The organism is Mesorhizobium sp. M0768, assembly GCF_040320195.1.
GTDB lineage: Bacteria > Pseudomonadota > Alphaproteobacteria > Rhizobiales > Rhizobiaceae > Mesorhizobium.
In genome coordinates this window covers 1-114260 of record NZ_JAMYPD010000005.1, presented here as the reverse complement: position 1 = coordinate 114260, position 114260 = coordinate 1, and the positions used below count along the sequence as shown (strand labels likewise).

The 114260-nt window shown below is 63.2% G+C and carries 110 protein-coding genes, 1 pseudogene and 1 riboswitch (1 of these 112 running past the window's edge); of the genes and pseudogenes, 61 read left to right on the top strand and 50 right to left on the bottom strand.

Translation table 11 applies throughout. The features are described from left to right. Positions 1-17: pseudogene (locus NKI08_RS09355) on the top strand (aminotransferase class I/II-fold pyridoxal phosphate-dependent enzyme) (it extends 1316 nt beyond the left edge of the window). A gap of 25 nt (positions 18-42) precedes the next feature. Here the strand turns inward: NKI08_RS09355 and NKI08_RS09350 are convergent. Continuing rightward, positions 43-1401 (bottom strand): trimethylamine monooxygenase, encoded by a 1359-nt coding sequence (locus tag NKI08_RS09350; protein ID WP_352473418.1) that lies wholly within the window; start codon positions 1399-1401, stop codon positions 43-45. Between the two features lie 259 nt (positions 1402-1660). Here NKI08_RS09350 and NKI08_RS09345 point away from each other — a divergent pair, with 259 nt between their 5' ends. Next, positions 1661-2383, top strand: coding sequence for a helix-turn-helix domain-containing protein (locus tag NKI08_RS09345; RefSeq protein WP_352473419.1), 723 nt, complete (start codon positions 1661-1663; stop codon positions 2381-2383). Positions 2384-2850: 467 nt separating this feature from the next. On the opposite strand, the gene NKI08_RS09340 is transcribed toward NKI08_RS09345, so the two are convergent. The 4 genes from NKI08_RS09340 to NKI08_RS09325 are packed head-to-tail and all read right to left on the bottom strand — an operon-like array spanning position 2851 to position 6607. Further along, positions 2851-3891, bottom strand: coding sequence for a heme-dependent oxidative N-demethylase family protein (locus tag NKI08_RS09340; protein WP_352768563.1), 1041 nt, complete (start codon positions 3889-3891; stop codon positions 2851-2853). 9 nt (positions 3892-3900) lie between these two features. Further along, positions 3901-4866 carry a PDR/VanB family oxidoreductase gene (locus NKI08_RS09335; protein WP_352542203.1) on the bottom strand — a complete coding sequence of 322 codons (966 nt, stop codon included), beginning with the start codon at positions 4864-4866 and terminating at the stop codon, positions 3901-3903. Then, positions 4863-5459 (bottom strand): dimethylamine monooxygenase subunit DmmA family protein, encoded by a 597-nt coding sequence (locus NKI08_RS09330; protein WP_352542204.1) that lies wholly within the window; start codon positions 5457-5459, stop codon positions 4863-4865. Before NKI08_RS09330 ends, NKI08_RS09335 begins: the two co-directional genes overlap by 4 nt. A gap of 14 nt (positions 5460-5473) precedes the next feature. Beyond that, on the bottom strand, positions 5474-6607 hold the full coding sequence (locus tag NKI08_RS09325) for an aminomethyl transferase family protein (protein WP_352542205.1): 1134 nt from the start codon (positions 6605-6607) through the stop codon (positions 5474-5476). Positions 6608-6893: 286 nt separating this feature from the next. Between NKI08_RS09325 and NKI08_RS09320 the strand changes: the two genes are divergently transcribed. From NKI08_RS09320 to NKI08_RS09245, 16 genes are all read left to right on the top strand, one after another. After that, a complete protein-coding gene (locus NKI08_RS09320; RefSeq protein ID WP_352472310.1) occupies positions 6894-7181 on the top strand; it encodes a hypothetical protein in 288 nt (95 codons plus the stop codon). Positions 7182-7192: 11 nt separating this feature from the next. After that, complete coding sequence (locus NKI08_RS09315) at positions 7193-7570, top strand: hypothetical protein (RefSeq protein WP_023673992.1); 378 nt, start codon at positions 7193-7195, stop codon at positions 7568-7570. 15 nt (positions 7571-7585) lie between these two features. Next, positions 7586-7747, top strand: a complete 162-nt coding sequence (locus NKI08_RS09310; RefSeq protein WP_023673991.1) for a hypothetical protein — start codon at positions 7586-7588, stop codon at positions 7745-7747. A gap of 15 nt (positions 7748-7762) precedes the next feature. Beyond that, positions 7763-9163 carry an APC family permease gene (locus NKI08_RS09305; RefSeq protein ID WP_352472309.1) on the top strand — a complete coding sequence of 467 codons (1401 nt, stop codon included), beginning with the start codon at positions 7763-7765 and terminating at the stop codon, positions 9161-9163. Between the two features lie 46 nt (positions 9164-9209). Next, positions 9210-9890, top strand: coding sequence for a hypothetical protein (locus NKI08_RS09300; protein ID WP_352542206.1), 681 nt, complete (start codon positions 9210-9212; stop codon positions 9888-9890). Continuing rightward, positions 9887-10219 (top strand): hypothetical protein, encoded by a 333-nt coding sequence (locus NKI08_RS09295; RefSeq protein WP_352542207.1) that lies wholly within the window; start codon positions 9887-9889, stop codon positions 10217-10219. Before NKI08_RS09300 ends, NKI08_RS09295 begins: the two co-directional genes overlap by 4 nt. Before the next feature lie 84 nt (positions 10220-10303). Continuing rightward, positions 10304-11197 (top strand): class II glutamine amidotransferase, encoded by an 894-nt coding sequence (locus tag NKI08_RS09290; RefSeq protein WP_352542208.1) that lies wholly within the window; start codon positions 10304-10306, stop codon positions 11195-11197. Positions 11198-11201: 4 nt separating this feature from the next. Beyond that, complete coding sequence (locus tag NKI08_RS09285; protein WP_352453795.1) at positions 11202-11936, top strand: GltB/FmdC/FwdC-like GXGXG domain-containing protein; 735 nt, start codon at positions 11202-11204, stop codon at positions 11934-11936. Positions 11937-11942: 6 nt separating this feature from the next. Then, on the top strand, positions 11943-13271 hold the full coding sequence (locus NKI08_RS09280) for an FMN-binding glutamate synthase family protein (RefSeq protein ID WP_023673984.1): 1329 nt from the start codon (positions 11943-11945) through the stop codon (positions 13269-13271). A 33-nt stretch (positions 13272-13304) separates the two neighbouring features. Further along, positions 13305-14612 carry a type III glutamate--ammonia ligase gene (glnT, locus tag NKI08_RS09275; protein WP_023673983.1) on the top strand — a complete coding sequence of 436 codons (1308 nt, stop codon included), beginning with the start codon at positions 13305-13307 and terminating at the stop codon, positions 14610-14612. A 36-nt stretch (positions 14613-14648) separates the two neighbouring features. Next, positions 14649-15902, top strand: coding sequence for a sarcosine oxidase subunit beta family protein (locus NKI08_RS09270; RefSeq protein WP_352542209.1), 1254 nt, complete (start codon positions 14649-14651; stop codon positions 15900-15902). 17 nt (positions 15903-15919) lie between these two features. Then, on the top strand, positions 15920-16195 hold the full coding sequence (locus NKI08_RS09265; RefSeq protein WP_352542210.1) for a sarcosine oxidase subunit delta: 276 nt from the start codon (positions 15920-15922) through the stop codon (positions 16193-16195). Between the two features lie 223 nt (positions 16196-16418). Next, positions 16419-19400 carry a sarcosine oxidase subunit alpha gene (locus NKI08_RS09260; RefSeq protein WP_352768554.1) on the top strand — a complete coding sequence of 994 codons (2982 nt, stop codon included), beginning with the start codon at positions 16419-16421 and terminating at the stop codon, positions 19398-19400. Continuing rightward, on the top strand, positions 19393-20022 hold the full coding sequence (locus tag NKI08_RS09255) for a sarcosine oxidase subunit gamma (RefSeq protein WP_352542212.1): 630 nt from the start codon (positions 19393-19395) through the stop codon (positions 20020-20022). Before NKI08_RS09260 ends, NKI08_RS09255 begins: the two co-directional genes overlap by 8 nt. Before the next feature lie 265 nt (positions 20023-20287). Continuing rightward, the gene (locus tag NKI08_RS09250) at positions 20288-22657 is read left to right on the top strand and encodes a trimethylamine N-oxide demethylase (protein ID WP_352542213.1); all 2370 of its coding nucleotides are present in this window, start codon (positions 20288-20290) and stop codon (positions 22655-22657) included. A gap of 273 nt (positions 22658-22930) precedes the next feature. After that, positions 22931-24640 carry a trimethylamine N-oxide permease gene (locus NKI08_RS09245; protein WP_352542214.1) on the top strand — a complete coding sequence of 570 codons (1710 nt, stop codon included), beginning with the start codon at positions 22931-22933 and terminating at the stop codon, positions 24638-24640. Between the two features lie 146 nt (positions 24641-24786). Here the strand turns inward: NKI08_RS09245 and msuE are convergent, their stop codons facing one another. The 3 genes from msuE to NKI08_RS09230 all read right to left on the bottom strand — a co-directional run bounded on the left by msuE (position 24787) and on the right by NKI08_RS09230 (position 28442). Next, entirely contained in the window at positions 24787-25347 is a 561-nt protein-coding gene (gene msuE, locus NKI08_RS09240; RefSeq protein WP_352455213.1) for an FMN reductase, read from the bottom strand. 112 nt (positions 25348-25459) lie between these two features. Next, complete coding sequence (locus NKI08_RS09235; protein WP_352738537.1) at positions 25460-26815, bottom strand: LLM class flavin-dependent oxidoreductase; 1356 nt, start codon at positions 26813-26815, stop codon at positions 25460-25462. Positions 26816-26948: 133 nt separating this feature from the next. Beyond that, positions 26949-28442: an aldehyde dehydrogenase family protein gene (locus NKI08_RS09230; RefSeq protein WP_352472296.1), complete on the bottom strand. Its 1494-nt coding sequence runs from the start codon at positions 28440-28442 to the stop codon at positions 26949-26951. A gap of 177 nt (positions 28443-28619) precedes the next feature. Here NKI08_RS09230 and NKI08_RS09225 point away from each other — a divergent pair, with 177 nt between their 5' ends. Beyond that, positions 28620-28991, top strand: coding sequence for a DUF4258 domain-containing protein (locus tag NKI08_RS09225; RefSeq protein WP_352472295.1), 372 nt, complete (start codon positions 28620-28622; stop codon positions 28989-28991). Then, positions 28984-29442 (top strand): helix-turn-helix domain-containing protein, encoded by a 459-nt coding sequence (locus tag NKI08_RS09220; protein ID WP_352455217.1) that lies wholly within the window; start codon positions 28984-28986, stop codon positions 29440-29442. Before NKI08_RS09225 ends, NKI08_RS09220 begins: the two co-directional genes overlap by 8 nt. Positions 29443-29500: 58 nt before the next feature. Here the strand turns inward: NKI08_RS09220 and NKI08_RS09215 are convergent, their stop codons facing one another. From NKI08_RS09215 to NKI08_RS09190, 6 genes are all read right to left on the bottom strand, one after another. After that, positions 29501-32635 (bottom strand): efflux RND transporter permease subunit, encoded by a 3135-nt coding sequence (locus tag NKI08_RS09215; protein ID WP_352472294.1) that lies wholly within the window; start codon positions 32633-32635, stop codon positions 29501-29503. A 208-nt stretch (positions 32636-32843) separates the two neighbouring features. Continuing rightward, a complete protein-coding gene (locus tag NKI08_RS09210) occupies positions 32844-33992 on the bottom strand; it encodes an efflux RND transporter periplasmic adaptor subunit (protein WP_352768476.1) in 1149 nt (382 codons plus the stop codon). 62 nt (positions 33993-34054) lie between these two features. Continuing rightward, entirely contained in the window at positions 34055-34663 is a 609-nt protein-coding gene (locus tag NKI08_RS09205; RefSeq protein ID WP_352681212.1) for a TetR/AcrR family transcriptional regulator, read from the bottom strand. 236 nt (positions 34664-34899) lie between these two features. Next, a complete protein-coding gene (locus NKI08_RS09200) occupies positions 34900-36540 on the bottom strand; it encodes an acyl-CoA synthetase (protein ID WP_352612278.1) in 1641 nt (546 codons plus the stop codon). A gap of 90 nt (positions 36541-36630) precedes the next feature. After that, the gene (locus NKI08_RS09195; RefSeq protein ID WP_352472289.1) at positions 36631-36945 is read right to left on the bottom strand and encodes a type II toxin-antitoxin system RelE/ParE family toxin; all 315 of its coding nucleotides are present in this window, start codon (positions 36943-36945) and stop codon (positions 36631-36633) included. 17 nt (positions 36946-36962) lie between these two features. Beyond that, entirely contained in the window at positions 36963-37208 is a 246-nt protein-coding gene (locus NKI08_RS09190) for a type II toxin-antitoxin system ParD family antitoxin (RefSeq protein ID WP_352612275.1), read from the bottom strand. 146 nt (positions 37209-37354) lie between these two features. Here NKI08_RS09190 and NKI08_RS09185 point away from each other — a divergent pair, with 146 nt between their 5' ends. From NKI08_RS09185 to NKI08_RS09170, 4 genes are all read left to right on the top strand, one after another. Then, positions 37355-38320 (top strand): sugar-binding transcriptional regulator, encoded by a 966-nt coding sequence (locus NKI08_RS09185; RefSeq protein ID WP_352612273.1) that lies wholly within the window; start codon positions 37355-37357, stop codon positions 38318-38320. An 81-nt stretch (positions 38321-38401) separates the two neighbouring features. Further along, complete coding sequence (locus NKI08_RS09180; protein ID WP_352768544.1) at positions 38402-40456, top strand: bifunctional aldolase/short-chain dehydrogenase; 2055 nt, start codon at positions 38402-38404, stop codon at positions 40454-40456. 72 nt (positions 40457-40528) lie between these two features. After that, the gene (locus NKI08_RS09175) at positions 40529-40786 is read left to right on the top strand and encodes a type II toxin-antitoxin system RelB/DinJ family antitoxin (protein ID WP_352472285.1); all 258 of its coding nucleotides are present in this window, start codon (positions 40529-40531) and stop codon (positions 40784-40786) included. Position 40787: 1 nt separating this feature from the next. Then, positions 40788-41060, top strand: a complete 273-nt coding sequence (locus NKI08_RS09170; protein ID WP_352502059.1) for a type II toxin-antitoxin system YafQ family toxin — start codon at positions 40788-40790, stop codon at positions 41058-41060. A gap of 18 nt (positions 41061-41078) precedes the next feature. On the opposite strand, the gene NKI08_RS09165 is transcribed toward NKI08_RS09170, so the two are convergent. The 6 genes from NKI08_RS09165 to NKI08_RS09140 all read right to left on the bottom strand — a co-directional run bounded on the left by NKI08_RS09165 (position 41079) and on the right by NKI08_RS09140 (position 45890). After that, the gene (locus NKI08_RS09165; protein WP_352768779.1) at positions 41079-41468 is read right to left on the bottom strand and encodes a GNAT family N-acetyltransferase; all 390 of its coding nucleotides are present in this window, start codon (positions 41466-41468) and stop codon (positions 41079-41081) included. A gap of 56 nt (positions 41469-41524) precedes the next feature. Continuing rightward, positions 41525-41800, bottom strand: coding sequence for a DUF4440 domain-containing protein (locus NKI08_RS09160; protein WP_352768540.1), 276 nt, complete (start codon positions 41798-41800; stop codon positions 41525-41527). Between the two features lie 10 nt (positions 41801-41810). Continuing rightward, entirely contained in the window at positions 41811-41957 is a 147-nt protein-coding gene (locus tag NKI08_RS09155; protein WP_352472319.1) for a hypothetical protein, read from the bottom strand. Between the two features lie 240 nt (positions 41958-42197). Beyond that, a complete protein-coding gene (locus NKI08_RS09150; protein ID WP_352472282.1) occupies positions 42198-43253 on the bottom strand; it encodes a substrate-binding domain-containing protein in 1056 nt (351 codons plus the stop codon). 46 nt (positions 43254-43299) lie between these two features. Beyond that, positions 43300-44295: an ABC transporter permease gene (locus NKI08_RS09145; RefSeq protein ID WP_352472281.1), complete on the bottom strand. Its 996-nt coding sequence runs from the start codon at positions 44293-44295 to the stop codon at positions 43300-43302. Between the two features lie 83 nt (positions 44296-44378). Further along, entirely contained in the window at positions 44379-45890 is a 1512-nt protein-coding gene (locus NKI08_RS09140) for a sugar ABC transporter ATP-binding protein (protein WP_352768535.1), read from the bottom strand. 135 nt (positions 45891-46025) lie between these two features. Here NKI08_RS09140 and mtnK point away from each other — a divergent pair, with 135 nt between their 5' ends. The 10 genes from mtnK (at position 46026) to dhaL (ending at position 56721) form a co-directional block, all read left to right on the top strand. After that, complete coding sequence (mtnK, locus tag NKI08_RS09135; RefSeq protein WP_352768532.1) at positions 46026-47297, top strand: S-methyl-5-thioribose kinase; 1272 nt, start codon at positions 46026-46028, stop codon at positions 47295-47297. Next, positions 47294-48388 (top strand): S-methyl-5-thioribose-1-phosphate isomerase, encoded by a 1095-nt coding sequence (mtnA, locus tag NKI08_RS09130; RefSeq protein WP_352542227.1) that lies wholly within the window; start codon positions 47294-47296, stop codon positions 48386-48388. Before mtnK ends, mtnA begins: the two co-directional genes overlap by 4 nt. Positions 48389-48568: 180 nt before the next feature. After that, entirely contained in the window at positions 48569-49453 is an 885-nt protein-coding gene (locus tag NKI08_RS09125; RefSeq protein ID WP_031211585.1) for a helix-turn-helix domain-containing protein, read from the top strand. Between the two features lie 130 nt (positions 49454-49583). Beyond that, complete coding sequence (locus NKI08_RS09120; RefSeq protein ID WP_352681006.1) at positions 49584-50243, top strand: 2Fe-2S iron-sulfur cluster-binding protein; 660 nt, start codon at positions 49584-49586, stop codon at positions 50241-50243. Between the two features lie 3 nt (positions 50244-50246). Beyond that, positions 50247-51233 (top strand): FAD binding domain-containing protein, encoded by a 987-nt coding sequence (locus NKI08_RS09115; RefSeq protein ID WP_352681004.1) that lies wholly within the window; start codon positions 50247-50249, stop codon positions 51231-51233. Positions 51234-51304: 71 nt separating this feature from the next. Further along, positions 51305-51775 (top strand): nuclear transport factor 2 family protein, encoded by a 471-nt coding sequence (locus tag NKI08_RS09110; RefSeq protein WP_352472276.1) that lies wholly within the window; start codon positions 51305-51307, stop codon positions 51773-51775. Positions 51776-51872: 97 nt separating this feature from the next. Continuing rightward, positions 51873-54182 (top strand): xanthine dehydrogenase family protein molybdopterin-binding subunit, encoded by a 2310-nt coding sequence (locus tag NKI08_RS09105; RefSeq protein ID WP_352472275.1) that lies wholly within the window; start codon positions 51873-51875, stop codon positions 54180-54182. Positions 54183-54298: 116 nt separating this feature from the next. Continuing rightward, positions 54299-54445, top strand: a riboswitch (FMN riboswitch). Between the two features lie 77 nt (positions 54446-54522). Then, positions 54523-54996: a 6,7-dimethyl-8-ribityllumazine synthase gene (locus tag NKI08_RS09100; RefSeq protein ID WP_352768526.1), complete on the top strand. Its 474-nt coding sequence runs from the start codon at positions 54523-54525 to the stop codon at positions 54994-54996. A gap of 69 nt (positions 54997-55065) precedes the next feature. Further along, positions 55066-56073, top strand: a complete 1008-nt coding sequence (locus tag NKI08_RS09095) for a dihydroxyacetone kinase subunit DhaK (RefSeq protein WP_352768523.1) — start codon at positions 55066-55068, stop codon at positions 56071-56073. Positions 56074-56082: 9 nt separating this feature from the next. Continuing rightward, positions 56083-56721 (top strand): dihydroxyacetone kinase subunit DhaL, encoded by a 639-nt coding sequence (gene dhaL / locus NKI08_RS09090; RefSeq protein WP_352472272.1) that lies wholly within the window; start codon positions 56083-56085, stop codon positions 56719-56721. On the opposite strand, the gene derI is transcribed toward dhaL, so the two are convergent. The 3 genes from derI to NKI08_RS09075 are packed head-to-tail and all read right to left on the bottom strand — an operon-like array spanning position 56718 to position 58721. Then, the gene (gene derI / locus NKI08_RS09085; RefSeq protein ID WP_023676015.1) at positions 56718-57161 is read right to left on the bottom strand and encodes a D-erythrulose-4-phosphate isomerase; all 444 of its coding nucleotides are present in this window, start codon (positions 57159-57161) and stop codon (positions 56718-56720) included. The genes dhaL and derI overlap by 4 nt on opposite strands. Positions 57162-57187: 26 nt before the next feature. Continuing rightward, on the bottom strand, positions 57188-57946 hold the full coding sequence (locus NKI08_RS09080) for a triose-phosphate isomerase (RefSeq protein WP_352472271.1): 759 nt from the start codon (positions 57944-57946) through the stop codon (positions 57188-57190). Positions 57947-57956: 10 nt separating this feature from the next. Then, positions 57957-58721 carry a DeoR/GlpR family DNA-binding transcription regulator gene (locus tag NKI08_RS09075; protein WP_023676017.1) on the bottom strand — a complete coding sequence of 255 codons (765 nt, stop codon included), beginning with the start codon at positions 58719-58721 and terminating at the stop codon, positions 57957-57959. Positions 58722-58976: 255 nt separating this feature from the next. Between NKI08_RS09075 and fba the strand changes: the two genes are divergently transcribed. After that, positions 58977-60041, top strand: a complete 1065-nt coding sequence (fba, locus tag NKI08_RS09070) for a class II fructose-bisphosphate aldolase (protein ID WP_352768517.1) — start codon at positions 58977-58979, stop codon at positions 60039-60041. Between the two features lie 47 nt (positions 60042-60088). On the opposite strand, the gene NKI08_RS09065 is transcribed toward fba, so the two are convergent. The 10 genes from NKI08_RS09065 to NKI08_RS09020 form a co-directional block, all read right to left on the bottom strand. Continuing rightward, on the bottom strand, positions 60089-61027 hold the full coding sequence (locus NKI08_RS09065) for a sugar phosphate isomerase/epimerase family protein (RefSeq protein ID WP_352472317.1): 939 nt from the start codon (positions 61025-61027) through the stop codon (positions 60089-60091). Beyond that, complete coding sequence (locus NKI08_RS09060; protein WP_352542233.1) at positions 61027-62544, bottom strand: glycerol-3-phosphate dehydrogenase; 1518 nt, start codon at positions 62542-62544, stop codon at positions 61027-61029. The genes NKI08_RS09065 and NKI08_RS09060 overlap by 1 nt, the downstream gene beginning before the upstream one ends. A 19-nt stretch (positions 62545-62563) precedes the next feature. Beyond that, positions 62564-63604 (bottom strand): 2-hydroxyacid dehydrogenase, encoded by a 1041-nt coding sequence (locus NKI08_RS09055; RefSeq protein WP_352612246.1) that lies wholly within the window; start codon positions 63602-63604, stop codon positions 62564-62566. A gap of 7 nt (positions 63605-63611) precedes the next feature. Then, positions 63612-65174, bottom strand: coding sequence for an FGGY-family carbohydrate kinase (locus tag NKI08_RS09050; RefSeq protein ID WP_352472265.1), 1563 nt, complete (start codon positions 65172-65174; stop codon positions 63612-63614). Continuing rightward, positions 65174-66298, bottom strand: coding sequence for an ABC transporter ATP-binding protein (locus tag NKI08_RS09045; RefSeq protein WP_352680995.1), 1125 nt, complete (start codon positions 66296-66298; stop codon positions 65174-65176). Before NKI08_RS09045 ends, NKI08_RS09050 begins: the two co-directional genes overlap by 1 nt. Beyond that, the gene (locus NKI08_RS09040) at positions 66295-67413 is read right to left on the bottom strand and encodes an ABC transporter ATP-binding protein (RefSeq protein WP_352680993.1); all 1119 of its coding nucleotides are present in this window, start codon (positions 67411-67413) and stop codon (positions 66295-66297) included. The genes NKI08_RS09045 and NKI08_RS09040 overlap by 4 nt, the downstream gene beginning before the upstream one ends. A gap of 4 nt (positions 67414-67417) precedes the next feature. Then, positions 67418-68275: a carbohydrate ABC transporter permease gene (locus NKI08_RS09035; protein ID WP_023676025.1), complete on the bottom strand. Its 858-nt coding sequence runs from the start codon at positions 68273-68275 to the stop codon at positions 67418-67420. 9 nt (positions 68276-68284) lie between these two features. Continuing rightward, positions 68285-69208 (bottom strand): carbohydrate ABC transporter permease, encoded by a 924-nt coding sequence (locus NKI08_RS09030; RefSeq protein WP_352452414.1) that lies wholly within the window; start codon positions 69206-69208, stop codon positions 68285-68287. A gap of 152 nt (positions 69209-69360) precedes the next feature. Beyond that, complete coding sequence (locus tag NKI08_RS09025; RefSeq protein WP_352455241.1) at positions 69361-70806, bottom strand: ABC transporter substrate-binding protein; 1446 nt, start codon at positions 70804-70806, stop codon at positions 69361-69363. A 44-nt stretch (positions 70807-70850) separates the two neighbouring features. After that, positions 70851-71825: a sugar-binding transcriptional regulator gene (locus NKI08_RS09020; protein WP_023676028.1), complete on the bottom strand. Its 975-nt coding sequence runs from the start codon at positions 71823-71825 to the stop codon at positions 70851-70853. Positions 71826-72051: 226 nt separating this feature from the next. Here NKI08_RS09020 and NKI08_RS09015 point away from each other — a divergent pair, with 226 nt between their 5' ends. The 7 genes from NKI08_RS09015 to NKI08_RS08985 all read left to right on the top strand — a co-directional run bounded on the left by NKI08_RS09015 (position 72052) and on the right by NKI08_RS08985 (position 80530). Further along, entirely contained in the window at positions 72052-73095 is a 1044-nt protein-coding gene (locus NKI08_RS09015; protein WP_352612238.1) for a substrate-binding domain-containing protein, read from the top strand. Between the two features lie 36 nt (positions 73096-73131). Further along, complete coding sequence (locus tag NKI08_RS09010; RefSeq protein ID WP_352680991.1) at positions 73132-74400, top strand: ABC transporter substrate-binding protein; 1269 nt, start codon at positions 73132-73134, stop codon at positions 74398-74400. A gap of 75 nt (positions 74401-74475) precedes the next feature. Then, positions 74476-75321 carry a carbohydrate ABC transporter permease gene (locus tag NKI08_RS09005; protein WP_352768509.1) on the top strand — a complete coding sequence of 282 codons (846 nt, stop codon included), beginning with the start codon at positions 74476-74478 and terminating at the stop codon, positions 75319-75321. Then, on the top strand, positions 75318-76160 hold the full coding sequence (locus NKI08_RS09000) for a carbohydrate ABC transporter permease (protein ID WP_352680989.1): 843 nt from the start codon (positions 75318-75320) through the stop codon (positions 76158-76160). Before NKI08_RS09005 ends, NKI08_RS09000 begins: the two co-directional genes overlap by 4 nt. Before the next feature lie 21 nt (positions 76161-76181). Further along, entirely contained in the window at positions 76182-77222 is a 1041-nt protein-coding gene (locus tag NKI08_RS08995) for an ABC transporter ATP-binding protein (protein ID WP_352542239.1), read from the top strand. A 31-nt stretch (positions 77223-77253) separates the two neighbouring features. Beyond that, complete coding sequence (locus NKI08_RS08990) at positions 77254-78534, top strand: amylo-alpha-1,6-glucosidase (RefSeq protein WP_352542240.1); 1281 nt, start codon at positions 77254-77256, stop codon at positions 78532-78534. 604 nt (positions 78535-79138) lie between these two features. Continuing rightward, entirely contained in the window at positions 79139-80530 is a 1392-nt protein-coding gene (locus NKI08_RS08985) for an FAD-binding oxidoreductase (protein ID WP_352680985.1), read from the top strand. Positions 80531-80565: 35 nt separating this feature from the next. Here the strand turns inward: NKI08_RS08985 and NKI08_RS08980 are convergent, their stop codons facing one another. The 3 genes from NKI08_RS08980 to NKI08_RS08970 form a co-directional block, all read right to left on the bottom strand. Next, a complete protein-coding gene (locus tag NKI08_RS08980) occupies positions 80566-81495 on the bottom strand; it encodes a pseudouridine-5'-phosphate glycosidase (RefSeq protein WP_352502990.1) in 930 nt (309 codons plus the stop codon). 12 nt (positions 81496-81507) lie between these two features. Further along, entirely contained in the window at positions 81508-82617 is a 1110-nt protein-coding gene (locus tag NKI08_RS08975) for a carbohydrate kinase (RefSeq protein WP_352680983.1), read from the bottom strand. A gap of 236 nt (positions 82618-82853) precedes the next feature. After that, positions 82854-83702 carry a MurR/RpiR family transcriptional regulator gene (locus tag NKI08_RS08970; protein ID WP_352542243.1) on the bottom strand — a complete coding sequence of 283 codons (849 nt, stop codon included), beginning with the start codon at positions 83700-83702 and terminating at the stop codon, positions 82854-82856. A gap of 187 nt (positions 83703-83889) precedes the next feature. Here NKI08_RS08970 and murA point away from each other — a divergent pair, with 187 nt between their 5' ends. The 9 genes from murA to NKI08_RS08925 all read left to right on the top strand — a co-directional run bounded on the left by murA (position 83890) and on the right by NKI08_RS08925 (position 94545). Then, positions 83890-85146 (top strand): UDP-N-acetylglucosamine 1-carboxyvinyltransferase, encoded by a 1257-nt coding sequence (gene murA / locus NKI08_RS08965; protein WP_352768505.1) that lies wholly within the window; start codon positions 83890-83892, stop codon positions 85144-85146. Then, positions 85143-86033 carry a glucosamine kinase nucleotide-binding domain-containing protein gene (locus NKI08_RS08960; protein WP_352542245.1) on the top strand — a complete coding sequence of 297 codons (891 nt, stop codon included), beginning with the start codon at positions 85143-85145 and terminating at the stop codon, positions 86031-86033. Before murA ends, NKI08_RS08960 begins: the two co-directional genes overlap by 4 nt. 184 nt (positions 86034-86217) lie before the next feature. Next, a complete protein-coding gene (gene murQ, locus NKI08_RS08955) occupies positions 86218-87141 on the top strand; it encodes an N-acetylmuramic acid 6-phosphate etherase (RefSeq protein WP_352542256.1) in 924 nt (307 codons plus the stop codon). A 99-nt stretch (positions 87142-87240) separates the two neighbouring features. After that, positions 87241-88761 carry an ABC transporter substrate-binding protein gene (locus NKI08_RS08950; RefSeq protein WP_352502986.1) on the top strand — a complete coding sequence of 507 codons (1521 nt, stop codon included), beginning with the start codon at positions 87241-87243 and terminating at the stop codon, positions 88759-88761. A 34-nt stretch (positions 88762-88795) separates the two neighbouring features. Next, entirely contained in the window at positions 88796-89755 is a 960-nt protein-coding gene (locus NKI08_RS08945) for an ABC transporter permease (protein WP_352502985.1), read from the top strand. Beyond that, positions 89755-90594: an ABC transporter permease gene (locus NKI08_RS08940; RefSeq protein ID WP_352502984.1), complete on the top strand. Its 840-nt coding sequence runs from the start codon at positions 89755-89757 to the stop codon at positions 90592-90594. The genes NKI08_RS08945 and NKI08_RS08940 overlap by 1 nt, the downstream gene beginning before the upstream one ends. After that, positions 90591-92339: an ABC transporter ATP-binding protein gene (locus NKI08_RS08935; RefSeq protein WP_352502983.1), complete on the top strand. Its 1749-nt coding sequence runs from the start codon at positions 90591-90593 to the stop codon at positions 92337-92339. Before NKI08_RS08940 ends, NKI08_RS08935 begins: the two co-directional genes overlap by 4 nt. Positions 92340-92407: 68 nt before the next feature. After that, positions 92408-93409, top strand: coding sequence for a serine hydrolase domain-containing protein (locus NKI08_RS08930; RefSeq protein WP_352502982.1), 1002 nt, complete (start codon positions 92408-92410; stop codon positions 93407-93409). 5 nt (positions 93410-93414) lie between these two features. Continuing rightward, positions 93415-94545 carry an anhydro-N-acetylmuramic acid kinase gene (locus NKI08_RS08925; protein WP_352768498.1) on the top strand — a complete coding sequence of 377 codons (1131 nt, stop codon included), beginning with the start codon at positions 93415-93417 and terminating at the stop codon, positions 94543-94545. On the opposite strand, the gene NKI08_RS08920 is transcribed toward NKI08_RS08925, so the two are convergent. Both NKI08_RS08920 and NKI08_RS08915 read right to left on the bottom strand, forming a co-directional pair. Continuing rightward, positions 94542-94973 carry a GNAT family N-acetyltransferase gene (locus NKI08_RS08920; protein WP_352502980.1) on the bottom strand — a complete coding sequence of 144 codons (432 nt, stop codon included), beginning with the start codon at positions 94971-94973 and terminating at the stop codon, positions 94542-94544. The two genes, NKI08_RS08925 and NKI08_RS08920, sit on opposite strands and share 4 nt — an antisense overlap. 49 nt (positions 94974-95022) lie before the next feature. Then, positions 95023-96198: an MFS transporter gene (locus NKI08_RS08915; RefSeq protein WP_352542250.1), complete on the bottom strand. Its 1176-nt coding sequence runs from the start codon at positions 96196-96198 to the stop codon at positions 95023-95025. Positions 96199-96246: 48 nt separating this feature from the next. On the opposite strand from NKI08_RS08915, the gene NKI08_RS08910 reads away from it, so the two are divergent. Next, on the top strand, positions 96247-96786 hold the full coding sequence (locus NKI08_RS08910; RefSeq protein WP_352452390.1) for an Lrp/AsnC family transcriptional regulator: 540 nt from the start codon (positions 96247-96249) through the stop codon (positions 96784-96786). Positions 96787-96988: 202 nt separating this feature from the next. After that, positions 96989-97252, top strand: coding sequence for a sigma-70 region 4 domain-containing protein (locus tag NKI08_RS08905; protein WP_352503014.1), 264 nt, complete (start codon positions 96989-96991; stop codon positions 97250-97252). Here NKI08_RS08905 and NKI08_RS08900 read toward each other — a convergent pair. The 6 genes from NKI08_RS08900 to NKI08_RS08875 are packed head-to-tail and all read right to left on the bottom strand — an operon-like array spanning position 97246 to position 101625. Beyond that, the gene (locus NKI08_RS08900) at positions 97246-98505 is read right to left on the bottom strand and encodes an ABC transporter substrate-binding protein (protein WP_352472226.1); all 1260 of its coding nucleotides are present in this window, start codon (positions 98503-98505) and stop codon (positions 97246-97248) included. The two genes, NKI08_RS08905 and NKI08_RS08900, sit on opposite strands and share 7 nt — an antisense overlap. A gap of 48 nt (positions 98506-98553) precedes the next feature. Continuing rightward, entirely contained in the window at positions 98554-98982 is a 429-nt protein-coding gene (locus tag NKI08_RS08895; RefSeq protein WP_352472224.1) for a DUF4440 domain-containing protein, read from the bottom strand. A gap of 8 nt (positions 98983-98990) precedes the next feature. After that, complete coding sequence (locus NKI08_RS08890) at positions 98991-100046, bottom strand: aldo/keto reductase (RefSeq protein ID WP_352502977.1); 1056 nt, start codon at positions 100044-100046, stop codon at positions 98991-98993. Then, positions 100043-100402 (bottom strand): TIGR04076 family protein, encoded by a 360-nt coding sequence (locus NKI08_RS08885; RefSeq protein WP_352472221.1) that lies wholly within the window; start codon positions 100400-100402, stop codon positions 100043-100045. Before NKI08_RS08885 ends, NKI08_RS08890 begins: the two co-directional genes overlap by 4 nt. Next, positions 100403-100891 carry a DUF3830 family protein gene (locus tag NKI08_RS08880; RefSeq protein WP_352452384.1) on the bottom strand — a complete coding sequence of 163 codons (489 nt, stop codon included), beginning with the start codon at positions 100889-100891 and terminating at the stop codon, positions 100403-100405. It lies immediately after the preceding gene. After that, positions 100888-101625 carry a GntR family transcriptional regulator gene (locus tag NKI08_RS08875; protein WP_352502975.1) on the bottom strand — a complete coding sequence of 246 codons (738 nt, stop codon included), beginning with the start codon at positions 101623-101625 and terminating at the stop codon, positions 100888-100890. Before NKI08_RS08875 ends, NKI08_RS08880 begins: the two co-directional genes overlap by 4 nt. A gap of 125 nt (positions 101626-101750) precedes the next feature. Between NKI08_RS08875 and NKI08_RS08870 the strand changes: the two genes are divergently transcribed. The 6 genes from NKI08_RS08870 to NKI08_RS08845 all read left to right on the top strand — a co-directional run bounded on the left by NKI08_RS08870 (position 101751) and on the right by NKI08_RS08845 (position 106685). Further along, positions 101751-102548: an ABC transporter ATP-binding protein gene (locus tag NKI08_RS08870; RefSeq protein WP_352502974.1), complete on the top strand. Its 798-nt coding sequence runs from the start codon at positions 101751-101753 to the stop codon at positions 102546-102548. Further along, the gene (locus NKI08_RS08865; RefSeq protein WP_352472217.1) at positions 102545-103294 is read left to right on the top strand and encodes an ABC transporter ATP-binding protein; all 750 of its coding nucleotides are present in this window, start codon (positions 102545-102547) and stop codon (positions 103292-103294) included. Before NKI08_RS08870 ends, NKI08_RS08865 begins: the two co-directional genes overlap by 4 nt. Beyond that, on the top strand, positions 103291-104199 hold the full coding sequence (locus NKI08_RS08860) for a branched-chain amino acid ABC transporter permease (protein ID WP_352768489.1): 909 nt from the start codon (positions 103291-103293) through the stop codon (positions 104197-104199). Before NKI08_RS08865 ends, NKI08_RS08860 begins: the two co-directional genes overlap by 4 nt. Then, a complete protein-coding gene (locus NKI08_RS08855) occupies positions 104196-105173 on the top strand; it encodes a branched-chain amino acid ABC transporter permease (RefSeq protein WP_352768774.1) in 978 nt (325 codons plus the stop codon). The genes NKI08_RS08860 and NKI08_RS08855 overlap by 4 nt, the downstream gene beginning before the upstream one ends. Further along, the gene (locus NKI08_RS08850) at positions 105170-106462 is read left to right on the top strand and encodes an NAD(P)/FAD-dependent oxidoreductase (protein ID WP_352768487.1); all 1293 of its coding nucleotides are present in this window, start codon (positions 105170-105172) and stop codon (positions 106460-106462) included. The genes NKI08_RS08855 and NKI08_RS08850 overlap by 4 nt, the downstream gene beginning before the upstream one ends. Positions 106463-106538: 76 nt before the next feature. Continuing rightward, on the top strand, positions 106539-106685 hold the full coding sequence (locus tag NKI08_RS08845; RefSeq protein ID WP_352452379.1) for a hypothetical protein: 147 nt from the start codon (positions 106539-106541) through the stop codon (positions 106683-106685). A gap of 51 nt (positions 106686-106736) precedes the next feature. Here the strand turns inward: NKI08_RS08845 and NKI08_RS08840 are convergent, their stop codons facing one another. The 6 genes from NKI08_RS08840 to NKI08_RS08815 form a co-directional block, all read right to left on the bottom strand. Then, positions 106737-107573, bottom strand: a complete 837-nt coding sequence (locus tag NKI08_RS08840; protein ID WP_352472212.1) for a GNAT family N-acetyltransferase — start codon at positions 107571-107573, stop codon at positions 106737-106739. Positions 107574-107578: 5 nt separating this feature from the next. After that, the gene (locus NKI08_RS08835) at positions 107579-108319 is read right to left on the bottom strand and encodes an aspartate/glutamate racemase family protein (protein WP_352472211.1); all 741 of its coding nucleotides are present in this window, start codon (positions 108317-108319) and stop codon (positions 107579-107581) included. 2 nt (positions 108320-108321) lie between these two features. Then, a complete protein-coding gene (locus tag NKI08_RS08830) occupies positions 108322-109140 on the bottom strand; it encodes an ABC transporter permease (protein WP_352451583.1) in 819 nt (272 codons plus the stop codon). A gap of 4 nt (positions 109141-109144) precedes the next feature. Further along, complete coding sequence (locus NKI08_RS08825) at positions 109145-110056, bottom strand: ABC transporter permease (RefSeq protein ID WP_352768482.1); 912 nt, start codon at positions 110054-110056, stop codon at positions 109145-109147. A gap of 197 nt (positions 110057-110253) precedes the next feature. After that, complete coding sequence (locus NKI08_RS08820; RefSeq protein WP_352472208.1) at positions 110254-111543, bottom strand: ABC transporter substrate-binding protein; 1290 nt, start codon at positions 111541-111543, stop codon at positions 110254-110256. 36 nt (positions 111544-111579) lie between these two features. Continuing rightward, positions 111580-112668, bottom strand: coding sequence for an ABC transporter ATP-binding protein (locus NKI08_RS08815; protein ID WP_352472207.1), 1089 nt, complete (start codon positions 112666-112668; stop codon positions 111580-111582). 258 nt (positions 112669-112926) lie between these two features. On the opposite strand from NKI08_RS08815, the gene NKI08_RS08810 reads away from it, so the two are divergent. Both NKI08_RS08810 and NKI08_RS08805 read left to right on the top strand, forming a co-directional pair. Continuing rightward, positions 112927-113640, top strand: a complete 714-nt coding sequence (locus NKI08_RS08810; protein WP_023676076.1) for a GntR family transcriptional regulator — start codon at positions 112927-112929, stop codon at positions 113638-113640. Positions 113641-113988: 348 nt separating this feature from the next. Next, positions 113989-114246, top strand: coding sequence for a hypothetical protein (locus NKI08_RS08805; RefSeq protein WP_352768478.1), 258 nt, complete (start codon positions 113989-113991; stop codon positions 114244-114246). Positions 114247-114260 lie beyond the last annotated feature (14 nt).

Here is a 114260-nt window from a genome sequence, read left to right as displayed (position 1 = left end):
CGCGGGAAGTTGTCTGAGGCAAGTCAATCGCCGTTCGGACTGCTACTCCGCCGCCACGCCCTTCATCTCGAGATAGCTTTCCATCGAATCGTCCATCGCCTGCAGCCAGGGCGTATGATGCAGCGGCGCCATCGTGCCGGTCATCAGCGAGCGGTAGGCATGGTCGCGGAAGCCCATAATGTCTTGCGCCTTGTGGTGCTCCCACTCCATGAAGGTCTGATTGACAGCCTCGACATCGAAGCCGGGATAGTCGGTCTGCTCCATCAGCTCCCTGGTGTAGTCGCCCTGGAACCAGATCATCTGCTCGGCGTCTTCAAGCGTTTCCTCGCGTGCCCGCCATTTCCGGCCGTGCTCGGCCATGGCTTCGGCCGAGGGCAGATTGATGCGGCCCATGATGACGTCGCGGGCGAACCAGGCCTGCGCGTCGAACATGTTGAAGGTGTAGAACTGGTCCTGCATGCCGATATAGGACAGCTTCGGGTTTTTCTCCCAGACGACGCCCTCGTAGAGCCCGTCCGGCCACATGCGGTTGGCGGTCTTCAGCTTCAAATCCTCGGTGAGGAACGGGAAGGAATGGAGGTAGCCGGTGCACAGGATGATGGCGTCGACGTCTTTGGTGCTGCCGTCCTTGAAATGCGCCGTCTTGCCGACGACCTTCTGCAGAAGCGGCACTTCCTTCCAGTTCTCCGGCCATTTGAAGCCCATCGGCTTCGAGCGGTAGCTGGAGGTGATCGATCTGGCGCCGTATTTGTAGCATTGCGAGCCGATGTCCTCGGCTGAATAGGAGCGGCCGATTATCAAAATGTCCTTGCCCTTGAATTCCATGGCGTCGCGGAAATCGTGGCTGTGCAGGATACGGCCGTTGAAGGTCGAAAAGCCCTCGAAATAGGGAACGTTGGGCACGGAGAAATGGCCCGAGGCGACGACGACATGGTCGAACTCTTCCGAGTAGGTGACGTCGCTGGTGCGGTCATGCGCGGTGACGGTGAATTTTTTTGTCGTTTCGGAGAAGGTGACCATGCGCACCGGGCTGTTGAAGCGCACCCATTGGCGAACGCCGGATTTTTCGACGCGGCCCTTGATGTAGTCCCACAGCACGGCGCGCGGCGGATAGGAGCCGATCGGCCGGCCGAAATGCTCCTCGAAGGTGTAGTCGGCGAATTCGAGGCATTCCTTCGGGCCGTTCGACCAGAGGTAACGGTACATCGAGCCGTGCACCGGGTCGCCGTGCTCGTCGAGGCCGGTGCGCCAGGTGTAGTTCCACAGGCCGCCCCAGTCGGACTGCTTTTCGAAGCAGACGATCTCGGGAATGTCGGCGCCCTTGTCGGCAGCCGACTTGAAGGCCCTGAGCTGAGCCATGCCGGACGGCCCGGCTCCGATGACGGCAACACGATCTTTCATTGCGGGCCTCCCGATCTCATTTCCCTAACGAAACAAATTTCACTGACAGGACAGTAATTGCCCCTTCGATGCTGTCAACAGGGCTTGTCGCGAAACCGCGTTTCGCCCAGCTGGATTTCCAAGCGACGCAGTAGCTCGGGCGAAATCCAGACATTGCGCAATTCGACACGGGTGGCTTGCCGTGGCAGTTGCGCTTCTGTATCGGCACCGAATATGTTCACCGTGAGTGAAATGAATCGGCAAGGTCCGGGGTGGCAACATGGCGAAAAAAGCATCCAGTCTAAAGCCCGCTGCGGCCGTCGTCGCCGCCAAGGCCAAGCCGTCGGTCGCTGCAATCGATCCGCGCAAGATACGCGCGCCGCTCACCCAGAACCCGCACGCCATTCGCGACACCCGCGAAAAAGTCCTGGAGGTCGCGATCGGCCGCGAGGTGCGGGCCTTCCGCAAGAAGCTCGGCATCACCGTCGCCGATCTGGCTGCCGCCACCGACATTTCGCTTGGCATGCTGTCGAAGATCGAGAACGGCATCACCTCGCCATCGCTGACCACGTTGCAGGCGCTGTCGCGGGCGCTCGGCGTTCCCGTCACCGCCTTCTTCCGCCGCTTCGAGGAAGAGCGCAGTGCCGTCTTCGTCAAGGCCGGCGAAGGCCTCGACGTCGAACGCCGCGGCACGCGCGCCGGCCACCAGTACAATCTGCTCGGCCATATCGGCTCCAACACCAGCGGCGTCGTCGTCGAACCCTATCTGATCACGCTGACCGAGGATTCCGACGTGTTCCCGACCTTCCAGCATGAAGGCATGGAATTCCTCTATATGCTCGAGGGCGAGGTGGTTTACCGGCACGGCAGCAATCTCTACCCGATGAGGCCTGGCGACAGCCTGTTCTTCGACGCCGATGCGCCGCACGGACCGGAAGTGCTGAGCGTCCTGCCGATGCGGTATTTGTCGATCATCTGTTATCCGCAGAGCAGCGCGGGGTGAGCCGGAGATGAGGGCGCGCAAGCAATCCTGGATCGCTGCACTCCACGGCCACGGTAACGGCATGGATCCTAGGGTCTCCGCTACGTCGCTTCGCTCCTGCTTCGCCCTAGGATGACGAAGGCGTGGGGTCCAAGGCTAATCGCGGATGTCGGACATTGGCAGTTGCATCGCGGCTTAGAGGGTGGTGGCCGACGGCAATTCGCAAGTTTCGAGGTTAGCTGAAGCGTCCCTCACTTCGTCATCCTAGGGCGGAGCAGGAGCGAAGCGACGTAGCGGAGACCCTAGGATCCATGCCGTAACCTCCACGCGCTGCTACGTTGAACTGCAGGGCAAGCTCGTCCTCGATTGGTCGCAAGGGGGCTAAAGGCCGGCGCTCTACGGCGCCCCCCTCTGCCCTGCCGGGCATCTCCCCCCCTTGGGGGGAGATTGGCAGCTTGACGGGCAGCGCGAACCTCGCAAACAGAACCTCAATCCGGCCCGAACCCCGGCGATGTCGCACTGCCGTCATCCAGCTTCGACAGCCATTCGACCAGCGTCGCGCGGTAGCGCGTCAGGCCTTTGTAGTTGGCGAGTTCGTCGGGAAGGTCGCGGATGACGCGGTGCAGGCGCCTTGCCCATTTCGGCTGCGTCACCAGCTCGTCCATCTTGATCAGGTAGCAGCGGATCGGGAAGACGATCGCATTCGAGCGCGGCAGCCGCCAGAAGCTCTGCAGCTCGACGCGCAGATGGACCTTGTCGCCGACGTTTTTGGGCGTCACCGTGGTCCGGTCCGGACCCCATTTGTGATAATTTTCCGGGCTGGTATCGAGGCGAGGATTGATTGTCATCGTCCAGTTCAGCCGGCGCGCCGGCTTGCCCTGCTGGATGTTGGTGAGGAATTTCAGCGCCCGGACGAAGATGCCCTTCTCATGCGCCAGCGGCACCGGCGCGTGCCATTCGAAGAAGTTCATGCCGATGTCGAAATCGAGCGACCAGTCGGCCTGGGTGGTGACCATGCCGGCATCCATCCACAGATTGCCGTCGCGCTGGTCGAGAATGCAGAAATCGCCCTGGCTCTGGCGGGTGATGTATTCCATCGGCCCATAGGGCAGCGTCGAGACGTCGCCGAATGTGAAGCTGTCGTCGATGCCGAGCGGCCGGTTGATCCAGCGCCAGCGGTCGCCATGGCGCGTCAGCGTGAAATGCTCGGGATAGCCCAGCGCCTGCTGCTCCATCAAAAGCTCGAGCAGATCCCAGCCGGCCAGCGTCATGTGCGGCAGCGACTGGCAGCGCAGCGGATCCTCGGCCAGCACCAAAGCGCGGTCCTGCATCTCGGCGACATAGTGCTCGTCGACGTCGATCAAATTGTCCAGCACGCTGCCCTTCGGCCCGACGACATGCGGCTCGATGTTGACGGCATACATGTAGCTGTCTTCATGGAACGGGAACGGGAACCGCCTGATGTGCTCGGGGCTGTTCCTGAACGTGAAGTCGTCGCGGAAGGTTTCCTTACGAAAGGTGATGCCCAAGCTCGCCTCCTATCTTTCCAGCACCAGCGACCTGCCCTCGAAGCGCGAGACGCAGGGCATGATCTTGCAGCCCGAACGGTGGTCTTCCTCGCTCAGCCAGTGGTCGTTGTGGATGAATTTGCCGTCATGCGAAATGACGTTGGTCTCGCACTGGCCGCAGACGCCGCCGCGGCAGAGATAGGGCGGATCGACCCCGGCCGCCTCGATCGCCTCGAGCAGGCTCTGCTGCTCGTCGACACGGATGATCTTGCCGCTGAGCGCCAGCGTCACGTCGAAGGGCGCGCCGGGCTGCGGTGCCGCGAAATGCTCGAAATGCACGGTCTCGGCAGGCCAGCCTAAGGCAGCCGCGCGATCGCGCACCCAGTCGATCATGCCGGACGGGCCGCAGACATAGAGATGCGTGCCGAGCGGCTGCGACGACAGCAGCCGGTCGAGATCGACGCGCTCGTCGCGGTCATCGTGATAGAGCCTGACCCGGCGATCGTAGCGCTCTCTCAGCAGGTCGGCATAGGTGCCGAGCGAGGCGGTGCGGCAGGTGTAGTGCAATTCAAAATTGCCGCCTTCCGCCGCCAGCTGCGCGGTCTGCGCCATGAACGGGGTGATGCCGATGCCACCGGCCAGCATCAGATGCTTCCTGGCGCGCAGATCGAGCGAGAACAGGTTGACGGGGTAGCTGACCACCATCTCCGTGCCCGGCCTGACCTGCCTGTGCATGAACAGCGAGCCGCCGCGGCCGGCGTCGTCGCGGCGCACCGAGATGGTGTATTCGCTGGTGTCGAGCGGCGAGCCCATTAGCGAATAGGGATTGAGCCTGGTGCGTTCGCCATCGCGCATCTCGACGACGACATGGGCGCCGCCGGAGAAGGTCGGCAAAAGCTCGCCGTCGCGCCGGCGGAAATGAAAGCGCGTCACCAGCTCGTTGACCGGGACGACATCGCTGACGACGACATCGAGTTTGGTGGTGCCGGTGCTCATCGAAAGACCTCCTCGATCGGAGGAATTTCGCTGCGGTCCTCGGCGTTGATGCAGACGCCCTGGAAGGCGGCGAGGCGCCGCGAATAGTGATCGCGCACCAGAAGCAAGAGGCCGCAATGCGAACAGGTTGCCGGCTGCGTCGTCACGTTCTCGGTGATGCCCTTGCAGTGGACGCACTGCATGCGGCGCGCCAGCGAGCCGCGATGCTCGGTCTGAACCGAGGTGTGGTCGATGCCGGCTTCCAGCGCCGCCTGCATGGCCTGGCCGATCAGCCCCTCGGTGCCGGCAAGATAGAGCCTGAGTCCCATATGCGCGTTGGCCAGCGTCTGCTTCAGCCGCGGCAGGGCGCTGGCAAAGGAATGGCCGAGGTAGAACTGTGCCGGCTTCAGGGCTTCGAGCGCATCGGCGTATTTGCCGTCGCGGCCGGGAATGAAGATGATGTGGGCGCCACCGAAGAAATCCGCCGGTGCCTTGGCGGCCAGATCGGCAATCGCCAGCGCTCCCTCTGCATCCGCTATGAAAAGATGATGCTTGCCAGGCTGCGGAGACAGGGTCCCATAGACCGGGCGACTGATGATGCTTTTCGCTGCCATACCCGCAGTATGCCTCAGCCTTTCGCCGTGCGCTTGGTCTTCTTCGGATCATCGAAAGGAAGCGGCTCGGCGGTTGCGCTGATGGTGCCGCTCTTGTTGCGGATCTCGAGCCTGGTGCCCTGCACCGCGCAGTCGACGTCGAGTCGGGCAATGCCCATCGATTTTTTGACCAGCGGCGAATACATGGCGCAGGTCACCACGCCGACCTTTTTGCCGTCGCGATAGACCGGCGCGCCCTCGTCGGCCGGCTCCTTGCCTTCGAGCAGCACGCCGAAGATCTTGAAGCGCTCCTTGCCCTTGAGGCGGTAGTGCTCCTCGGCACCGCGAAAGCCCGTCTTGCCGGGGCTGACGGTGAAGTCGAGACCAAGCTCCCACAGTGTGTCGCCGGGGCCTTCGTTCTCGAACGGGTATTTCTGCGAATTGTCGTAGGGGTAAAACAGCAGGTAGCTCTCGACGCGCAGCATGTCGAGCGTGGTGAAGCGGCACGGGATGATGCCGGCACTCTTGCCCTCGTCGAGGATCCTGTCCCAGATCGTTCCGGCGTCCTGGCCACGGCAGAAGATCTCGTAGCCGCGCTCGCCGGTGTAGCCGGTGCGCGAGATCATCACCGGAAAGCCGAACAACTGGGTCTGCATGTGGTGGAAATAATTGAGGTCGCGAATGCCGGGCACATGCTTTGCCAGATAATCGACGGCGGTCGGGCCTTGCAGCGAAAGATCGTGCAGATTGTCGTCGAAGCGCAGCGACACGTCGCGACCGACGGAAGCGCGCTGCAACTCTTCATGGCCGGTGCCCGAGCCATGCACGACCATCCAGGAATTCGGGCCGGTGCGGTAGAGGATGCAGTCGTCGGTGAACTTGCCGGCCTCGTTGAGCATGCAGGCATAGGCCGACTTGCCGGGATAGATCTTTTCGACGTCGCGCGTCGTCGCCAGGTCGATCAGGTGCGAGGCGTGCGGCCCGGTGATGTGGACCTTCTTCAAGCCGGACACGTCCATCAGGCCGGCCTTGGTGCGGATGGCGATATACTCTTCGTCGGCGTCCTTGTCGTAGGTCCAGGCGGTGCCCATGCCGCTCCAGTCCTCGAGCTTCGAGCCGAGCGCGCGATGGCGGTCCGCAAGCGTCGAAAATCTCCAGGATGCCGTCATCCGCTGTCCTCCGTTCGAAAGAAACTTTTTTGCTTTCCCCTGCTCCCTGCACACAGGCGGGAGCGTTGGCTTGAATATTGATCGCAAACGCCGGGAGCCTGCAATACCCGTAAGCAAATAATTTCATTGTCAGGCAAATCCGGCGCGCCCAAACAAACGGTTAACGTCGCGTAAAATCGTCTTGACAATTCCACAATTCGGCCGGATTTTATGAAAAAAATTTCACTCTCTTGAAAGAGGGCAATGACCGGCCAATCTGGACCGGCGTTGAAAAAGGGGAAAGCCGATGTCCGACCTGCAACAGCGCGTGGAAGCGTTGTACCGTTCCGACGTGCGTGGATCCGTGCTCCTGATCGTCTGCCTGTGGGCGACGATCCTCTTTGTCCTGTTCATGACATGGCCATACGTCCCCGACGCCGGCATCAAGCTCGTCGTCGCGGTCGCCGCCGCCGCGGTGCTGATCTTCAACACGGCCGCCATCCTGGCGATGGTCAACCACTACAAGGAAGACAAGGACTTCATCTACGGCCTCGACATCAAGAACGCCGACGCCTACCGCAACCGCAAGTCCTGAGGGGGAGACGCATGGCCCGCTATACACCGCCCGAACAGAGCAAGGCCGGACAGGTTTTCGATATCGCCGTCGTCGTGGTCGCGATTTTCGTTGCGCTGTGGCTGCCGCTGAAACTAGGTCTGGCAGGGGCGGCAAAATCCATCGACGCGCTCGACGCCAAGACGTGGGAAGCGCTCGGCCAGAACCCGACCATGGCCTCGATCTGGGAAAAGCTCGGCTACACGCCGGAAACCGCGCACGACATCATCCAGAACCGGTTCCACTACATCATCGACTGGCCGACGCTGATCATCATGGCGGCGGTGCTGATCGGCTATTTCATCTTTCTGTTCCGCGCATCGGACCGCGAATACCGCGACGTCATCGACGAAAAGTTCGGCGACAAATAGATAGGAAGCATCGTCATGTGGGTGGCACTCTCTTACGCATGCTGGGGCATCTCGATCGTGCTCGCGCTGTGGATGCTCTACGACTGGTTCAAGATCGACACGACCTATTCCGAAGAGATGCTGACCTCGTCCAGGGAAGGCGAACTTGAAGCCGTGTCCGAAAAACACCGGATCTGAGTGGGGGATTGAGCGATGACGATCACGGCTGAACCAGCGGTGCAAGTGCAGGGCGACAGGGTTTCACTGCTCAGGGTGCTTGGCCCCGCCCATGTATGGGCGCTCGGCGTCGGCATCGTTCTGGTCGGCGAATTCACCGGCTGGAATTTCGCGGCGGACAAGGGCGGCGCGCTGGCGGCGCTGATCGTCTGCTGGATCGTCGGCCTGCTCTACACCTCGGTCGCGATGATCGATTCCGAAGTTACCTCGACGGTTGCCGCCGCCGGCGGCCAATATGCGCAGGCCAAGCACATTGTCGGGCCGCTGATGGCCTTCAACGTCGCGCTGTTCCTGGTCTTTGCCTACACCATGCTCGAAGTGTCGGACGCGATCCTGCTCGGCGACACCATCGTCGCCAAGGCCGGCGTCGAGGGCCTCAACCACAATTCCTTCATCGCCGCGACAATCGTCGTGCTGGCATGGCTGAACTATCGCGGCGTGCTGATGACGCTCAACGTCAACTTCGTCATCACCGCCATCGCCTATGTCTCGATCGTCATCCTGTTCTTCTCGGTCAGCCCGTGGACGCAAGGCGCCGTGCTCAAGCTCAACGAGTTGGTGACCCCGGGCAACGCCCTGCCCTACGGCTGGATCGGCGTCATCGCCGCCTTCCAGTTCGGCATCTGGTATTATCTCGGCATCGAGGGCACCACGCAGGCCGCCGAGGAAGTGCGCTCGCCGGCGCGCTCGCTGCCCTACGGCACGATGGCCGGTATGATCACGCTTCTGATCGCCGCCGCCATGACCTGGTATGTCTGCGCCTCGATGATGCCCTGGGAATATCTCGGCATCACCTATTATCCGCTGTGGGATGCAGGCAAACTGACCGGCAGTGCGCTGCTGGAGAACCTGTTGTTCATCGCGACGCTGCTTGCCGCGCTCGCCTCCGCCAATGGCTGCATCAACGACGCCGCGCGCGCCTGGTTTTCGCTCGGCCGCGACCGCTATCTGCCGACCTGGTTCTCGGCGGTGCATCCGAAATACCGCACGCCCTATCGCTCGATCCTGTTTCTGCTGCCGATCGCGCTCGCCTTCGCCTTCATCGCCGACCTCAACCAGGCGATCACCTTCTCGATCCTGTCGGGCGTGCTGCAATACACTTTCATGAGCATCAACATCATCATGTTCAGGAAAAAGTGGCCGCTCGGCTCGATCCGCCGCGGCTACACCCATCCGTTCCATCCGCTGCCGGCGATCGTCTTGTTCTGCCTTTGCGTCGTCACCTTCTTTGCGATCTTCCTCGGCTTCGGCTCGCAGCTGATCGCCATGGTCGCCTTCTACTTCCTGATCTCGCTGTGGTTCCACTTCTACCGCTACAAATTCGTGCGCCGTGGCGCCCAGTTCACCATGCCGTGGCCGAAGCCGCAGGGCTACTGACGGCGCGCCCGGTCTGGGCGGGCATTTGCGTGACGAGGTGCGTTAGGTGATCTCAGCATTGCTCGCCGGGGCGGTTGCCCTGGCTCTCGTCCTCCATATAGCCTGGCTTGCGCGGGCCAGCCGCGCCAAGGCTTCGACCGGGCTTGCCGCCGACGAAGCCGGCGTCCGCGTCGTCGTCCCCGACGCGGCCAACGTCTCGGACGGCACTGCCGGCGTCGTCACCTTCGCCGGCTCGTGGAACGGCCGGCGGGTGCAGGTGCGGACCATCGTCGACACGCTGGCGATCAGGAAGCTGCCGGCGCGCTGGCTTAGCGTTTCGATCACCGAAAAGGTCGCGATACCAGGCACTTTCGATATGATGATGCGGCCGGGATCGCCGACGACTTTTTCCAATTTCGATCATCTCGTCCACCCGCTGCCGAAGGCGGCGGGGTTTCCGGCCGAGGCGGTGCTGCGGAGCGACCGCAAGGGCGTGCGCTTCCCCGAAGCCATCATCGCCGGCCACCTCGATGTCTTTGCCGAGGAGCGCGCCAAGGAATTGCTGATCACGCCGAACGGCGTGCGCATCGTCTGGCTGCTGGCCGAGGCCGAGCGGGCGCGCTACGGCGTATTCCGGCAAGCCGAATTCGGCACGGTCAGGCTCGATCCGGTGCTGATCGAGAGGCTGCTGTCGTCGGCTTCGGCGCTGCGCGATGCCATCAATCAAAGCGAACGGCAAGCGGCATGACCAGCCAGATCACCACCTCCCCCGCACCACCGAGCCCCTATCTGGTTCTGGGCGCTGCGATCGTTTTGCCGGCGAGCGGGCATGTCGTGCTCGGCGTGCCGGTGCGCGGCCTACAATTCCTGTTCTTCATGGTGATCCTCGCCTGGGTCACCGCCAAGATCGCGCCGCCCGACGCCAGCTTCGTCGGACGCCATGCCGGCGGCTTCCTGATCTATGCCCTGTCGATCCTGGATGCCTACAAGATCGCCCGCATCCGCTATGCCAAATGGGTTCACAATGGCGGCCAGCGCAGCGATAGTGCGGCCGGCGGCGCCTCAGCCGATATATAACGACAGGAAAATTTTTTTCATACCAATTGAATTCCCGGGACTCATTCGATACATCTCGGAGGGAACAAACTCGCGGAGGCTGACATGTGCGGAATCGTCGGACTGTTTTTGAAGGACAAGTCGCTCGAGCCCCAGCTTGGCGCGATGCTGTCGGAGATGCTGATCTCGCTCAGCGATCGCGGTCCCGACAGCGCCGGCATCGCCATCTATGGCGCGCCCTCCAATGAAGCCAAGATCACCATCCAGTCGGCCAAGCCGGAGCGCGATTTCCGCAGCCTCGACGCCGAACTCGCCAAGGCAATCGGCGCGCCGGTGAGCATTGCTGCGAAGTCGACGCATGCCGTGGTCCGGACGACGCCTGCCAAGATCGACGAAGCACGCGAGACGATCCAGGCGCTGCGCCCCGACATCCGCATCATGGGCGCCGGCGACGTCGTCGAAATCTACAAGGAAGTCGGCTTGCCCGAAGCGGTCGTCGACCGTTTCGGCGTCCGCGAGATGACCGGCACGCACGGCATCGGCCATACCCGCATGGCGACCGAATCGGCGGTGACGACGATGGGCGCGCATCCGTTCTCGACCGGCGCCGACCAGTGCCTGGTCCATAATGGCTCGCTGTCCAACCACAACAATGTCCGCCGCGAGCTGATCCGCGAAGGCATGACATTCGAGACCGAGAACGACACCGAGGTCGCTGCCGCCTATCTCTCCTCGCAGATGGCGCATGGCAAGAACCTCGGCGAGGCGCTGGAAGGCACGCTGAGTGATCTCGACGGGTTTTTCACCTTCGTCGTCGGCACCAAGAACGGCTTCGGCGTGGTGCGCGACCCGATCGCCTGCAAGCCCGCCGTAATGGCCGAAACCGACCAGTATGTCGCCTTCGGCTCGGAATATCGTGCGCTCACCAAACTGCCCGGCATAGACAATGCGAAGGTCTGGGAACCCGAGCCCGCAACCGTCTATTTTTGGGAGCATTGAACCAATGCCGGCAATTAACCTCTCCAAGGCGGCTCGCGAGCCGGGCCATGCATCACGGGTCTTCGATCTGGCCGAAATGTCGCTGCGCGAGCTCAACCAAGCGCTGCACGATCTGGCGCCCGGTTCGAACGAGACCGCCTGGGAGGTGCTCCACCCGCGAGGCAGCCATTCGGTCGCCGTCGGCGTCGACCAGCCGGTCGCCATCGATGTGCGCGGCAGCGTCGGCTATTATTGCGGCGGCATGAACGACGGCGGCACCATCACCGTGCATGGCTCGGCCGGGCCCGGCGTCGGCGAGAACATGATGTCCGGCCAGATCGTCGTCAAAGGCGATGCCAGCCAGTATGCCGGCGCCACCGGCCGGGGCGGGTTGCTCGTCATCGAAGGCAACGCGTCGTCGCGCTGCGGCATCTCGATGAAAGGCATCGACATCGTCGTCCATGGTAATATCGGCCACATGTCGGCCTTCATGGCGCAGTCCGGCAACCTCGTGGTGCTGGGCGACGCCGGCGATGCGCTCGGCGATTCCATCTACGAGGCGCGGCTTTTCGTGCGCGGCAAGGTCGAAAGCCTCGGCGCCGACTGCATCGCCAAGGAGATGCGGCCCGAGCATCTCGAATTGCTGCAAGGCTTGCTCGACCGCGCCGGTGTGACCGGCGTCAAGGCGGCGGAGTTCAAGCGTTATGGCTCGGCTCGTACCCTCTACAATTTCAATATCGACAACGCCGACGCGTATTGAGGCTCAATGACCTATCGCAACCCGCCGACGACGCCGCGCAAATCCGCGACCTTCGACGACTACACGCTTTCCGAGATCCGCCGCGCCGCGGCGACCGGCATCTATGACATCCGCGGCGCCGGCGCTAAGCGCAAGCTGCCGCATTTCGACGACCTTCTGTTCCTCGGTGCCTCGATCTCGCGCTACCCGCTCGAAGGCTATCGCGAGCGCTGCGACACCAGCGTCGTGCTCGGCTCGCGCTATGCGAAAAAACCGATCGAACTGAAAATCCCGATCACTATTGCCGGCATGAGCTTCGGCTCGCTGTCCGGCCCGGCGAAGGAAGCGCTTGGCCGCGGCGCGACGCTGTCCGGCACCTCGACGACGACCGGCGACGGCGGCATGACCGAGGAAGAGCGCGGCCATTCGAAGACGCTGGTCTACCAGTATCTGCCGTCACGCTACGGCATGAACCCGCGCGACCTGCGCCGCGCCGACGCGATCGAAGTGGTCGTCGGCCAGGGCGCCAAGCCAGGCGGCGGCGGCATGCTGCTCGGCCAGAAGATCTCCGACCGTGTCGCCGAAATGCGCACGCTGCCGAAAGGCATCGACCAGCGCTCGGCCTCGCGCCACCCCGACTGGACCGGGCCGGACGACCTCGAGATCAAGATCCTCGAACTGCGCGAGATCACCGACTGGGAAAAGCCGATCTACGTCAAGGTCGGCGGCGCGCGGCCCTATTACGACACCGCGCTTGCGGTGAAATCGGGCGCCGATGTCGTCGTCGTCGACGGCATGCAGGGCGGCACTGCGGCGACCCAGGAAGTGTTCATTGAAAATGTCGGCCAGCCTACGCTTGCCTGCATCAGGCCGGCCGTGCAGGCGCTGCAGGACCTCGGCATGCACCGCAAGGTGCAGCTGATCGTCTCCGGCGGTATCCGCAACGGCGCCGACGTCGCCAAGGCGCTGGCGCTCGGCGTCGATGCGGTGTCGATCGGCACGGCAGCGCTTGTCGCGCTCGGCGACAACGACCCGCGCTGGGAGGCGGAATACAACGAGCTCGGCACCACCGCCGGCGCCTATGACGACTGGCATGAGGGTCGCGACCCGGCCGGCATCACCACGCAGGATCCCGAGCTAATGAAACGGGTCGATCCGATCGCGGCCGGCCGACGGCTGGCGAATTATCTTAAGGTGATGACACTTGAGGCTCAGACAATCGCCCGCGCCTGCGGCAAAAACAGCCTGCACAATCTCGAGCCCGAGGATCTTGTGGCCTTGACGATCGAAGCCGCCGCCATGGCCGGCGTGCCGCTGGCCGGCACCAACTGGATACCGGGCAAGAACGGCTTCTAAGACAAACCAAATGCCAGTAAGCGAGGAACTATAATGGGGAACGATCTCGCCGCCTTCGCCAAGGAAAAGGGCGTCAAATATTTCATGATATCCTACACCGACCTGTTCGGTGGACAACGCGCCAAGCTGGTGCCGGCGCAGGCGATCGCCGACATGCAGCGGGACGGTGCCGGCTTTGCCGGCTTTGCCACCTGGCTCGATCTGACGCCGGCGCATCCCGACATGCTGGCGGTGCCGGATCCGGCCTCGGTGATCCAGTTGCCTTGGAAGCCGGAGGTCGCCTGGGTCGCCGCCAACTGCATCATGGACGACAAATCGGTCGAGCAGGCGCCGCGCAACACGCTGAAGCGGTTGATCGCGGAGGCTGCTGGCGACGGCATGCACATCAAGACCGGCGTCGAGGCCGAATTCTTCCTGATCTCGCCGGATGGCAAGACGATTTCCGACGAATATGACACGGCGTCCAAGCCCTGCTACGACCAGCAGGCGGTGATGCGCCGCTACGACGTGATCGCCGAGATCTGCGACCACATGCTGGCGCTCGGCTGGGGCGCCTACCAGAACGACCACGAGGACGCCAACGGCCAGTTCGAGATGAACTGGGCCTTCGACGATGCGCTGGCGACCGCCGACAAGCATTCCTTCTTCAAATTCATGGTGAAATCGGTCGCCGAAAAGCACGGCCTGCGCGCAACCTTCATGCCTAAACCCTTCCAGGGCCTGACCGGCAATGGCTGCCATGCGCATATCTCGGTGTGGGACAAAGACGGCAAGACCAATGTCTTTGCCGACAATGCGATGGAGCTCGGCCTGTCGGCCAAGGGCAGGAATTTCCTCGGCGGCATTATGAAACATGCGTCCGCGCTTGCCGCCATCACCAACCCGACGGTCAATTCCTACAAGCGCATCAACGCACCGCGCACCATCTCCGGCGCCACCTGGGCGCCGAACACGGTGACCTGGACCGGCAACAACCGCACCCACATGGTGCGCGTGCCCGGCCCCGGCCGCTTCGAGCTGCGCCTGCCGGACGGCGCGGCAAACCCGTATCTGCTGCAGGCGGTGATCATCGCCGCCGGCCTTGACGGCGTCCGCTCGAAGGCCGACCCCGGCCGGCGCTACGATATCGACATGTACCAGTTCGGCCATACGGTCGAGGGCGCGCCGAAGCTGCCGCTCAACCTGCTCGACGCGTTGCGCGAGTTTGACAACGACAAATCGCTCAAGGCGGCGCTGGGTGAGGAATTCTCGTCGGCCTATCTAAAGCTCAAGCAGCAGGAATGGAATTCCTATGCTTCCCACTTCACCCAGTGGGAGCGCGACCACACGCTCGACATCTGATCCGGAATTGTTGCACGCCCGGCGCGAAACAGGTTCATGAAATACTCGATCTTCTCCCTCGCCCGGGCGGCATTTTCCGGCCATAAGAACTGGCAGCGCACCTGGCGCGACGCCAGCCCGAAGAGCCACTACGACGTGGTGATCATCGGCGGCGGCGGCCATGGCCTGGCGACGGCATGGTTCCTCGCCAGCGAATACGGCATCAGGAATGTCGCCGTGCTGGAAAAAGGCTGGATCGGCTCCGGCAATGCCGGCCGCAACACAACCATCATCCGCTCCAATTACGGGCTGCCCGGCAATACCGGCTTCTACGAGCTGTCGATGAAGCTGTGGGAGCGGATGGAGCAGGACCTCAACTACAACACCATGGTCAGCCAGCGCGGTGTCATCAACCTCTACCATTCCGACGCGCAGCGCGATGCCTATGCGCGGCGCGGCAACACCATGCGCATCAACGGCATCGATGCCGAACTGCTCGATCTGACGGCGGTCAGGAAGATGATGCCGTTCCTGAACTTCGACAACGCACGTTTCCCGGTGCAGGGCGGGCTTTTGCAGCGGCGCGGCGGCACGGCGCGGCACGACGCCGTGGTCTGGGGCTATGCGCATGCGGCGAGCGCGCTCGGCGTCGACATCATCCAGAACTGCGAGGTGACCGGTTTTGTCCGCGATGGCAGCGGCAAGGTGACCGGCGTCGAGACGAGCCGCGGCAGGATCGGCGCGGCCAAGGTCGGCATGGCGGTCGCCGGCTCCTCGTCGCGCGTCGCGGCGATGGCCGGCATGCGGCTGCCGATCGAAAGCCATGTGCTGCAGGCCTTCGTCTCCGAGGCGATCAAGCCGCTGATCCCCAACGTCATGACGTTCGGCGCCGGGCATTTCTACGTCAGCCAGTCCGACAAGGGCGGCCTGGTCTTCGGCGGCGACATAGACGGTTACAATTCCTATGCCCAGCGCGGCAATCTGCCTGTCATGGAAGACGTGTGCGAGGGCGGAATGGCGCTGATGCCGATGATCGGCCGGATACGGCTGCTGCGTCAGTGGGGCGGCATCATGGACATGTCGATGGACGGCTCGCCGATCATCGACAAAACACCGGTCAACGGGCTCTATCTCAACGCCGGCTGGTGCTATGGCGGCTTCAAGGCGACGCCCGGCTCCGGCCTGGTCTTTGCCCATCTGCTGGCGCGCGACGAGCCGCACAAGGAGGCTGCCCGCTTTCGTCTCGACCGCTTCCGGCGAGGTGCGATGATCGACGAAAAGGGCCAAGGCGCCCAACCGAACCTGCATTAAAGGCTGGCTGAAGAAGCATGCGCATTGTCTGTCCCTTCTGCGGCGAACGCGAACTCGGGGAGTTCACCTATCTGGGCGACGCCAAGCCGGTGCGTCCGGCGGCCGGCGCCACCGACGACGAGGTCTTCGACTACGTCTATCTGCGCGACAACATCGCCGGGCCGATGAGCGAATACTGGTACCATGGCGGCGGCTGCCGGGCCTGGCTGAAGGTCGCCCGCAACACCCTGACGCACGAGATTTCGGCGGTCGAACCGGCTGCAGGCGTTGGTGCAAGGCAGGCTGCAAGATGAATTCTGCCCAGGTTAGCGCCGCCCCTCACCTGCCTGCCGGCCTCCTCTCCCCGTATAGAGACGGGGAGAGGGGCGCCGCCATCGATTGTTTCGCCAATCATCGACGTTCCCTGAAAGGCGCCGAGGTTGCGGCCAGCCCCCTTCTCCCCGTCCCTATACGGGGAGAAGTGCCCGGCAGGGTGATGAGGGGCAGCGCGGCGCTCCTGCTTAAGGGCCAGCAAACGTGACCTCCAGCCAGCCCTATCGTCTCGTATCAGGCGGTCTCATCGATCGCGCCGCGCCGCTGGCCTTCCGCTTCGACGGCAAGAGCTTTGCCGGCTTCCAAGGCGACACGCTGGCCTCGGCGCTGATCGCCAATGGCGTCAAGCTGGTCGGCCGCTCGTTCAAATACCATCGGCCGCGCGGCATCCTGACCGCTGGTTCGGAGGAGCCCAACGCGCTGGTCGAACTGCGCAGCGGAGCGCGGCGCGAGCCGAACACCAAGGCGACCACGGCCGAACTCTATGACGGGCTCGAAGCCGCCAGCCAGAACCGCTGGCCGTCGCTGCGCCACGACCTGATGGCGGTCAACCAGCTGTTCGCGCCGATCTTCGTCGCCGGCTTCTACTACAAGACCTTCATGTGGCCGGCGAAATTCTGGGAAACGATCTACGAGCCAACGATTCGCCGCGCCGCCGGCCTCGGCCGCGCTGCAGGCGTCGCCGATCCCGACCATTACGACAAGGCGTGGGCGCATTGCGACGTGCTGATTGCCGGGTCCGGCCCGGCCGGGCTGGCTGCGGCACTGGCGGCCGGGCGCGGCGGCGCCCGCGTCATCCTGTGCGAGGAAGATTTTGCGCTTGGCGGCCGTCTGCTCGCCGACGGCGGCATGATCGACGGCGCGCCGGCGGCCGAATGGATTACGCGCACGCTGGCCGAACTCGCCGCACTGCACGATGTCCGCATCATGACCCGCACGACATTGTTCGGCGTCTATGATGGCGGCACCTATGGCGCCATCGAGCGGGTCAACGACCACCTGCCCTCGCCGCCCGAGCACCAGGTGCGCCAGCGGTTGTGGCGGATCGTGGCCAAGCGCTGCGTCGTCGCCGCCGGCGCCATCGAGCGACCGATCGTCTTTGCCGGTAACGACACGCCGGGCGTGATGATGGCTTCGGCTATGCGGACCTATGTCGCGCGCTACGCGGTTACCCCTGCCAGGAGGATCGCGCTGTTCACCAACAATGAGGATGGCTGGCGCACGGTCGAGACCGCGCTTGGCGCCGGTTTGCAGATCGCGGCGGTCGTCGATGCGCGCCCGGACGTCTCCGCCGCGCATCGAGCGCTTGCCGCCAAGGGCGGCTTTGCCGTGCTCAACGGCTCGGTCAGCGGGGTCGAAGGCGGCAAGGACGGGGTCCGGAAAATCGTGGTGGCGCTGACCGGCGGCGCACGGGCGGAAGTCGAAGCCGACGGGCTTGCCGTGTCCGGCGGCTGGAATCCGGCGGTCGGGCTGACCTCCTATCATCGCGGCCGGCCGAAATGGCAGGACGATATCGCAGCCTTCGTGCCGGATGGTGCGCCGCCCGGCATGATGGCCGTCGGCGCCGCCAACGGCGCCTTCGGGCTGGGCGACTGCCTGCGCCAGGGCTTTGCCGCGGGTGCTGCGGCAGCGCAGAGTGCTGGACGCGGCGGCAATGCCGGCACATCGCCGGTCGCCGACAGGGAGGCGTTTTCGCTGACGCCGCTTTGGTATGTGGCCGGCAAAGGGAAAGCCTTCGTCGATTACCAGCATGACGTGACCGCGTCCGACATCGTGCTGGCGCAGCGCGAAGGTTTCGAATCGGTCGAGCATCTCAAGCGCTATACGACGCTCGGCATGGCCACCGACCAGGGCAAGACCTCGAACGTCGCCGGTCTCGCCATCATGGCGGCAATCAGCGGCAAATCGATCCCCGAAACCGGCACGACGATCTACCGCCCACCCTATGTGCCGGTCGCCATCGGCGCCTTCGCCGGCCATCATCGCGACGAAGACTTCCATGCGACGAGGCTGACGCCGTCGCATCACTGGGCAGCCGAACAGGGCGCGGTGTTCGTCGACACCGGCCTGTGGAAGCGCGCGCAATGGTATCCGCGCGCCGGCGAAAAGGACTGGCTGGAATCGGTCACCCGCGAGGTCGAGGCGGTGCGCTCCGGCGTCGGCTTCTGCGATGTCTCGACGCTCGGCAAGGTCGACGTGCACGGCCCGGATGCCGGCGCCTTTCTCGACCGCGTCTACATCAACACCTTCTCCAGTCTCGCCGTCGGCAAAGCCCGCTACGGGCTGATGCTGCGCGAGGACGGCATCGTCTATGACGACGGCACGACGTCGCGGCTGGCCGAGGACCACTATTTCCTGACCACCACCACCGCCAAGGCCGGGCTGGTGATGCAGCATCTCGAATTCTGCCGGCAGGTGCTGTTCCCCGAATTCGACGTGCAGCTGACATCCGTCTCCGATCAATGGGCGCAGTTCTCGATCGCCGGGCCGAAGACCCGGGACCTGCTTCGGGAAATCGTCGATCCGGCGGAGGATTTGTCGAACGAGGGCTTTCCCTTCATGGGGGCGCGGGAAGTCGCGCTTCGCGGTGGCATCAAGGCGCGGCTGTTCCGCATCTCGTTTTCGGGCGAAATGGCGTTCGAAATTTCGGTTCCCGCCCGCTATGGCGAGGCGCTGGTGCGCAATTTGATGCTGGCCGGCAAGCCGTTCGGCGTTACGCCCTACGGTACCGAGGCGCTCGGCGTCATGCGCATCGAAAAGGGCCATGTCGCCGGCCCGGAGCTGAACGGCACGACGACCGCCGCCGACCTCGGCCTCGGCAAGATGATGTCGACCAAAAAAGATTTCATCGGCCGCGTCATGGCCGGGCGCGAGGCGCTGATTGCCCCAGACCGGCAGGTCGTCGTCGGCATCAAGCCGGTCGACAAGACGCGCCGCCTGCGCTCCGGCGCGCATATCATTCCGAAAGGCGAGACGCCCGGTCCCGGCAACGACCAGGGCTATGTCACTTCGGTCTGCTTCTCGCCCATGCTCGACCAGTGGATCGGGCTGGCGCTTGTTGAGCGTGGCCGCGAGCGCATCGGCGAGATCGTCCATGCGCATGACCCGCTGCGCGGCGAAGACTACGACGTCGAGCTGTGCAGCCCGGCCTTCTACGATCCGGATGGAGGGCGCCAGCGTGGCTGAGTTTTCCTGGATTGCCCGCAGTCCGCTGGAGAAAGCGCTCGTTGTCGGCGCCTATGGCGCGCGCGGCACGGCGGCCGGCGTATCGCTCACCGAGATCCGCAATTTCGACCTGATCCAGGTGATGGCGCGGCGCGGCAAAGCGGCAGAACTGGCGAAGGCCGCCGAAACCCGCTTCGGCGTTGCCGCCCCGGAAACGCCCAAGGCGACCCGAACTCCCGACGCTACGCTGATCTGGTCGGGACCGGATCAGTTCCTGGTCCTGTCCAATGGCGGCAAGCACGCGAGCGAACCGCTGAGCCAGACGTTTGCGCAATCCGCCTCGTTGTCCGACCAGTCGCATGCTCGCGCGCTGATCAGCGTTTCCGGAGAAAAGGCGCGCGCGATGCTGGCCAAACTGTCGTCACTAGACCTGCACCCCGCGGCGTTCCCGGCCGGCACCGCTGCGGCGACCTCGGTCGATCACACCAGCATCAATCTCTGGCGCGGCAATGACCGGCCGGACGGACAGGCGGTGTTCAATCTTCTGGTGTTCGCCACCTTCGCGGAAAGCCTGTCGCATACGATGCTGGACGCTGCCGCCGAGTATGGCGTCGAGATCAGCCACAGCGAGGAGTTGGCATAGCCTTGGCGCGTCTTTCCTTCTCCCCTTGTGGGAGAAGGTGGATCGGCGCGCAGCGCCGAGACGGATGAGGGGTGTTCCAGCGGAGTGAGAGGCTGGCGTTCCCTGGAACACCCCTCATCCGTCGCCTTCGGCGACACCTTCTCCCACAGGGGGAGAAGGTGGAGCTTGTGCCACCTTCACCTTGCCAAACCCGATCCCCCTGCTATTCTTCCCGCTAAAATAATTTCACACACAGGCAAACTTGTTTCTCGAAACCAAGGTTGAGATGAGCCAGTCGCCCTACCCCGCCGTCGTCGCCGGACCGCCCCGGCCGAGCGTGATCCTGCGGCCAGGGCAGATTACGTTGCCGGCCGGGATGGAGCGCTACACGGTTCAGGGCAATGGCGCGGTGCTGATCGAGGTCGAGGCCGGCGACATTGTCACCGTGCGCGATGTCGAGGGCGGGCAGGCCTGCGAGCTGCTGGCATGGGACAGCAGCGACGCGACCGATCCCGGCATTCTCGGCGAGAAATCGAACAGCAATGCCGCCGGCATCAAGGCGCTGCTGGCCGAAGGCGACGACAGCCTCGCATCCTTGCGCCGGGGGCTCGAGCGGCGCCAGGTGCAGCTCGACCAGGCGAAGGCGGTTCGCGTTTTCGGCGGCGCCACCCCTGCCGGTACCGAACAGGCTTTTACCGTCGCCCGCGATGGGTCGATGCTGATTGCCGCGCCCGGCGGGCCGATGCTGGTCGACGGCCACGATACGGCGACGCCGCTTAGCGTCATCGTCCGCCGCGCCACCATCCGCCCAGCAGCGAAATCCAGGCTTGCCGACCCGCTGGCCGATCCCGTGCTCGACCTGCGCGTCCATTCGGCGACGGCGGAGGCCTACTTCGTCAAGGCGGGCGACTATCTGCAGATCATCGATGTCGACGGGCGCCAATGCACCGACTTTCAGTGCTTTTCGGCGCGCAAGCTGGACAGGGGCCGCGATCATCCGCTCGACGTGACGACGACGCGCACGCTGATGGGTTCGAGCTATCCGATGCCCGGTCTGCACTCAAAATACTACGACCAGGACATGGAGCCGCTGGTCGAGGTTGTGCAGGACACTTGCGGCCGCCACGATGCATTCGCGCTCGCCTGCGCGGCCAAATATTACGACGACATCGGTTATCCCGGCCATCCCAACTGCTCGGAGAATTTCAACCGCGCGCTGGCCGACAAGGGTGTCACGCCTCGCGCCGGCTGGATGGCGATCAACTTCTTCTTCAACACGGCCATCGACGCGCATGGCGTCGTGGTGTCGGACGAGCCGTGGTCGCGGCCCGGCGACTATGTGCTACTCAAGGCGCTCACGGACATCGTCTGCGTCTCGTCCGCCTGCCCCGACGATACGACGCCGGCCAATGGCTGGAACCTGACCGACATCCATGTGCGAACCTATCCCGGCCAGCACAAATTCTCGCGAGCGATCGCCAGACGCATGACGCCCGATTCGGAACCGAAAATGACCCGCGAGACCGCCTTTCATTCGAGCTTTGCCAAGCACACCCGCAACTTCGTCGAGTACAAGGGCTATTGGCTCGCCAATTCCTTCGCCAAGCAAGGCCCGATCGATGAATACTGGGCCTGCCGGCAGGACGCCGTGATCATGGACCTGTCGCCGCTGCGCAAGTTCGAGGTCACCGGGCCGGACTCCGAGGCGCTGCTGCAATACACGCTGACCCGCGACATCAAGAAGCTCGGCGTCGGCCAGGTCGTCTATTCCGCCATGTGCTACGAGCATGGCGGCATGATCGACGACGGCACGCTGCTCAGGCTCGGCAAGGATAATTTCCGCTGGGTCGGCGGCGACGATCTATCCGGCCAATGGCTGCGGGAAACGGCGCAAAAACTCGGCCTCACCGTGCTGGTGCGCTCCTCGACCGACCAGATGCACAATGTTGCCGTGCAGGGACCGAAAAGCCGCGACGTCCTGCGGCAGATCATCTGGACCTCGCCGCTGCAGCCGTCGATCGACGAACTCGAATGGTTCCGTTTCGCCGTCGCCCGCATCGGCGGCGGCAACGGCATTCCGGTCGTTGTCTCGCGCACCGGTTACACCGGCGAGCTCGGCTACGAGATCTGGTGCCATCCGCGCGACGCCGAAAAGGTGTTCGACGCGATCTGGCAGGCCGGCCAACCGCACGGCCTGAAGCCGATGGGGCTGCAGGCGCTCGATATGGTGCGCATCGAGGCCGGGCTGATCTTTGCTGCTCACGAGTTTTCCGACCAGACGGATCCGTTCGAGGCCGGCATCGGCTTCACCGTACCGCTGAAGACCAAGAGCGACGATTTCATCGGCCGCGAGGCGCTGATCCGGCGCAAGGAAAACCCGCAGAAGAAGCTGGTCGGCCTCGACGTCGACGCCAATATCGCGGTCGGCCACGGCGACTGCGTGCATGTCGGCCGGGCCCAGATCGGCGTCGTCACCTCGGGCATGCGCTCGCCGGTGCTGAACAAGACCATCGCGTTGGCCAGGCTCGACGTCACGCATTCGGCGATCGGCACCGAGGTCGAAATCGGCAAGCTCGATGGTCACAGCAAGCGGCTGCCGGCGCGCGTCGTCGCCTTCGCCCATTACGACCCGCAAAAGACCAGGCCGCGCTCCTGATCGACGCTGTCTGGTTCTTCCCTTCTCCCACAACAAGGGGAGAAAGACCGCACCCGTTGGCAGCGCCAGCGAAGCTCGACTGTTTCACAAACGCAATGTGCACAGCGTCACAAACCACTTGACGTGAAAGCGCCTTGGGTCAATCTTCACTGCTAAGAAAAAAATACTACTGAGCGGAAAACGCCTGGGGCCGTTCAACGTGAGCGTCGATGACGCCTCGCGAGATTGCGGCTGTTGCCGATGGGGAACATCAAAAATGGGGAATCCACGTAAATGAGCACGATAGTCACCACCTTGGTGCCGCCTGCCGAAGGGCAGCTGCACCGGAACATCGATTGGCGCGGCGCCTTCTGGGTGGCAAGCGGCGTTCCGGCCCTTGTCTTGTTTTCGATCGGCGGCATCGCCGGCACCACCGGAACACTGGCCTTCCTGATCTGGGCCGTATCCATGGTCATGGGCTTCCTGCAGTCCTTCACCTATGCGGAGATCGCCGGGCTGTTCCCGAACAAATCCGGCGGCGCCTCGGTCTACGGCGCCACCGCGTGGCTGCGCTATTCGAAATTCATCGCGCCGCTTTCGGTGTGGTGCAACTGGTTCGCCTGGTCGCCGGTGCTGTCGCTCGGCTGCTCGATCGCCGCCGCCTATATCCTCAACGCACTGGCGCCGGTGCCGCTGTTCACCGACACGTCGCCGGAGGTCGCCGCCTATATCGCGGCCCATGCCGGAACCAGCGCCGCCGACGCCATCACCGCGGTCACCGCGGCGGCGACGCCGGCGATCCGTAACTGGACGCTCTACGGTCACACGCTTGGCCCGGTTTCCTTCACCTTCAACGCCACCTTCTTCATCGGCGCGGTGCTGATGCTGATCATCTTCTCGATCCAGCATCGCGGCATCCTGGGCACGGCCAACGTGCAGAAATATATCGGCCTGCTGGTCATCATCCCGATGCTGATCGTCGGCGTGGTGCCGATCGTCACCGGCCAGATCAACTGGGCAAACTTCTCGCCGCTGGTGCCGCTCGCGGCAGCCTATGCGCCGGAGCCCGGCGCGTGGAACATCGCCGGCTGGACGCTGGTGCTCGGCGGCATGTTCATCGCGGCGTGGTCGACCTACGGCTTCGAGACCGCGGTCTGCTACACCTCCGAGTTCAAAAACCCGGGCACCGATACCTTCAAGGCGATCTTCTATTCCGGCCTGTTGTGCATGCTGCTGTTCATCCTGGTGCCGTTCACCTTCCAGGGCGTGCTCGGCTTGAACGGCATGCTGGCGACGCCGATCGTCGACGGCTCCGGCGTTGCCGATGCGCTGGCCGGTATGGTCGGCGGCGGACAGCTGATCCACAGCCTGCTGGTGATGCTGATGATCCTGGCGCTGGTGCTCTGCATCATGACGGCGATGGCCGGCTCCTCGCGCACGCTCTATCAAGGCTCGGTCGACGGCTGGCTGCCGCGCTATCTCAGCCATGTCAACGAGCACGGCGCCCCGACGCGGGCGATGTGGACCGACCTGATCTTCAACCTGATCGTGCTGGCCATCGCCTCGGCCGACGCAACAAGCTTCTTCTTCATCCTCGCCGTGTCGAATTGCGGCTACATCATCTTCAACTTCCTTAACCTCAATGCCGGCTGGATCCACCGCATCGACAATGGCCACATCGCGCGGCCATGGAGGGCGCCGAGCTGGCTGCTCGGCCTCGGCGCCATCTTTGCCTACGTCAACGCGGTCTTCATGGGCGCCGGCGCCAAGGTCTGGAACCCGATGGCATTGTGGGCCGGGCTGATCACGGCAGCCTTGATCATCCCGGTGTTCTGCTTCCGGCACTACATCCAGGACAAGGGCAAATTCCCCGACCACATGCTGGCCGATCTCGGCATGAGCTCGTCCGACCTTGCGGTGAAAAAGGCGGGGATGCTGCCCTATCTGACGCTGGTCGCCGGCGTCGTGGTGATGCTGCTCGCCAACTGGCTGTTCGTCATCTGACGGCTGCGTTGAGGGATCGGGCACGCAAGGCGCGCTCGATTCCTGCATTTTGTTCTTGCTTTGTGCCGGCAGCTATGCTAATGATTTTGGTATGGTGCTGATTCGCCCCGAGACCCGCCGCTGAGGCGGGTTTTTCTTTTTAGGGGCTATTCGGCAGCGGTGCCGGCGCGGGAGCGACCGCCAAGCGCTGCACCGATATCCTCGAGGACCTGTCCGACGCGCGCCTGGATCGTCTCGGACGCAAGCACGCCGTCGATGAAATCCCTGTCCGAAGCGTAGATCGCGGTCGGCAGCGTAAAGGCCTCGAAGAAGCCGAACAGCGGTCTCAGCTGGTGCTCGATGATCAGCGCATGCCGGTCGCCGCCGCCGGTCGCCAGCAGCACCACCGGCTTGCCCCTGAGCGCCGTTGGGTCGACAAGATCGAAGAAGTGTTTGAACAGGCCGGTATAGCTGCCCTTGTAGGTGGGCGAGCCAACGACGAGCACGTCCGCCGCGACGACGCGCTTGAGGATATCGCCCGCTTGCGCATCCAGTTCACGCGCCCATTTGGCGCCACCGAGGCTGGGGCCGAGGTCGACGACGTCATGCGTGCTGGCGGCCAGGCCATATCTGCCGGCTACCTCGTTCACGATACGATCGACGAAGCCGCGCGTCTTGGACGGCCGGGTGAAATTGCCTGAGAAACCGACAACGGCCGGATTGGTCATGATGCAAAGCCCTCGCGATGATTTCGGGCTGCCAGCCCGCTGCTGACCCTATGGACATTCGGGCCGAACGAAAAGAACGGATGCTTGCCACGGTCTAAAATCATTACCGGTTCTAGCCAGCTTTGCGGATCGCTGCCGTCTCAGGTTGGAAGAACCGGTTTGGCGGCCGCTTCAGGCCAAGATTTTCGCGCAGGGTCGATCCTTCGTATTCGCTCCTGAAAATGCCGCGCCGCTGCAATTCGGGCACGATTTTCTCGACGAAATCATCCAATCCGGCGGGAAGATAGGGGAACATGACGTTGAACCCGTCCGAGCCTTCGGTGACCAGCCATTCCTCCATCTCGTCGGCGATGGTTTTCGAAGTGCCGACGAAGGCAAGACCGGAATAGCCGCCCAGCCGCTGCGCAAGCTGCCTGACGGTCAGGTTTTCCTTGCGCGCCAGTTCGATGACGCGCTCGCGGCCGCTCTTGCTGGCGTTGCTTTCCGGGATTTCGGGCAAGACTGAATCCGGATCGAACCGCGACGCGTCGTGGCCGAGCGCGATCGACAGCGAGGCGACGCCGCTCTCATAGTAGACGAGGCTGTCGAGCTTGGCCCGCTTCGTCTGCGCCTCCTCGACGGTCTCGCCGACAATGACGAAGGCGCCGGGCAGGATCTTGATGTCGTCGCGCGACCGGCCAAGTTTTTGCGCACGTTTCTTGACGTCGGCAAAGAAGCGCTGCCCCGAGGCGAGATCGGCATGGGCGGCGAAGATCACCTCGGCCGTTTCCGCCGCGAGCTGCCGTCCGGCCTCCGACGCGCCGGCCTGCACGATGACCGGCCAGCCCTGCACCGGCCGCGCGATATTGAGCGGTCCCCGCACCGAAAGATATTCGCCCTTATGGTCGAGCACATGCAGCTTCGCCGGATCGAAATAGAGCCCGCTTTCGGCGTCGCGGATGAAGGCATCGTCGACAAAACTGTCCCACAGGCCGGTGACGACATCGTAAAACTCCCGCGCCCGGCGATAGCGCTCGTCGTGCTCGACATGCTCGTCGAGGCCGAAATTCAGCGCGGCGTCGGGATTGGATGTGGTGACGATATTCCAGCCGGCGCGCCCGCCGCTGATATGGTCGAGAGAGGCGAAACGACGGGCGATGTGGTACGGCGCGTCGAACGTCGTCGAGGCGGTTGCGATCAGCCCGATACGATCGGTGACGGCGGCAAGCGCCGACAACAGCGTGAACGGCTCGAAGGACGTGACCGTGTGGCTGCGCCGCAGCGCCTCGATCGGCATGTTGAGCACGGCCAGGTGGTCGGCCATGAAGAAGGCGTCGAACTTTGCCGCTTCCAGCCTTTGCGCGAAGTGCTTGAGATGCGCGAAATTGAAGTTGGCGTCGGGATAGGCGCCCGGGTAGCGCCAGGCGCCGGTATGAAGGCTGACGGGCCGCATGAAAGCGCCAAGCCGCAATTGTCGATTTTCTGCCATGGAAAAATGCACCGATGACGACGAGCGTAACGCTCCAATTGCTCGAGCATGGGATGGCTTTGCGGCCATGGGAAGGAATTCTGTTTTGCAAAACCGGCGTCGGGGAGCATTTTTTGTGCGGGCGGCGGACCGATCAATCGATCTTGATGAACACGCCCTTGGTGTTAAGATATTCGGCGAGGTGCTCGGCGCCGCCCTCGCGGCCGTAGCCGCTCATCTTGTAGCCGCCGAAGGGCACGGCCGGATCGATGGCGTGATAGGTATTGACCCAGACCGAGCCGGCGCGGATCTTGCGCGACAGCTGGTGGGCGGTGGCGAGATTTTGGGTGAAGACCCCTGCAGCCAGGCCGTAAGGCGTGTTGTTGGCCCGCTCGACTGCCTCGTCCAGCGTATCGAACGGCAAGGCTGAAATTACCGGCCCGAAGATCTCCTCACGGGCGATCTTCATGTCGTCCGAGACGCCGGCAAAGACGGTCGGCGCGACGAAATTGCCGGCGCCAAGCGCGCCTTCCACAAGCCGGGTGCCTCCGGTGACGAGTTTCGCCCCTTCCGCGGTGCCGGCCTCGAGGTAACCGGTGACCCGTTGCAGCTGCTTTTCGGAGACGAGCGGACCGATCTCGGTCGCCGGGTCGATGCCGTCGCCGACCCTGAGACCCTTGGCGTATGCCGCGAGCCGCTCGACGAACTCGTCATGGACGGGCCGTTCGACGAAAAGGCGCGAACCGGCGATGCAGATCTGGCCGGAATTGGCGAACACCGACATCGCCGCCACCGGCACCGCCTTGTCGAGATCGGCATCGGCGCAGACGATGACCGGCGACTTGCCGCCGAGCTCCAGCGAGACGCGCTTGAGATTGCCGGCCGAGGCCCGCACGATCGACTGGCCGGTCGCCGTCGAGCCGGTGAAGACGATCTTGTCGACGCCCATATGCTCGGCGAGTGCGGCACCTGCCTCGGTGCCGGTGCCGGTGACGATGTTGACGACGCCTTCCGGAACGCCGGCCTCGTTCATGATGTCGGCGATCAAAAGCGGCGTCAGCGGCGCCTCTTCCGATGGTTTCAGCACGATGGTGCAGCCGGTCGCCAGCGCCGGGCCGATCTTCCAGATCGACGCCGCCGTTGGCGCGTTCCAGGGAATGATGGCGCCGACGACGCCGACCGGCTCCTTGCGGGTGAAAGAGACGATTTCGCCGGGCAGCGAGTTGTCGATCGTCTCGCCGTGCAGCGCCGTCGCCATGCCGGCATAGTAGCGCAGCATGCCGATGACCCGGTTGCGATTGGCGCGGGTGCGTATGATCGGCATGCCCATGTCGGTGGTGTCGGAGCGGCTGATCTCTTCCCAGTGCTTTTCGAAGAGGTCGGCGATCCTCAGCAGCAGCACCTGGCGCTCATAAGGCTTGAACCGGCTCCACGGGCCCTCGAACGCCTTGCGCGCAGCAGTCACCGCCAAGTCGATGTCCTGGCGGTCGGCGCGCGGCACCGTGGCGATGACCGCGCCGGTGGCGGGATTGCGGCTCTCCGTGGTCCGACCGGAGCGGGCATCGACCCAGCCGCCGCCGATGAACATCCGGCGATGGCGCCCGTCGATCGGCAGCCGCAGCGGTGCCTTTGTCTGAGCTATGGTCATGACTGTCCTCCAACCACGCGCTAGTCTTAATAGCGGTGTCGTCCTGTGTTCGGTAGCGAATTTGTCACCACCCAACGGGCGTCAATGGCATGCCGCTTGTTTATTGACGTTCAGCACTTATGTAGGTATCACCATGATAGATGAAGCACCGGAAGGAATGCCATAGAAGGGGGATTTGTGACGATCACGCAACCTTGGGATGCCGGCCGTGCGACGATTGAAATAAGATCTATCGCGAGAAATCTGAAACTAAACATCTCGTACAAGCTGCATGCGCAGGATCGGCTTTCCGAACGCGGCTTGATCATGTCTGATGTGCTGCATGCGCTCAAGTTTGGAAATGTGTACCAACCACCTGTGCCCGCAACCCGGCCGGGTCATTTCCGTTATCGCGTGGAGTGCAAGACACCGAACAGCGGGAGTCGATCCATCGGGGTCGTTATCATCCCTTCCAAGAACGGATGTCTCGTCAAAGTTATTTCGGTTATGTGGATCGATGAGTTCGAGCGAAAAGCGGGCTCGATAATTGGAGTTGAAGCTGATGAATAACGCACACCACTACACAGAAAGCGGTCTGCTCAACGTTTACATCGAAGGCATCGCCGTTGAGGTGGATGACGATGGCGACGACATCATCACGATTCCTGCTGTGAATGAACTGCATCAAGTAATCGCGCTTGGGATCGTAAGCCATGCCAAGGGCATGAGCGGGGACGAGCTTCGTTTCCTGCGCTCCGAAATGGGTCTGACCCAAGCTGAATTGGCCGCCATGGTCCACCGTGACAAGCAGTCGATTGGCCGATGGGAGCGCAACGAAATCGACATTGACAGCTCGGCTGAGGCCCTGGTGCGTCGTTTGGCAATCGAAAAGCTGGGGCTGCCTGTTGACGCGGGAATCGATGAGTTGTCGCGTCGGAGCGTTCCTACCGCGGACGAGCAACCGATCAAAATACAGAAAATGAATAACGATGCTCGGCCGTACGAACTGATTGCGGCCTGACCCGACCCTGATAACCCCGCCTCGGCGGGGTTATCTATGGAAGACGTTCGCTCGACCGCTATTCGGCCGCCAGGGCCAGTTGCGGCCTTTCGTTCTTTTCTTCCGTCTCGGCCGGCTGCTCCACCACCTTCTTGGGCTCCCTGCCGAAGAACAGCGCATAGGCTGCCGGCAGGACAAGGATGGTCAGCACCGTGGCGACGAGAATGCCGCCCATCATGGCGTAGGCGAGCGGCCCCCAGAAGACGCCACGCGAGATCGGGATCAGCGCCAGCACCGCCGTCAGCGCCGTCAGCACGATCGGCCGGAACCGGCGCACCGCCGAGCCGATGATGGCCTCGGAACGCTCCACGCCGGCGGCGATGTCCTGGTCGATCTGATCGACCAGGATGATCGAGTTGCGCATGATGATGCCGAGCAGGGCGATGACACCGAGGATGGCGACGAAGCCGAACGGCGCGCCGCTGATCAAAAGTGCCGCCGCCGCGCCGATGATGCCGAGCGGACCGGTCGCCAGCACCAGCATGGCCTTGCCGAAATGCTGCAGCTGGATCATCAGCAGCACGACGATGACGGCCAGCATGATCGGCGCTTTCGCCGCAATCGAGGCCTGGCTTTCGGCCGCATCCTCGGCGCCGCCCTGGATCTCGATCTTGTAGCCGGGTGCGAGGCTGGCGCGCAGGCCCTGCATGTCGCTGTACATCTTCATGGCGACATCGTTCGGCTGCACGCCGTCCGGAAGCGTGGCGCGTACGCTGATGGTCGGCAAGCGGTCGCGCCGCCATTCGACGCCTTGCTCCAGCACCGGGACCACCTTGGCGACCTGCGACAGCGGCACGGAGCCGCCGAAATCGGTCGGGATGTAGACGGAGTCGACCGCCGACAGCAGGTGACGGCTTGCCTCCGGCTCACGGGCGACGATCGAAACCGTCTCCTCGCCGTCGCGGAAGTCATCGAGCGGCGCTCCCGACATGGCCGCCTGCAGCGTCTGGCGGATGCGCTGCGAGGTGACGCCGAGCGCACGGGCGCGATCCTGGTCGATCACCAGCTTCATCGTCGGCACCGGCTCCAGCCAGTCGTCGTGGATGGCGCCGAGCAGCGGATTTGCCTGGAACTTCGCCTTCACCTCGTCGGCGATGCGGCGCACCTCCTGGCGATCCGGACCCATGACGCGCATCTGCACCGGCCAGCCGGTCGGCGGACCAAGGAACAGGCGGTCGACCTTGGCGCGGATCGATGGGAAATCATTGGCCAGGATGGTGCGCAGCTTGACAATCAGCCGCTCGCGGGCCGGTTCGTCATTGGCCATCACCAGAAGCTGGGCGAAATTCGGGTTGCGAAGCTGCTGGTCGAGCGGCAGGAAGAAGCGCGGCGCGCCTTCGCCGACATAGGTGGCGATGAAGCGCTTGTCCTTGTCGTCCATCATCCTGGCTTCGAGCGCCTTGGCCTGGGTCTCGACTTCCTTGATGCTGGTGCCTTCCGGCAGCCAGAGGTCGACAAGGATTTCCGGGCGCGACGATTGCGGGAAGAAATTCTGCGGGATGAACTGGAACGCCCACAGGCTGGTGGCAAACGTCATCAGCGTCATCACCAGGACGATGATGCGGTGGCGCACCGCCCATGCAACGGTCGAGCGAAGACGGCGGTAGAAGCGCGTGTCGAAGACATCGTGATGGTTGCCGGCGTGCTTGCGCTGCTTCAGGATCATGTGGCCGAGCCATGGCGTGAAATAGACCGCCGCGAACCAGGACACGACCAGCGCGATGCCGACGACGTAAAACAGGGTGCGCACATATTCGCCGGCGGTCGAGGCCGCGAAACCGACGGGGATGAAGCCGGCCGTGGTGATCAGCGTGCCGGTCAGCATCGGGAAGGCGGTCGAGGAATAGGCGAAGCTCGCCGCCTCGACCTTGACCAAGCCTTCCTCGAGCTTTCGCTCCATCATTTCGACGACGATCATCGCGTCGTCGACCAGGAGGCCAAGGGCGATGATCAGCGCGCCGAGCGAAATGCGCTGCAGGTCGATGCCGAGCTCGTACATGATGGCGAACGTGGCGGCCAGGACCAGCGGAATGACGATCGCGATCACCAGGCCCGAGCGCCAGCCGATCGACAGGAACGATACGAAAAGCACGATCAGCAGCGCTTCGCCGAGCGCTTCCATGAACTCGCTCACAGCCTCCTTCACGACATGCGGCTGGTCGGAAATCTGATCGACCGAAACGCCATAGGGCAGCGCCTCTTCGAAGCGCTTATAGGTCGCTTCGACGTCCTTGCCGACGTCGGTGACGTTGAAGCCCTTGGCCATTACGACGCCGAGCTGGACGCTGTCGTGACCGTTGAAACGGTATTTGCGCTGGTACGGATCCTCGAGGCCGGAGGTCACGGTGGCGATGTCGCCGAGGCGCGTCACCTGGTTGCCGGCGCGCAGGCGAAGCTCGCGGATGTCGGCCGCCCTGGTGACATCGCCCTCAACCGAAATGCGCACCGAACGCTGGCCGGTGTCGACCGAACCTGCCGGGTCGACATTGTTCTGGCCTTGGATCGCATTCTGCAGGTCGGTCAACGTCAGGCCGCGTTCGGCAAGCACCTTGGATGAAACGTCGATGTAGAGCTTTTCCGGCTGGTCACCGATGATCACGGCCTTCTCGACACCGGGCGTCGTCAGCAGCATGTCACGCGCCTGGATGGCGAATTTCTTCAGCTCGGGATAGCTGTAGCCGTCGCCGCTGATCGAATGCAGGGTGATGAACGTGTCGCCGAATTCGTCATTGAAGTAAGGCCCGAGCAGCCCCTGCGGCAGCTCATTGGCGATATCGCCGACCTTCTTGCGCACCTGATAGAAAGCATCGGCGACCTGCGCCGGATTGGTGTCGCCCTTGACCTGCAAGGTGATGATGGCGCTGCCGGCGCGGGTGTAGGAGCGGACGAAATCGAGGTGCGGCGTTTCCTGCAGCTTGCGCTCGATCTTGTTGACCACCTGGTCCTCCATCTCCTTGATCGAGGAGCCTGGCCAGATCGCCTGGACGACCATGACGCGGAAGGTGAAATCGGGGTCTTCCTTCTGGCCCATGCGCATCAGGCCGAGTGCACCGGCGACGATGATCAGCCCGAACAGGAAGCGGGCAATGCTCGGATGGCCGATTGCCCAGCGCGAAAGATTGAAAGACCGCTTTTCATTGGTGTCGATGGTCATCGGCGTCAGTCCGTTTCAATTTGATCAACAGAGCACGCGCTTTCGCATGCCCAAGGAACTTCCGATGTGGGCTTCCGGGCGGCGTGGCTTTCCGAGTTGAGAGATCTACATCGCGGTGGGACGCGAGGATCGACGTGGGGGTTACATCGACCTGAGATCTCGAAAATCGGGGGCGCCTGCCGCCCGGAAACCGTGAATTGCCTGGCCGTCAGCGCAAGCGCCTTGCAGCGTCATCGGCCGACGCCGACTGTTGCGCTGCATCACCGGTCAGCTTGACTTTCAGATTCTCGGTCATGAACTGCGTGCCGGCGGCGACGACGACGTCGCCCGGCTTCAGCCCATCGGCGACGCTGACGCCGTCGGGGGTGAAGGCGGCGACCTTGACCGGATGCGCATGGACGGTCCCGCCGTTGCGGTCGACTGTCCAGACGATCGATTGGCTGTCCTTCTGCGCCAACGCGGCCAGCGGGATCGACACCAGCTGCTGCCGGTTGTCCACCGCGGCTTCGATGGAGGCGGTCATGCCTAGCAGCACGCGAGGATCGTTGGGCAGGCTGACGCGAACGGCAAAGGTGCGCGACTGCGGATCGGCGCTGCCGGCGACTTCGCGGACCTTGCCGTCGAGCGTCAGCGCCTCATCGGACCAGAAGCCAGCCTTGACGGTCTTGCCCGGCTTGAATTCGGCAATATCAGTTTCCGGAACAGCGATCAGGACTTCCTTCTCGCCGTCGATGGCAACGGTCACCACCGGCGTGCCGGAGCCGACAACCTGGCCGACATCGGCGGCAACGGCAGTGACGATGCCGTTCTTGTCCGCCTTGAGATCGGTATAGCGGACCTGGTTCTGTGCCTGGGCAAGCTGCGAGCGGGCGGAGTCTCGCGTGGCGACCGCCTGATTATAGGCGAGCGTCGCCTGCTCGAGCTGCGACTTCGGCGCGAAATTCTTGGCGTAGAGCTGTTCGGCCCGCTTGCGCGTAAGCTCGACTGTCTCGACCTGACGGTCCGCAGCATCGAGGCTGGCCTGAGAGCTTCTCACCGAGAGCTCGTAGTCGGTGGGATCGACGCGGGCGAGAACGTCACCCGGCTTGACGCGGTCACCGATGTCGACAAGGCGCTCGGTGATCTTGCCGTTGATGCGAAAGCCGAGATTCATCTCGGTGCGGGCGCGCACCGATCCGGAATAGGAAAGCTGACGGGTATCGCTCGCCTTGGCGATCTCGACCACCTTGACCGGGCGGATGATCTCCTTGACCTCGGCTTTCTCTTGCGAGCAGCCGGCGAGGCCGAGAGCGGCAACGACAATCAGTGCCAGGCCGGCGGCCGGTCGCCTGTAGGTGATGGACTTGGACAAAGACACTTTTCGTACTCCCGAACTGTGGAGATGAATTGCCGACATCACCGCCCGACGGGCGGCAATGGTCATTTCTTCAAGGCTCTGATGGCAAACTCGGTAAGCTCGTCCGGCGTCGCCCGGTTCTTCTTGGCGAGGCACTGGGCCATTATCTGCGGATGAGAGAGGCTGATAATGGCAGCGCCGAAACACCGGGAAGCGATCACCGGATCCTGATCGATGAACTCGCCGGTAGCGATTCCCTCGCGGATCACTTCCGCGACCAGTTCATGGATGCTGTCGATGTGCTTTTCGATGACGTGCCAGTCGCGCTCGATGGCGACGATGACCATCTCGTGCACCTTCTCCTGGTCGATCATGGTTTCCAGCGTCCACTGATAGTGCGTATGCACATAGCGGCGGAGCTTCTCGCTGGCGGTGCCGGAACCATGGCAGGCTTCGTAGCTCAACCGGTAGCAGGTCTCGAGCATACGGCCGCAAACCGCCTGATGGATTTCCACCTTGGAGGCGAAGAAGCGGTAGATGTTGGCGGTCGACATGCCGAGTTCGCGCGCTATGTCGGCGACGTTGGTCTTGCCGTAGCCGTAGTGGCGAAACAATCGCTCCGCGCAATCCAGGATGCGCGTGACATTTTCCTGGCGGGCGGAATCGGCGGCTGTGTCTAGGGTTTCAAGCATCTCGTTGGCCAAATTTACGACTGACGAATTTAGAATTTCGTCACTCGTAAATTGAAAACCATCACCTGTCAAGGCACGATTTTGGCTGCTGATGACAAATGGTGACATCCCTGGACGGAGTTGGCCCATGAAACGCATGTGGTTTCCGCCGGGCGCGCCTGCAACGCCGCCCCGTGTTTTTGCGAAGGATCTTGAAAAGATGCTTTCCGAAATCGGTTCCGTTTTCGGATCAGGCCCTAAGGCTGCTTTGCCATCTCCCGCAGCCGGAACTTCTGGATCTTGCCCGTCGAAGTCTTCGGGATTTCCGCGAAGATCACCGCTTTCGGCACCTTGAAGCGGGCGAGCAGCGCGCGGCAGTGCTCGATTACCTCCGCCTCGGTCGCCGCCTTGCCCGGCTTCAGCTCGACATAGGCGACCGGCACCTCGCCCCATTTGTCGTCGGATCGGGCGACAACGCCGCAAGAAGCGACGGCGGGATGCTTGTACAGCGCCTCCTCGACCTCGATCGAGGAGATGTTTTCGCCGCCGGAGATGATGATGTCCTTGGAACGGTCCTTGAGCTGGATGTACCCGTCCGGGTGCATGACGCCGAGGTCGCCCGAATGGAACCAGCCGCCGGCAAAGGCCTCGTCGCTCGCCTTGCGGTTCTTGAGATAGCCTTTCATGACGATGTTGCCGCGGAACATCACCTCGCCGATCGTCTCGCCGTTGGCCGGCGTCTCTTGCATCGTCTGCGGGTCCATCACCGTCAGGCCTTCGAGCGCGGCATAGCGTACGCCTTGCCTGGCCTTCTTCGCCGCCCTCGCCCCTTTCTCCAGCAGGTCCCACTCGCCATGCCATTCGTTGACGACGGCCGGGCCATAGGTTTCGGTCAGGCCGTAGAGATGGGTGACGGCAAAGCCCGCATCGGCCATGCCCGACAGCACCGCCTCAGGCGGCGGCGCCGCGGCGGTGTTGAAGGTGACGGTCTGCGGGAATTGCCGCTTGTCCTCGTCCAAGGCGTTGATCAGCACCGACATGACGATGGGTGCACCGCACAGATGGGTGACGCCGTGATCGGCGATGGCGTCGTAGATCGGCTTCGGCCGCACCCAGCGCAGGCAGACATGCGTGCCGGCCTGCACGGCAAGCGTCCAGGGAAAGCACCAGCCGTTGCAGTGGAACATCGGCAGCGTCCACAGATAGACCGGGTGCTTGCCCATCCCGGCATGGATGGTGTTGGCATAGGCCATCAGTGCCGCGCCGCGGTGGTGACAGACGACGCCCTTCGGATTGCCTGTCGTGCCGGAGGTGTAGTTGAGCGAAATGGCATCCCATTCATCGTCCGGCATCGACCAGGCGAAATCCTCGTCGCCGTCGGCGACAAACGCCTCGTAGTCCAGCGTGCCGATCCGCTCGCCCTTGGCATAGGGCGCATCGGCGGCATAGTCGGGATCGTCGTAATCGATCAGCAGCGGCCTGACCTTGGCCAGCGTCAGCGCTTGCCGAACCACGCCGGCGAATTCGCGGTCGACGATCAGCACCTTGCTTTCGGCGTGATCGAGCTGGAAGGCAATGACGGCGGCGTCGAGGCGAGTGTTGAGCGAATGCAGCACCGCCCTGGTCATCGGCACGCCGAAATGCGCTTCCAGCATCGGCGGTGTGTTCGACAGCATGACGGTGACGGTGTCGCCCTTGCCGATACCGCGCTTCGCCAGCGCCGAGGCAAGCCTCAGCGAGCGCTTCCAGAAATCGCGATAGGTCGTGCGTTGGCGGCCATGGATGATGGCGGTCTGGTCGGGAAAGGTTTTTGCCGCCCGCTCAAAATAGGTGAGCGGCGTCAGCGGCTGGTGGTTGGCCGGATTCCTGTCGAGATCCTGTTCGTAGGGATTGCCCATCCCGTCCTCCGCAATGTCTGGTCGAGCCTTCTTACCACCAGATCCTGAGCGCGTACTGGATTCGTGCACCGCCATCAGACACTTCGCCCATTACTTGGGACGCCCCTCCCCGCCCTCACCCTCCGGCCACAAAGCGTCGATGTCCCGATGCCCTTCCACGATATTCGCCACTTCGAAAAAGTCGCCATTATAGCGGAAGAAAATCACGTATCCCCTGAAAGCGAAACTTCGGACGTCCGGCCGGAGTTCGGGACGAGCACGACCAATCGTCGCCGGCAAGCTCGCCAGATCACGGCATTTCTGGCGCAGAGCATCCACAAAACGCCCGCCAATAAACAGGCTGCCGCTTTCACGAGTGAGGTATTCAAGGATATTGACCAAATCTGCTTGTGCCGACGGCAGCATGCGCAGCCGTGGCACTCCTAAAAGCCTTCCCTTGCGAGTTGCTTGGCCTTGGCTTCCAAGGCGGCGTCAATATCCTGCTCGGTGGCTTCGCCGCCTTCAGCAAACGACTTGTCCACCATGGCACGGAGCGCCTTCAGCTTTTCCTCGCGCTCTTCGACAAGGCGCAGGCCCTCGCGCACGACTTCGCTGGCAGAACCGTAGCGGCCGCACTTGACGATGTTGGAAACAAAGGTTTCCCAACGCTCTCCCAATGATACGTTCATTGTCGGACCTCCTGATCGGTTTATTGTACCGAGATAACAATAAATGCGCAATTACTGACATCCGGAACGCCAGGTGTCGGATCAGGTGCGCAGCCTAAGGTTTGACTTTTGTCGAGAGCCGTGAATAATGTCAGCGAGGAGATGGCATGGCGATCCGACCGGCAGAACAGCTTATCCACAAGGCCGCCTGGCTTTACTATGCACACGGCCTGCGCCAGGACCAGGTGGCCAGCCAGCTCAAGATTTCCCGTGCCTCGGTGGCGATGTATCTGCGCAAGGCGCGCGAGACCGGCATCGTCAACATCTCGACCTCGACCCAGCTTTTCACCGACGACGTGCTGGCGCGCAAGCTGGAAGACGCGCTGAAGCTCGACGCGGTCTGGATCGCGCCGGAAAACGGCTATGTCGCCGACCCCTCGACCGACATCGCGGTGCTGGCGGCAAGCGTCTTTCTCGAGCTGGTCAGGAAGGGCGACCGTATCGGCGTCGCCTGGGGGCGGACCATCTACACCATCGCCGACATCATGTCCTATGCCGATCTGCAGGACGTCACCGTGGTGCAGCTCTGCGGCAATCTGGGCGCCCCCTATTCGTACCGGCCGGACCAGTGCACCATGGAAATCGCGCGCCGGCTCAACGCCAAGGGACTGAACTTCTACGCGCCACTGGTTCTGACGACGGAAGAACTGGCACGCGGCCTGCGCGCCGAGCCGGTGATCCGCGAGCAATTGTCGGGCATCGGTGAGTGCGACCTGGCGCTGTATTCGGTCGGCTCGGTGGACACCGACAGCCATCTGGTCAAATGCGGCGCGCTGACCGAGAGCGAAATGGCTGCATTGCGCAAGGCGGGTGCGGCCGGCGTCATTGCCGGGCAGATCATCGACGCCCGAGGCCAGGCGCTCGACTGCAGCTACAACCGCCGGCTGATTTCGGCAGAGCTGTCATCGCTGCACAGCATCGAAAAGCGCCTTGTGGTGGTGCAGGAGGACAGCAAGTTCGAACCGCTCGTCGCGGCGATCGCCGGCGGGCTCTGCACCCATCTGGTCGTAGGCGCGCGCATGGCGCGACGGCTGCTCGACCATGCCGGAGCAGCAGCAAAAGAGGTCGCCTGATACCTAGAGCCGCCGACGCATTGTCATCAAGGCGTCGCGGTATTCCTGTTCACAACAAAAGAGAAATCGGACGAAGCTGACATGAAGAACCTGTGGAATGACGGCGAGGCGGAGAAGCTGGTCGCCGACTATGCAAAGAAGGGTGTGGCCCGCGACCTGGCGCTGCGCGTCTATACGACCAGGCTGCTGGGCGGCGAGCCGCGGCTCGTCCTCCATGGCGGCGGCAATACATCGTGCAAGACCAAGGCCACCGACCTTGTCGGCGACGAATGGGACGTGCTCTGCGTCAAGGGCAGCGGCTGGGACATGGGCGTCATCGAGCCGCAGGGCCTGCCGGCGGTCAAGCTCGGCGCGCTGTTGAAGGCGCGGTCGCTCAAGAAGCTCTCCGACGAGGACATGGTCGCGCTGCAGCGGGCGAACCTCATCGACCCGTCCTCGCCCAACCCTTCGGTCGAGACGCTGCTGCACGCCTTCCTGCCGCACAAATTCGTCGACCACACCCATTCGACGGCGATCCTGGCCATCGTCGACCAGGAGGACAGCGAGGCGCTGAGCCGGAAGGTGTTCGGCGAGAAAATGGGATTCGTGCCTTACATCATGCCGGGCTTCGATCTGGCCAAGGCGGCCGCCGATGTATTCGACGCCGATCCGACGGTCGAAGGCCTGATCCTCGACAAGCACGGCATCTTCACCTTCGGCGACGATGCCAGGCAGGCCTATGACAGGATGATCCATTATGTGAACGTCGCCGAGGATTTCATCGCTGGGAACGGCAAGCCGCGCACCGAAAAGGTGGCACTGCCGGCCAGGCTGGCGAAGCCCGCGGAGATTGCGCCGATGCTGCGCGGCGCAGCGGCGGTGGCACGCGGCGAAGGCCGCTTCGACCGCATGATCAGCGATTTCCGCACCTCGGATGCGATCGTCGATTTCACCAATTCGGCAAAAATTGCCGACTATGCCGGACGCGGCGTGTCGACACCCGACCTGTCGATCCGCATCAAGACCGGACCGATGGCACTGCCGGCGCCCAACGCGGACAAGGTCGGCGACTACAAATCCGTCATCCGCCAGCATGTCGAGAAATTCGCCAAGGACTATCGCGCCTATTTCGAAACCAATGATGCGCTCGACGACGTGAAGCGCACCATGCTCGACCCGATGCCGCGGCTGACGCTGGTGCCCGGCCTCGGCATGTTCGGCCACGGTCGCACGCTCAAGGATGCGAAGATCGCCTCCGACGTCGGCGAAATGTGGATCGAGGCGGTACGCGGCGCCGAAGCCGTCGGCGATTTCCGCCCGCTCTCCAAAGCCGACCTGTTCCCGCTCGAATACTGGTCGCTGGAACAGGCCAAGCTCGCCGCCAACAAGCCGAAGCCGCTGACCGGCCAGGTGATGCTGGTCACCGGCGGCGCCGGCGCGATCGGTGCTGCCACGGCAAAGCTGTTCGCCGACAACGGTGCCCATGCCGTCGTCGTCGATCTCGATGGGTCAAGGGCTGCCGAGGCGGCAAAAAAGGCCGGTAACAATTCGATCGGCATTGGCGCCGACATCACCGATCCGGTGCAGATGCGCGCCGCCTTCGACAAAGCGGTCGACGTCTACGGCGGCCTCGACATTCTCGTCTCCAATGCCGGTGCTGCCTGGGAGGGCCGGATCGGCGAGCTCGACGACGCCACCTTGCGCAAGAGTTTCGAACTCAATTTCTTCGCCCACCAGTCGGCGGCGCAGAATGCCGTGCGCATCATGCTGGAACAGGGCACCGGCGGCGTGCTGTTGTTCAATACCTCCAAGCAGGCGGTCAATCCGGGGCCGAAATTCGGCGCCTATGGCATTCCCAAGGCGGCAACGCTGTTTTTGTCCAGGCAATATGCCCTCGACTACGGCGCGCATGGCATCCGCTCCAATGCCGTCAACGCCGACCGCATCCGTTCGGGGCTGTTGACCGACGCCATGATCGCCAGCCGCTCGGGCGCGCGCGGCGTGTCGGAGAAGGAGTACATGTCGGGCAACCTGCTCGGGCAGGAAGTGACGGCAGAAGACGTGGCCCAGGCCTTCCTGCATCAGGCGCTGGCCGAGCGGACCACCGCCGATGTGACGACGGTCGATGGCGGCAACATCGCGGCGGCGTTGAGGTAGGCGCGATCGGGGATCACACTTGCGTAATTGGTATTTTGTAGCTACATTGTGGCTCTCTTAAGGAGTCACAACATGGCAACGGATACCGTGGTCCGCGCTCGGATCGATACGGCGACAAAGGATCAGGCAACGGAGGCCTTGGCGGCAATGGGATTGTCCGTTTCCGACGCCATTCGCCTGCTGCTGGTCCGCGTCGCCGCCGACAAGGAATTTCCCTTCCCGGTGAAAGTGCCGAACGCAACGACTCGAAAGGCCATGACCGAATTGGAACGTGGCAAGGGCAAGCCTTTCGCCTCGGCCGATGAGTTGTTCAAGGATTTGGGAATGTGACGTGCTGACGCCCGTTCGCTCTGGGCAATTCCGTCGCGACGTGAAACGTGCGGAGAAGCGGGGCAAAGATCTTGGCAAGTTGCGCGAACTGCTAGGCCTCCTGCTCGCCGGAGATGAGCTACCGGCGAGCTATAAGGACCACTCGCTGAAAGGCGATTGGAAAGGCTTTCGTGACGCTCACATAGAACCGGACTGGCTCTTGATCTACCGAGTTGCCGGCGATGAACTCCAGCTAGCTCGCACCGGCTCCCATTCCGATCTGTTCAACGAATAGCCGAAGCTGTCGCGAAACTTAGGAATTCTGCGACTGGAAAGGGAACGAGAAGCGATACACGTTGCTCTCCCGCCGCTCGAAACCAAGTTTCTGATATAGGGCGTTGGCAGCCTTTCGCGACGGGCGGGAAGTTAAGTCCACTGTTCTTGCGCCAGCCTCTTGTGCCTGCCTCAGCGCTTCTCGTGTCAGGGCTTCCGCGAAGCCCTGACCTCGATGACCAGCGTCAACAACGACATCTTCAATTATAGCCCTGATCCCCGTAGGGATTTCGAAGAGCACGAGCGTCAACATGCCAACGTAGGCACCCTCTTCCGAACGGGCTACGAGAAGAATAGTAGCAGGCGATTTTACGACCCTAGTGATGCTGTCGAATGTTGGGGTGGCTGCCGTCGTTGATAGTTGAGACACCAATTGGGAGATCGCTTCCGTCACGGTCGGAGTTGCCTCTGTCAAAACCTCAATCTTCACAAGCTACCTCTCCGAGGTTCGCAAATATCCGAAACTGACGACACATACGGAACAATCGTTCCTTGATGGAAGAGCATCTGCCATCGCCCATCAAAAAGCTTCCAGATCGAACTCCGAACAGTCCTCCTCTCAGGCGTCCCCCCATCTGATCGGCGGATACTACGATATAGAACCAAGACAGCATCCGCCGCGATGGGCTTGACGGCGAAATCACGGATTTCAGGTAGAGTGGCTCTGCCCGAGTGCGTTTCTTGGAACAGAGAATCAATCACTACAGCTTTGTCATAAACCCGCCAGAACTGCCAAAATCCAAGAAATTTCCCCCAAAAATGGGGAGACGGCGTCCCGGGAAGAACGAACCTCTGGCCAGTGCAATTGCTGTTCGATCTGCTTAAAGACTTCAACATCAATCTCATTCGCTGACATCATCAGCCTTTCGCAAAACTCCCGATAAACCGATACTTTCGCGCATGATTTTTGCAACGTTGCAAAATCGGAACTGGCGACAATTAAATCCGGCAAACCCGCGGTGAAAACATCTTCGGCAAGACAAGAAGAGCCGCCTGCAACACCCTGCAGCAGGCGGCTCTTGGTTCCGAGTACGCGTCTAGTTCCACATGTCCGCCAAAGGCTTATAGCCTTGTCCGCTCTTTCCTTTTGCTTGAAACGCTACTTCGCGTTCGGGTTCGGCATCCAGGTCGGCATCGCGACATCGGCATGGGCGAATTGCGGCAGCTTGGCCGAGAGGTCCTCCATGTTCTTGATGTCCTTGTCGAGCAGATCCTTCTGGGTGATCAGCGTCGGCGGCACGATGACGTTGTGGCCGGGATCCTCGCCGGCCAGGAGCTGCGCCAGCGCACGCACCGAGACCTGGCCGACGACGGCCGGGTTGGTGGCGGCGGTTGCCGCCCAGGCGCTGTCCGGCTCGCGCATCGCGGCGATATCCGAGGTCGAGATGTCGGCCGAATAGATCTTGATGTCCTTGTTCAGCCCGGCCTCGTCGACCGCGATCTTCACGCCCTTGGCGAATTCGTCATAGGGCGCGAACATCACCTTGATGTCGGGATGGGCCGATAGCACCGAACGGGCCTGGTTGGCGACCGAATTGGCGATCGGATTGTCGAGCGTGCCGAACATGGCGGCTTCGTTGATGCCCGAATATTTCTTCTTGAATTCGACCCAGGTCTCGTTGCGGCGGTCGAGCGGCGCGATGCCGGCGACATAGACATAGCCGGCCTTCCAGCTCTCGCCATTGTCCTTGACCGCCTGTTCGAGCGCCAGGCGCGCGAGGTCGCGGTCGGACTGTTCGATCTGCGGGATCTTGGGGTTTTCGACATTGACGTCGAAGGCGACAACCTTGATGCCGGCGTCGACCGCACGCTGGGCGGCGTCCTTCATCGATTCCGTCAGTCCGTGCTGGATGATGATGCCCTGGACGCCGAGCGCGATAGCCTGGTCGACCATGTCCGCCTGAAGCGCCGCGTCCTGGCGGCTATCGAGCACGCGCAGGTCGACACCGAGCGCCTTGGCCTGCGCCTCGACGCCGGAAAGGTAGGCCTGGAAGAAGTCGCCGGTCGAGAGATAGCGGACCAGCGCTATCTTGACGGCACCCGGCTTGTCGAACGGCGCCGGCCTGTCCTGCGCTATTGCCGGCATCTGCATCAGCAATGTTGCGCCGGCAAGCCCGAGCGCTGCCTTCCCCAAAAGCCTTCTTGTGATGTTCACGTCGTTTCCTCCACTTGTTGAACCCAAAATATGACCCGGTCGAACCCTATCTCCTGCCCCTGCCGGAAAGGGCGAAGGTAAAGACAAGGGCGACCACGAGAACCACGCCCTTGACGAAATCCTGCGTGTAGTAAGGCGCGTTCATCATCGTCAGGCCTTGCAGCAGCACGCCGACAAACACCGCGCCGACAGCCGTGCCGAAGGCGTTCGGCTTGGCGGCGCCGAGAACCGCGTAACCGATGAGTGCCGCAGCCACCGCGTCGAGCAACAGATTATTACCCGAGGCGATGTCGCCGCGTCCAAGCCGGGCAGCGAGCAAAATGCCGCCGATCGAGGCAAAAACTCCCGAAATAACGTAGGCCCAGATTTTGTATGCCTTGACAGGCGCGCCGGCGAGTTCTGCGGCGCGTTCGTTGCTGCCGACCGCATACATCATGCGCCCGAAACGCGTGTATTCGAGAAAAAACCAGATCAGCACCGCCAGCACGAGCAGAACGACGACCGACACCGGAATGAGGTTCGGGATGAAGAAATCGAAGCGATGGCGGCCAAGCGCCAGGAACGCGGCGCCGAAGCTGCCGTTGGCGACCGAGCCGTCGGGCATGGTCATGCCGGTGGCGATCGAACGGCCTTCGGTCGGGATGCGCTGCAGGCCGACAAGCAGGAACATCATGCCGAGCGTCGCCAAAAGGTCCGGAACCCGCATATAGACGATCAGCCAGCCATTGATCAGGCCGACGACGGCGCCGATCACAAGACAGACGACGACCGCCACGACGGCGTTCTGCCCCAGCACCACCATGACATAGGCAGCCGCCATCATGGCGCTGGTGGCGACAGAGCCGATCGACAGGTCGAAGCCGCCGACGACCAGCGTGGCGGTGACGCCGAGCGCCAGAACGCCGGTGATGGCGACCGACTGGAAGATGAAGACAGCACTTTGCGGCGAGACGAAACCATCGGCAGCGACGGCGAAATAGCCGATCAGCCCGAACAACAGAACGATGAAGCCGTAGCGAATAGCATTGTCGCGCAGGATCATTCAGCGCTCCCGCACGCCGGCACCGTCTTTATCCAACCCGAATTCATGCCCTCTCCATTCCAATTCTCATCGTCATCCCGCCGTCAGGCTGCGCTGTGCAACGGCCCGCCCGCCACTTCGGCCAGCAGACGCTCGAGATCGACATCGGTATTGCGGTGCTCGCCGACGATCGTCTGCTCCGACATCACCAGGATGCGATCGGCCGTCTCCAGGGCTTCGTCGAGTTCGGTGACGAACAGCAGCGTCGCGCGGCCGTGGGCGCTGGCCCGCAGCTTGGCGGCGATGTCGCGCCTAGCCGAAATGTCGACGCCCTGAAAGGGCTCGTCGAGGATGAAAAGCCTTGCCGCCTGCGACATCCAGCGGGCGACCATCACCTTCTGCTGATTGCCGCCGGAAAGCGACGCCATCTCGTCCCTCTCCGAGCGGCAGACGATGCCGAGCTCCTGGATCTGCTGGCGGGCAATGGCGCGTTCGATACGGCGTTTGAGAACACCGAGACGCGACATGCGGCTGTGGAACGGCAGGCTGATATTCTCCTGGATGTTGAAGTCGCCGACGATGCCGTTTTCGCCTCGGTCCTTGGCGACGAGAAACACACCGGCGGCAATCGCTTCGCCGGTCGATGCCGGAGCATAAGGTTTCCCGTTCAGCACCATGGTCCCGGCCAGCGGCTGGCGCAGGCCGAACAGCGTCTCGGCGAGCACGGTCTTGCCGACACCGACAAGGCCGGTGATGGCAACGACCTCGCCATCGCCGAGGGTCAGCGAGATCGGCCTGGCGCCTTCAGCAATCCGCAGCGCGTCGGCAGTGAAAATTGCTTTGGCCGAATTCCTGGCGACGATCCGCTCGAGCTGGATCTTGCGGCCGAGCATGGCGTTGACCGCACCTTCGTAATCCAGCGGCTTCTTGTCGAAGATACCTGAGATAACCCCATCGCGCATCGAAATGATGCGATCGGCAAGCCGTCTGATATCCGACATACGGTGCGAGATGTAGAGGATGGCCACGCCTTGCTGGCGAAGCCGGTCGAGCAGCGCGAATAGCCGGTCGGCTTCGGCGCTGGACAGCGAGGAGGTCGGCTCGTCGAGGATCAGCACTTTCGGCCGATGCGCCATGGCGCGGGCGATCGCCACCATCTGGCGGTCGGCCAGAGAGAGATCGCTGATCCGGGCCTTGAGGTCGATGGCCAGTCCCATGCGGTGGGCCACCGCCTTTGCCTCGCGACGCACCCGGCCTGGATTGAACAGGGTCGGCACGCCGCTGCCGCTCAACCTGTCGAGGGTAAGGTTGGTGGCGACGTCGAGGTCGGCGACGACAGCGTCATTGATGTTCTGGTGGACGGTAACGACGCCGGCGCGGATCGCCTCCGCCGGCGTTTTCGGGTCGAACACGTGACCGGCAAGCGACATCGTGCCGCCGCCATGGTCGTAGACACCACTGATGATCTTGACGAGGGTGGATTTGCCGGCGCCGTTGGCGCCCATCAGCACGGTCACTTCGCCGGCACGCAATTCGAGCGAGACGCCGCCAAGCACCTCGATATGGCCAAAGGATTTCCTCAGGCCGTCGACGCGGAACACGGCATCATTGCCCATTCGCTCCTCCCTGACCATGACGCTATGGGCTATATCGGCAATTGTCAACACGATTGACAATTGCCAGCAGGCTTCCTAGCTTGGCCCGACCGCGTTGGCTCCGCTATCATCGGAGCACATGAGCGGGAGGTGAGGATGACTGGGAAATCGCCGTTCGAAGCACTGTCGGTCGAGACACTGGCGGGCCGTCTCGGTGCCAACGAGGCCCTGTGTTCGCAGATCGGCAAGGATACGAGCCAGTGGAAGGTTCGTGAAGTCGGCGACGGCAATCTGAACCTGGTGTTCATCGTCGAGGGTGCTGAGGGTGCGGCCGTCGTCAAGCAGGCCCTGCCCTACGTCCGGCTGGTCGGCGACAGCTGGCCGCTGCCGCTAAAACGCTCCTTCTTCGAATACCATGCGCTGACGCGGCAACAGGCGCGGGCGCCGGGTTCGGTGCCCGATATCTATCACTTCGACGAAGGCCAGGCGCTGATCATCATGGAGTATCTGTCGCCGCACATTATCCTGCGGCGGGCGCTGATCGAAGGCCGGCAATTGCCCAACATCGCGACAGACATCGGCTTGTTCATGGCCCGCACGTTGTTTCGCGGCTCCGACCTGCATATGGCGACCAAGGACCGCAAGGCCGATCTGGCGCTGTTCGCCGACAATGTCGAACTCTGCGACATCACCGAGAACCTGGTTTTCTCGGATCCGTATGTCGATGCCAAGATGAACCGGCACACCAGCCCGCAGCTCGACGGCATTGTCGCCGAGCTGCGCGCCGACCGCGACCTCAAGGTCGAGGCGCAGCGCATGAAGCACATCTTCGCTGCCAATGCCGAGACGCTGCTGCATGGCGACCTGCATTCCGGCTCGATCATGGTCACCGACACCGAAACGAGGATGATCGACCCCGAATTCGCCTTCTACGGGCCGATCGCCTTCGACGTCGGCATGCTGCTCGCCAATTTCTGGATGGCGTTCTTCTCGCAGCGTGGCCATGAACAGGACGGAAGCCGCGACGCCATGCGTGGCTATCTGCTCGGCGTTACGGTCGAGACATGGTCGGTGTTTCGCGCCGAGTTCTCGCATCTGTGGCGAACCGGGCGTACTGGCATGCTCTACCAGAAGAGCCTGTTCGAAGATCAGGGCGACAGGCTTGGCGCCGAGCAGGCGCTCGACCACATGCTGCAGTCGATCTGGACCGATCTGCTCGGCTTCGCCGGCGTCGAGGTTCACCGGCGAATTCTCGGCCTTGCCCACAATGCCGATTTCGAGACCATTGCCGATCCGGATCTGCGCGCCAGATGTGAGGCAAAGGCGCTGAAATTCGGCCGTCACCTCGCCGTCAACCGGCGCCAGATCCACAGCATCGACGAGGTCAACCGGTTGGCCGCGCTGATCGAACGGGAGAGCAGGATTTGAACGTCGGCGACCGCCACTACCGCACCATCTGGCCGAGTGACGACGGGCGTTCGGTGGAGATCATCGACCAGCGCTGGCTGCCGCATGATTTCCGCATCGAAAAGATCGATACCGTCGCCGGCATCGCCACGGCAATCCGCGACATGTGGGTGCGCGGGGCGCCGCTGATCGGCGTCACCGCGGCCTATGGCGTCGCCATGCAGATGGCCGACGATCCGTCGGATGCAGCACTCGACGCCGTCTGGGCAACCTTGCACGAAACGCGCCCGACGGCGATCAATTTGCGCTGGGCGCTGAACGAAATGCAGCGCTTCCTGCTGACGCTTCCGCTGGCAGAACGTGCCGCGGCTGCCTATCGGCGTGCCGGCGAGATCGCCGACGAGGATGTCGGCCTCAACCGCGCCATCGGCGCCCATGGGCTCGAAATCATCAAGGCGATCGCGGCGCGCAAGCAGCCGGGCGAACCAGTCAATATCCTGACCCACTGCAATGCCGGCTGGCTGGCCACCGTCGACTACGGCACCGCCACCGCGCCGATCTATCTGGCGACGGAAGCCGGTATTCCAGTCCATGTCTATGTCGACGAAACGCGACCCCGCAACCAGGGTGCCCAATTGACCGCCTGGGAGATGGCCGGCCACGGCGTGCCGCATACGCTCATCGTCGACAACGCCGGCGGCCATCTGATGCAGCGCGGCCAGATCGACATGGTCGTCGTCGGCACCGACAGGACCACCGCCGACGGCGATGTGTGCAACAAGATCGGTACCTATCTCAAGGCACTGGCCGCCGCCGACAACGACGTGCCGTTCTATGTCGCGCTGCCGTCGCCGACGATCGACTGGACCGTGGGCGACGGGCTGGCCGACATCCCGATCGAACAGCGCTCGCCCGACGAGGTCTCACTGGTCTGGGGCAAGACCGCTTCCGGCGAGATCGCCCAGGTCCGCGTATCCCCGGAAGCCACGCCGGCGGCCAATCCGGCCTTCGACGTGACGCCGGCGCGGCTGGTCACCGGCTTGATCACCGAACGCGGTGTCGCTACGGCCTCGCGCGAAGGTCTGAGGGCGATGTTTCCCGAGCGCGGATGATCCGCTTTTCCGGGAGGGCGCTCCGGATTTGCCTGATCTCACGATTTCTTGAACACGGCACGGTTAAAAACGCCCGTTGCCTGTCCCACATGGACGGCCGTATGCATAGCGGCGGGGCGGCGCCCAACGCTCGAAGCCGGGCTGCCCACGGCTCGGCGAGTGAACCAGCGGGATACCGCGATGTCATTCAGACCGTTGCTTGGTGACGGACGGGTTCGGAGCCAGGACGAGAAGTCGGAGCCCCTGCAAACCGCGTCATGGGTCAGCTCCTCGATCGTCTTCGACAACCGGCGGTGGGCGTGCCGGGAGGCGGAGCTCCGCTGGACAGCCCCTCATCATCTGATCGTGCTGACCGAAGAAGGCGGCACGTCCCATACATCCATCCGGCACGAGGCACGATCCCTTTACGACGGAATGGACCGTCCCGGAGCCCTCACCTTCGTCCCGGCAGGCGCGGAACGACAGGGCTTCTATCGCGATGTAAACCTCTCCTATTCAGCCCTGTGGATCGATCCCGATATCGGGCTTCCCGGATGCGAACGCCTGAGGAACCTGCCTATACTGGTAAACAAGAAAGACGCGGTCGTCGCCACGCTCTTGAGTTCGCTTCGTGACGAGATGGCACTCGGCCACAAGCCAGACACTGCCTATGTCGAGCATCTGGTCGCCCTCGTCAGTCTCCGCGTGGCCAACCTGAGCCGGGAGCAACCGCGGTTTGTACGTCACGGCTGTCTCAGCCGCCGGGCACTTGGTCGCGTTCGGGATTACATCGATGCGCATATGAATTCCGACATTTCGCTAAGTGAGCTGGCAGCCGCCGCGGGCATGGCCGTCGACAGTTTTGCGCGTCGCTTCAAGGCGACGACCGGCCTTGCACCCTACGCCTATGTGATCGAGGAACGGGTGCGGCGAGCGGAGGCGCTACTGCGCGAAACGGGTTTGTCGATCGGTGTCATTGCCTTTCGGCTCGGCTTCTCAAGCCAGAGCCACTTCACCACGACCTTCCGACGTCTGAGGGGCATGACGCCTCGTGCCTATCGGGTGAATTCTTCTCCAGAATCCTGATAGTGCCGCCGGTTTCTTGAAAGAAAGCCGCCGCCCGCACTCCCACCTCCAGTGTCGTTGGGTGACAGAACCCGAGGGTTCGCTCGGGTCAAGTTGCCGTCTGCGCCTCATTGCGGCTGGGAGATCATGCATGGCCAAAACGGACAACAGGAGCGGGCCGACGCGTCGGATGGTATTGGAAGGCGGTGTTGCGACCGGGGTGCTGCTGGCTACCGGACTACCGGTTGACGCCGAGCCGGCCGAGACCGTCACGGCGGCTGCATCGTCCTCGCCGCTACCGACGATGACGATGTCGTTACGGATCAACGCGAAGGATCTTGCCGTCGAGCTCGACCCGCGGACGACGCTGCTCGACGCGCTGCGCAACCATGTCGGCCTCACCGGCTCGAAGAAGGGCTGCGACCACGGCCAGTGCGGCGCATGCACGGTGCTCGTCGATGGGCGCCGGATCAATTCCTGCCTGACGCTTGCCGCAATGCATGAAGGCGACGAGATCACCACGGTCGAGGGCCTTGCCGAGGGTGACCGGCTGCATCCGGTCCAGGCCGCCTTCGTCGCCCGCGACGGTTTCCAGTGCGGCTACTGTACGCCAGGCCAGATCTGCTCGGCGGTTGGCATGCTGGGCGAGGCGCGGGCCGGCTGGCCAAGCCATGCGAGCGCCGACGTGGCAGCGGCTTCCGTCGCTCTCACCGATGCCGAGATCCGCGAGCGGATGAGCGGCAACATCTGCCGTTGCGCCGCCTATCCGAACATTGTCGCTGCAATCCGCGACGCGGCAGAGGAGGCATGAGCAATGCAGTCCTTCACTTATGAACGTGCGGCGAGTGCTGAGCAGGCGGCGGCCGCGGTTGCGGCCCGGCCGGACGCCAAGTTCATCAGCGGCGGCACCAACCTGCTCGACCTGATGAAGCTCGAGATCGAGCGCCCAGCGCATCTCGTCGACATCAGCCGGCTGCCGCTTGATCGGATCGAGGAGACGGCGGAAGGCGGACTTCGGATCGGTGCCCAGGTCCGCAATAGCGATCTTGCCGCCGACCCGCGGGTAAGGTCGCGCTATCCGATGCTCACGCAAGCGCTGCTGGCGGGAGCGTCCGGACAGATACGCAACAAGGCCTCGACCAGCGGCAATCTCCTGCAGCGCACGCGCTGTCCCTATTTCTACGACCGCAACATGCCCTGCAACAAGCGCCAGCCGGGTTCGGGCTGCGCGGCACTTCAGGGCTTCAATCGCATGCACGCCGTACTCGGCGCGAGCGAAGCCTGCATTGCGGTCCATCCCTCCGACATGGCGGTCGCCATGTCCGGGCTCGACGCCAGGATTGAGACCGTCTCGCCCGGCGGCGAGACCCGCACGATCCCGATCGGCGATTTCCATCGGTTGCCCGAGGCGACGCCCCAGGTGGAGACCGTGCTCGGCCACGGCGAAATAGTCGTCGCGGTTGCCCTGCCGCCGCCGCCACCCGGCCGACAGGTTTACCGCAAGGTGCGCGACCGTGCTTCCTACGCCTTCGCGCTGGTGTCGGTGGCAGCAATCGTCGAGAAAAGCGGCGACCGTATCCGAAGCACTCGGATCGCCATGGGCGGCGTGGCAGCCAAGCCATGGCGCGCGACGGAGGCGGAGCGGACGCTCGCAGGAGCGGCGGCATCCGACGGCGCCTTTAGCGACGCCGCCGAAGCCGCGCTCGCCGGAGCCGTCGGGCATGGCGGCAATGATTTCAAGATCCCGCTGGCGAAACGGACGATGCGGCACACGCTCGCTGCTGCCGCCGAGAGTGCATGAGGTGATGCGATGACAGAGACGACGACCCCGAATCGCGGTTCCCAGATGCAGGCGCCGAGCAGGAGATCGATATGAAACTCACGCGACGCGCCGTTGCCGCCGCGGGTGGCGGCCTTCTCGTCTCTGCCGCCACAGCCTGGGGCGCCACATCCGATCCGGGAGCTCGTCACGGGCTCGAGGCCGCCGTAGACGCCTTCTTTGCCGGCTGGGCCTCTGGCGACTGGACGGCATTCCTTGACTGTTGCGATGAGACGATGACCTTCCAATTCCCTGTCGGCGAGCAACGAGGCCGACACGGACCGCCAGAGGGCAAACGGGCACTCGCAGCCTGGACCGCCGCGCACCAAGCGCTGGGGAACAGGATCACCAAATCGACCGTCGATCTCAAGCTCTTCGCCGCCGACTGGGTCATCGTCTGCGATCGCGGGAGCGGGACAATCGGTGGCGCGCCCTACACTGGCCTGCATGCGATCTTCATGCGAGCCGGCCCAACAGGGAGGCTGGTCGAGTTTCGCGAGTATTTCGGCGAGATCGCCGCGTGAGCTCCGGCCGCCGCGCGACGAACATAAAGGTGCGAGGAAGCGGCGTCGTCGCGGCCTCGATGTTCCGAACTCCAGATGAAAAATCTTTAGGTGACTTATGAACGAGACCATACCCGGACTGCCCGGCTCCGCCACCCATTCAAGGGTGAAACCTCGTGCCGATGCTGGCATCATCGGGCGGCCGATCGACCGCATCGACGGTCCGCTCAAAGTGACGGGCGGCGCCACATACGCTTACGAGAATAAGCTGGATGGTACAGCCTATGGCTACATTCTCGGCGCCTCCGTCGCCAAGGGCCGCATCGCCGAGATCGACACGACCGAAGCCGAACGGGCGCCGGCAGTGTTGCTCGTCATGACGCACCGGAATGCGCCGGCCCAGCCGGATTTCGGCCCAACGGTCACGCCAACGGTGCCGGAGGTCTTCACGCGCCCCCGGCCCGCGCTCAACAGCGATCGGGTACGGTATTACGACGAGCCGGTCGCGCTGGTCGTTGCGGAGACGTTCGAGGCTGCACGCGCTGCTGCGGGCCTCATCAGAGTACGCTACGACGAGGAGCCAGGCCTCTACGATCTACCGGGACATATCGCCGACGCCTACGCGCCAAGGCGGACCAATGCCGGCTTCGAGACCGACAGCGTGGTCGGCGACTTCGAGCGCGCCTTTGCGACGGCGCCGATCAAGATCGATTCCACTTACGGGACCCCCTTCGAACATCACAATCCGATGGAGCCGCATGCGACGCATGCTGCCTGGTCAGGCAACGAGCTGACGATCCGTACATCGGCGCAGACCCTCGCGAACTTCCGGGCCGGGGTCGCCAGCACGCTTCGCATCCCGCTCGAGCGAGTGCGCATCGTCAGCCCCTTCATCGGCGGAGGCTTCGGCTCCAAGCTGATTGCCCATGCCGACACGATCCTGGCCGCACTTGCAGCGCAGGTGCTGCAGCGCCCCGTGAAGATCGCGCTGACGCGACAACAGATGTTCGCCAATGCCGGTCATCGCGCAGAGATGGTCCAACAGGTACGTCTCGGCGCGGACACTGACGGGCGGCTCACCGGGATCGCGCACGATGTCTGGTCGGCAACGTCCAGCTTCGAGGAGTACTGCGAACAAACGGCAGTTTTTGCGCGCTCGCTCTACGCGGCGCCGAACCGTCTCACCCGCCATCGCCTGGTTCCGCTGGACATCAACCGCGGCGAATGGATGCGCTCGCCCGGCGAAGCGCCCGGCATGCTGGCTTTCGAATGCGCCATGGATGAGCTCGCCGAGCGCGCCGGTCTGGACCCGATCGAACTCAGGATCCGCAACGAACCGGCACAGGATCCCGAGCGCGGCGTGCCGTTCTCCACCCGCAATCTCGTCGCCTGCATGGAGGAAGGCGCCCGCCGTTTCGGCTGGGAGCGGAGAAACCCGACACCGGGCCGAACTCGGGAGGGCCGCAAGCTTATCGGCCACGGCATGGCGGCGGCGATCCGTCCGAACTATATCGGCGCGGCGACGGCGCGGGTTGCGATCGACCGGGACGGTCGGGTGACGGCGCGGCTCGACATGACCGATATTGGGACCGGCACCTATACGATCCTGACTCAGATTGCCGCCGAGAGCCTCGGCCTGCCGATCTCGTCCGTCAAGGTGGAGCTCGGCGACAGCCGCTTCCCGCGTACCGCCGGCTCCGGCGGATCCTGGGGCGCAGCAAGCGCGGGTTCGGCCTTGCATGATGCGTGCAACATCCTCAAGAAACAGATCCTGGAGGCGGCGCAGTCGAACGAAGCCTCGCCGTTGCGCGGCGCGAACGCCACCGAGGCAAGCTTTGCCGACGGCGAGGTCAGGGTCGGCCAGCGATCGGCGAGCCTGGCCGATCTTATCCGAGGGATCTCTCCCGACGGGCTCGAAGCCGAAGGCTCCGTAGCCGCGGGCGCCACCACCCAGTCATACAAGACCTATTCGCAGCATTCCTATGGCGCGCATTTCGCAGAGGTCGCTGTCGATTGCGATACCGGTGAAATCCGCATGCGCCGGATGCTGGCTGTGATCGGCGCGGGCCGTATCCTCAACGCCAAGACCGCGCGCTCGCAAATCATCGGCGGCATGACCTGGGGGATCGGTGCAGCGCTGATGGAGCAGACGGTGCTCGACCCGCGCTACGGCCACTTCGTCAATCACGATCTTGCCGAGTATCATGTGCCGGTCAATGGCGATGTCCCCGATATGGAGGTCGCCTTCCTCGAGGAAGACGACGACAAGGCCAACCCGCTTGGCGCAAAGGGTCTCGGCGAGCTCGGCGTGTGCGGTGCGGGGGCTGCTGTCGCCAACGCCGTTTACAACGCGGCCGGCGTGCGAGTGCGTGAATTTCCCATCACCTTGGACAAGGTGCTGCCTGCCTTACCTGTGATCGCCATTTGACGCTCTCCTCCCTCGCCCTCAACGGTGACCAGGTCGAAACGGATCGCTATTTCTGCGCCATCGATGACGATGCCGGTGGTTGACAGCGCTTTCCGGTCCTTCCATACAAACGCCGTCAATGTTCTCAGGGCGGGGCGAAAGTCCCCACCGGCGGTAAGGGTCTCGGCCCAAGCCCGCGAGCGCTTTCCGGTTAGCCGGAGGGGTCAGCAGATCCGGTGTGATTCCGGAGCCGACGGTCACAGTCCGGATGGAAGAGAACGAAATGGAAGACGGTCCGCTTTCGCGGTTCGGACTCCATATCGTGCGTCCTGATTCTGGTTCGAAACGGAAGGATGGACCCATGAATCAGCATTCCCACAACGACTATGAAACGATCCGCGTTGCCGTCATTCGCGCGCCTTGGCATGCCGATATCGTCGACCAATGCGTTGAAGCATTCGAGGCGGAACTGGCGGTTCTCGGAGAGAAACGCGTTGCCGTCGATGTCTTCGATGTGCCTGGCGCTTATGAGATTCCCCTGCATGCAAAGACGCTTGCCGTGACCGGCCGCTATGCCGCTATCCTCGGCGCCGCGTTCGTCGTCAATGGCGGCATCTACCGGCACGAGTTTGTTGCAAGCGCGGTCATCGACGGCATGATGAATGTGCAATTGTCGACTGGCGTGCCGGTGCTTTCGGCGGTGCTGACGCCGCACAACTACCATGACAGCGCGGACCATCACCGCTTCTTCTTCGAGCATTTCAAGGTCAAGGGCAAAGAGGCGGCCAGTGCCTGCGTGCGACTGCTGGCGGCACGCGAACACATCGCGGCGTGAAACCTCCACCGCCGGGTGGAAATCCCGGTAAGGCGCTGTAGTATCTCACGAAAACCAGGGAGGATGCCGGTGCAGACCAAGAAGATCATCAATGACGGTAACCGCTCCGTCGACGAGATGCTGGAGGGCATCCTGGCCGCGCATCCGCGCCATCTCAGAAGCGCGGACGGCAGTCCGCGCGCCATTATCGCCCGCGACGGACCGCGCCCAGGCAAGGTCGGTCTCGTCATCGGTGGCGGCTCGGGCCACGAGCCGACCTTCCTCGGCTTCGTCGGCAAGGGGCTGGCCGACGCCGCCGCGATCGGCAATGTCTTCGCCTCGCCGCCGCCGGACCCGATCCTCGAATGCGCCAAGGCGGCCAGCGGTGGCGCCGGCGTGCTGTTCATGTACGGCAACTATGCCGGCGACGTGATGAACTTCGACATGGCCGCCGAAATGGCGGCAATGGACGACATCGAGGTGCGCACCGTGCTGACCACCGACGATGTCGCCTCGGCGCCGCGCGACCAGAGGCAGAAGCGGCGCGGCGTCGCCGGCAATTTCTTCATCTTCAAGGCCGCCGGTGCCGCATGCGACCAGATGCTGTCATTCGATGAATGCGAGCGTATCGCCAGGAAGGCCAACGATCACACCTTCACCATGGGCGTGGCGCTGTCGCCCTGCTCGCTGCCGCAGACCCGCCGGCCCAATTTCGAGATCGGACCGAACGAGATGGAGATCGGCATGGGCATCCATGGCGAGCCAGGCATCGCGCGCGGAAAGTTGAAAACGGCCGACGAGATCACCGACGAAATGCTGGACAAGGTCCTCGACGAGATGGCGCCGGCGCGCGGCGATAAGGTCGCCGTTCTGGTCAATTCGCTCGGCTCAACGCCGTTGATGGAGCTCTACATCATGAACCGACGCGTCAAGCAGAGGCTGGATGACGTCGGTATTTCCGTCCACGCGACCTGGGTCGGCAATTACTGCACCTCGCTCGAAATGGCTGGCGCCTCGGTGACGCTGATGCATCTCGACGGCGAGTTGCAGGCGATGCTCGACCATCCTTGCGACTGCGCCATGTTCCGCGCCGGCTGAGAAAGCATCATGACCTCGATCGATTCAGTCGGCTTGAAAAGAATGTTCGATGAGATCGCGGCGGCGATCGACGCCGACAAGGACAGGCTCTGCCAACTCGACGGCGTCATCGGCGACGCCGACCATGGCATCGCCATGGCACTAGGCTTCACAGCTGCGCGCGATGCACTAGCACAACTCGACCTCGCGGCGACCGAGCCGACGGCGCTGCTCAACACTGCGGCGAAATCCTTCCTCAACGCGGTCGGCGCCTCGTCAGGCCCGCTCTATGCGACCGCCTTCATGCGCGGTGCCGCCGCCGTCAAAGGCAAGGCAATTCTGGAGGACGCTGACACCATCGCCATGCTCCGGGCGATGGCGCAAGGCATCCAGGATCGCGGCAAGGCCGAGCTCGGCGAAAAGACCATGGTCGACGCCTGGCTGCCGGCTGCGCAAGCAGCGGGTGCCGCGCAGGAAGCCGGCAAGAGCCTGTCCGAGAGCCTGGAGGCTGCACTTGCAGCGGCCGAACGAGGTGCCGAGGCGACCAAGGACATGATCGCCGCCAAGGGCCGCTCATCGCGGCTCGGCGAGCGCTCGCTCGGGCATATGGACCCCGGCGCCGCATCGGCCGTGACGATTATCAGAGCGATGTGGAACAGTCTGGCTTAACCCCGCTTCGCCGCGTCGAGCCTGTCGATCGCCTGGACATTGCCGGCCGACGGTCCCTTCTCATCGAATTCCGATGCAAGCCATGCATCGACGATCGACTTGGCCAGTTCCGGGCCGATGACGCGGGCGCCCATGGTGATGATCTGGGCGTTGTTGGATTTTGCCGCGCGCTCGGCCGAATAGGTGTCGTGGGTGAGTGCGGCGCGAATGCCGGGCACCTTGTTGGCGGATATGGATACGCCGATGCCGGTGCCGCAAAACAGGATGCCGCGATCGTTTTCGCCGTCCAGGATGGTCTGCGCGAGCTTCTGTGACAGGTCGGCATAGTAGCCCGACTGGCTGAGGTCGCTAACCGTGAGGCCAGGCTTGGTAGCGAGGTGAGCGGCAATGACGTCGAGCAGCGGCTTGCCGGCGCTATCAGCTCCAATGGCAATTTTCATGTTCCGTTTCCTTCCTGTTTGGTGATTCAGATCGCCGCCGAGGCGCGCTTGAGGATGTCGATATAGCCGTCCGCCTGCCAGGCCGAGCGGCCGATGAACAAGCCGTCGATGTTGGGCTGGCCGACCAGTTCGGCGGCATTTTGCGGATTGACGCTGCCGCCATAAAGCACCGGCGGCACCACCGGCAGCAGGTCGCGTGCGATTTTCTTGATTAGCGCCTGCTGCCTGTCGGCATAGTCCGAACTGGCCGGCACGCCCTTGTCGCCGATCGCCCAGACGGGCTCATAGGCAAACAGGATCGTCGCCGCCTTCGCCGCGCCTTCGAGAAACTGCAGCGCGCCGTGCACCTGCAAGGCCAGCACCGCAGCGGCCTGCCCGCTGTCGCGTTGAGCCAGGGTCTCGCCGACGCAGATGAGTGGCACGAGACCGTGCTTCACCGCCGCCGCAGTCTTCAGACCGACGGCGTTGTCGGTCTCGCCGAAATGCTCGCGCCGTTCGCTGTGGCCGAGCTCGACCATGTCGAGGCCGCAGTCTTTCAGCATGACCGGCGAGATCTCGCCGGTCCAGGCGCCGGCGTCGGCCCAATGCATGTTCTGCGCGCCGACCTTGATGCGCGTCGGCGACAGCGCTTTCTTGACCTCGCGGATCGCCGTGAAGGGCGGGATGACGAAAGGCTGGATGCGCTCGTCGAAACCGGGGACGAACTCCGCCAGCGCCTCGGCGAAAGCCATCGCCTCGGCGAGCGTCTTGTTCATTTTCCAGCTGGTGCCGACCCAATAAACCATACGTGCCCTCCTATTCTGCGATCACTGTCAGCGAAACGCCGGCACCATCCAGCGCGGCGCGCATCTGCGGCTGCGGCTCGCGGCCGGTGAAGACCGTGTCAAAGGCCTTGAGATCTGTCAGGAAGTGCAAGGCAGTGCGGCCGAATTTCCCATGATCGACCAGCAGATATTTGCGCGCTGCTGCGGCCATCATCAGCCGTTTGGTCTGGACCACTTCCTGATCCTGGTGAAAGGCAGAGGCACCATGGATGGCCGATGACGACAGGAACGCGACATCGGCGCGCAATGATTTCAGCGTGTCCTCGGCGAGCAGGCCGAAGAAGCCGTGAAACTTCTTGTTGTATTGGCCGCCGAGCGCAATCAGGTTGATGCCGGCAACGCCCGCCAAATCCTGGATGACGGCCAGATTGTTCGAGATCACCGTCAGCGGACGCAGATCGGCAAGATGCCGAGCAACGCCGCCCGCGGTTGAGCCATCGTCGATGATCACCGTCTGACCCGGTTCGATCATCGTCACGGCAGCGGCGGCGATGCGCTTCTTCTCGTCGCCGGCCAGCCGCTGGCGGTAGCGGAAATCGCTCTCGAAAAGGCTGCTCGGCTGGATCGAGGCGCCGCCGCGCACCTTGCGCAGGAAGCCGCTTTCCTCGAGCTCGTCGAGGTCGCGGTGGACAGTCATCTTTGACACGCCGAAGCGTGAGGCAAGATCGTCGACACTGGCGGTGCCGATGTCCATCAGAAAATCCATGATGCCTTGCCGGCGGCCGTCGCTCTTCATTTCCGCGGCATCCTTGTGCAATCCGGTTCCGAGATATAACAGCAAACGTCGCACAAGCCACCAAATTTTTGTGATAATGTTATATCTCTTTGGGATATCATGACGCTTCTGGTCGCGTCCTGTAACAAGAATTGCTGCCGGCCGAGCGCCCAGCGGTTGCGGTGCCGCGGAAATCCGGCCAGAAGCATCAGGGGCTCGTCGACAACCGAACGGCCCGCAAACACTGGCTCGAAACCGGATACGGGAGACTACTGAGTGGCTCGCATCACACTGAGACAATTGCTCGATCATGCCGCCGAATACGGCTATGGCGTGCCTGCCTTCAACATGAACAATATGGAACAGGGCCTCGCCATCATGGAGGCAGCCGAGGAGACCAAATCGCCGGTTATCCTGCAGGCGAGCCGCGGCGCGCGAGCCTACGCCAATGATGTGGTGCTGGCCAAGCTGATCGACGCGCTGGTCGAAATCCATCCCGATATCCCGGTCTGCATGCATCTCGACCATGGCAACAACGAAGCGACCTGCGTCACCGCGATCCAGCACGGCTTCACTTCGGTGATGATGGACGGATCGCTGAAGGAAGACGGCAAGACGCCGGCCGACTACGCCTATAATTCCGGCATCACCCACCGCGTCGTCGACATGGCGCATTGGGGCGGCGTCTCGGTGGAAGGCAAGATCGGCGTTCTCGGATCGCTGGAGATGGGCGGCGGCGAGCAGGAGGACGGCCATGGCGTCGAGGGCGTCATCAGCCACGACCAGCTGCTGACCGATCCCGTGCAGGCCGAACAGTTCGTGCGCGACACCCGTGTCGATGCGCTGGCAGTCGCCATGGGCACCAGCCACGGCGCCTACAAGTTCAGCCGCAAGCCGGACGGCGCTGTACTGGCCATGAACGTCATCGAGGAAATCCACCGCCGTCTGCCGAGTATGCATCTCGTCATGCACGGCTCGTCCTCGGTGCCGGAGGAGTTGCAGGAGATCATCAACAAATATGGCGGCCAGATGAAGCCGACATGGGGCGTGCCGGTCGAAGAGATCCAGCGCGGCATCAAGCACGGGGTGCGCAAGATCAATATCGATACCGACAACCGCATGGCGCTGACCGGCGCAATCCGCAAGGTGCTGACCGAGAACCCGAGCGAATTCGATCCGCGCAAATATCTGACGCCGGCAATGGCCGCGATGCGGAAGCTGTGCAAGGAGCGCTTCGAGCAATTCGGCACCGCCGGCAACGCACCGAAGATCAAGCCGCTGCCGCTGTCGGAAATGGCCAAGCGCTACAAGTCCGGAAGCCTCGATCCGAAATTTGGCTGACGTATTCCGGCTCTGAGCAGGAGCTGCCTCAGCTCCTGCTCATCCGATCATGCTCGCGGCAAGAGATCGGCCCTGCCGGTCTCGATAAAGGGTGCCCAGTAGTCGACCGACTCGCGGATCATGGCGATGACCTGGTGGTCGACGGGCTCGCGCTCGCGGAACGACAATTCGAGGCAGATCTCGTTGTCGACGCCGCCGCCACGGCGAACCGTCTCCAGCAGCTTTTCCGGCGTGATGCGGCCGTCCTTGTTGTGAGCGGCAATGAACGGCCAGTGACCACCCTTGTTCATCGACGACTGCTTGACGTGGATGATCGGCGATTGCCTGGGAAAGGCTTCGGCCCAGGCATAAGGGTCGGTGTCCGCCGGATTGCTCGAGGTCACGTCGCCATGGTCGATGTCGACCATCATCTTGAACGGGACGGCCATGCCGGCCGCTTCGATCTCGCGCTGCAGTGCCCGGCAGCTTTCGATCGTATGGCCGAATTCGCGGCCGACCGACATCGGCTCCCAGAACAGGTAGGTCAAGCCGGCTGCTTTGGCATGCTCGGCGACCTCGCGCCAGCATTCCAGCGCGATGTCGAAAAGCCGCGCGCGACGTTCAGGATTGTCGTAATCCCGGTGAGTGAAGATCGCGAATTGCGTGCCCATGCCTGCGGCGCCGAGCTCGGCCGAAACTTCTGAAAAGGTCTTGAACCAGTCGACGTAGTAGCGCCGCACGTCGGCATCGGGATGGCCGAAATGATTGAGCCGGCCGTAAGGGCCGGTCATCGCGGAGGTCACGCGCACCCCGGTGCGGTCGAGCGCGGAGCGGAACAGGCGGACGAATTTGGCGATCGTCGCCGCCGGCCAGCCGGGATTGACGAATTCATGGGTGAGTTGGACGTCCCTGATACCGATCTGATAGGCGATCGCGTCGATCAGGTCGTCCGGCTCCGCAAAGCGGTTGACCAGCGGATTGGTGTTGAGCGAAAGCGTAAAGGCCATCAGCCGGCCTTTGCCAGCCGGCTCGAGCACCAGTCCTCGAAGGCGGTTCTTTCCGCGGCGGACAGATGCAGGCCGTGCTTGGTGCGCCTTTCGAGAATATCGGCGGCGGTCTCGGCCCATTCATGCTCGAACAGGTAATTGGCTTCGCGCTCGAAAAAATCCTTGCCGAAGCGCCGGCCCAGTTCGGCGAGCGAGGTGGCCGCGCCGACCAGATCGCGCGTCCTTGTGCCGAAGAGCCTGCCGTAATGCTTGACCAGCGATGCCGGCATCCAGGGAAATTCATGGCCGAGGTCGCCGAGGAACTGCTCGAAATCGGCATTGGCGATATCGCCGCCCGGCAGGTGCCCTTTCGAGGTCCACGGCTTGCCCATTTTCGGAAAGAACGGGGCGATACGGTCGAGCGCGTGCTCGGCCAATTTGCGGAAGGTGGTGATCTTGCCGCCGAAGACCGAAAGCAGCGGCGCCTGCCCAGCCGGTGCGTCGAGTTCGAATATGTAATCGCGGGTCACCGCGCTCGGATTGTCGGCATTGTCGTCATAGAGCGGCCTGACGCCGGAAAACGAGTAGACGACGTCGCTTCGTGCGAGCTGGCGCTTGAAGTAGCGATTGACTGCCTTGATCAGGTAATCGATCTCGCTCGCATCGGCGGTCACGTCCTCCGGCCGCCCTTCATAGGGAATGTCAGTGGTGCCGATCAGCGCCAGATCGTCCTGATAGGGATTGATGAAGATCACCCGCTTGTCGCTGTTCTGAACGAGATAGGCCTGCCGCCCTTCCCAGAATTTCGGCACAACGATGTGGCTGCCCTTGACCAGGCGCACGTTGCGCCTGGAATTCTGGCCGCCGACGCGGTTGATGACGTCGTTGACCCAGGGTCCGGCGGCGTTGATCAGCGCCCGTGCCCGGACTGTGGTCCTGACGCCGGTTCGACCGTCGCGCATCTCCACCGACCACAGGCCGTTTTCGCGGCGGGCAGCGGTGCAGGCAGTGCGGGTGAATATCCTGGCCCCACGCTCCGCGGCGTCGAGCGCATTGATGACGACCAGGCGGGCGTCGTCGACCCAGCAGTCGGAATATTCGAAGCCGCGCTTGAAGCTGTCCTTGATCGGCGCGCCTTCTGGCGCGGTGCGCAGGTCGAGCGTGCGGGTGGCCGGCAGTCGCTTGCGGCCGCCAAGATGGTCGTAGAGGAACAGGCCGAGCCGCACCAGCCAGGCCGGCCGATCATCGGGGCTGTGTGGCAGCACGAAGCGCATCGGCCAGATGATGTGCGGCGCGGATTCGAGCAGCACCTCGCGCTCGATCAGCGCCTCCCGCACCAGGCGGAACTCGTAATATTCGAGATAGCGCAAACCGCCATGAACGAGCTTTCCCGATCGCGAACTGGTGCCCTCGGCAAGATCGTCCTTTTCGCAAAGAATGACCGACAGACCCCGGCCCGCCGCATCGCGCGCGATTCCGGCGCCATTGACACCGCCGCCGATGACGAAGAGGTCGACGATTTCGGTTTCACCGTTCATCTCGCTCTATGCCCTGTCGTCAGCATGGATTGACCGGAGGCAGCCCGGCGATGTAGCGGCGCACTTCCTCGGCCGCCTGCTCGGCCGCGTAGGTCACGGTGCGTACCGACGCGCCGGCGATATGCGGCGTCAGCGTCACGTTCGGCAGTTGCAACAGCGGCCAGTCGGCAGGCACCGGCTCGATGGCGAACGTCTCCAGCATAGCGCTGCCGATCTGCCCCGAGACGAGCGCATCGTAGAGCGCATCGTAGTCGACCAGCGGTCCGCGCGCGGTATTGACGAAGATTACGCCGGGTTTCATCCGGGCGATGGCGTTCTTGCCGATCAGGCCGCGCGTCTCCTCGGTGACCCGGGAATGCAGCGTGACCACATCGGAGCGCGACAGCAGATCGTCCAGCGCAACCAGTTCGACGCCGGCATTGCGGTCCTCGGCGCTCAATTGCACATAGGGATCGCAAACCAAGATGCGGCAGCCGAAGGCGCGCAGCAGGCGAACCAGCCTGGTGCCGATATTGCCGTAGCCGATGACGCCGACGGTCATTTCGTTGAGCTCGCGGCCGGTGCGATCGGCGCGGTAGAGATCGCCGCGCCATTCGCCCTTGCGCAAGGCTTCGTGACCGACGCGGATCAGCCGCGTTTCAGCGAGAATGGCGCCGATGGTGAACTCGGCCACGGCGCTGGCGTTGCGGCCGGGCACATTGACCACGGTGATGCCGTGGGCCTTGGCGGCGGCCATGTCGATGTTGATCGGTCCGCCGCGCGAGACCGCAACCAGCTTGAGCGTGGGCAGGCGCTGCATCATGCTTTCGGAGAGCGGCGCAAGCTGGGTGACGAAGATTTCGGCGTCGCCGATGAAATCCACCACCTCGTCGGGATCGCCGAAATACTCCTTGACCTTGTCCAGACCAAGCGCGGCATTGCCGAATTGCATCGGCTCGTCGGGCCAAGCGGTCTCAATGCTGCGGATGTCGAGATTGTCGCCGCAGGCCGCCTCGATTTTCTCGCGAAACACTTCCGGAAGCATGAAGCGGTCGCCGATGATCGCAATTTTCTTGGGCATGCTCTTCTCAATTCACGTCGGTTTGCCTGGACGCGGCCATCGAGCGCCAGACCGGCCGCAGCGCCTCATGCGCCAATGTGTAGGACGGAGCCATCGCCTCATAGGCAGCGGCAAGTTTCCGATCGCTGGGTTCGGCCGTACGGAGCAAAGGCGTGACCCATTCGCTGACGCAATCGTCCATCGATGCGTATTGGCCGACGCAGACCGCAGCAATCATTGCGGCGCCCGCAGCACCGGCCTCCTCGCGCTCGCTGGTGCGAATGTCGGCGCCGACCGCAGCACCCAGGATCTTGCGCAGAGCCGGGCTCCTGGCCGCTCCGCCGGTCAGGCGGATTTCCTTGGGCAGGGGCCCCATGGCGGCGTAGCAATCGCGCGCCGCGAAAGCCAGCCCCTCGAACACCGCGCGGACTATGTCGGCATAGCCGTGCCTGGACGAAATGCCGATGAAGCCGGCCCTGGCATTGGCATCGACGAACGGCCCGCGCTCGCCGGCCTCCGAGACATAGGGCTGGTAGAGCAGCGCGCCTGGCTCGGACGACGATATCCACTGGTCGACCAGCGCGATCATCTCGCCATTGGTCCGCGTAATACCTTGCGAGGCGAGAATGCCGGAGGCGAGGCCAAGGACCCAGTCGATATTGAGCGTTGCCGCCATGTTCGACTGCATCTGCGCAAAGACGCCGGGTGCCGGCATCGTCATCGTGTAGCCGGTTGCAGCCTCGTTGAGCAGAACCTGGTCCGGCGTTTCGGCAAGCCGCATATGCATTCCGGTGGAGCCGATGATCGAGCATCCCGGCTTGCGTTCGCGATCGAACAGGCCGGCGCCGAGCGCCGTGCAGGCGACATCGACATAGGCCAGAACGACCGGTGTGCCGGCGAGCAGGCCGGTCGCATCGGCTGCTGCCGCCGACAGCGAGGTGCTTTGCCTGGTGCCATCGACGATGGGCGGCAACAGATGCCGGAGATCGGTGACGCCGAGTACCTCGAGCACATCATCGCAATAGCCGCGCGTGCGGAAGTCGCCGAAGGTGAAGGTGCCCTCGGACGGGTCGGTGGCGCGGTGGCCGGTCAGCTTGAAATAGAGCCAGTCCTTGCAGTGGAACGCCGTCGCTGCATTGGCAAGCATCGCGGGCATGTGGCGCTTCATGAACACGAACTGCGATCCCTGCTGGCAGGCAGCGAGCCCGCTGCCGGTCTTTTCGAAGCGCAGCCGGTCCTCCGGCCGCGCGCGGATCTCCTCGACGACCGCGGCAGCGCGCGCGTCGAGCCACAGCCAGCCCTTGGCAACCGGCTCGCCATCCTTGTCGATCAGCCAGGTACCGTCGCCCTGCCCGGTCACGGCGATGGCAATGGTCCGGCTGGCGAGATCCGGCACCTTGTCGGCAAGCTCGCACAAGGTCGTCGCGGTATCGGCCCAGGTGCGTGTCAGGTCCTGCTCGGCGCCGCCGCCCGGCAGTGTCTCGTATTTATTGGGCAGCGCGGCGGACGCGATCTGCCTGCCCGCCGTGTCAAAGGCGACGGATTTTATGACAGACGTGCCGGCGTCGATGCCGATCAGCACATCCTGCATCAAGCCAGCTCCGTGCCGTGCGAAATGGCATTGCCGCTCGCCTGATCGAAGACGTGAAGGTTTTTCGGATCGATGCTGATCTTGATCGGCGCGCCAAGCTCCAAGCGGGTTCGGTCATGTTCGACCAGGACCAGCGAACCGCCGGCGAAATCGGCGGCGATATGGGTCTGGTCGCCGAGCCATTGATTGGCCGAAACCGTCGCCGGCACACCATCCTTCGAGCGGCGGACCGCATAGGGCCTGACGCCGATGACGACGCGCTGCCGGTTGAGCAATTCGTCGCGAACCGGGCCGCTGAACGCATCCTTGTCGTAGTCGAGCGAAAGCCCGTCGGGCAGCTTGAGACTGATCTTGCCGGCGGCCGTGCCGACATAGGCCTCGAAGACATTCATCGGCGGCTCGCCAACGAAGGTGCCGGTGAACAGGTTTGCCGGCCGCTCCTTGAGCCTGTCAGGCGTATCGAACTGCTGCAGCACGCCGCCCTCCATGACGGCAATGCGGTCGGCAAGCGCGTTGGCCTCGGTCTGGTCGTGGGTGACCAGGATCGCGGTCAGGCCGCGCTCCTTGATGAAATGCTTGATGCGGCCGCGCAGCACGGCGCGAAGCTGCGGCTCGAGCTGGCCCATCGGCTCGTCCAGCAGATGCAGGTCGGCCTCGCGGATCAGCGCCCGGCCAAGGCTGGCGCGCTGCTGCTGGCCGCCGGAGATCGAGCTCGGATAGCGCTCGAGAATGTCCTCGATCTCGAGCAGCTTGGCGATGTTGGCAACCTTTGCATCGACTGCACTCTTCGCCAGCCTGGCGGCCTTGAGGGCGAAGGCCATGTTCTCGCGCACGGTCAGCGGCGGGTAGAGCGAATAGCCCTCGAAGGCCATTGCGACGTTGCGCCTGACCGGCGGCAGCATGTGCACTTTGCGGCCGGCAACCGCGATAGCGCCGCGCGAGACCTCTTCGAAGCCTGCGATCATGCGCAATGTCGAGGTCTTGCCGCAGCCGGAGGAGCCGAGCAGCGCCACGATCTCGCCCTTGACGATTTCCATCGTCAGGTTCTTGACGGCGTGTACGCCACGGTCAATCGGACCGTAGAACTTGTCGACGCCCGAAATGGTGATTGCGGTCGGGCTCATGCCGCTTCTCCGCTGCGCAAATTGACGACGTTTTTCGAGCCGATGCGCTCGCCGCTTGTGCGATCGAACAAAAGGGCGCTTTTACTGTCGACGGCAATGTAGACCTTGCCCTCGGATTGGCCCGGTGTCCCGGAAGGACGCGAAACCAGGATTTCACGGCCGCGCACGGTGCGCACCAGCGTGACGATCTTCTCGTTGAGCGGCGTCTCAGCCTCGACCGTCACCGGGATGGCGCCGAGCGTGCGTTCATCGACAAACGCCAGCGCCTCCGGCCGCAAACCGATCACGCAGTCGCGGCCGACCGCCGTCTCATGAGCGCCGGCAAGATGGACCTGGACGTTGGACAGGCCGACATAGATGCCCTTGGCGTCCCGCGCCGGCTTGACGTCCAGAAGGTTGATGGTCGGGTCGCCGAACAGCCGGGCAATCTCGACATTGGCCGGCTCGCGATAGATCTGCTCGGGCGTGCCGAGCTGTTTGACGACGCCCTGCGACATCACCGCGATGCGGTCGCCGAGCGCCATCGCTTCCTTGTAGTCCTGGGTGACGTAGATGACGGTCGCGCCACGATCCGCCAGCAGTCTTGGCAGTTCCAGCCGCATTTCGAAGCGCAATTTGGCATCGACGTTGCGCAAGGGATCATCGAGCAGCAGCACCGGCGGCGAGCCGACCAGGGCGCGGGCAAGCGCGGTGCGTTGCTTCTGGCCATTGGACAGCGCCCGCGGCTTGTGGCTGAGCACATGGCCGATTTTCAACAGCTTGGCGACGCTCTCGACGCCGGTCTTTATCGTGCCTTGCGATGAGTGCTTCGCCTGCAGCGGCGTCGCAATGTTATCGAACGCCGTCATATGCGGGAACAGCGCGAAGTTCTGAAATGCCATGCCGACGCCGCGGAACTCGGCGTCGAGATCGGTCATGTCCTCGCCGCCGATGAGTATCTTTCCCTCGTCGGGGTCGATGACGCCGGCCACCAGCCGCAGCAGAACGGTCTTGCCGGCGCCGGACGGCCCGAACAGGACCAGCGTTTCGCCGTCGGCGACGGTCAGCGACAGATTGTCGAGAACAGTCTGGCTTTTATAGCGCTTGACGATGTTTCGCAGTTCGAGGCTTGCCATCGGACTATCCTTTCACCGCGCCAAGCGACAGGCCTTCGACGAGATAGCGTTGCGCATAGAGCGCGAGCGCCAGCGTTGGCGTGATCGACAGCACGATCGCCGCCGAGATCTGGCCATACTGGATGCCCGAGGAGGTGATGAAGGCGAGCGCGCCGACCGTCACCGGCTGCTTGTCGGCCGAGGCGAGCACCAGCGCAAAAACGAAATTGTTCCAGGCAAAGATGAAGGCGAGCAGACCGGCAGCGGCGATGCCTGGGCCGGCGAGCGGCAGCGCGATCTTGCGGAAGGTGGCAAACCAGGAATGTCCGGCAATGCGGTAGGCGTATTCGATGTCGGCGGGAATGTCCTCGAAATAGCCGCGCACGATCCACAGGATCAACGGCAGGCAGATCAGCTGATAGACCCAGATCAGCCCGATATAGGTGTTGGCCAGCCCGAGCTTCTGGAAATAGAGGGTGAGCGGCAGGAGCACCAGCAGCGCCGGCGCGAACCGGAACGACAGCAGCGTAAAGGCAATGTCCTCCGAGCCGCGGAATTTGTGCCGCGCAAAGGCGTAGGCCGCCGGAACGCCGAGCAGCAACGCGACGGCAACCGAGGTGACCGACAGGAAGACGGAATTCCAGAGGTTGCGCATGAAGGCGATGTCGAGCGTGCCGGCCGCCGTCATCAGCTTGCCGGTGATCAAGGCAGTGTAGTTGGCGAGCGTCGGCTCGAAGACAAGCTGCGGCGGAATCCGCAGGATTGTCTCGTTGGTCTGGAACGACATCATCAGGATCCAGACGATCGGGAACATGAAGAAGATCACGACCAGCGCCAGGGCAATGCCGCGCAGGATGCGTTCGAGAAGCGAGGTGTGTTCCACGCCAGCCTCCTATGCCTGGCCGCGGGCGCGTTCGCGCAGCCGCAGCCAGTTCTTGATGAAAATGTTCGAGAGGAAATAGGTGATCGCCCACAGGATGATCATCAGTGCCGCCGAGCGGCCGACATTGGTCGACTGGAAGAAATTGAGATAGGCCTCGACCTGGAACACGGTCAGCGTGTCGCCCGGACCGCCCTGCGTCATGGCGTAGATGATGTCGAACTGCTGGATGGAATCAAGCAGGCGGAACAGGGTCGCCGTCAGGATGTAGGGGGTCAGCATCGGCAGTGTGATGCGGAAGAAGACGAAGCTGCGTGGCACGCCGTCGAGTGCTGCCGCCTCGAAGGGCTGCGTTGGCAGGCTGCGCAGGCCTGCAAGCAGCAGGATCATGATGAAGGGGGTGTAGACCCAAATGTCGACGAGCACGACGGTGAGCAGCGCCGTCGACGGAGACGAGGCCCAGCGGAAATCCTGCAACCCGATCAGGCTGGCGAGATAGCTGAGCACGCCGAAACCGGGATTGGTCATCAGCTTCCACATCAGCGCGGCGAGCGCCGGCGCCGTCATCAGCGGCATCAGCAGCATGATCGAGATGAAGTTGTTCAGCGTCGAGCGCTTTTGCAGCAGCATGGCGATGCCGAGACCGAGAAGCAGTTCAAGCACAACGGTGATGCCGGCGTAGAGCAGCGAGATCTCCAGGGTGTTCCAGAACTTCGGGTCGGTGAAGAAGGAGATATAGTTGTCGCCCCAGTTGAACTGCCGCGCCCAGGGTTGGCTCAACCGGTAGCGCTGGAACGAATAGACCACCGACGTCAGGAACGGGATCAGGATGCCGATGCAGACCAGCAGAGCCGGCAGGCTGAGGAGATAGGGCAGCACCCGCTTGCTGATCCTGAAGCCCGACGGCCTGTTTCTTTGTATTGTCGCCGCAGTCATCGGCTGCTCCGTCATCCTGTTGCTTCGCCGTCCCGGCCGCCCAAGGGAGCAAGGCGGCCGGTCGGGCGAGCAGGCGGCACCTTTCGGGACCGCGTCGCAAACGTATCACATCTCAAAGGCTGGCCCGCGGACGGGCCAGCCTTGGCCGCGGCTTAGCCGAGCCCGGCTTCCTTGAGCTGGCTGTTGATGCTCTCGGCCAGCTTGTCGAGGCCCTCGTCGACCGGCACTTCCTTGGCCACCATCTTCTGCAGCGTCGCCGCCCATTCGGTGGTGAGATCGAAGAACAGCGGCTGCGGGGTGAACTTGATGCTGGCGCCCGGCGCCGAGACGTCGAACATCTCGACATAACCCGGATAGCTCTTGTTCAGCTTCTCGCGGAACATCTCGTCGTTCCAGACCGACTGACGAACCGGATTGACGAAGTCCATCTTGGTCGCACCGAACAATGCATGCTCGGGTCCGGATGCCCATTGCATGAAGTACCAGGTGGCGTCCTTGTCCTTGGAGAAGTTGGACATCGACAGCGACCAGATCCAGATATTGGGCGTCGGCGCCTTGGCGGCAGGATTGGCCTTGAATGCCGAAAAGGCGAGCTTGCCGGCCATCTTGTTGTCGCCGCCATTCATGAAGTAGCCAAGGATGTCGGCGTCGTAAATCATCGCCGAAGCACCTGCACCGAGATCGGTGCCGACCTGGTACCAGGTGTAGGTCGACCAGTCCTTCGGGCCGCTCTCCTGGATCATCTGGACCCACTGCTTGTGGAAAGCCTTGGATTCGGCGGTGCTCATCGCGGCCGACAGCTTGCCGTCAGCCGAGACGTTCAGGTCCTTCTGGTCGAAATTGGCGTAAGCCGACAGGAATCCCGGGTGGATCGTCGCCCAGGAGCGCGAGCCGCGCACGCCGATGCCGTAGACGCCGCCACCGACGTCCTTGGTGAGCTTCGCCGCCGTAGCGACCATCTCATCCATATTGCCGGGAACGCTGACGCCGACCTTGTCGAACATGCCCTTGTTGTAGGTGATGTTGTTCTGCTCGAAGCCCCACGGAATGCACCATTGCTTGGCGTCCGCCGAACCGAGCGCGCCGCCCGGCTGGCCGTTCCAGGCGCAGGAGTTCTTGACGCCCGGCAGAAAGTCGTCCCAGGCATATTTCGGGTTGGTCTTGGCCGGATCCTTGATCCATTCGTTGAGGTCGGTGATCCAGCCGGCCGGACCGTAGGTCCAGGTCATGTAGGCGCCGGTCATGAAGGCATCGTATTCGGGCGAGCTGGCCGACAGCGCGGCGGTAACCTTGTCGAAATAGACGTCTTCGGGGAACACGTCATAGACGACTTCCATGCCGGTCAGCTTCTTGAAATTGTCGAGGTTGGCAATCATCGCATCGGCGTAAGGATGCTTGTTGAGCAGCAGCTTGATGGTCTTGCCCTTATGCGCCTGCCAGTCGAAATCTGCCGCCAGGGCGCGGGTCTGCCCGAAATTGAGCAGTGTGCCGGCGGTGCTGGCGGCAAGGCCCATTGCACCGAGGCCCTTGATCAGCCCACGGCGGTCGACTTGTCCACGCAGGAATGCGTCGATGAGGTCTTTCTCTTTCTCATGCATTTCTCTTCTCCTCCACAGGGTAGTTTCAACGAAATGGTTGCCGGCTACCCGACCGGCGTCTGTTCCACGAGCGATCGCGCCGTCCGCTCGTCGGTTATCAAGCCTTTGAGATAACGGCCCTCCAGCACTGACTTGATGGCGCGAACCTTCACCTTGCCGCCGGCGACGGCGACAATCCTGCGGTTGCTGATGTCTTCGCGCGCCAGTGCCAGCGCCCGGTCGGAAAGCGTCGTCGCAACGGCCTTTCCGGCATCGTCGAAGAAATGGCCGAGCAGTTCGCCGACACCGCCGTTGCGGCGGATCTCCTCCATCTCGCCCTTCTCGATCATGCCGGTGGCGACAAGCGAGGCCTCACGTTCAGCGGTGCCGATGCCGGCGATGAGCAAGTCGGCGGACTTGGCGAGGTCGAAGACATCGCTGACGCCTTTCTGCCCGAGCAATACTGTTCGATCCTCGACCGTGTTGGCGAACATCGGTACGGGCATCACATAGGCCTCCGCGCCGGTGCGTTCGGCGACACGGTGGATGACGTCATGCGGATTGGCGGAGAACTTGCGCGTCAGGCCGCCAAGCAGCGAAACGAAACGGATCCTGCCCGCCGATATGCGCGGCAGATATTCGACGCAGGCGGCAAGAGTGCGGCCGTGGCCGACGCCGATCAGCGCCTCTTCGCCGCGTTCGATCTCGCGCTTGAGAAACTGCGCGCCGGCAATGCCGAGCGCCTTGAGCGGCAGGTCTTCGGCATCGAAGTCCGGAACCACCTCGCAGTAGTCGAGGCCGTAGCGGCCGGACAACTCATCCTCAAGCTCCACGCATTCTGAGACTTCGCCGTCGATGTAGACTTTGACCAGGCCTTCCTGATTGGCCTTGGTGATCAGGCGATGCGCCTTGAGACTGGTCAGGCCGAGCCGCTTGGCGACCTCCGACTGGGTCAGGCCGCCGGCATAGTGAAGCCAGGCGGCACGGGCGGCCATCCCGGTCTCATCGTCGCGCAGCAGGCCGTTGCCAAAACCAACCATTTCCGCCCTTTGATATTTTTATCAGTTGCTGCAAAATTTTTCACAAGGCGTCGCCCGAGTCAAGCAACCGCTGCGTTTAAATCTCCGGCCAGGAGCTTGCCGGCCGGGGCCGAATTGGGCCGCGCTAACCAACGGGCAAGAAACAACACCGACCATGCGCATTTAAAACGTTTGCAATTTGGATTGGACGCATTACAAACGTTTCAAACTTCGTTCGGGAGAAACGATGCCGGCCCGCGTTACCACCCTCAAGGAACTTGCTGCGCAGCTCGGCCTGTCGATTACCACCGTTTCGCGCGCCCTTGCCGGCCACGTGCAGATCGCCTTGAAAACGCGCCAACGTGTCGCCGAGGCTGCGCATCAGGCCGGCTATGTGCCGAACACCGCAGCCCGCACGCTGGTCTCCGGCCGCAGCGGCTTTGTCGGCATGGTGCTTCCGATCCGCGGCCCCAATCTGGTCGACTCCTTCCTCGGTGAATTCGTCACAGGGCTCGGCGAAGGGCTGGTTTCGCACGGCTCCGACCTGATCCTGGCCGCAGCGGCGCAGGGCCAGTCGGAACTTTCCGTGCTTCGCCATGTCGTCGAATCGGGCCGCGCCGACGGGGTCGTCGTCACCCGCATCGCCGAGGTCGACGAGCGGCTTGCCTATCTGCGCCAGCGCAATTTCCCGTTCGTCGCGCATGGCCGGCTGCTCGACGGCGACTTTGCCTACCATTGGCTCGATACCGATGGCGCGCATGCTTTCGGCGAGGCCTTCGACATGCTCTACGATCTCGGACACCGCCATTTCGGCCTGGTGACGATTTCGGAGCCGATGACATTTCGCCATCTCAGGCAGGACGGGCTCGCCGCCGCGATCGCCCGCCGGGGCGATCCGTCCGTCAGTCTCGATGTGGCGACGGCGCCGCGTTTCGATCGCGGTGCCCGCATCCAGGCAATCAACCGGCTTCTGCACGCCACCGAGCGGCCGACGGCGATTGTCGCACTGTTCGACGAGCTGGCGCTGACTGTGATGGAAGAGGCGGGGCGCGCCGGACTTGCCATTCCTCGCGACCTTTCGGTGATCGGCTTCGACAACATAGCCGCCTCCGCCTATGCGCCGCCGGGGCTGACCACTTTCGACGCCTCGATCCGCCAGTGCGCGCGCGAGATCGGCGAGATGCTGCTGACCGTCATCGGCGACAGGCCGGACGCGCCACTGACGCGGCTGGTCCGGCCGACACTTGTCTTGCGGGCAAGCCATGGCCCGGCACCCACAGGACGGAACTGACGCCTTAGCGGCGCACAACCAGGGAGGAAGACGACGATGAATGCGTTGAGGACATTGGCAGGTGCGGTGCTGGCGTTGTCGCTTGCTGCCGGCGCAGCACAAGCCCAGCAGGTGTTGTTCTGGTCGACACAGGCGCGACCAGTGGAAGAGACACAGAAGATGCGCAGCGAAGTGCTGAAGGGGTTTGACGGCCAGGTCGACTATCAGGTCGCCGAGGACGGGCCCTGGCTCACCCGCCTTCAGGCCGAACTGCAGGCCGGCGCCGGCACCATAGGCGTGCTCGGCGGCCTGCACGGAGACTTCTCCACCGTCGGCGCGAACCTTGTCGATCTCTCTGGCGTCGATCTCGGTGGCGTCAAGGTCAACGAGACCTACAAGAAGCTCGGCATGCTCGGCACCGGCGAGCAGAAGTACCTTCCATGGATGCAGGCCACCTTTCTGATGGCGGCCAACAAACAGGCGCTGCAATATCTGCCGGCCGGCACCGATCTCAACACCATCACTTATGACCAACTGATCGAGTGGGCGAAAAACATCGCTGAAAAGACCGGTTCGCCCAAATTCGGTTTTCCGGCCGGCCCGAAAGGGCTGAAGCACCGTTTCTTCGAGGGTTTTCTCCTTCCATCGTATACCGGCTCGATGATGACGAAGTTCCGCTCGGCGGAGGCCGAAACGGCGTGGAACAAGTTCAAGGAATTGTGGCAATACACCAACCCGAATTCGACCAACTATGCCTTCATGCAGGAGCCGCTGCTGACCGGCGAAGTCTGGGTGGCATTCGATCACGTGGCGCGCCTCGCCGACGCCTTCAACCAGAAACCCGATGACTTCGTCGCCTTCCCGGCGCCGGCTGGCCCGTCAGGCCGCGGCTACATGCCGGTGGTGGCCGGCGTCGCTATCCCGAAGACCTCGCCCGACATGGACAAGGCCAAGGCGCTGGTCGCCTATATGCTGAAACCGGAAACCCAGATCGCGACGCTGAAGGCGACAAACTTCTTCCCCATCGTCGACGTCAAGCTGCCCGACGACATGCCGGCCTCGGTGAAGGCCTTCAGCCCAGTGATCGCCACCATGACCGGAGCTCCCGATGCATTGCCGGCGCTGCTGCCGATGGGACTTGGCGGCCTCGGCGGCAAGTTCAATCAGATCTACACCGACAGCTTCGAGCGCATCGTGCTCGGCGGCGAAGATGTGCACGGCGTGCTCGACGAACAGGCGACGGCGCTGAAAGCGATCATCGAACAGGCGAAGGCGCCGTGCTGGGCGCCCGACAAGCCCTCGCAAGGCGCCTGCCCGGTCGATTAAGAATCCTCCCGGGCGTCCGGATTTCCAGCGCGCCGGGCGCCCACCCCTTTTGAAGCTTCGAATAGAGAGCGCTCCATGCACAGCAAGGCCCTGCCCTATCTGCTGCTGACACCGGCGACGCTGTTCCTCTGCGTCTTCTTCCTCTACCCGTTCGTGTTGGTCGCCTTCGAGGCGTTCACCCGCGACGGCGGCTTTACGCTCGACAATTTCCGCACCATGGCGGGCAGCTGGAAGTTTCCGGTCACTGTCCGCAATACGCTACTGCTGAGCGTCGTCGTCGTGCCGATTCAGTTGGTCATGGCACTGCTGATGGCAACCGCGGTGTCGCGGCTCGAAACGGGACGCAGCGCCGCGCTTTATATCTTCGCCATTCCGCTCGGCATCTCCGATCTGGCCGCCGGGCTGATCTGGCTCGCCATCTTCGACCAGTCCGGCTTCCTGAACACCTTGCTCTCCAATCTCAGCGTCATCGACAGCCCGGTCATGTTCCTCGGCTACCAGAGCAAGCTGACGATCTTCATCGCCGTGGCGCTGGCCGAGATCTGGCGCGCGACCGCCATCATGATGGTCATTCTGGTCGCCGGCATGGGGCTGATCCCCCGGGAATACTACGAGGCGGCGGAGGTTTTTGGCGCTAGCCCGTGGAAGCGCTTCATCAAGATCACGCTGCCTCTGCTGCGCCCAAGCCTGCAGACGGCGATCATCCTGCGCGTCATCCTTGCCTTTGAGGTCTTTGCCGTGGTTGCAGCACTCGGCGGCACCAATCTGCCGGTGCTGATGGGCGAGACCTACAATTGGCAGTTCACGCTGCAGGACCACAATGTCGCCGCCGCCATGGCGCTGTTCATCCTCGCCATCTCGATCGGTTTCACACTGTTCTTCCTGCGTGTGCTGCGTGTGCCGAAGGAGGCGCGGATATGAGCACCGTCGCGGAGATCTCGATCGCCGCGCCTGCGGCCCGCAAAGCCGGCAACTGGCTGCTGGTCGCAACGGTCATCCTGCTTTGCGTCTGGGTGCTGCTGCCGATCTATCTGCTGATCGTCAACGCGCTGTCGTCGCCGGAAGAGGTGACCGCCTTCCCCAAGCGCTTCTTCCCGTCATTCGATTTCGGCAGCCTTTCTTTCTTCATCAATTTCGCCGGCGTCGCCAAGGCGCTGTGGAACTCCGTTCTCGTCGCCACGCTGACGATGCTCCTCTCGATCGGCTTCGGCGCACCCGCGGGCTACGCACTGTCGCGCTTCGATTTCCCAGGCAAGGAAACGTTCCGTTTCCTCGTGCTGATGACCCGCGCCTTCCCGCTGCCGCTGCTGGCGCTGCCGCTGGCGGTGATGTTCATCCGCACCGGCCTCGACGACACCGCGATCGGGCTGGCGCTGGTCCACACCACGCTGGCGCTGCCGTTTGCGGTGCTGATCACCTTCTCGCTGTTCTCCGGCATTCCCGTCGAGTTGGAGGAGGCGGCCTGGACGCTCGGCTGCACGAGATTGCAGGCATTCCGAAAAGTCATTCTGCCGCTGGCGCTGCCGGGCATCGCGGCGTCCGCGGTGTTTGCCTTCACCATCTCCTGGAACGAGGTGTTTGCCGCCGCCGTGCTCACCATCGAGAACCGGACGCTGACCGCCTTCCTGCTGCAGAGCCTTGGCGAATCGCCGCTCTACCTCAAATTCACCGGCGGTGCTGCCTTGGTTATCCCGGCACTGATCTTCATTTTTGCCGTCCGCAAATATCTGTTCGCCATGTGGGGGATCGCCAATCGATGACGCGCACAAAAGAGAACGCCGATGGCTGAGATCGTCATCAAGCAGGTGGCAAAACGTTTCGGCGGCTTCACCGCGCTGCATTCGATCGACCTGACCATCGCCGACCAGGAATTCATGGTGCTGCTCGGCGCCTCGGGTTGCGGCAAGACCACGCTGCTGAGGATCGTCGCCGGGCTGGAAACGCCAAGCCAGGGCGAGGTCTGGATCGGCGGCCGTCGCGTCGACCATCTGCCGCCGCGCGAACGCGGCATCGCTATGGTGTTCCAGAATTACGCCGTGTTTCCGCACCTGACGGTATTCGAGAATATCGCCTTCGGCCTGCGCATGAAGAAGCTGCCGCAGCAGGAGGTCGACGGGCGCGTCAACCGCACCGCCGAGCTAATGCATATCGAACAGCTTTTGAAGCGCTATTCGGGCCAGCTTTCCGGCGGTCAGCGCCAACGCGTGGCTGTGGCCCGCGCCCTGGCGATGGAGCCTGACGTGATCTTGATGGACGAGCCGCTGTCCAACCTGGACGCGCTGCTGCGGCTCGAAATGCGCGCCGAGCTCAAAGGTGTGCTCGCGGCGTCCAAGACCACCACCATCTACGTTACCCACGACCAGGTCGAGGCGATGAGCCTTGCCGACCGCATCGCCGTCATGCATCAGGGCCGTATCGTCCAGGCCGCCTCGCCGGTAGAGGTCTACCGCAATCCGGCGGCCCGCTTCGTCGGCTCCTTCATCGGCAACCCGCCGATGAATTTCATCCCGGCGACGAAGACGGCCGACGGCAGTTGGACCGTCGCCGGGCTGACGCTGCCCGGCCCCAAATCGGACAAGCAGACGATAGAATTCGCCATTCGCCCCGAGGATGTAGACGCCGGCAACGAAGGTATTAACGCCACCGTGCGCGTTGTCGAGCCGCTCGGACCGCACACGCTGGTCACCTGCGGCGTCGAGGGCGGCCTGTTCCGCGCCATCCTCGAATCGAATGCCACGGTCGCCGTCGGCGATCACTTGCGGCTTTCGCCCAAACCCGATCGCATCCGCTGGTTCGATCCCGAAACCACCAACGCCCTTTGATCCCCTTCGATTCTGAAAGTACGAACGCCCGATGATATCTCTTGCTGTCGACGAAACCATCGCCCGCGCCGTCGAGGTGCTGAGGGAAAATGACCAAGGCACCTACACCATACCGACCAAGGGCCTCTACCCGTTTCAGTGGAACTGGGATTCCTGCCTGACCGCGCTCGGCCTTGCCCACTATGACGAGGCGCGCGCCTGGACCGAGATCGACACGCTGTTCGCCCACCAATGGCCAGACGGCATGGTGCCGCACATCGTCTTCCATGTCTGGAGCGACGGCTATTTCCCCGGGCCGGAGGTCTGGCGAACCAATCGCCCGACTGCCACCTCCGGCATCACCCAGCCGGCGGTCGCCGGCTTTGCCGTGCGCCGCTTGTTCGACCAGGCCAAGGACAAGACCCCGGCGGCCGAGCGCGCCCGCGCACTGTTGCCGAAAATCGATGCCTGGCACCGCTGGTTCTACGAAAATCGCGACCCGGACGGCGAAGGGCTGGTCGCCATAATCCACCCATGGGAGTCCGGTCGCGACAACTCGATCGACTGGGACGAGGCGTTCGAGCGCGTGCCGACCGAAGGCGTCGAGCCCTACACCCGCCGCGACATCCTGCACGCCGATCCGGCGCATCGTCCAACCAAGGCACAGTATGACCGCTATGTCTGGCTGTTGCAGCATTTCCGCGGGCTTGGCTGGGACAATGCCCGGCTGCACGATGCCTCGCCATTCCAGGTCGTCGATCCCGGCTTCAACGCCATCCTGATCCGTTCCGCCGCCGACCTTGCCGATCTCGCCGAGGCACTTGGCGAAACCGAAATCGCAGAAGCCAATCGCGCCCGTGCCGAAAAGGGGCTTTCGGCAATGGAACGGCTGTGGAGCGACGCGCATGGCCAGTACATTTGTTTCGACCGAGTGGCCGGAAAGCATGTTGACAGCGCGTCGGTCGGCGGCATTCTGTCGGTATTTTCGGCCATCCCGGAAAGCCGGGCAGCGACCATCGCTGCAACGATCGAGCGCATCGCCGGCAAAACGCGTTGCATCGTCCCGTCGCACGATCCTGAGGATGGGCGCTTCGACCCAAAGCGCTACTGGCGCGGCCCGGTCTGGCTGGTGGTCAACTACATGATCGCCGACGGCCTTGCCGTCGCCGGCCACAGCCAAATCGCACAACGCATCACGCAATCCAGTCTCGAGCTGATCGCCGAGAGCGGTTTTGCCGAATATTACGATCCCCTCAACGGCGAGCCGCTCGGCGGCAATCGCTTCACCTGGACCGCGGCAATGGTGATCGAGTTCCTGAAGGGCAGAGCCTGAAGCTTCCGCCAAGGCCGCCGGCTACCAAAGCCCGTTCTGTCCGCCGAATAACAGTCGATACTATTTGCGTCTGAGGCACGTCCTGGTCCATCAAAACAGGGCCAAGGCATGCCAATCTTCACCATGCCAGAGCTATAATAATTCTTCACAAACCGCTATCTATACTGCGTCGAGGCGGGGAGAAGCGCGGCTCGCGGCACTTGGCATTCCGGTCTTCGCCTGCACCCCGGATCTGTTTCCGGACATGATGGCGGCGGCACTGCGGCGGGAGGATATCGGCGCCTGGGCGGCGGGAGCCGACATCAAGCTCATTTGCGCCGAGGCTGAGGCGCCTGGGACGCGTGAGTGAGCGTTTGCCTCGGTCCAGAATACTGGGCCGCCCGCAGGTAAGCGCTTGCGGTCAAAGGTTTGACAAATAGCCGGCCGCGCCTATGGTCGACCTGTTACAGGAGCGACGCATGGCGAAGACAACCGGCTGTATTCTTGGCGGGTTTTCCGCACATTTGCTGAACAGTAGAAATCAGCCACGGCCGCTTTCACAGCCCTCGCCCTTCCCTCTCCCGGCCGCGTCGATTCGCCCGGGCCGTTCATGTCCTTGAGCCACATGTCGCAGAAAATTACCGAGCTTCTGTCGCGGCTGGAAAAGCGGCTGGACAGGTCAGCGATTGTCTCGGCTGAGGAGGCCGGACCACGCTACCGGGAAGACCCCGACGGCAAGGACGGCGCGCCGCCGGCGATCGTCTTGCGTCCACGCACGACCGGCGAGGTGTCGGACATTCTGCGCCTGTGCAACGAGGTCGGGCAAAGGCTCGTCGTCCAGGGTGGCCGCACCGGTCTTGCGGGCGCGGCGCGCATCCAGCGCGGCGAAGCGGTGCTGTCGCTGGAGCGCATGACTTCCGTTGAGGCTATCGACCGCGAGGCGGCGACCATCATCGCCGAGGCCGGCGCGCCGCTGCAAGCGGTGCAGGAAGCCGCCGATGCGGCCGGCTTGCTGTTCGGCGTCGACATCGGAGCGCGCGGCACGGCCACCGTCGGCGGCAATGTCGCCACCAATGCCGGCGGCATCCGTGTGCTGCGCTACGGCATGTACCGGGCGCAGGTGCTTGGGCTGGAAGCGGTGCTTGCCGACGGCAGTATCCTGACCTCGCTCAAGGGTTTGGCGAAGGACAACTCCGGCTACGACCTCAGCCAATTGTTCATCGGCAGCGAAGGCACGCTCGGCGTGGTCACGCGCGCATGCCTGCGGCTGCATCCGAAGCCGGCCACCGAGATCAATGCCTTCTGCGCGCTTGCTTCGCTGGACGCGGCGATCACGTTGCTTGCGCTGCTCAGGCGGAAGCTCGGGCCCTTGCTATCGGCCTATGAGGTGAATTTCGCACCGCTCTATGGCGCCATGATCGCCGGCATGGAGGCGCCGGCGCCGCTGCCGGTCGGCTCGCCCGTCTATGTGCTTGCCGAGATACAGGGCAGCGAGCCCGACCGCGACCGCGAACGTTTTGCCGCGGTGCTGATGCAGGCGGTTGAAGATGGCGTGATCGACGACGTGGTCGTCTCGCAATCGCCGCGCGAATTCCGGGCGCTCTGGGCGGTGCGCGAGGAGGCCAACCGTTTCCTGTTTTCGATGGCAGGCCTGATCGGCGTCGATATCAGCATCCCACTGGCGAGAATGGCGACTTTCCTGGGCGAAACAGAAGCCGTCATCAAGGCCGTCGACCGCAGCGCCGACGTCTACGTCTTCGGCCATCTTGGCGATGGCAATCTGCATTATCAGGTTCGCACCGGGGATCCGGCGGCCGCATACGACATCGTCTACCGGCGCGTGGCCGCGGCTGGCGGCGGCGTCTCGGCCGAGCATGGCATCGGCCTGGACAAGAAGGAATGGCTGCACCTTGTGCGCAGCGACGCCGAGATCGCGGCCATGCGGCGCCTGAAAGCAGCCTTCGACCCGAACAACATCCTCAATGCCGGGCGCATCTTCGACCTCGCGCCGGGCTGAAATCGAAGGTGCGTAGCGCTGGCCGGGCGCTGTCTCTATCTGGTCGCGCCCTTCAATTCCGCATGCGCAACCGCGATGCGGGCAGCAAGCGCGGCGTTGTTGCGGACCAGCGCGATGTTGGCCTTCAGGCTGCGGCCTTGCGAAAGCTCATTGATGCGTGCGAGCAGAAACGGCGTCAGTTCCTTGCGCCCGATGCCGCGCTTCTCGGCCTCAGCCACGGCCGCTGCGATCGTGCCGTCGATGAACGCCGGATCGAGCGCGTCCGCTTCGGGAATAGGGTTGGCGACGAGAATGCCGGTGCCGGATTCCATCTCGTCATGCAGCAGCATGGCTCGCGCGATCTCGTCGGGCGTGTCGAGGCGATGATCGGCCTTGAGCCCGCTGGAGCGGGTGTAGAAAGCCGGAAAATCATCGCTCCCATAGGCGATCACCGGCACGCGCTGAGTTTCCAGATATTCCAGCGTCTTCGCAATATCGAGGATCGACTTAACTCCGGCGCAGACCACGGTCGTGCCGGTTTGGCCGAGTTCGGTCAGGTCGGCGGAGATATCGAAAGTGGCTTCGGCGCCGCGATGCACGCCGCCCACGCCGCCGGTCGCAAAAATGCCGATCCCGGCTAACGCGGCGATCCGCATCGTCGCCGAGACGGTGGTTCCGGCCGAGCCGCCGCGCACCATGATGGCGGCGAGATCGCGCCCGGAAGCCTTGACCACGCCCTTTGCCGCTGCCAGCTCTTCCAGCTCACGGTCGTCGAGGCCAACCTTGATCTTGCCGGCGACCACTGCGATTGTGGCGGGCACGGCGCCGTTTTCACGCACCACGGTCTCGACACCACGGGCAGTTTCCAGATTGGCCGGATAGGGCATGCCGTGGGTGATGATCGTCGATTCCAATGCCACCACCGCGCGGCCTTCATCAAGCGCAGCAGCGACTTCATCGTTCAGGTGGACAAGGAAAGGTTTCATATCATCTCGCTTTCAGGCAGGAATGCGGTACATGCCGGCGGCAAGGAAGCGCGGCGACAGATCGGGATGGACGCTGGCTTCGCTCTCGGTGGTCAGTGTGGCAAGCAGCGCGCCGGTGCGCACGGCATGAGCGACCGGCTCACCCGAAAGCACCTTGTACAGTGTGCCGGCGATCATCGCGTCACCGGCGCCGGTGATATCGACGGGCTTGGCCGGGACGGAGTGCATGGTCGTCACACCGCTCTCAGTCGCAACGGCAAATCCATGCGCGCCCACGGTCACGATCACCTCGCCGGCGCCGGCCGCGCGCAGCGCTGCCGCTGCTTCCTCCGGCGTCAGCCGCCTGTCGGCATCCGTCATGCCGAGCATCGTATTGGCCTCGTCATGATTGGTGAACAGAAGATCGATGCCGGTCAGGTCCTTCGGCAGGCGCGCTGATTTCGGCGCCGATACCGTGTCGACGGCGAGCTTGAAGCGCGCACCCTGCTTGCGCGACATCAGTGCTGCGAGGGTCGCGGCCGGCAGATTGCAGTCGATGAACACCCATGTCGCCGAAGCCAGATGCGGCCAGAAGCGGTCGAGATAGGACGACGAAAACAGATCGAAGATCTCCATGTCGGCAATGCCGAGCACGAGGTCGTTGTTGCGGTCGAGGATGGCCGCGTATTCCGCCGTCGGCCGTTCCGTGGTGGTGATGACCTGGCTGACATCGGCGCCGAGGTCGCGCAGATGCCGCACCAGTGAGCGGCCGGTTTCATCGTCGCCGACGATCGAGACGAAGCTTATGTCGACGCCGAGGCGGGCAAGGTTTTCGGCGACGTTGCGGGCAACCCCGCCGAAGCTGCGATAGCCGTCGACCGGGTTCGACGTCTCGAAAATCAGATCCTTCTTGGCGTGGCATTTGCGGTCGAGCACCGCGCCGCCGACGCAGACCATGCGCTTTGACGTCGGCAAGACGTAACCACGGCCGAGAATGTATCCCTTGTTGACGAGTTGCACGATGTGGGCCGCAACCGTCGAGCGGGCAATGCCGAGCGCGGTTGCAATATCCTGCTGGCCGGCGAACGGATTCGCCGCAATGAGGTCGAGAACCGCTTGTTCCTGTGCTCCAATGTCGTCCATCGTCTCACCTGGCCCGCCAAATTCGAGGCTGAATGTACGATATTCTAAACAACAGATGCTCTTGTCAATATTTGTTTGAAGCTGGGCGTTCCAGTCGACTGCCCGCATTTCGGCGACGCCCAGTCAGTCCACTTGGCGACTGTATCGACGTATCGATCGTGCTCACGCTGAAGGTCCGTACGCCGCGGGGATTCCGTCGAAAAACGGGACTCTTTAACACCAGGCCGCGAATACCGCTAAGCCTTCAGCACCGAGACGGCCAATTCGCTGTTGTGGACGTATTCGTTGGCGTCAGGCTGCTTCTGCACGAGCAGGATGAACAGCAGGTCGGTCAGCGTCAGTTGTGCATCACGCGCAGTTATCGATGAAGAGCGCGCGCGCTCTTCATCGGCGATCGTGTGGAGGCGAATGTCGGCAACCCGGCTCAGCGGATTGTCGCGAAGTCCGGTGACGGCGATCACGGTGGTGCCACGTTTGCGGGCAAGTTCAGCTATCCGCAGGGTTTCGATGCTCGCCCCGGAATAGGAGAGCGCGAACAGCACGTCACCTCGTCCAAGCGTCGAGACATTGGCCATTTGCACATGGCTGTCGCTGTCGTGCAGCACGTTGCGGCCGAGTTTCATCAGCTTGTAGGAAAAATCGCGCGCCACCAGCGAGGATGCGCCGACGCCGGCCAAATGAATGCGGCGCGCACCGTTCAACGCTTCGAGGGCCTTGCCGATTTCCTGCTCGGTGTTGGCCGCGACGGTCTGTTGCATCGACAAGAGCTTGCTGCCGATCAGCTTGCGCAGGATGACCAGATAGCTGTCGCCGACCTCGATCGAACCGTGGATCATGCCGGCCGGCACGTGCCATTCCTGCGACTTGGCCTCGCTGACGGCGAGCTTAAGCTCCTGATAGCTGGAATAGCCGAGCTTCTGGCTGAACTTGACGACGCTCGACTGGCTGCGGCCGATCTCGGCGGCAAGCGCCGCCGTCGACAGGCGGAGCATCTGGTCGGGATTATCGACGATATACCGACCGATCTCGCGGTCGCCGGGCGCCATGACTTCGAGCTTGGCCTCGATCTTCTTCAGGACGGACATGCGTTCCCCCATTGCCTGTCATCGACAATGCCAAGCCAAGGAATAAATTATTCCGTCTCTGATTGACAGCCAAGAATGAACCATCAAATCTCGACTGATGCAGTTGCGGCCCAGCCTTCGGGCATGTCGACGATTCGGACATGAAAAGATCGTAGACTCGCCGACAGCTCGGGATTAGGTCAGAGCCATGGACAAATTGCGGATCGTCGGCGGGCACAGGCTTGAGGGCGCGGTTACGATCTCCGGCGCCAAGAACGCGGCCTTGCCGCAAATAGCGGCGGCGTTGCTCAGCCCCTATCCGCTGCAGCTGACCAACCTGCCTGAGGTGACGGATGTCGATAACATGCTTGGCGTCGTCGGCCTTCATGGGGCCGAAGTCACCAGATCGGCGCATGCCGCCACAATCGATACCAGTGCCGCCGCTTCCAGGGAGACAAGCTACGATACAGTCAGGCGCATGCGCGCGACGGTGCTGGTTCTCGGTCCACTGCTTGCCCGCTTCGGCCATGCCCGGGTCTCGCTGCCTGGCGGCTGCGCGATCGGCGCACGGCCGGTCGACATGCATGTCGCCGCACTTGCCGCACTTGGCGCCGATATCGCGATCGAAAACGGACTGATCGTCGCGTCTGCGCCGGGCGGACTGAAAGGCGCGCGCATCGTTTTGAGCTCGCCGTCGGTCGGCGCGACCGAAACGGCGATGATGGCGGCGACGACGGCAAACGGCGAGACCGAGATCCTCAACGCGGCCCGCGAGCCGGAGGTGGCCGATCTTGCCGCCTGCCTGAACGACATGGGCGCGCAGATCGAGGGCGCCGGCACGCACCGCGTCCTGATCGGGGGCAGCACAGACTGGCGCGCCGCCACGCACGACATCATCCCGGACCGGATAGAGGCCGGCACCTATGCCGTCGCAGCGGCCATCACCGGCGGTCAGCTCGAGCTGACCCACGCGCGGCTCGAGCACATGGCATCCATCGTCCAGCTGCTCGAAGCAGCCGGTGTGAAAATATGGCCGGGCGACCGCGGGCTGATCGTGTCGAGAGACGGGCCGCTCAAGGCGGTCGACGTGACGACGGAGCCATATCCGGGCTTTCCGACCGATCTCCAGGCGCAGTTCATGGCGTTGATGTGCTGTGCCGAGGGCGCTTCGCTGTTGCGCGAGACGATCTTCGAGAACCGCTTCATGCATGTGCCTGAACTGATGCGGCTCGGCGCCAATATCAAGCTGCAAGGCACCATGGCGCTGGTGCGCGGAGGCGAGAAGCTGAAGGGCGCGCAAGTGATGGCGACCGACCTGCGCGCCTCCGTCTCGCTGGTGCTGGCAGCGCTGGTGTCGGAGGGCGAGACGACGATCAATCGCGTCTATCATCTCGACCGCGGGTACGAGCAGTTGGACCGCAAGCTCCGGCTGTGCGGTGCCCAGATCGAACGAATAAGGCAATGAGTGCCGGTGGGGCGTCTCCGCATTATTTCCTGGGCGTCGATGGCGGCGGAACCGGCTGCCGGGCGCGTATCGAAGACGAGGCAGGAACCGTGCTCGGGCAAGGCCTGTCGGGCCCGGCGACAACGCGACTCGGTATAGAGGTGGCCTGGGCCTCGATTGCCAAAGCCTTTGGCGCGGCGATCGAAGAGGGAGGGTTCACGGCGGCGGAAATCGCCAGGATCCGCGCGGGTATCGGTGTTGCCGGCATCGGCCGTAAGGGTGCGCTCGAGGCGTTTCATGGCATCGAACAACCCTTTGCGAGCATCGACTTCGTCAGCGACGGCGTCGCGGCTTGCCTTGGCGCGCATTCGGGTCAAGACGGCGCCATCGTCATAGCCGGGACCGGTTCGATCGGGCTCGGCTTTGTCGAAGGGCGCGACCTGCGCGTCGGCGGCTACGGTTTTCCGATTTCCGATGAGGGCAGCGGCGCCGATCTCGGACTGAAGGCAGTGCAGCTTGCCTTGCGAGCCCATGACGGTCGGCATGAGCGGACGGCGCTGCTGGCCGAGGTGATGCAGCGCTTCAAGGACGATCCGTTCGAGGCGGTGGCCTGGATGGACCGCGCCAGTGCGACTGACTATGCCGCCCTGGCGCCGATGGTGATCCGCCATGCCGATCAGGGCGATCCGGCCGGTCGGCGGATCGTGCAAGGCGCTGCCGAGCAGATCGACACCTTCGTGCGGGTGCTGTTCGAAAAAGGCGCGCCGCGGGTTACGCTGCTCGGAGGGTTGTCCAGCCCGCTTGAGCCATGGCTCGCTCCCGACGTCCGCCGACGGCTGAAGCCGGCCGACGGCGACGCGGTTTCGGGAGCCATAATCCTGGCCAGAAAATCCCTCTGCCGCCAGTGATGCCTTGCTCGCAAGGAATATAATATTCCTACTTTCTGTTGACACAGGGAATATCGAATTCTAAAAAGTTAACGAAACAGAACCGGCGCAGCCGGTACGGAGCCGACGGCCAGGTGCAGGCACTGGACGCCGCTTGCTGTGGGCATCACAGTCCTGCTCGCAGTCGCACTTGAAAGTAAGCGAAGTGGTCGAACAAGGGTTGATGTCGGAGCTGGAGCGGCTGGTTTCCGAGGACCGGAACCCGAAAACCATGGACATCGATCTGTTGCCGACCCTCGAGGTGCTGCGCAAGATCAATGACGAGGACAAAGGCGTTGCGGCAGCCGTCGAGAAGGTCATCCCCGATATTGCTGCGGCCGTGGACCGGATCGTGAGCGCGTTCCAGGACGGTGCACGCCTTGTCTATATGGGGGCTGGCACCAGCGGCCGGCTCGGCGTCCTTGACGCCTCGGAATGCCCGCCGACCTTCGGCGTACCCGAGGACATGGTGGTGGGCCTGATCGCCGGCGGCGTCGACGCGCTGGTGCACTCTGCGGAAGGCGCCGAGGACGATCCGAAACAGGGAATAAAGGCGCTGCAGGACATCAAGCTGACCGCCGACGACGTGGTGGTCGGCATCGCTGTCAGCGGACGCACACCTTATGTCATCGGCGGCCTGACCTATGCCAAGGAGGTGGGAGCCACCACCGTGGCGTTGTCCTGCAATCCTCGATCGACCATTGCCGGCATTGCCGATATTGCCATCTCTCCGGTGGTTGGCCCGGAGGTCCTCACCGGCTCGACCCGGCTGAAATCGGGAACCGCGCAAAAGCTGGTGCTCAATATGCTGTCCACCGCCAGTATGATCCGCATCGGCAAGAGCTATCAGAACCTGATGGTTGACCTCAATCCAAGCAACAAGAAGCTTGTCGCAAGGGCGGTCAGGATCGTGATGCAGACGACCGGCTGCGCGGCACAGCAGGCACGACAGGCACTCGACCAGACCGGCAATGATGTAAAACTGGCAATCCTCGTGACGATCACCGGCATGGGTGTCGAAGAAGCACGTAAGGCGCTTGCCAACGCGGGAGGTTTCCTGCGCAAGGCGATAGGCGAAAAGACGGTGTAAAACCGCATGGATACTGGGCCGATGTTCCGGGGCGTGTGTCCCTTTGAAGCGGTCCGGGGAACTGCAAGGCATCTGGTTTAACAATAATGGGAGACGACAATGGTACGGCACATTGGCAAGAAACTGCTTTCCGGCATGACGCTCGCGGCAATGGTTGGCATCGCCGCGCTACCGGTGCAGGCGAGTGCGGCGACGCTGCATATGGCGTGGTCGCAGGACGCCACCGGTCTTGATCCGCACAAGCAGACGGCATTCTCCTCACTGCGGCTGCTGGAGCTGATCTACGAACCGCTGGTGCGGCTCGACGCAAACCTGCAAATCACGCCCGCGATTGCCGATTCATGGCAGTTCTCGCCGGGCGGCAAGGAGCTGAGCTTCAAGCTCAATCCGAAAGCAAAATTCCAGAACGGCGCCGCCGTGACCTCGGCCGACGTCAAGGCATCGTTCGAGCGCATACTCGACGAGAAGACGGGTGCTGCGGCGCGCGCGAACTTTCTCTCGATCGCCAGCATCGACACGCCCGATCCAGCCACCGTCGTGTTCCACCTCTCGCAGCCGGATGTGCCGATCCTGACGGCGATGAGCGACGTCAACGCGGCGATCGTCCCGGCAAGCGAAATCGCGACTGGCTCGATCGGCACGACAACGATCGGCTCGGGTCCGTTCAAGCTCGAAAAATGGGATCCGAATTCCAAGGAAGTGCTTGTCGCCAACAAGGACTGGGCAGGCGGCGCGACCGGCGTCGACGGCATCGATATCAGCGTGCTGCCGGACGAGACGGCGATCCTGGCGGCGATGCGCACCAAGCAGATCGATTTTGCCCTGCTCAACGATCCGCTTGTCGCCACGCTGGTGCCCAAGGAAGCCAGCCTGCAGTTGAACCGCGTGCCGGTGCTTGCCTATCACGTGCTGCAGCTCAATCCCTCCCGCAAACCGATGACCGAACTCAAGGTGCGTCAGGCGATTTCCTGCGCCATCGACCGGCAGGAAGTGCTGGACACCGCCTCGCTCGGCGAAGGCAAGGTCACCGGCCCGCTGACCATCCCGGCACTGGCGACCGATCCGAAGCAGTTGTTCTGCTATAAGCGCGACATTGAGAAGGCCAAGCAGTTGATGGCCGAAGCCGGGTATGCCGACGGCTTTTCGGCGACCGTGATCGGCGCCACCGGCGAGCCGCCGACGGCAGCGGCGGAAGCCCAGGTCATCCAGTCGCAACTCGCAGAAATCGGCGTCAAGCTCGACATCAAGATGATGGAGCTCAACGTCTATGTCGACGCCTGGCTGAAGGGCGATTTCGACATGGCCGTCGCGCTGAACGGCGGCAGGGCCGATCCCTACACTATGTACAACCGCTACTGGACCAAGACGGGCAATCTGCAGAAGGTGGCGAACTATGTCGACGACACGCTGGACAGTCTTATGCAGAAGGGCCGCACCGAGACCGACCCGGCAGCGCGCAAAGCGATCTTCGCCGACTTCGAGAAGCACATCACTGAGATGTCGCCCTGGATCTGGCTCTACACGTCCTACAGCTACACGGCACAGCAGAAGAATATCGCAGGATTCGAACCGGTGCCGACAGGTTCGCTGTTCAGCCTCGCCAAGGTGACGATCCAGTAGCTGCTTTGATGCCGGACGAGAGGATATTCTTCGCGTGAACTATCTGATGCGGCGACTGGCGACCTTCCCTCTCGTCCTGCTTGGCGTGTCCATCGTGGTGTTCCTGGCGATCAGGATGGTTCCGGGCGATTCGATCACGGCAATGCTGGGGACCGAAGCCGGCCTGCTGACGCCGCAGCAGCGCGATGCACTTGCAGCTTATTTCGGCATCGACCAGCCCTGGTTCATCCAATACTGGCGCTGGCTGCTTGGTCTTTTCCAAGGTAATCTCGGCATTTCGTCCACCTATGGCAGGCCGGTGCTCGACGTCATCCTCGAGCGTTTCCCGCTAACGCTGGAACTCGCCTTGCTGTCGATGATCATCGCCCTGGTTGTCGGCATGCCGGCCGGGATTTTTGCCGCCACCCATAATGAAAAGCTATCCGACCTCGGCGTGCGCGTTGTCGCAATGATCGGGCAGTCGACGCCGAACTTCGTCCTTGCCCTGCTGATCATCTACACGCTGTCGGCGGGGTTTGGCGTTTTGCCGGCGATGGGCGAGTTTTCGCCGCTGTGGCAGGATCCGCTGCGCAATCTCGGCCAGCTGTTGCTGCCTGCGGTCACGCTTGGATTTGCCTTCGCGGCTTCGGTGACCCGCATATCGCGTTCGGCGATGCTCGATGTGCTCAGCGACGACTATGTCAGGACGGCGCGCAGCAAGGGCGTTTCGGCGCGCGGCGTCATCTGGCGGCATGCTTTGCCCAACGCGCTCATCCCGGTCGTGACGCTGAGCGGCATAGAGTTCGGCTACCTCCTGGGCGGAGCTGTCATCGTCGAGCAGATCTATGCGCTGCCCGGTCTCGGCCGCATGGTGCTGGATGCCATCCTGCAGCGCGACTACGCGCTGGTGCAGGGAAGCGTGCTATTCATCGCCTTCAACTTCATGATCGTCAATCTCCTCGTCGACCTCGCCTATGTCGCGCTCGACCCGCGTATCCGGCTAAGCGAGCACTGATGGCGACATTGCGGGCTATATTTGCGCATCCCAGCGGCCGGATCGGCGGTGCCATCGTTGCGCTTTATCTGCTGCTTGCCGTGCTTGGCATGCTGGGGCTGACGCCGCACAATCCGTTGACGCAGCACCGGGTCGAGCGACTGCATGCGCCTGACGGCATCTACTGGATGGGCACGGACCTGTTCGGCCGCGATGTCGCAAGTCGGCTGATGACCGGGATCGACCAGTCCTTCATCGTGGCCTTCTTTTCGGTCGCCTTTGCGACACTGGCCGGCACCGTGCTCGGGCTGGCGGCAGCCTGGTTCGGGCGCCGCTGGGACGGCATGGTGATGCGCATCATGGACGTTGTGCTGGCGTTCCCGGCGATCCTGCTGGCGCTGCTGATCGTCGCGGTTGCGGGACCGGGAACCTCGACCAGCGTCATTGCCATCGCCGTCGTCTACACACCGATCTTCACGCGCGTCGTGCGAGGTCCGGCTCTGTCGCTCAAGGCGCGCGAGTTCGTCGACGCGGCCCGCACGTTCGGCAGCAGTGCGGGCTATATCGTAACACGGCATCTGCTGCTCAATCTGGTGGCGCCACTGACGGTTCAGGTGACGCTGGCGCTGGCCTGGGCACTGCTGACCGAAGCCGGCTTAAGCTTCCTCGGGCTCGGCACGCAGCCGCCCGCGGCGTCGCTCGGCCTGATGCTGAGCGACAGCCGCAATCTGATGGAGACAGCTCCCTGGCTGATGATCTTCCCGGGCGTGGCGATCATGATCGGCATCCTCGGTTTCAACCTGCTCGGCGATGCGTTGCGCGATGTCCTCGACCCGAAGATGCGGAGATCGATCGCATGATCCCGCTGCTGTCCGTCAGCGGATTGCGCGTCGGCTTCGGTCGCAACCCGCAAGCCAATGAGGTCGTGCGCGGCGTCAGCTTCGATCTCGCCGACGGCGAAACGCTGGCCATCGTCGGCGAAAGCGGCTCGGGCAAGTCGGTCACGGCGCTGTCGATCAATCGCCTCGTCGATTATGGCGGCGGCCGCATCACCGGCGGGTCGATCAAGCTGAGGCGGGCCGACGGCAGCACCTTCGACCTGACAGCCGCAGCCGAGCCGCAATTGACGAAGATCCGCGGCGGCGAAATCGGCATGATCTTCCAGGAGCCGATGACCTCGCTCAATCCGGTGCTGACCATCGGCAGGCAGATCGAGGAATCGTTTCGCCTGCATCGCGGCCTGACCGGCCGGCGAGCGACGGCGGCGGCCAAGGACGCGCTCGACCGCGTGCGTATTCCCGACGCTGCACGGCGGCTGAAATACACGCCCAACCAGCTTTCGGGCGGCATGCTGCAGCGGGTGATGATCGCCATGGCGATTGCGTGCAACCCGCGCCTGCTCATTGCCGACGAGCCAACGACGGCGCTGGATGTTACGGTGCAGGCGCAGATCATGGCGCTGCTCGCCGAGTTGAAGCAGGAAACCGGGATGTCGATGATCTTCATCACCCACGACATCGGTCTGGTTGCAGGCATCGCCGACAAGGTGATGGTGATGCAAGGCGGAGAAGCTGTCGAGCAGGGCGCATTGAACCAGATATTGGACGATCCGCGGCATCCCTATACGCGGCATCTGCTTCATGCGGTGCCGCATTTCGCCGGCGGCAGTGCCGCACGCAAGGACGTGCAACGCGAAACGCAAAAAGCTGCCGAGCCGGCGCTGAAGGTCGATGGCCTCGTAGTGCGGTTTCCGGTCAAGGCTGGGTTTTTCAGCCGTACCAGCGGTGCCGTCCATGCCGTGGACGGTGTGGATTTCGAGCTAATGCCGGGCGAGACATTGGCGGTCGTCGGCGAGAGCGGTTCCGGAAAGTCCACCACCGCCCGCGCGATTCTGGGGCTGGTGCGCTCGACGCGCGGCACGATCTCGGCCAGCGCGCGCAAGCCCGTCACCGGGCAGAGCGCCCTTCCCATGCAGATGGTGTTCCAGAATCCCTATGGCTCGCTCAATCCCAGACTCACCATCCAAAGCATCCTCGCAGAGCCTGTGATCGCTACCGGCGGACGGATAACTGCTGAAACGCGGGCGAAAATGGCCGCGCTGCTGAAACGCGTCGGCCTTCCGGAAAACAGCCTGCAGCGCTATCCGCACGAATTCTCCGGCGGCCAGCGGCAACGCCTGTGCATCGCTCGCGCGCTGATGCTCAATCCTTCGGTTGTCGTCCTCGACGAAGCGGTTTCGGCGCTCGATGTGTCGGTGCAGGCCAGGGTGTTGGAGCTTTTGATCGAGCTGCAGCGTGAATTCGGGCTGGCCTATCTGTTCATCTCGCATGACATGGCTGTCGTCGAGCGGATCGCCCATCGCATCGCGGTCATCTATGCCGGCCAGATCGTCGAGATCGGCGATGCCAGATCGGTGCTCTCGGAGCCGAAGCACTCCTATACCAAACAGCTTATCGCGGCCGTTCCTACTATAGACCGGCGGCATGAACGTTTCGAGCTGGACACGCGCCAGGTCCCCTCGCTCGTGCGTCCGCTGGGGTTTGAGCCGGGGCCGGCCAATTGGCAGCAATTCGGGCCGGATCATAGGGCACGGGTGGAAGCGTGATGATTGTCGCTCGAAAGCATGCAGAGTCAGACGGACAGCCCCTCGCTGCCTTCCAAACGGAGGCGTAGTTGATCGACCATGATTTCTTCTCCCGCGCATTCGCCCCGCTCGAAGCGGCCGTGGCCGCATCGCGCATTCCGGGCTGCGTGCTCGGCATAGTTGACGGGGACGGCGAACGCATCGTCCGGGCAATCGGCTCAGCCCAAGTCGTGCCCAAGATACGGCCGATGCATGTCGGGACATGGTTCGACCTGGCCTCCCTGACCAAAGTCATCTTCACCACGTCGCGTATCCTGGCACTGGCGGAAGAAGGCGTCATCGACCTCGACGCGCCGCTGATTTCCGTCCTGTCCGACCTTCGCCAATATGACGAAAAAGCCTGGGAACGGAACGTAACGTTTCGCCAGTGTCTCGGCCATCAGACACCGTTTCCCGCCGTCGCGCCGATCTACACCTATGGCCACGATCCGGACCTGCTGCGCGCCTTCATCCTGCAGCGCGAATGGCAGGCTGGCGAGCCGGTCTATTCTGATATCAACTTCATCCTGCTCGGCTTCGTCCTAGAGCGCCTGTCTGGCAAGACCATTCGCGAGATGGATCCCGGTCCGGGCTTCGCGTTCTCCGCCGAACCAGATCAAGCGGCGGCGACCGAAGACTGCACATGGCGTCATCGCGTGCTCTGCGGCGAAGTCCACGACGACAATTGCTCGGCCTTGCAAGGTGCCGGTCACGCCGGCCTGTTCGGAACGGCGGCTTCGGTCCTCGACTTTGCGCAAGGGCTGCTGGACGGGACCGGCGCGTCGCAGCGTTCGATCGCGCTAATGCGCACGCCCTTGTCGGCAACCCGCACCCATGGCTGGGAGCGACCCTACGAAGGCTGGTCCGGCGGCCGGTTATGCAGCCCCGAAACCATCGGGCATACCGGCTTTACCGGTGTCGGGCTGTGGGTCGACTTCGACAAAGGCAGAGCCTGGACCTTGCTCACCAACCGGATCCATCCGACACGTCATTTCAACAGCGGGATCGTAGCGCTTCGCCAAGCGGTCGGCGATCTCGTCAACGGAGCCTGACAACCATGAATCCGAAAAATGGCGAACCCATGTGGGCCGTCGGCCTGATGACCGGCACCGTGCTGGACGGCAATATCGATGTCGCGCTGATCAAGACCGACGGCGAACGGATTGACGACTTCGGCATCTACACGCTTGCCCCCTACCCGCAGTCGATCCGGACCTTGCTGGAAGAGACGCTGCGGCAGGCAAGGAGCTGGAATTTCACAGGGCCGGAACCGGCAATCTTCGACGAGGCAGAGGAAGCGCTGACGCGCGCCCAGTCCGCGGCAGTCAAGGATCTGGTCGAAAGCCACGGGCTGACGATGGCCGATATAGGGGTCGTCGGCTTCCACGGCCAGACCGTGCTGCACCGTGCCCCGCAAGTGGGCCGACTGGGCCAGACCCGCCAGCTTGGCGACGGCGAGCTGATGCATGCCATCCTTGGCACCAGGGTCGCCTATGACTTCCGCTCGGCCGACATGCGCGCCGGCGGCCAGGGCGCGCCGCTGTCGGCCGCCTATCACGCCGCGCTGCTGCGCGAAGCCGACGCCACCGGCGACACGGCGGTGCTCAATCTCGGCGGCGTCGCCAACATCACCTGGTGGGATGGCACGGACAATGTTGTTGCCTTCGACACCGGGCCCGCCAACGCACCGCTGAACGATTTCATCAAATCGAAGGGGCTCGGCGAAATGGACCGCGACGGCGCCCTTGCCCGCGCCGGCACGGTCGACGAAGCGCGGCTGGCCAAGCTCCTGCAGCATCCGTATTTGACCAAACCCTACCCGAAATCGCTGGACCGTTTCGATTTCGGCGCCTCAATGGCGGACGGAATGAACGCCGAGGACGGCGCAGCCCTGCTGACGGCCTTCACCGCGGCCGCCGTCGGCAAGGGGCTCGATCTTCTGCCGCGCCGGCCGAAGCGGCTGGTGGTCAGCGGTGGCGGTCGACACAACCCAACGATCATGGCCATGCTTGCCAGCCGCGCTGGCGTCGAAGCGGTTCCGGCCGAGGCGCTTGGCTGGAAGGGCGATGCGGTGGAGGCGGAGTGTTTTGCGTTCCTGGCAGTGCGCGTGCTCAGGGGCTTGCCGATCAGCTTCCCCAGTACGACCGGCGTGCCAAAGCCGATGTGCGGCGGACGCCTTGCCGGCTAGTCAGGCTTCAGCCTCTTCTGCAGGAAGATGCGGCTGCGGCCGACGGGAAAATCGGCAAGCACGCCGAAGGGCTGATAGCCCTGGCGCTCATAGGCCTTGGCGGCCTTGGGATTGAACGTGTCGATCCAGGCGCCGCGACAGTCGCGCGCGATCGCCTCCCTCTCGGCCGCCTCGAGCATCCTGCCGGCCATGCGGTGACCGCGCAGTTTTTCATTGACCCAGAGCCATTGCACATAGAGCCAGCCCCAGGCGGTGTATCCCGAGATGCCGGCGACAATAGCGCCGTGCTCATCGCGCACGAACACGGCCAATGCCTTCCTGCAGGAGGCGCCGACATCACTGTCGTTGAACGCCGCAAGCCGCTCTCCGAGAAAAGCCAGCTCGTGCGGCAAGGGGTCGGCGGTTGTCTCAAGCGTTGTATTGTCCATCCACCAAGCATCTATCGAAGGACGGGACCGAGACGCAAGCCTTGCTGTGCTATAGCTTCGGCGAACGCCACGCCGCTGCCGCAGCAGCGATTAGCATGAGCAAGGCTGCAACCACCGCCGATGCCGCAAAACCGAACGTGGAATAGAGCGGTCCGAACGCCGTGGTGCCGACGAACACCGCAAGATAGGTCACCGCGCTGTTCAAACCCATGATCGTGCCGCGGCGCGCAGGGTCGAGCGCCGACAGGCGCATCACCAGCACGTTCAGCCCGAAATGATTGGCAAGGCCCCAGACGGCTATCACCGCTATGGTCAGATGAAAACTACTGCTTGCCGCGGCAATCGCGACATAGACGACCGCGACGAGCAGGTAGGCAAACGGCATGACACGCCGCGCACCCAGGCGATCGATAACGCCGTCAAGGAGCGCCGCCGCGCCAAAGCCGACACCATAGGCGAGCGCGGCCAGCCCGTTCGCGCTGACCGGCCGTCCCAAGCCGTTGTGAAGGTGATCGCCAAGATAGCCGTAGATGCCGTAGAACGCGGTCATGAAGGCGGCGCAGGCGACCAGCAGCGGCACTATGCCCGGAACGGCCAACGCACCCAGCGGCGTCGGTGCCGGACCGCTCTTCCTGACATCGCTCAGCGACGTCAGCGCCAGGCTTGCCAATGCGAGTGCTGCGAGCACCGCGACCGCCGCGAAAACGGCGCGCCAATGCACCAGATCGGCAAGTACGGCCGACAGCGAAACGCCGGCGACCATGCTCAGCGTCCAGCCGGTCAGCACGACGCCTATGGTGCCGCTTTCACGACCGGGCGGCGCAATCGCGGCGGAGCTGGCATAGATTGCCGGCATGGCGACACCTGCAGCGATGCCGGCGAGAAGCTGGGCCGCGACCAGCGTCGTCACGGTCGGCGCAGCGGCGCTGGCGACGAGCGCTATCGCCAGCAGCAGCAACGCCCCTTGCAGCATGCGACGGGCGCCAAGCCGATCGATATAGCGCGCCAGGAACAAGGCGCTCGCCGACGTACCGAGCCCGAACGCGGCGGACGCGATCATAACCGCCGGCACGCTTGTGCCGAAGGACGCGGCCACCGCCGGTGCGATCGGACCGAGCACCAGCGAGTTCGAGCCGATCACGGCAATGCATCCGGTGAGGAGGTAAGCGAGGGCCGGGATAGGCGGCCTTGCTGTAAATGTTGCGACTTGATCAGTGTTCGACATATGGCAATAATGGCCGTATTAAATTCTGCATCAATCGGGAATTTTAATATGGATGAAGAAACAGATGGCATTCCGCAGAACAGGCCCGCCGCCCGCGATATCGATGCAACCGACCGAAAAATATTAGGCGTTCTGGTCGACGACGCCACGATCAGCTATGCCGAGCTCGGCGACCGCGTCGGCCTTTCACCGCCGGCAGCCCATGAACGCGTCAAGCGCCTCCGGCGCAGCGGCGCCATCCGCAACACCGCGGTCATCATCGATCCCAAGGCGGTGCACAAGCCGCTGCTTGCCTTCGTCCATATCGACACAAAGGGGTGGGGAAAGACGCCGGAGCTGATGGCAATCTCCGAACACCCCGAAGTCGAGGAGATCCATTCGGTGGCCGGCGACACATGCATGCTGATCAAGGTCCGCACCGAGGACACGCGGGCGCTCGAGGGCCTGCTGTCGCGCCTCTACGAAACACCCGGCGTCACCTCGACCCGAAGCTATGTGGTCCTGTCGACCTATCTCGAGCGGCCGGTGCAGCCGGGGATAACGACGGAATGGCCGACCCCCCGGCACATGGCCAAGCCGCTTTATTAGCTCAAACGGTCCTCACGCGTATCCAAAGTCGAACCGGAAACGTCTCAGGCAAGCATCCTGTGGTCATCCGTCGGGCCGGTTCGTTTGCGCCGGTTCTTGGATCCGACTGGATGCCTGTTGCGCAACCGGAGACACGCGATGAGAAAATTGATCGTGGGCAGCTTCATTTCGCTGGACGGCGGGCCAGGGCGCGGATCGCGCCATCGAGCGGCTGGTGATCCATCTGCCGCCCAAGGAGCGCGCCTGCGTCCTGCTCAAGGATGTCTTCGACTATTCGCTGGAAGAGATTGCCGATCTCGTCGGCTCGACCGTGGGTGGTGTCAAAGCTGCGTTGAACCGAGGCCGCTCTGGGCTGGTGCGGTGGTCGTTTCCAGGCCGGCCTGACCAGCAACAGGACATGCAAGTGTCCGGCATCAACCTCAATGGAATGGGATCGATGCCGGACAAGACATGGGCGGCTTACTGAAGCTTCGCCTGCAGGGCGTTGACGTCATCCGTCGTCATTTCGCCGTCGGTCGTCACCTTGCCGTCGACGATCTTCCAGAGGCGGAACGGGCCGGTGATGTCGCCGTATTTGTCGAAGGCGACCGGGCCGATGACGCCTTCGTAGCGGATCGGCTTGCCATCCTTGATCAGGCCGAGCGCCTTGGCGAACTCATCCTTGCCGGCATAGATCGGCGTGCCGGCCGGGTCGACCGCCTTGTACATCGCCTCCTTGATCTTGGCCGGATCCTCGGAGCCCGCAATGGCGATGGCCAGGCCGACGATGGCGCCGGCATCATACGACCGGTCGGCCGCCGGGTTCGACGGTTCGATGCCCGAAAATTCCTTATAGTTCTTGGTGAAATACTCGGTCGATGCGGTCGGGCTGGTGCCGGAGGAAGTGCCGTACGCATCCTTCAGATAATCCGCGCCAACGGATTCGATGAAGTCCGGGCTGTTCATGCCGTCATTGAGCAGGAATTTCTGGACACCGCCCTGCGAAATCCAAGTGCGGGCGATGGTTGCGCCGTCGACAGGCGTGCTGACGAGATAAAGCCCGTCGGGCTCGCCGGCCATCGCCGCCGTCACTTCCGAGGCATAGCTCGACTGCTTTTCATTGTAGGGCGTGTCGGAGACGATGGTGCCGCCGAGTGCCTTATAGGCGCGCGAAAATTCCGCCACCATGTTGACGCCGAAGTCGTTGTTGACGTGGATGACCGCCAGCTTCTTGAAGCCTTTGTCGATGGCATATTTGGCGGCGGCGACGCCCTGCAGCGCATCAGATGTGATGGTGCGGAAGAAGATGCCGTTGGTCTTGCCGTCGCGCCCGAGCGCCGTCAGCGTCGGCGACGAGGAAGCAGGCGACACCTGGACTATCTTGGCCGGAGCGGTGACCGAGGTCAGGATCGGGATCGACACCGAGGAGATGATGCCGCCGATGATCACTGGCACCTTCTTGACCTGCACGAGCTGCGTCGCGGCGTCGACCGCAATGTTGCCCTGGCTCTGGCTGTCGCGCGTGTCGGTTGCGAGATCGCAGCCGCGGACGCCACCCGCATCGTTGATGTCGCGGAAGGCCATCTCGACCGATTTGGCGCCGGCCTGGCCGTACTCGCCGGCCGGGCCTGTCAGTTCCATGACGAGGCCGACGGTGATCTTGCAATCGGCGGCTTGCGCTGCGCCGGCCGCTGTCAGCAGTGCGAGCGCGGTGGTGATCTGAAGTATGGTCTTTTTCATTGTTGTTCCCCTTTCGTTACACGACTCTCATTGATGTCTTGAGCCTGTTCAGCCTTCCGGCATCTGCAGCCAGGTTTCATGCAGATGTCGCCATTCGACGCCGTTGGGCGCCGATGAACTGGTGGTGAAAACGGCACTTGAGCGGCGGCGGCTATGTTTGCCGGCGCGCTGCTGCGCTTCGATGTAGCTGACGACGATCGTGTCGCCTTGTTGCCAGCCGGCCCGGATTTCCTCGATCGAGATGGTGAAATTGCCGTCACAAGTGGCGCGGCTTGCCCTGACATGGTCGAGCACCGCGTCACGATCGAGGACCTGGCCATCCGGCACAACCATGCGGAAGCCTTCGCCCATGACGCGTTCGAAGCGCCTGAAATCTGAATTGTCCGCACTCGCCGCATTGAACCAGTCGACGAAGAAGCGGTGGAGATCGACCACCTCGGCGCTGGCGCGGGAAAGCAAGGAGGGCTTTTCGTCCATGGCCGCGTTCATTTCCTGCCTGCATTCAAATTGTAATGCATGATCGAGCCGTGGCGGCCGTGACGGTCGCGTTCCAAAGTGTAGACGTCGCCCAGCGGCCCACGGCTTTGCGCGATCACGGCAGCGATCCTCGCCCAGTCGTCGGCATCGAGCGCGACGTCCATGATTCTGGCATTGGCAAGGGCGTGCGCCTGGTTGCGAGCGCCGACGATGACGGCCGCCACTTGCGGCTGCTCCAGCACCCAGGCGCTGGCGATGGTGGCGATATCGACGCCGTGGCGGTCGGCGACGGCCTTCAGTGTGCGAAGCAACTCCTGGAAAAGCTCCCAGCCACCAAAGTCGTCAATGATCAGCTTGTATTTGACCAGCGATCGGTTTTCGAGCGGCGTCTGCGGCTCGGCAGCGCCAAGCCATTTTTCGCTGAGGAAGCCGCCCGCCACCGAACCGTAGCAGAGGAAACTGACGCCGTGCCGGCTGGCGAGCGCTGCAAGGCTGTTGGCTGGCCGCTGGTCGAGCACCGAGTATTGCAATTGCTGGCTGACCAGCGGCACACCGGCGGCCAGGATCTCGGCCAACCGCGGCGTGTCGAAGTTCGTGGTGCCGATGTTGCGCACCTTGCCTTCCCCGCGGATTTCGTTGAGCCAGCCCATCGCTTCGACATAGCCGGGCAGCGCATAGTCCCACCAGTGGAACTGCACGAGATCGAGCCGCTCGGTCTTCAGCCGCCGCAGCGACTGCTCGACGATGCTGCTGATGTAGTCGCGGCTGATCGTGGAAAGCCGTTCGAGGTCAGGCACTAGCTTGGTGTGCACCTTCATCTTGGCGGCAGCATCAAGGCCACGCTCATTGGCAAGGCGCAGGCGTGCCGCGCCGATCAGCTCCTCGACACCGGTATAGATATCGGCGCAATCATAGGTCCTGATGCCGGCGTCGAAGGTGGCGATCAGGTCGGTTACCGCCTGTTGGCGGTCGATCGCGCCGTGCCCGCCGGCAAGCTGCCAGCCGCCGCGAATAACGCGCGAGATCGTATAGCCGGGGCTGAGCTCGAAAGCCTTGGCGGTCATCTCCGGTCATTCTCCTTCGGCAGCGGCACCGCCGTCGTTTCGGCATGGCTGAACCGCCGCTTGCCGGTCCTGACGATCCTCAGCCGGCTGGCACAATTGGGATCCGGACAAGCGATCTCGGCGTCCGACGTCATCCAGTCGTTCCTGTGGGTCGGGCGCTGCTTTGCGGCCAGAAGCGGCAACACTGCCGCAATGGAATAGATCGAGAAACCTTGCCCCGCTGGCATCGACAGCATCTCGCCCTTCAACTCGAAATAGTCGCCGGGCTTGGCGCCGCAATAGATCGGCTTGCCCTCGGGGATAACCGCCTCGACGCGAAGGTCGAAGAGCTCAAAACTGTCGTCGGTCTCAGCCATTCAGATCTCCACCCGGGTGAAGGTGATGTCGCAGGCACCGTTGCGGCGGATCACGCCACAAGCAGCTGCGAATTTGTCGCGATCCTCAGGCACCACCTGCGCGACGACGCTTCCGGCAAGCCAGCCGATCGGGAACAGCAGGCGTGCACCCGCTCCGTAGAACAGGCCGACGTCAAAGATGGCATTCGGGTTGCCGCCCCACATGCGCGGCGGCACGTAGGACAACACGATGTCGCCCGGCTGCGGCGTCAGCGTTGCGTTCTCCGCCGGCAAGGGCCTGGCATAGGTTTGGCCCTCAAGTTCGGCTGATGGAACCGGGCAGGAGATTTCCGGCCCCGTCCACATAGCATGGATGCCGGAAACGACGCGCGGCTGCTCGAGATACGCCAGCAGGAAGGCGGCGTTGTCGGGCGCCTTTTCAGGCAACAGAAGCGCGGTCACGGAAAGCTTCGAGCGTGGCTCGGTGATGCTGATGCCAGGCGCCGTCATGCCCTCAATCCTTCCTTGCTTGTGGATTGGAGCTTGTCGCGCAGAAAGGCGAAGGGCCGGCTGATATCGGCCACCAGCGCCTCGCGCGCCGCTTGCGCATCCTGCCTCGCAAGCGCTGCGACGATGCTGCGGTGGTAGTGGGCCGTATCGACCTCGCCGGCGTCGGAGAAGGCGTAGATGGCAACGCGGATGCAAGGCCCGGATTGCAACCACAGGCTCTCGATCATCGGGATCAGCACGGCGGAACCGCAGCAACGGTAGATCTCGAAGTGGAAGCTCTGGTTGAGCGTGGCCTCGCGGTCGATATCCTTCTTGTGCTTCAGCGCCCGCATCTCGTCCCATTCGCCGAGCATGGCCTCGACCGAAGCAATCTGGCGCGCGTTCATGCGCGTGGCGGCCAGGGCGATCGCTTCGCCCTCGATCAGGGAGCGGGCCCGCAAGAGGTCGTCGATGCGCTCCAGCGTGATCGGCGGCACGCGCACCGAACGGTTGGGAAGCGCCTCCAGCGCCTTCTCGGTGATCAGCCGTCCGAGCGCCTCGCGCACCGGCATGGTGCTTGTGACCAGCGCGTCGGCGAGGCCGCGGATGGTTAGCACCTGGCTCGGCTCGAAAAGGCCGCCGATCAAGGCGCGGCGCAGCTCCGAATAGACGCGATCCTGCACGGTCTCGCGGCCGACCGGCGTAAGCTGGGCTGCGATCACCTCATTGTTCTTTTCGATGGCGGCCTTCTGCATGGGCAATCCCGGTCTTGGCCGTTTTCGGCTTGCGGAAGAAATTAAAGCCGAATAGCGTGATCAAAGCAAGTGTGATCACAAATCAAATCATAGGCGGCGAAGATCGCTTTCGGCCTGAGGGATTCATGGGCGACACGACGGAACGGCAGGAGGAGATCCGCACGCCGGTTCTGACGGCCAGGAACGTCGTCAAGCGCTTCGGCGGCCTCGTCGCGGTCAACAATGTCTCGTTTGACGTCCGGCCGGGTGAAATACTCGGCCTCATCGGCCCGAACGGCGCCGGCAAGACCACGATGTTCGACCTGCTCGCCGGCAGCATTCTGCCGACCAGCGGCGAAATCCTCCTCAATGGCGTATCGGTGTCGGGGGAAGCAGCCCATCGCCGCATCGGCCGCGGCCTTGGCCGCACGTTCCAGATCCCCCGGCCCTTGCCTAACCTGACGCTGATCGAAAACGTCATGCTGGCCGCGCAAGGACAGACTGGAGAAAAACTGCTCGCCAATTTCCTGACGCCCCGGCGAGTCGCTGCCGAAGAAAGGGCTGCCGAGACAAGAGCCGTCGAACTGCTCGAGCTCGTCACGATCGCTCACCTCGCGCACGAACCTGCGCGCGTGCTTTCAGGCGGCCAGCGCAAGCTGCTCGAGTTGGCCCGCGTGATGATGGCCGACCCGGCGATCATCCTGCTCGACGAGCCGGCGGCCGGGGTCAACGCAACCCTGCTCGAGATCATTATCGATCGCATCCGCGACATCAATGCGCGCGGCATCACCTTCCTGCTGATCGAGCACAATATCGAAATGGTGACGCGGCTTTGCCACCGCGTCCTGGTCATGGCAAGCGGCCAGCTTCTGTGCGAAGGCACCCCGGAGGAGGTGGCGCGCGACCCGCGCGTCATCGAGGCCTACCTCGGAGGCACGGCATGAGCCAAAAGGTACTCGATGTCCGCGATCTCGAAGCCGGCTACGAGCCTGGCGTTCCGATCGTGCGCGGCGCTTCGATCACCGTCGACCAGGGCGAGATCGTCGTCGTTCTCGGTCCCAACGGCGCCGGCAAGTCGAGCCTTATCAAGGCCATCGCCGGCCTTGTCCCGATCACCGGCGGCACGGTGCTGCTGGACGGCAAGGATATCACGGCGTCGCCCGCTCACATCATGGTCCGCCGTGGCCTTGCCTTCGTGCCACAGACAGAGAACATCTTCCCGCTGATGTCGGTCGAGGACAATCTCAGGGTCGCCTGCGGCATCCTGAGGCCGCGCGAGGTCCCAGCCCGCATCGAGGAGATGTATGCGGCCTTTCCCGATCTCGCCCGTCAGCGCAGAACGGCCGCGGGCAATCTGTCGGGTGGACAGCGGCAGATGCTGGGCGTCGCCCGGGCGTTGATTGTCCATCCCAAGGTGCTGGTGCTCGACGAGCCGTCGGCCGGCCTGTCGCCGAAATTCGTGGCGATGGTGTTCGAGATGCTGGCCGGCATCCGAAAGTCCGGCGTCACCATCCTGCTGGTCGAACAGAACGCCAAGGCAGCGCTTGCCATTGGAGACCGCGCCTATGTGCTGGTTGAGGGCAAGGAGCGGCACCAAGGCGTCGCCTCCGAGCTCTGGAGCGACCCGGTCGTGGCTGAACTCTATCTTGGCCAGCGCCGCCTCGATCTTGGACAAGGAAGCGCGGCATGAACCTGCAATTCGTCGTCGACGGACTGCTGGCAGGCTCGATGATCGGCCTCGGCGCCATCGGCGTGACACTCACCTATTCGATCCTGCGCTTCTCGAACTTCGCCCATGGCGACTTCATGGCCTGGGGCGCCTATGCGACGCTCGCCGTGGTTGGCGCCATTGGCGCGATTTTCGGCAAGATCGCGCCGATCGCGCCCCTCTCATTCGGTTGGCCGCTGATCGTCGCGCTCATCATCGGCATGGCGGCCACCGGCCTGCTGGGGCTGGTGCTCGACATGGTGCTGTTCGCGCGGCTGCGGGCCAAGGGCCAGGCGATCATCGTGGTGATGGCCAGCTTCGGCGCCTCGATCGCGCTGAGAAGCCTGCTCGAATTCATCTTCACCTCGCGTCCGACCTATTTCAGCCGGGCGATCCAGATCGCCATGCCGATAGGTTTCGGCATCCGCATCACCCCGGACCAGATCGCGCTGCTGCTGCTGACCGCCGTGCTGGTGCTCGGCGTGCATCTCCTGATGACGCGGACCCAGACCGGCCGCTCGATGCAGGCATTGAGTCAGAACGCGGCACTTGCCCGCATCGTCGGCATCGACGTCGCCAGGGTGGTGCGCGTCACCTGGATCATCGGCGGCGCGCTGGCCTGCGTCGCCGGCGTCATGATCGGCATTCTCATCCAGATCCGCCCGTTCATGGGTTTCGAGATGCTGCTGCCGATGTTCGCGGCCGCCATCCTCGGCGGCATCGGCAGCGTGCCTGGCGCCGTTCTCGGCGGCCTGATCATCGGCATGGCCGAAGCGGCTGCCGTGCATTTGATCGGCGCCGAATGGCGGGCAGCCGCCTCGTTCATCATCCTGATGGCGGTGCTGTTCGTGCGGCCCATCGGCCTTTTCGGAGTGAGGGAACGCTGATGGATCTGCTCGGCTACGGCGCCTTCTTCCTGACCACCGCGCTGATCTTTTCGCTCATCACGCTCGGGCTCAATCTGCAATGGGGGCTGACCGGGCTTTTCAATGTCGGGGTCGCCGGCTTCGTTGCCATCGGCGCCTACACCTCGGCGCTGCTGACCACGCCCGACGATGCCGCGCGCCTGGGCGGCTTCGACCTGCCGATCCTTATCGGCTGGCTTGGCGCCATGCTGTTGGGCGGCGTCACCGCCGCCATCACCGGCATTGCCACGCTACGCCTGAGATCGGACTATCTGGCGATCACTACTTTCGGCGTCGCCGTCGTCGTGCAACTGGTAGCGCTCAATGCCCAGAAGCTGACCGGCGGGCCGTTCGGCATCGGCTTTATTCCGCGTCCGTTCGGCGGTCTTGCCGAAACGCCGTTGCTGTTCAACCTTTCGAACCTTGCAATCGTCTCGGTGGTGACGCTGATCGTCTATCTCGCGCTGGAGCATCTGTCGCGCAGCCCGTGGGGGCGCGTGTTGAAGGCGCTTCGCGAGGATGAGCGGGCCGCGATATCCCTAGGCAAAAGCGCACGGTTCTACCGCGTCCAGGCCTTTGCCGTCGGTGGCGCCATCATGGGGCTTGCCGGTGCGCTGCAGGCGCATTTCACCGGCTTCATCGCCCCGGACAATTATTTGCCGGCGCTGACTTTCCAGGTCTGGGTGATGCTGATCGTCGGTGGCTCGGGCAGCAACATCGGCGCCGTCATCGGCAGCATCCTGGTCTGGGCGATATGGGCCGGATCGGGAGCCCTGACCAGTATGTTGTTCTCGCCGGAACAGCAGGCCCGCGCCGCTTCGCTGCAGATCGTCGCCATCGGCGTGATGCTGTGCGTCATCCTTCTGGTCAGGCCGAACGGCCTGTTTGGCGACAGGCCGCGGCGTCCAAGGTTCGGCAAACGTCGACGCGTGGCCCCGAGCGAGAGCGGCTCATGAACGGCGTGACCGGGCCGCACGGCGTTTCCCTTTGGCATGCCGTCAGCCGCAGTCGCCGCGACCGGCCCACCCTCGAAGGCGCACTCGATGTCGATCTGGCAATTGTCGGCGGCGGTTTTTTAGGCCTTTCCACCGCGCTGCACAGTGCCGAGAAAGGCAACTCGGTTGCCGTCCTCGAGGCGGAAATCATCGCCTGGGGGGCAACCGGCAGGAATGCCGGCTTCGTCGTGCCGAATTTCGCGAAAAGAGACCCCGACAATATCATTGCCCAGCTCGGCCCCGAACGCGGTGAACGCCTTGTCGATTTCGCCGCCGGCAGCGCCGACCTCGTCTTCGACCTGATCAGGCGGCATGCCATCGAATGCGATTCTGTCCAGAGCGGCTGGATACAACCAGCCCATTCACCGGCCGCTTTGCAAAAGACCAGATCGCGCGCCGAACAATGGGCAAGGCGCGGAAGGCCGGCTGTTGCGCTGGACGGACAGGCGGTCGAAGAGCTGACCGGCGTTCGCGGTTATCTCGGCGGCTGGATCGACAGATCGGGTGGCGTCCTCAATCCGGTCGAATATGCGCGCGGATTGGCCGACGCGGCGGAAAAGGCCGGAGCGCGCATCTTCGAGAATACGCGTGTCGCGTCGATCGATCACATAGGCGATGGTTGGGCTTTGAAGACGGCTGCCGGTTCGGTGCGTGCCGAAAAAGTGCTGGTCGCCACCAATGCCTATGGCGGGTCGCTGAACCGCACGCTTGAGCGAACCTACATCCCGCTGAAAATCTTCCAGATCGCGACAGCGCCGCTGCCGCGCGAAATACGCACTCGCCTGCTTCCTGGCGGGCAAGGCGTCGGCGACACAAGACGCAATCTCTTCACCTTCCGCTTCGACGGCGAAAACAGGCTGATCACCGGCGGCATGCATGTTTTTGGCCCCGGTGCCGACACGCGGGTGCCGCGGGCGATCTGGCGGCGGCTTGCCGGGCATCTCGATCTCCCGGACATCCCGCCGCTTGAATACAGCTGGTCGGGGATGGCTGCCGTCGAGCCCGACTTCCTGCCGCACCTCGGCGATCTCGGCCCCGGGCTGATCGCCGGCTTGGCGTGCAACGGACGCGGCATCGCCATGACCACTGCGATGGGCAAGGTGCTTGCGGATTGGGCTGATGGAACAAAACCTCAGGATTTGCCGCTGCCGTTTGCGCCGCCGTCGCCGATCCCGTTCCATAGCCTGATGCGGCATGCACCAAACATGGTGCTCCCCTGGAGCATGCTGCGCGACCGGCTGGATGGCTGATCGACGTGCGTCTCCGGCCGCCGTCCTGATACCCGAACTGCTAGACTCGCCCACATCATGTTGTTAACGACAGCGGATGAAGCAGAACTATCTTTATCTCATCATCGGCGCTTTGGCCGTCGCCGTTATTGCGTTGGGGATTTACGTTTATCGCGAGGAGACTAGGCCGAAAGGCGTGGAACTTCGCATCGACGATTCCGGCATTTCAGTTCAGGAAAAATAGACCGCGTAGTCCTGTTGCCCGACTTTGCACTGGAAGTCGGCTTGTACCGCCTCACCCCAACTCCAACGTCGTTATCGCAAAAATTCCGGACTGCATGAGCTGCGGCGCCTTTCCCTTGTACATCCGAGCCGTCTCGAAGCCCTGTTGAAGGCCTGCGGACGACAGCAAGTCTGCAAATTGCCGGCTGGTTTCGGGAACGTCGAGATGGACGTTTCCGGGACCGGACATGTGCGCGAGCGCGGCGAAGAGATGGCTTGCCGCGTCCAGGCTGTCGGCAAAGAGCGGGCCGATCTTGCAGCCGTCCCGGCATTGGCGCGCGACGCCGTATCCCGCAATGGCGCCGTGCTTGAGGATCGCAAGCGCCATGTGCGGCGGGCGCAGCCAGTGTTCCAGGAAGGATCGCCTCGGACCGGGAAAGAAGCGGCGGTCATAGTCCAGTATGTCCGGCACGAGTTCCGGCCCTATGGCGCGAATGTCGTTGCCGACGGCTGCCGGGACATTCGGTGACCCCATGAACCGGATCGTCCGGTAGGCCGGTGCAAAACCCATGCTGCGGTAGTTGGCCTGCTGTTCGACAACGCCGTCGAGGCCGATCGTGCGCTTGCCGAGCCGCGCTATGCCGGCATCCCAGACCGCCTTGCCATGACCTTGGGCACGCCTGTCCGGCCGGCAGATGTAGAGGCCGATGAAGCCGAAACCATCGCCATAGGCGACGGCCGAAATGCCGGCCGCCATCTCGCCATCGATAAAGGCGCCGATGAAGCCCTGCGGGTCGGCTGCCTGAAACAGCGCGGCATCGTTAAGGCCGGGATTCCAGCCTTCCGCCGCCGCCCAATCGACAAGGGTTTGCACTTCTTCACGTGCGAGCGTTCGGATCGTTCGGGGCATTGCGATCACTCGGCGGCGCCAGGCGCGAAGGATTTCAACGCGCCATGATAAGACTTTGCCAACGGGCTTGCATAGGCGCCGCGCTTGGATGTCGTCAGGCCAAGGGCGATCAATGCCTCGGCCTGTTTCACGGCAGCGCCCACGCCGTCGATGACCGGAAGCCCGAATTCCCGCTGCAGCGCCGCCGCCAGATCGGCCATGCCGGCACAGCCGAGCACGATCGCCTCGGCGCGATCCTCGTCGATGGCGCGCGCAATCTCGCTGCGCAGCCTGAGCAGTGCGTCGGACGCCGGATCTTCGAGGGCAAGAACCGGGATGTCGGCGGCGCGCACGCGTGCCCGCCCCGCCATGCCATAGCGTTGCACCAGGCCTTCGACCGGCACGCGCGAACGTCCGGTGGTGGTGACGACGGTGAAGCGCTGGGCGATGAACGAGGCCGTGCTGAGCGATGCCTCGCAAATGCCGATGACCGGAATGTTGGCCATGGCGCGCGCGGCATCGAGGCCGGTGTCGTCGAAACAGGCAATGATCGCGGCTTGCGCGCCGGAGCGTTCGCCGGCGGCGATCTCGACCAGCAGGCCGGGCACGGCAAGTGCTTCATCGTAATAGCCTTCGATCGATACAGGTCCCATCGACGAGGTGACGGCAACGATCTTCGTCGATTGAGCAGCGACCGATCGGGCTGCCGCCGCGATAGTGTCGGTCATGCTGGCGGTGGTGTTTGGATTGACGACGAGGATCTGCACTGTCAGGCACGCTCGCGGCGGCGGCCGACATAGACGATTGCGCCGAGCGTCAGCAGGATCACCAGGAAGGAAAACACGGTCGTCACGGTGCCCAGCGCATAGAGCACCGGCGTCGTGACATTCGTCGTCATGCCGTAGATTTCGAGCGGCAACGTGTTGAACGTGCCCGAGGTCATCAGCGTGCGGGCGAACTCGTCATATGACAGAGTGAAGCCGAACAGGCCGACGCCGATCAGGCTGGGCGCGATCATCGGCAGCACGACATGGGCAAAGGTCTGCCACGACGATGCTCCGAGATCGCGCGCGGCTTCCTCATAGGCTGGCGAGAACCGGTTGAAGACAGCAAACATAATCAGCACGCCGAAAGGCAAGGTCCAGGTCAGATGGGCGCCGAAAGCGGAGGTGTACCAGGCGGGGCGGAAGCCGATCTGCTGGAAGACGACGCCGATGCCGAGACTGATGATGATCGACGGCACGACCAGGCTGGCGACGGCCAGATAGAACAGTGCGGTTGCGCCGCGAAATTTCTGCCGGAAGGCCAGGCCGGCGAGCAGCGACACGGCGACAGTGACGACCATCACCATCAGGCCAAGGACGAGCGAGCGTTTGAAGCTGCCGCCGAAGTCGCCGACCGCCTGGCGCTCGAACAAATTGGCGAACCAGTGCAGCGACACGCCGTTCAGCGGAAATGTCAGACCGCCGTTCTCGCCCTGGAAAGAGAGGATCAGGATCGCCGAAAGCGGGCCGTAGAGGAACAACACGAAAAGACCGAAGAACGCCGCCAACACATAGAATTCGAGGGTGCGCTTGTCCTGGCTCATCGCCTCACAGCTCCTTGCGGATGTCGACGATGCGCCGGATGCCCGCGACCATCAGCAGCACCAGCACCAAGAGCACGACGGCGTTGGCGGCAGCTGCCGGATATTGCAGCAGCGACATCTGGTTCTTCATCATCAGCGCGACGGAGGCGCTCTGCCCGCCGGACATCACCTGCACCGTCGAGAAGTCGGCCATCACCAGGGTGACGACGAAAATGGTGCCGATCGCCATGCCGGGCTTGGCGAGCGGAATGACGACGTTCCACAGAACCTGCCAGCCGGAAGCACCGGCGTCGCGCGCGGCTTCTATCAACGACTTGTCGATGCGCATCAGCGTGTTGAAGATCGGCGTCACCATGAACAGCGTATAGAGATGCACCATGGCCAGCACCACGGCGAATTCGGAATAGAGCAGCCATTCGATCGGCTTCGGGATCAGCCCCATTTGCACCAGCGTCGAGTTGACCAGGCCATTGCGGCCAAGCACCGGAATCCACGAGATCATGCGGATGATGTTAGAGGTCAGGAACGGCACCGTGCAGACAAGGAACAGCACCATCTGCATGGCCGTGGTCCTGATATGGAAGGCAAGGAAATAGGCGACCCAGAAACCGATGAACAGCGTCAGCGCCCAGACGATGGCGGCGTATTTCAGCGTATTCAGGTAGGTTTTCCAGGTGACCCAGGAGCCGAGCGTGTCGGAATAATTGGTGGTCAGGAAATCCGGATACATCGCCGCGAAATCGTAATCCCAGAATGAGACCACGGCGATCATCAGAATTGGCAGCAGGAGGAACGCGCCGAGGATCAGCGCCAGCGGTGCCGCCTGGAGATAGGGTGCGACTCCGGCAAAGGAGCGCCTACGTCTGGCAGGCCTTGCAGACGTAACGTGCGTGGATTGTTCGAGCGCTACTGCCATCTATATCTCGGTCGAAGTCGGCGATGCGACTGAGGGGTGTGCCCTTCTCCCCCTGTGGGAGAAGGTGGCCGAGCGAAGCTCGATCGGATGAGGGGTGTTCCAGCTTGGCACCAACAGTGCTCCGTCCAGCACCCCTCAACCGTCTTGGCGCTGCGCGCCAATCTGCCTTCTCCCACAAGGGGAGAAGGCAGAGGGCATCAAGCAGCGATGAACTCGTTCCAGCGCTTCACCATGTAGCGGTCCTCGTCCATGACCGAGTTCCAGCAGGCGACCTTGCCCATGCGCTCTTCGAACGAGCCGCCGTCACGCACGGCGCCAGCCTTTTCCATGACCTTGCCGTCCGGCGACAGGATATCGCCCTTTGCCGGCTTGCCTTCGATCCAGTAGCCCCACTCGTCCTCGGACATGAACTTCTTGGCCGACACCATGTTGGCCGAGTAATAGCCCTGACGGTTGAGATAGCCGCCAACCCAGCCGGACGTGTACCAGTTGATGTATTCATAGGCGGCATCGAGTTCGGCGCCGGAGAGATGGGCTGCCAGGCCAAGCCCGCCACCCCAGGACCGGTAGCCTTCCTTGAGCGGCTGGAACCGGCACGCGATGCCCTTGGAGCGGACCGCGGCCACGGCCGGCGACCACATCGACTGGATTACGACTTCGCCTGAAGCCATCAGGTTGACGCTCTCGTCGAAGGATTTCCAGAAGGCGCGGAACTGGCCGGCTTGCTTGGCCTTGATCAGGAAGTCGATCGTCTTGTCGATCTCCTCCTTGGTCATGTTGCCCTTGTCGGCGTATTTGATGTTGCCCGTTGCCTCCATGATCATCGCCGCATCCATGATGCCGATCGACGGGATGTTGAGGATGGCGGTCTTGCCCTTGAAGGCCGGATCCATGATGTCGGCCCAGGTGGTGATATCGCGGCCGACGAGGTCGGGGCGGATGCCGAGCGTATCGGCATTGTAGATCGTCGGCACCATGGTGAACCAGTTGGTCGGCGCCTTGGCGAAGACCTTGCTGTCCTGCGCCTCGACGTAACCGACGGTATGCGGCGCGGTGCCCTGGGCAATGACGCTGTCCGGCGTCAGCTTGCCGGTTTTGAACAGCGGCACCAGCTCGTCGTAATATTTCAGCTTGCTGACATCCATCGGCTGCAGGACGCCTGTCGGGAACACCTTCTTGCAGATCCAGTATTCGATGTCGGCGATGTCGTAGCTGTCGGGCTGCGTCACAGCGCGCTGCGCGGCGGCGTCGGAATCGGTTGCTGTCATCTCCAGCGTGATGCCGAGGTCGGCCTTGCACTTGTCGGCGATTGCATTGAGGTTGGATACGCCGGTGCCGAACTGGCGCAGCGTGATGTTCGATTGCGCCCAGATGGTCGGAAAGCCTGATATGGCGCCGGAACCGGCGGCGAAACCGACGGCGGCGGCACCTGTCTTGAGCAGCGAACGTCGCGATATTCCAGTCTTCTTGTCGGTGGTGTTGGTCATGTTCAGTTCCCCTGTTTTGGTTGGTTATGCTGGATTTCAGGAATCGAGACGGCCAAGGACGATCGCGTCCTCGGCGTCCCAGGCGATCGGCACTGCGTCGCCGACGGCAACCGGCCTGGCGAAGAAGCTGGTGTCGTCGACGATCACCGTGAAATCCTCGATGCCGGCGCCATTGACTGAGAGCTTCACGGTCGAACCGCGGTACTCGACGTTTGCAATAATGCCGGTGAAGCCGAGCCCGGCTGCCGGCGGCTCGCCGATGCGCACGTGGTCGGTGCGAATGGCGATGTCGATGGGTTCCCCGGTCTCCCTGCCCTGCCCGCTGGCGGCGAGCGTGACGCCGCCGGGCACATCGAAAACGACCATGCCGTCGCGACTGCCGGCGACGCGCCCGGAGATGACATTGTGGTCGCCCATGAAACGAGCGACGAAGGCCGTGGCCGGCCGCTCGAACACCGTGCGAGGGTGCGCCGCCTGCTCGATACGGCCGTCGTTCATCACCACGATCAGGTCGGCCAGCGCCATCGCCTCTTCCTGGCTGTGGGTGACGTGGACGAAAGTGATGCCGAGCGACGTCTGCAGCTTCTTCAGTTCGGCTCGCATGCGGATCTTCAGGAAAGGATCGAGCGCCGAAAGCGGTTCGTCGAGCAACAGCGCCTCGGGATCGGTGATCAAGGCGCGCGCAAGGGCAACGCGCTGCTGCTGCCCGCCGGAAAGCTGCGCCGGGCGGCGGCTGGCATAGGCCTCCATCTGCATCAGCTTCAGCATGTCGAGCGCCTTGGCGCGGCGCTCCTCCTTGCCGACGCCTTTCATCTTCAGGCTGAAGGCGACGTTGTCGATCAGGTCGAGATGCGGAAACAGTGCGTAGGACTGGAACATCATGGCAGTGCCGCGCCTGGCCGGCGGCAGGTCGGTGACCACTGTGTTGCCGAGACGCACGTCGCCACTCGATATGCTCTCGTGCCCGGCGATCATGCGCAGCGTCGAGGTCTTGCCACAGCCGGACGGACCGAGCAGGCAGCAATAGGTTCCGGCAGGGATTTTCAGGCTGATGCCTTCGACGGCAGTCGTCGCGCCATAGACTTTCGAAACGGACACAATGTCGATTTCGGCGGCTTTGGACATCCAGCTTCCCCTTTGGTCGGATTAGCCAAAGCATCATGCGTGCCAGTTGCGCACCGCCGCACCAACTGACTGAATCCTCGAAGAAATCAGGGCCGCCTCTATGTAGCTGCCGATACGTCGGCCTTGTGCAATGCACAAATTATAGGCGATTGCCGCCGATCTCCGCAAAGATCGTATGCAATCTTTTTCATCTCTGTATTCACTTTGTCTCTCGTCCAAGCGATGCGATTCAGGGTAGAAGAAGGCAGGACCACTGCCATGAACATTGCCGACCAGACCTTCCCTGCTATCGAGGCCGCCAACGAGGATCGCGCGCAGGCGATCCGCGACCAGTTGCGCGACGCGATCGTCGATCGCCGGCTGGCGCCGGGAACAAAGCTTTCCGAAGGCGAAGTCGGCACGCTGTTCGATGTCAGCCGCACCGTGGCGCGTGCCGCACTGCAGATGCTTTCCTTCGAGGGATTGGTGCGCACCGAGCGCAATCGCGGCGCCTTCGTCGCCAATCCGTCGCCGGAGGAAGCGCGGCAGGTTTTTGCTTCGCGCCGGCTCATCGAACCAGGCATCGCGATCGCCGCCGCCGGACGGATGACGCCGGCGCATGTCGCCGCGTTCAAGGCCCAGCTCGACGAAGAAGGCCGTTTCATCGCCGAACGCGGACCGAACGCCAGGCGATCGGAGATCAAGGCGTCGGGGGATTTTCACCTGCTTCTGGCGTCGGTCGCGGGAAACGTCATCCTGCAGCGCTTCATGGAGGAATTGGTCGCTCGTTCATCGCTGGTGATCGCACTCTATGGCCGCTCGGGCATCTCGAGCTGCGGCCACAACGAACACACGCAGATCCTCGAGGCGCTGGAAAATGGCAATGCCGAACGCGCCAGCGCGCTGATGCTGCACCACATCGACCATATCGAGGCCGACCTCGATTTGCGCGTCAGGAGCGGCCCGGCACTCAGGCAGGCGCTCGAGTTCTGAAAATTTGCCGTTCGCGGCAACCTCGCCATGCCCATAATCACCTTTGCCCGACAAGCGCTTGCCTTGCGAAGCGCGCGCGGCCGCACGCCTTCCCCCAAAGCGCAAGATACGGCCGGCGGTTGAGGTGCCGTACACGATACGTAAGTGCACCCGCTCAATGATTGCGTCGAGATAAGCGTCACATGCTCGGGGCCGCATGTAGACGCATCGAGGTATCGAGCCGGGGATGTCGCAATGCGCAAGGGCCTTGCCGCGGTGCTTATGGATTTCGTCAGAGCTCGTCGGTCGCGGCGAAGCTGCGCCTCGCTGGACCTTTCGTTTGGCCGGATTATCTCCGGAATGACAGCGGTGTCTTTCATCTTGCTGCCGACGGTGGGCTTCACCAGCGATCACATCTCCGCCTGGCGCCTGGGCGCCCGTATCGTCGCCGTCGGGCTGCCGGGCGTGGCCGGCGTGCGCGAGGTGGGGCGTTTTCATAATGGCGGACCGATACCGGGAAATCCGGAATTCCTGCTGACCACGCGCGAAGGACGTGTGCTCGATCCGCTTAGGGTTCTGGTCGCGGTAGGCAGCAATTTCGGCGCGCCACCGGGCGTATCGTATTAAAACCAGGCCCGAAG

Bases quoted from the DNA above. Each gene is read 5' to 3' on its own strand.
- NKI08_RS08970 (WP_352542243.1), bottom strand. From the start codon at position 83,702: ATGTCCGTCCTGAAGAAGATCGAGGCCAAGCTCGAAGTCATGGCGCCC.
- NKI08_RS09040 (WP_352680993.1), bottom strand. From the start codon at position 67,413: ATGGCAAGCCTCGAACTGCGAAACATCGTCAAGCGCTATAAAAGCCAG.
- NKI08_RS09335 (WP_352542203.1), bottom strand. From the start codon at position 4,866: ATGAGCACCGGCACCACCAAACTCGATGTCGTCGTCAGCGATGTCGTC.
- NKI08_RS08985 (WP_352680985.1), top strand. From the start codon at position 79,139: ATGTCGCAGAAAATTACCGAGCTTCTGTCGCGGCTGGAAAAGCGGCTG.
- NKI08_RS08925 (WP_352768498.1), top strand. From the start codon at position 93,415: ATGAATCCGAAAAATGGCGAACCCATGTGGGCCGTCGGCCTGATGACC.
- NKI08_RS09325 (WP_352542205.1), bottom strand. From the start codon at position 6,607: ATGACGGCATCCTGGAGATTTTCGACGCTTGCGGACCGCCATCGCGCG.
- NKI08_RS09075 (WP_023676017.1), bottom strand. From the start codon at position 58,721: ATGAAGAGCGACGGCCGCCGGCAAGGCATCATGGATTTTCTGATGGAC.
- NKI08_RS09230 (WP_352472296.1), bottom strand. From the start codon at position 28,442: ATGACCATAGCTCAGACAAAGGCACCGCTGCGGCTGCCGATCGACGGG.
- glnT (WP_023673983.1), top strand. From the start codon at position 13,305: ATGGGGAACGATCTCGCCGCCTTCGCCAAGGAAAAGGGCGTCAAATAT.
- NKI08_RS09215 (WP_352472294.1), bottom strand. From the start codon at position 32,635: ATGACCATCGACACCAATGAAAAGCGGTCTTTCAATCTTTCGCGCTGG.
- NKI08_RS08820 (WP_352472208.1), bottom strand. From the start codon at position 111,543: ATGACCAACACCACCGACAAGAAGACTGGAATATCGCGACGTTCGCTG.
- NKI08_RS09100 (WP_352768526.1), top strand. From the start codon at position 54,523: ATGAATCAGCATTCCCACAACGACTATGAAACGATCCGCGTTGCCGTC.
- NKI08_RS08845 (WP_352452379.1), top strand. From the start codon at position 106,539: ATGAAGCAGAACTATCTTTATCTCATCATCGGCGCTTTGGCCGTCGCC.
- NKI08_RS09280 (WP_023673984.1), top strand. From the start codon at position 11,943: ATGACCTATCGCAACCCGCCGACGACGCCGCGCAAATCCGCGACCTTC.
- NKI08_RS09290 (WP_352542208.1), top strand. From the start codon at position 10,304: ATGTGCGGAATCGTCGGACTGTTTTTGAAGGACAAGTCGCTCGAGCCC.
- NKI08_RS08825 (WP_352768482.1), bottom strand. From the start codon at position 110,056: ATGGCAGTAGCGCTCGAACAATCCACGCACGTTACGTCTGCAAGGCCT.
- dhaL (WP_352472272.1), top strand. From the start codon at position 56,083: ATGACCTCGATCGATTCAGTCGGCTTGAAAAGAATGTTCGATGAGATC.
- derI (WP_023676015.1), bottom strand. From the start codon at position 57,161: ATGAAAATTGCCATTGGAGCTGATAGCGCCGGCAAGCCGCTGCTCGAC.
- NKI08_RS08875 (WP_352502975.1), bottom strand. From the start codon at position 101,625: ATGCAGAAGGCCGCCATCGAAAAGAACAATGAGGTGATCGCAGCCCAG.
- NKI08_RS09030 (WP_352452414.1), bottom strand. From the start codon at position 69,208: ATGACTGCGGCGACAATACAAAGAAACAGGCCGTCGGGCTTCAGGATC.
- NKI08_RS09115 (WP_352681004.1), top strand. From the start codon at position 50,247: ATGCAGTCCTTCACTTATGAACGTGCGGCGAGTGCTGAGCAGGCGGCG.
- NKI08_RS09120 (WP_352681006.1), top strand. From the start codon at position 49,584: ATGGCCAAAACGGACAACAGGAGCGGGCCGACGCGTCGGATGGTATTG.
- NKI08_RS09055 (WP_352612246.1), bottom strand. From the start codon at position 63,604: ATGCCCAAGAAAATTGCGATCATCGGCGACCGCTTCATGCTTCCGGAA.
- NKI08_RS09265 (WP_352542210.1), top strand. From the start codon at position 15,920: ATGCGCATTGTCTGTCCCTTCTGCGGCGAACGCGAACTCGGGGAGTTC.
- NKI08_RS09005 (WP_352768509.1), top strand. From the start codon at position 74,476: ATGCACAGCAAGGCCCTGCCCTATCTGCTGCTGACACCGGCGACGCTG.
- NKI08_RS09330 (WP_352542204.1), bottom strand. From the start codon at position 5,459: ATGGCAGCGAAAAGCATCATCAGTCGCCCGGTCTATGGGACCCTGTCT.
- msuE (WP_352455213.1), bottom strand. From the start codon at position 25,347: ATGACCAATCCGGCCGTTGTCGGTTTCTCAGGCAATTTCACCCGGCCG.
- NKI08_RS08850 (WP_352768487.1), top strand. From the start codon at position 105,170: ATGAACGGCGTGACCGGGCCGCACGGCGTTTCCCTTTGGCATGCCGTC.
- NKI08_RS08910 (WP_352452390.1), top strand. From the start codon at position 96,247: ATGGATGAAGAAACAGATGGCATTCCGCAGAACAGGCCCGCCGCCCGC.
- NKI08_RS09310 (WP_023673991.1), top strand. From the start codon at position 7,586: ATGTGGGTGGCACTCTCTTACGCATGCTGGGGCATCTCGATCGTGCTC.
- NKI08_RS08920 (WP_352502980.1), bottom strand. From the start codon at position 94,973: ATGGACAATACAACGCTTGAGACAACCGCCGACCCCTTGCCGCACGAG.
- NKI08_RS08940 (WP_352502984.1), top strand. From the start codon at position 89,755: ATGGCGACATTGCGGGCTATATTTGCGCATCCCAGCGGCCGGATCGGC.
- NKI08_RS08950 (WP_352502986.1), top strand. From the start codon at position 87,241: ATGGTACGGCACATTGGCAAGAAACTGCTTTCCGGCATGACGCTCGCG.
- NKI08_RS09305 (WP_352472309.1), top strand. From the start codon at position 7,763: ATGACGATCACGGCTGAACCAGCGGTGCAAGTGCAGGGCGACAGGGTT.
- NKI08_RS09195 (WP_352472289.1), bottom strand. From the start codon at position 36,945: ATGCTGCCGTCGGCACAAGCAGATTTGGTCAATATCCTTGAATACCTC.
- NKI08_RS09345 (WP_352473419.1), top strand. From the start codon at position 1,661: ATGGCGAAAAAAGCATCCAGTCTAAAGCCCGCTGCGGCCGTCGTCGCC.
- NKI08_RS08995 (WP_352542239.1), top strand. From the start codon at position 76,182: ATGGCTGAGATCGTCATCAAGCAGGTGGCAAAACGTTTCGGCGGCTTC.
- NKI08_RS09175 (WP_352472285.1), top strand. From the start codon at position 40,529: ATGGCAACGGATACCGTGGTCCGCGCTCGGATCGATACGGCGACAAAG.
- NKI08_RS09060 (WP_352542233.1), bottom strand. From the start codon at position 62,544: ATGAACGGTGAAACCGAAATCGTCGACCTCTTCGTCATCGGCGGCGGT.
- NKI08_RS09125 (WP_031211585.1), top strand. From the start codon at position 48,569: ATGTCATTCAGACCGTTGCTTGGTGACGGACGGGTTCGGAGCCAGGAC.
- NKI08_RS09350 (WP_352473418.1), bottom strand. From the start codon at position 1,401: ATGAAAGATCGTGTTGCCGTCATCGGAGCCGGGCCGTCCGGCATGGCT.
- NKI08_RS09320 (WP_352472310.1), top strand. From the start codon at position 6,894: ATGTCCGACCTGCAACAGCGCGTGGAAGCGTTGTACCGTTCCGACGTG.
- NKI08_RS09205 (WP_352681212.1), bottom strand. From the start codon at position 34,663: ATGCTTGAAACCCTAGACACAGCCGCCGATTCCGCCCGCCAGGAAAAT.
- NKI08_RS08915 (WP_352542250.1), bottom strand. From the start codon at position 96,198: ATGTCGAACACTGATCAAGTCGCAACATTTACAGCAAGGCCGCCTATC.
- NKI08_RS09000 (WP_352680989.1), top strand. From the start codon at position 75,318: ATGAGCACCGTCGCGGAGATCTCGATCGCCGCGCCTGCGGCCCGCAAA.
- NKI08_RS09025 (WP_352455241.1), bottom strand. From the start codon at position 70,806: ATGCATGAGAAAGAGAAAGACCTCATCGACGCATTCCTGCGTGGACAA.
- NKI08_RS08860 (WP_352768489.1), top strand. From the start codon at position 103,291: ATGAACCTGCAATTCGTCGTCGACGGACTGCTGGCAGGCTCGATGATC.
- murA (WP_352768505.1), top strand. From the start codon at position 83,890: ATGGACAAATTGCGGATCGTCGGCGGGCACAGGCTTGAGGGCGCGGTT.
- NKI08_RS08840 (WP_352472212.1), bottom strand. From the start codon at position 107,573: ATGCCCCGAACGATCCGAACGCTCGCACGTGAAGAAGTGCAAACCCTT.
- NKI08_RS09250 (WP_352542213.1), top strand. From the start codon at position 20,288: ATGAGCCAGTCGCCCTACCCCGCCGTCGTCGCCGGACCGCCCCGGCCG.
- NKI08_RS09140 (WP_352768535.1), bottom strand. From the start codon at position 45,890: ATGGGCAATGATGCCGTGTTCCGCGTCGACGGCCTGAGGAAATCCTTT.
- NKI08_RS09065 (WP_352472317.1), bottom strand. From the start codon at position 61,027: ATGGCCTTTACGCTTTCGCTCAACACCAATCCGCTGGTCAACCGCTTT.
- NKI08_RS09270 (WP_352542209.1), top strand. From the start codon at position 14,649: ATGAAATACTCGATCTTCTCCCTCGCCCGGGCGGCATTTTCCGGCCAT.
- mtnK (WP_352768532.1), top strand. From the start codon at position 46,026: ATGACTGGGAAATCGCCGTTCGAAGCACTGTCGGTCGAGACACTGGCG.
- NKI08_RS09180 (WP_352768544.1), top strand. From the start codon at position 38,402: ATGAAGAACCTGTGGAATGACGGCGAGGCGGAGAAGCTGGTCGCCGAC.
- NKI08_RS09185 (WP_352612273.1), top strand. From the start codon at position 37,355: ATGGCGATCCGACCGGCAGAACAGCTTATCCACAAGGCCGCCTGGCTT.
- NKI08_RS09015 (WP_352612238.1), top strand. From the start codon at position 72,052: ATGCCGGCCCGCGTTACCACCCTCAAGGAACTTGCTGCGCAGCTCGGC.
- NKI08_RS08980 (WP_352502990.1), bottom strand. From the start codon at position 81,495: ATGAAACCTTTCCTTGTCCACCTGAACGATGAAGTCGCTGCTGCGCTT.
- NKI08_RS08890 (WP_352502977.1), bottom strand. From the start codon at position 100,046: ATGACCGCCAAGGCTTTCGAGCTCAGCCCCGGCTATACGATCTCGCGC.
- NKI08_RS09045 (WP_352680995.1), bottom strand. From the start codon at position 66,298: ATGAGCCCGACCGCAATCACCATTTCGGGCGTCGACAAGTTCTACGGT.
- NKI08_RS09220 (WP_352455217.1), top strand. From the start codon at position 28,984: ATGAATAACGCACACCACTACACAGAAAGCGGTCTGCTCAACGTTTAC.
- NKI08_RS08870 (WP_352502974.1), top strand. From the start codon at position 101,751: ATGGGCGACACGACGGAACGGCAGGAGGAGATCCGCACGCCGGTTCTG.
- NKI08_RS09080 (WP_352472271.1), bottom strand. From the start codon at position 57,946: ATGGTTTATTGGGTCGGCACCAGCTGGAAAATGAACAAGACGCTCGCC.
- NKI08_RS09020 (WP_023676028.1), bottom strand. From the start codon at position 71,825: ATGGTTGGTTTTGGCAACGGCCTGCTGCGCGACGATGAGACCGGGATG.
- NKI08_RS09315 (WP_023673992.1), top strand. From the start codon at position 7,193: ATGGCCCGCTATACACCGCCCGAACAGAGCAAGGCCGGACAGGTTTTC.
- NKI08_RS09010 (WP_352680991.1), top strand. From the start codon at position 73,132: ATGAATGCGTTGAGGACATTGGCAGGTGCGGTGCTGGCGTTGTCGCTT.
- NKI08_RS09050 (WP_352472265.1), bottom strand. From the start codon at position 65,174: ATGCAGGATGTGCTGATCGGCATCGACGCCGGCACGTCTGTCATAAAA.
- NKI08_RS09110 (WP_352472276.1), top strand. From the start codon at position 51,305: ATGAAACTCACGCGACGCGCCGTTGCCGCCGCGGGTGGCGGCCTTCTC.
- NKI08_RS08960 (WP_352542245.1), top strand. From the start codon at position 85,143: ATGAGTGCCGGTGGGGCGTCTCCGCATTATTTCCTGGGCGTCGATGGC.
- NKI08_RS09145 (WP_352472281.1), bottom strand. From the start codon at position 44,295: ATGATCCTGCGCGACAATGCTATTCGCTACGGCTTCATCGTTCTGTTG.
- NKI08_RS09295 (WP_352542207.1), top strand. From the start codon at position 9,887: ATGACCAGCCAGATCACCACCTCCCCCGCACCACCGAGCCCCTATCTG.
- NKI08_RS08900 (WP_352472226.1), bottom strand. From the start codon at position 98,505: ATGAAAAAGACCATACTTCAGATCACCACCGCGCTCGCACTGCTGACA.
- NKI08_RS08810 (WP_023676076.1), top strand. From the start codon at position 112,927: ATGAACATTGCCGACCAGACCTTCCCTGCTATCGAGGCCGCCAACGAG.
- NKI08_RS08990 (WP_352542240.1), top strand. From the start codon at position 77,254: ATGATATCTCTTGCTGTCGACGAAACCATCGCCCGCGCCGTCGAGGTG.
- NKI08_RS09235 (WP_352738537.1), bottom strand. From the start codon at position 26,815: ATGGCAGAAAATCGACAATTGCGGCTTGGCGCTTTCATGCGGCCCGTC.
- NKI08_RS08865 (WP_352472217.1), top strand. From the start codon at position 102,545: ATGAGCCAAAAGGTACTCGATGTCCGCGATCTCGAAGCCGGCTACGAG.
- NKI08_RS09155 (WP_352472319.1), bottom strand. From the start codon at position 41,957: ATGATGTCAGCGAATGAGATTGATGTTGAAGTCTTTAAGCAGATCGAA.
- NKI08_RS08935 (WP_352502983.1), top strand. From the start codon at position 90,591: ATGATCCCGCTGCTGTCCGTCAGCGGATTGCGCGTCGGCTTCGGTCGC.
- NKI08_RS08885 (WP_352472221.1), bottom strand. From the start codon at position 100,402: ATGGCTGAGACCGACGACAGTTTTGAGCTCTTCGACCTTCGCGTCGAG.
- NKI08_RS09245 (WP_352542214.1), top strand. From the start codon at position 22,931: ATGAGCACGATAGTCACCACCTTGGTGCCGCCTGCCGAAGGGCAGCTG.
- NKI08_RS09200 (WP_352612278.1), bottom strand. From the start codon at position 36,540: ATGGGCAATCCCTACGAACAGGATCTCGACAGGAATCCGGCCAACCAC.
- NKI08_RS08815 (WP_352472207.1), bottom strand. From the start codon at position 112,668: ATGTCCAAAGCCGCCGAAATCGACATTGTGTCCGTTTCGAAAGTCTAT.
- NKI08_RS09285 (WP_352453795.1), top strand. From the start codon at position 11,202: ATGCCGGCAATTAACCTCTCCAAGGCGGCTCGCGAGCCGGGCCATGCA.
- NKI08_RS09190 (WP_352612275.1), bottom strand. From the start codon at position 37,208: ATGAACGTATCATTGGGAGAGCGTTGGGAAACCTTTGTTTCCAACATC.
- NKI08_RS08895 (WP_352472224.1), bottom strand. From the start codon at position 98,982: ATGGACGAAAAGCCCTCCTTGCTTTCCCGCGCCAGCGCCGAGGTGGTC.
- NKI08_RS08830 (WP_352451583.1), bottom strand. From the start codon at position 109,140: ATGAGCCAGGACAAGCGCACCCTCGAATTCTATGTGTTGGCGGCGTTC.
- NKI08_RS08975 (WP_352680983.1), bottom strand. From the start codon at position 82,617: ATGGACGACATTGGAGCACAGGAACAAGCGGTTCTCGACCTCATTGCG.
- NKI08_RS09105 (WP_352472275.1), top strand. From the start codon at position 51,873: ATGAACGAGACCATACCCGGACTGCCCGGCTCCGCCACCCATTCAAGG.
- NKI08_RS08880 (WP_352452384.1), bottom strand. From the start codon at position 100,891: ATGACGGCGCCTGGCATCAGCATCACCGAGCCACGCTCGAAGCTTTCC.